Below are 115,343 nucleotides of genomic sequence, written 5' to 3' on the forward strand. Positions count from 1 at the left end.
TATCACGCTGGAGAAGCTGGGCGATCGGATGAGCGCCGAAGACCGCGATACCTTCAGCGCGGCAATGGGTGTGATCACGCCGTGGCTGTTGTCCGAGTACGACCGGTTCGCCCTGCTGCACGGCGATTACCGGCTGGACAACCTGCTGTTCGACCCGGACCGGACGAGGGTCAGCGTGGTCGACTGGCAGACGCTCGGGGTGGGCCTGCCGACCCGGGATCTCGCGTACTTCACAGCAACCAGCCTCAATTCGCAGCTGCGCGCCGGCATCGAGGAGGCGCTGGTCGCCGACTACCATCGGGCGCTGCAGGCCGGCGGTGTCAGCGACTACGATCGCGAAACATGTTGGCGCGATTACCGGCTCGGGGTGCTGCAGGCGCCGCTGATCTCGGCGCTGGGGTTCGCGTTCGCCGCCGCGACCGAACGCGGCGACGACATGGTGCTGGCCATGCTCAGCCGCGGCTGCCAGGCGATCCGCGAGCTGGGCACGCTGGAGCTAGTCGGCTGAGACCTTATAGATCGCCGGTGAAGTCGGCGCTCAGCCAGCGGTCGGGCCGGATGGTGAACAGCACCTCCTCGACGCCCTCCATGCTGCGGACGAACGCGCGCCCGCCTTCCTCGCCGAGATAACGGATGGCGACCGCCTCCGCCACGTCCAGCGGGGCCGGCTTGGTCGTCTCGATGATCGTGCCCTCGACCACCACGTACTGATACGGCGGCTCCTCGCGCTGCACCACCAGCGTCACCGTCCCCGCCCGCTCGATGAGCCGCGCCTTGCGGCTGGACGCGCCGGTCATGATTCGAACGTTTCCGCCGGGGGTGTAGTCGTACCAGATCGGGACACTGGCCGGCGGGCGGCCGTCACCGGCGTCGACCGACAGCACCGCCACGTGCTTGTCGGCGAGGAATTCCTGGCGTTCGGATTCGCTGAAGGCTTTCATGACGTGTGCAAACGCCCGCGGTGCTTGCCTATTCCCGCCGCGCTGAGTTCAATACTGCGTCGAGCCCTGATCGACCGGGATCTGCGCGGCGGTGACCTTGCGGGACTCGTCGCTGGCCAGCCAGCACACGGTGTCGGCGATCTCCTCGGGTTCGGCAATCCAGTCGGGCAGGAACGGCGTGAGGACGTGCGACAGCTGCGGGTTGGTTTCCATCGTCTTGCCCACCGCCGTGACCATGTCGCCCGAACCCATCGGGGTGTTCACCGGACCCGGGTGGACGCTGTTGACCCGGATCGAATGCTTACCCAACTCGGCGGCGAAGGCCCGCGCCAGACCGGTGACGGCGTGCTTGCTGGCGGTGTAGTGAATCATGAACGGCTGCATCTTCATACCGGCCGCGGAACTGATCAGGATGATGGAGCCGCCGCGGCCGCCCTCGATGATCTTGTCCGCCCCGGCCATCACGGTGTTCCACGTGCCCGTGACGTTGATGTCCATGACGTCGCGGAAGTCTTCCGGCGTGATGGTGTCCCAGGCCTGCGGCGCCGCGACCCCGGCGTTGGCGACGATGATGTCCAGGCGCCCCAGCGCGGCGACACCGTCCGCGACGACCCTTCGCAATCCGTCGAAGTCACGCGTGTCCACCACCGAGGCGATGATGCGGCTATTCGCCTCTTCGACCAGGCGCACGGTTTCGCTCAGGTCGTCCGGGCTCGCCGGGTCGTAGGGAACGCACGACGGAAGCTTGCCGGCGATGTCGACGGCGATGATGTCCGCGCCTTCGGAGGCCATACGTACCGCGTGCGCCCGGCCCTGGCCGCGCGCCGCCCCGGTAATCAATGCCACTTTTCCGGCAAGCTTGCCTGCCATTAACGCTCCTTCGTTGTGGTGGCCCGCCCGGCCGCCTTGACCAGATTCGAACCGATGATCAGACGCTGAATCTCGCTGGTGCCCTCGTAGAGCCGCAGCAGGCGCACGTCACGGTAAATGCGTTCGACCGCAACGCCTCGCATGTAGCCGCTGCCGCCGTGGATCTGCACCGCGAGATCCGCGACATTGCCCGCCATTTCGGTGCAGAACAGCTTGGCCGCCGACGGCGCGATCCTGCGGTCCTGATCGGTGACCCACAGCCGCGCGGCGTCCCGCACCAGCGCGCGGCCGGCCATCACGCCGGCCTGCTGGTCTGCGAGCATCGCCTGCACCAACTGGAAGCTTCCGATCTCCGCCCCGCCCTGCGTCGCCGTGGCGGCATACGCGACGGATTCGTCGAGCGCGCGTTGGGCGGCACCCACGGCGAGCGCGGCAATGTGCACCCGGCCGCGGGCCAGCGAGGTCATGGCCGCGCGGTACCCGATGTCTTCGCTGCCGCCGATCAGTGCGGCGTCGTCCACCCGGACGTCGTCGAAGGCGACGTCGGCGGTCCACGCGCCTTCCTGGCCCATCTTGGCGTCCTTGGCGCCCACCTGCACGCCGGCGGCATCGGCCGGAACCAAAAAGACCGCGATCCCGGGTCCCTTGTCGTCGGCCGGCCGGGTGCGGGCGAACACCACGAAAAGGTTGGCGACGGGCGCGTTGGTGATGAACCGCTTCTGCCCGGAGATCACCCAATTGTCGCCATCGCGAACGGCTTTGGTGCGCAGGCCGGCGGGGTTGGATCCGGCGCCGGGTTCGGTCAGCGCGAAGGAGGCGACGACGTCGCCGGACGCGATGGACTCCAACCAGCGCGATTTCTGTTCGTCGGTGCCGAACCCGACCAGAACCTGTCCGGCGATGCCGTTGTTGGTGCCGAACATCGACCGCAGTGCCAGCGACGTGTAGCCCAGCTCCATCGCCAGCTCGACGTCCTGCATCAGGTTGAGGCCGAGGCCGCCCCACTCCTGGGGGATCGCGTAGCCGAACAGGCCCATCCGCTTGGCCTCGTCGCGCAGGTCGTCGGGGACGCGATCGTCGTCGAGGATCTCCTGCTCGCGGGGGACCACCGCGCTGCGCACGAATTGCCTTGTCTGAGCCAGGATCTCGCGGAAGTCCTCGTCGGAGACTTCGGCGATTTCGGCGGTGGCCATCGGCTCCACGCTCCTCTCCCTATCCGGGGCACCCCCGGTTCAGGGGAGGATCTTATATCAAATATGATATTTGCCTGATGGGCGCCCGATGGCGGCGATAACAGAGAAGGATGTGTGATCCAGGTGGCGTTGTTGGCAGGTCAGACCGCAGTAATCACCGGCGGAGCGCAAGGACTCGGTCTGGCCATCGCGGAGCGCTTTGTCGCCGAGGGGGCGCGGGTCGTGCTCGGTGACGTCAATCTCGAGGAAACCCAGGTGGTGGCCAAGCAGCTGGGCGGTGACGACGTCGCGATCGCGGTCCGTTGCGATGTCACGCAGTCCTCCGACGTCGAGACGCTGATCCAGACCGCGGTCGAGCGGTTCGGCGGCCTGGACATCATGGTCAACAACGCCGGGATCACCCGGGACGCGACGATGCGCAAGATGACCGAGGAGCAGTTCGATCAGGTCATCAACGTCCACCTGAAGGGAACCTGGAACGGCACCCGGCTGGCCGCCGCCATCATGCGGGAAAACAAGCGCGGCGCCATCATCAACATGTCCTCGGTGTCGGGGAAGGTCGGCATGGTCGGCCAGACCAACTACTCGGCGGCCAAGGCCGGCATCGTCGGCATGACCAAGGCGGCCGCCAAAGAGCTGGCGTATCTGGGCGTCCGGGTCAACGCGATCGCGCCCGGTTTGATCCGGTCGGCGATGACGGAGGCCATGCCGCAGCGCATTTGGGATTCGAAGGTGGCCGAGGTGCCGATGGGCCGGGCCGGCGAGCCCAGCGAAGTCGCCAGCGTGGCCCTGTTCTTGGCTTCCGACCTGTCGTCGTATATGACCGGCACCGTCATGGAAATCACCGGCGGCCGACACCTGTGAGAACTCGCGCGAGCAGACGCAGAATCTCACAATCCGCACGGCATCAATGCGATTCTGCGTCTGCTCGGCATCAAGACAGGAGTCACAATGCGTGAAACCGTCATCTGTGAGCCGGTGCGGACGCCGATCGGCCGCTACGGCGGAATGTTCAAGGCGCTCAGCGCCGTCGACCTCGGAGTCACCGCCCTGAAGGGCCTGCTCGAGCGAACCGGGCTGGCGGCCGACGCCGTACAAGACGTCATCCTCGGCCACTGCTATCCCAACAGCGATGCGCCGGCGATCGGGCGCGTGGTGGCGCTGGATTCCGGGCTGCCGGTGACGGTTCCGGGCATGCAGGTCGACCGGCGTTGCGGGTCGGGCCTGCAGGCGGTGATCCAGGCGTGCCTGCAGGTCGGCCATGGCGACCACGATCTCGTCGTCGCCGGGGGTTGCGAAAGCATGAGCAACGTCGCCTTCTATTCCACCGACATGCGCTGGGGCGGGGCTCGCGGCGGCGTGCGGGTGCACGACGGGCTGGCGCGGGGACGCACGACCGCCGGCGGACGGCACTACCCGGTGCCGGGTGGAATGCTGGAGACGGCCGAGAATCTGCGCCGCCAGTACGGGATTTCACGCGAGGAACAAGACGAGCTGGCGGTGCGGTCGCATCAGCGCGCGGTGGCCGCGCAGAAAGACGGCGTCCTCGCTGAGGAGATCGTTCCGGTTGTCGTCCCCACACGCAGCGGCGAGGAAGTCATCGACACCGACGAACACCCGCGCGCGGACACGTCGGTGGAGTCGCTGGGCAAGCTCAAACCCGTTCTGCTGAAAGACGACCCGGAGGCCACGGTCACGGCCGGCAACTCCAGCGGGCAGAACGACGCTGCGTCCATGTGCGTGGTGACCACGCCGGAAAGGGCCGACGCGTACGGCCTGAAGCCGTTGGTGCGCCTGGTGTCCTGGGGGGTGGCGGGGGTGGCGCCCAACGTCATGGGCATCGGGCCGGTCCCCGCGACGCAGGTGGCGCTGTCCAAGGCGGGCCTGCAGCTCTCCGACATCGACCTCATCGAGCTCAACGAAGCCTTTGCCGCGCAAGCGCTTGCGGTGATGCGGGAATGGAATTTCGGTGCGGCCGACTATGAGCGGACCAATGTGCACGGTTCGGGAATCTCGCTGGGCCACCCGGTGGGGGCGACGGGCGGACGGATGCTGGCCACGCTGGCGCGCGAGCTCAATCGGCGGCAGGCGCGCTACGGGCTGGAGACCATGTGCATCGGCGGCGGGCAGGGGCTTGCCGCCGTCTTCGAACGGGTCGCATCGAGATGACCGACCCCGGGCTGCCTCTGGACGGCCTCACCGTTGTCGAGGTGTCCAGCTTCGTCGCCGCGCCGCTGTGCGGCATGACCCTGAATCAGCTTGGCGCAGAGGTGATCCGGGTCGACCCGATCGGTGGTGCGTCCGACGTGCAACGCTGGCCGCTGTCGGCGGACGGTACGTCGATCTATTGGACGGGCCTGAACAAGGGAAAGCGTTCGGCCACCATCGATCTGCGCTCCGAAGACGGCCAGGCACTGGTCCAGCGCCTGATCGTCGAGGGTGACGGCATCGTCGTGACCAACGCGGCCGGGCTGTCCTGGCTGAGCCACGACGTCCTGGCGGCCAAGCGCCCCGACGTCATCCACGTCCAGCTACTCGGGCGCGGTGACGGTTCCACCGGCGTGGATTACACGGTCAATGCCGGCCTGGGCTATCCACTTGTCACGGGCCCGGCCGATCATGCCGGTCCGATCAATCACGTCCTGCCGGCCTGGGACGTGTGCTGCGGACTGTACGCCGCGCTGTCCGTCGTCACCGCCGTCCATCGCCGCGACAAGTCCGGGGCGGGGACGCGGATCAGCTTGGCGTTGGAGGACGTCGCGCTGGCCACCGCCGCCAACCTGGGGTTGCTCACCGAACCTCAGGTCAACGGGACGCAACGCGAACGGCTGGGCAACGCCATCTACGGCCAGTACGGGCAGGACTTCACCAGTCGCGACGGCGGCCGGTTCATGGTCGTCGCCCTGACCAAGCGGCACTTCCGCGATCTGGTCGAGGTCACCGGCACCCAGGACGCTGTGTCGGCACTCGCGGAGGCGCTCGGGGTGGACTTCGGGTCCGAAGGCGACCGGTACCGGTACCAGGACGTGCTGTCCGGGTTGTTCGCCACCTGGTTCAACGATCACAGCGCTGACGAGGTCACCGCCGCGCTGTCGAATACCACGGTGCTGTTCGAACGCTACCGCACCTTCGCCGAGGTCGCGGCGGGACCGAAAGTCACTGACAATCCGCTGTTTTCGCGGTTGCGGCAACCGGGCCTCGGCGACTACTTCGCGCCGGGCCTACCGGCCGCGTTCGACGGGGTCCATCCCGCCAGCGCGCCGGCGCCCGCCTTGGGACAAGACACCGCCGAGATCCTTCAGCGGTTGCTGGGGCTGACCACCGCTGACGTCGAGCGCCTGACGGACGCCAAGACCATCGCGGGCTGAGCAGCCGGAAGGAAACACAGCACATGACCAAACTCGCCCAGACGCTCGGGCTGACCGAAGTCCAGACCGAAATCATCGCCACCGTCCGGCAATTCGTCGAAAAGGAAGTCATCCCCAACGCGGTTGAACTCGAACGCGCCGACACCTACCCGCAGGCCATCGTCGACCAGCTGCGCGACATGGGTCTGTTCGGGCTGATGATCCCCGAGGAATATGGCGGCCTGGGCGAATCGCTGCTGACCTACGCCCTGTGCGTCGAAGAGCTTGCGCGCGGGTGGATGAGCGTGTCCGGGGTGCTCAACACCCATTTCATCGTGGCGTACATGCTGCGCCAGCACGGCACCGACGAGCAGAAGCAACGCTTCCTGCCGCGCATGGCGACCGGCGAGACGCGCGGCGCCTTCTCGATGTCGGAACCCGAGCTGGGCTCGGACGTCGCGGCGATCCGGACCCGGGCCCGACGCAACGACGACGGCACCTACACGATCGACGGCCAGAAAATGTGGCTGACCAACGGCGCCACCGCGACACTGGTGGCGACGCTGGTGCGCACCGACGAGGGCTCGGACAAGGCGCACCGCAACCTGACCGCCTTCCTGGTCGAGAAGCCGGTCGGCTTCGGCGAAGTCGTTCCGGGCCTGCGCATTCCGGGCAAGATCGACAAGCTGGGCTACAAGGGCATCGAAACCACCGAGATGATCTTCGACGGCTACCAGGCCGGCGCCGACGACGTCCTCGGCGGGGTCACGGGGCAGGGCTTTTTCCAGATGATGGACGGCATCGAGGTCGGCCGGGTCAACGTGTCGGCCCGCGCCTGCGGCGTCGGGCTTCGCGCTTTCGAACTCGCGGTGCGCTACGCACAACAACGCGAGACCTTCGGCAAGCCGATCGCCGAGCACCAGGCCATCGCGTTCCAGCTGGCCGAGATGGCGACCAAAGTCGAAGCCGCACACCTGATGATGGTAAATGCGGCGCGGCTGAAGGACTCGGGGGAGCGCAACGACGTCGCCGCCGGGATGGCCAAGTACCTGTGCAGTGAGTACTGCGCCGAGGTCACCCAGCAGAGCTTCCGGATCCACGGCGGCTACGGCTATTCCAAGGAATACGAGATCGAGCGGCTGATGCGTGACGCGCCGTTCCTGCTCATCGGCGAGGGAACCAGCGAAATCCAGAAGAACATCATCAGCAAGCGACTGCTCGCCGAATACCAGGTGTGAAACGATGAGCGTTCCGGATTTCGCTGCGCGGCCTCAACTTTCCGAGGACGTTGCACGCTTGATCCGCAGCAGGATCTTCGATGGCAGCTATGCCGCTGGGTCGTATATTCGGCTCGACCAGCTGGCCGCGGAGCTGGGCATCAGTGTCACACCGGTGCGCGAGGCGCTGTTCGCGTTGCGCGCCGAGGGCTTGATCGCCCAGCAGCCCCGCCGGGGCTTCGTGGTGTTGCCGGTCACCGGCCGCGACGTCACCGACGTGGCGAATGTGCAGGCGCATGTGGGAGGCGAGCTGGCCGCGCGGGCCGCGCTCAACATCACCGACGACCAGCTACGCGAACTCAAACAGATCCAGGCGCAGTTGGAGGATGCCTATGCCGGTGATGAGCACGAGCACACCGTGGGCCTGAACCACGAATTCCACCGGGCCATCAACATTGCCGCCGATTCGCCGAAGCTCGCGCAGCTGATGTCCCAGATCACCCGCTACGCGCCGGAATCGGTGTTTCCGGCCATCGAGGGCTGGCCCGAGCAGTCGATGAGGGACCATCGGCGGATCTTGTCCGCCCTGAAAAAACGCGACGGCGAGCTCGCGCGCGCGGCGATGTCGGAACATCTCGCCGCCGGCGCGGTTCCCCTGATCGATCACCTCATCGCGCACGGCGTGGTGGTGGAGGAATAGCCGCAGCCAGCTCTTGTCGCCCAGCCGGGCCGGGCCTACGCTGCGATCAGGGTGGGCGACGGACGGAGAGAACAAGATGCCCGCAACGCTTCGCGCATCGGCCCTATTCGTTGCAACGCTGACAGGCCTCACCCTCGCCGCGCCGGCCCGCGCCGACCAAATCGACCCGATCCCCGGCAACGGCGTGTTTGTCGTCGGGCCCGATATCGCGCCGGGCCTCTACCACACGGGCGGCTCGGGTTCGGCCTTCGGCGTGTGGATAAACAATGTGCCGACCCAGGACTCGATGTGTTCGTGGTTCACCTACAGCACGCCGGATGCGAACAAGGACCATGTGCTGCAGACGAATACCTCCATCGGTCCGATGTACGCGAACATCAATTCCGCGGTCAAGGCCTTCGAGTCGCAGAATTGTCAACCCTGGACGCGGGTCCCCTAAGGCTGATTCGCGTCGATCAACATCTGCCGCAGCCGGCGGACGTCGACCTTCCCGGTGCCGCCGCGCGGAACGTCGTCGCCGGAGTCCAGCAACAGCCACACCGTGGGTACCTTGAAGGCGCTCAGCAACTTACGCGCCGACGCATGAAGTTGGTCGCGGGTGAGCGCGTCGTCGCATACCACCGCCGCGCCGACCCGTTCGCCCGCTGCGCCGGGCACGCTGGTGACAAAGGCGTGGTCGACCCCGTCAATGGTGCGCAGCGCGCGCTCGACCTCGCTGGGATATACGGTCGCTCCGCTGACCTTGAACATGTCGTCGGATCGCCCGTGGTAGAACAGGAATCCCTGCTCGTCGAGGTGGCCGAGGTCACCGGTCGAATAGAAGCCGTCGGGGGTGAAGAGCTCTTCGCGCCGGCGCCCGCAGATGCCCCGCAGCGTGTGCGGTCCACGGATCTGGATCATGCCGGCGGTTCCCGTCGCGACGGGCATACCGCTTTCGGGGTCCACGATGCGGACTTCCATGCCGGGAAACGGCTTTCCGCAGCTGCCCCACGCCGTGGCGGGCATGTCCGTGTCGGCGGGGTAGCCGCAATACGGCCCGAATGCCTCGGTCATGCCGAACAGCGTCGCGCGCGCCCCGGGCCGAGCGCGCTGCTCGGGCGGCAACAGGGCTTCCAGGCTGCCGGGTCGCAGCGCCGAGAGATTCACGCCGACCGAGCCGGCGTGCCGCGCAAGCGCCTCGGCCTGATCGGGCCAGCCACGAAACAGGGTGACCCGTTCGCGCTCCAGCAGTCTCAGCGTGGTTTCGGGCCGGGGCATCTCTTCGGTCACCAGGGTGGCGCCGGCAAGCAGGACGGACAGGATTCCGCTACCGAACCCGCCCACCCAAAAGAACGGCATCGGCAGATACAGGCGCGTTTCGCCGGTGATGCAGCGCGCGGCCAGCCCCGATTGCACGGCGCCCAGCGCGTTGCCGTGGGAGTGCAGGACGCCCTTGGGAGATCCGCTGCTGCCCGAGGTGAACATGATGACCAGCGCGTCGGCGGGGGTGACCGTTTCGGTCATGGCATCGATGATCCGGCGGGCCCGGTCACTCGCGGGGGCGCTGTCGAGCTGATCGGTCGACCAAACCTGTTGCAACGCCGGAATTTCGGACTCGGGCACCGCCTTGAGGTCGTCGAGGTAGCGGTGGCCACGGAACTCCTCGACGCTCACCAGGAACTGGACGGCGGCGACCCGCAATTGCGCGACGAGTTCGCCGGCCTGCAGCAGCGTGCTCAGCGGCACCAGGACGGCGCCGATGCGTGTCAGGGCGACGGCGATCTGTACCCAGCGGGTGCCGTTGGGCATGATCAACCCGACCCGGGAGCCCTTGCCCACGTCCGCTTCCACAAACACGGCCGCCAGTTCCCTTGTGGTGGAGTCGAGTTCGCGGTAGCTGAGCCGCGACGTGGGATCGATCACCATCGGTGTATCCGCGTCGTGCCGGGCCCGAAACCGCACCAGTTGGTCGATGGTGCTAGGCATCGAAAAGCTTTCTCAGCCGCCGCGTGTCGACCTTGCCGCTGGACAACAGCGGGACATCGGCGCGGGACAGGGAGAGAAACCGTTTGGGAATCTTGTACGATGACAGCTCCGCCTTGAGCCGTTCCCGCACGGCCGACTCGTCGAAATCCCGCTGCACGACCACCGCCGCGACCAGCTCTCCCCGTTGGGTATCGGGGACGCCCACCACGTAAGCCTCGGCGCCGGTGACCCGGGTGATCGCCTGCTCGACCTCGGCCGCCGAGACGTTGGCGCCCGCCGTCTTGACCATCGCGCTGAGCCTGCCGACGAAATAGACGAATCCGTCGTCGTCGGTGCGCACTAGATCGCCGGTGTGAAACCAGCCGTCGGCGTCGAAGCACTCCTCGCGAGAGCGCTTGTAGTAGCCCTGCATCACGTACGGTCCGCGGATGCAGAGTTCCCCGACTCCGGAGGCGTCCTGATCGACGATCTTCGTCTCGAAGCCGGGCACGGGCTTGCCGAATGATCCCCGCCGCGTCTCGGGTTGGTCGGATTCGTCCTCGCTGATCAGGACGACGCTACCGGCCTCGGTCATCCCGAGCATGTTGTGCCGCAGCTCCGGGTCGGCGGGTCGGGTGTCGGGGGCCATGATCGGGTAGAGGTTGCCGCGCCGCATCGACGACAGATCACGCGCGTTGTAGCTGGGGTGCTCGGCGAGGTGAGCGATGCCGGCCGCGAACCCGTTGGTCATGGTGGGTCTTTCGGCCTCCAACAGGTCGAGCGTGGCCCCGGCGTCGATGGCGTTGGAGCAGACCAGGGTTGATCCGGCCACCAGGGTGGCCAACAGGCCGAACGCGAACCCGCCGATCCAGAAGAACGGCGAATTGCAGAACAGCTTGTCCGAAGCGGTCAGGCCGCGGATCGCGTTGAGGTTCCGCTGATGTCCGAGCAGTGCGGCATGCGTATGCACCACCCCTTTGGGGGCACTGGTTGACCCGGACGTGTAGACGATCGCCAGCGGATCGCAGTCGTAGACAACGTCTTCGCTCGCCCGCAGCAGCGCCCCGTCGACGCTGCCGGCCAGTGCGCGCACCGCGTCGTGCGCAAACGCCACGTGGCGCAGCTGCGGCACCGCGGCGCAAAACAAGCGGTCGCCGAAATCGAGGTCGGTCCGCGGAATCACCTCGGACAGTCGCTGCACATAGTCGTGAGACCGAAAAGACGCGGCGCTCAGCAGGATTTGGACGTCGCTGTCGACCAGCTGCTCGCGCAGTTCCCGGGCGGTGACGAACGTGGAGAACGGGACCACCACGGCACCGATTCGCGCCGCCGCCAGCATGCCGACGACGAAGTCGGTTCCGTTCGGGTGCAGGAGGCCCACATGGGTTCCCTTACCGGCGCCGAGGGCCATCAGGCCGCGGGCGAGCTCCGCCGACCGGTGATCGGCTTCGGCGTATCCGATGCGGTCGCCGTCGCAGACCAGCAGCGGGTGATCCCCGAGCGCCCGGGCCTGCTGTCGCAACGTCGCGGCGACCGTCACAGGATCAGCGCGCATGGTTGCGCGCCGCCGCGAGCTCGCGGAAGTGTTCCTGGATCGCGCCGAGATCGGGTTTGCCCGACGGCGTTCGCGGAATGGCGTCGACGATCGCGATCTCAGTCGGAATCTCATAGCGCGCCAAGCGCTCTCGCAGATGCACCACCAGCGCGTCGGCGTCGGCCGCACCCGGCTCGCGCAGTTCGACCATGGCGACCGGCGTCTCTCCGAGCCGCTCGTCGGGCCGGGCGATGACCGCCGCGCCGGCCACCGCGGGGTGGCTCTCCAGCGCGGCGCGAACGTCGTCGGGCATCACCTTGAAGCCGCCGCGGATGATCGCCTGGTCGGCGCGGCCGACAATCCAGAGGAACCCGTCGGCGTCGATGCGTGCCATGTCCGTGGTTCGCATCCATTGCGCGGCCGGTCCCAGCTGGCCCGGCTTGACCTCCAGCAGGCCGACTTCGTCTGGGCCGAGCGGTGTTCCGTCGTCGGCTACCACCCTGAGCTGGGCGTCCGGATTGGCCCGTCCGACGCTGCCTCGTTTGGCTCGCCAGTACCGCTGATGGTCGGGAAGGGTCCAGCCCGCCACGCCGCCCCCGAACTCGGTTGCGGCATAGGAGGTCAGCACCGGGATGCCGTACTTATCGGTGAAGGCGTCGGCATCATCGGCCGACAGCGGCGCCGTGCCGCAGGTGACGGCCCGGACGCTGTCCAGGTCGGCCGGCGACACGTCCGAGTGCAAGACCGTGCGCAGGGCCGCCGGTACCAGCGATACGGCGCGGGGCCGGTGGGTGCGCACCGCGTCGACCCATGCGTTCAGCTCGAATCGCTCCAACAGCACGAACGGTCGGGCCTCGGCGATGCATTGCAGCACGCGGAATACCCCGCCGATGTGCACCAGCGGCGAGTTCACGATGGCGACGCCGCGCCGCAGCTCGGTGGGTGCCGGCGCGCGGTCGGGTTCGGAGCCCATCACGCTGCGCGCCAACATGTCGTAGGTCAGGTCGATTCGCTTGGGTGGACCCGTCGTGCCGCTGGTCAACATGCGCACCGCGACACCGGTCGACGGGCCTGGCTCGGCGCCGGGTTGCCCGGACACGTCGACGTCGTCGGCCGGTCCCGAGATCGCGACCGTCGGGATGCCCGGCGTCACCAGCGCCGTCAGATCGTCGCGCTCGCCGACGATCAATCCAAGCTGCAGCCTCGCGACATCGGCCTTGGTGCGCTCGTCGCCGCGCGACGGGTTGATGACCACAACGGTTCCGCCGCCCAGCAGCACACCCAGAAAGGCCGCCACGTGCCCCGGCCGGTTGCGCAGCAGCATCCCGACCTCGGCGCCGGCGCTCAGGCCGGCGATGCGCTGCGCCAGGGTGCCGACCTGCTCCCACGAGATCCATTGGCCGCCATACTCGATGGCGCGTGAGTCTGGTTCGAGGTCGAGCACATCGGCGATGCGTTGGATGAGCGGGTGACGCGGCATCAGCGGATCTTCGGTGTGCGTTTGGTGGCCCCGTCGCCGGGAGTCTTCTGCGCGGCCAGTTCCGCGGTGCCCAGCGGGTTTCCCAGCCGGGTGTAGATGAGGCCCTGTTCCAGCGCGGCGCGATACGGCTTGTCCAGCGACTCCCAAATCGCTTTGACCGTGCCCTGAGTCGCCGTTGGCGGCTTTGCGGCGATGGTCGCCGCGATCTCATGGGCGCGGTCCCAGAGCTGGCCGGAAGCGACGACCTCGGAGACCAATCCGATGCGCAGCGCGGTGTCGGCGCTGACCCGCTCGTCGTTGCCCATCAGGGCGATGCGCAGCGTCTCGCCGAGGCCGACGCGGCGCATCAGGCCGATCGGCTCCAGCGCGCAAACCAGGCCGGCCGACACGTGGGAGTCGAAGAACGTGGCGTCTTCCGAGCAGATGACCACGTCGGATTCGTTGATGAAGTAGAACGCGCCGGCGGTGCACATCCCCTGGACCGCGCAGACCACCGGCTTCCACATTTTCTGCCATTTGGGACTCAGGGCTTCGCCGGGATCTTCGTGGTTCCAGATGTTTTCGGGCTGCCCATAGGGCGTCTTGATGTCCAGTCCCGCGCTGAACGCCCGGTCGCCGGCGGCGCGCAGCACCACCGCGTGCACGGACTCGTCGAGTTTGACCGTGTGCCAGGCGCGGGCCATCTCCTCACACATGGTGCGGTTGAACGCGTTCAGCTGCCCGGGCCGGTTCAGGGTGATGGTGGCGACGTGATCGGTGGCGTCGACCGCGAGCAGGATGGTTTCGAAACTCATCGGCTTGTTCACCGGCATTGCCAATTCGGCTTGCGCTTCTCGACGAAAGCCTTGGGCCCCTCGGCCGCGTCCTCGGTCCGCAGCACCCGCTCACGGAAGGTTTCGGCGAGTATCTCCGCCTCGTGCAGCGGCACATTCAGGCCCTTGAGGATCGCCAGGCGGGTGCCCCGGACGGCCAGGGGCGCATTGGAATTGACGATGTCGGCGATCTCGTGGGCCCGGTCCAGCAGGCGGTCGTGCTCGACGACCTCGCTGATCAGTCCCAGCTCATAGGCGCGCTCCGCGCTCATCCGCTCGTGCTTGCCCATCAGGGCCATCCGCAGGGCGATCGAGCGGGGCAGCACGCGGGATACCCGAACCAGTTCGCGGCCGGCCACCAGTCCGATGCTGACGTGCGGATCGAAAAAGGTTGCCTGCTCGGAGGCGATGACGATGTCTGTCGTGGTGACCCAATCCATACCGGCGCCACAACAGATTCCGTTCACCGCGGTCAGCACCGGCTTGGCCGTGGTGCGAAAGGGCGGCGTGCCCTCCTGCGGAGCCTCCCATTGGTCATACGTCGACAGGTACGGCCGCTCGTAGATCACCTTGCCGTCTTCGGGGATCTCCTTGACGTCGGCGCCGGTGCAGAAGGCGCGGCCGGTGCCCGTGACGATGGTCAGCCAGACGTTGTCGTCGTTTTCGGCCTCGTCGTAGGCGGCCCGCAGTTCGGTGATCATGTGCGGGCTGAGCGCATTGAGGGCGTCCGGGCGATTGAGGGTGATCGTCGCGGTGTGCCCGTCGACCTCGTACTTGATGGTGTCGAACGAATCAGTGGGCATCGGTCATCCCTTCGCTTTGCAGAGAACGTCGAGTGTGGGGCGTATGGACGAATTCGAGGCAGTTCCCGTGCGTAGGTCCCGCGCTCGACGCCCGAGAGCTAGCGTCCACGAAAATCCGGATCCCGCCGCCGCCGGAAGGCCTCCAAGCCCTCTTTGAAATCGCCTGTCCGGCAAGATAACTCCAGATTGAACAACTCCTGGTTCAGCGACTGGCCCAGCGTCGCATGCTGTCCGAAGTTCATGGCCTGCTTGGCCAGCCCGATCGCCGCCGTCGGACCGGAGGCCAGCCGGGCAACCAGCTCCTCGGCGGCGCGGTCGAGGTCGGGGCCGCTCACCGACTGGTGAATGAGCCCCCAGTCGGCCGCGTCGTTCCCGCTCACCTTCTCTCCGAGCAGCAGCATCCGCCGGGCCCGCGCCAGGCCGACGAGCCGCGGCACCAGCCAGGTGGACCCCGAGTCCGGGCTGAAGCCGCGGTCGAGGAACGGCTCCCAGAACACCGCGTCGTCGGCGGCCACGGTGAAGTCAGCGGCCAAGGCGAGATTGCAACCGAATCCCACGGCCCATCCGCGCACGCTGCACACCACCGGCAGCTGAATGCCGGCGACGAGTTCGATCACGCGGTGAGCGGCATGGGGAACCCGGCGCACCAGATCACCGGTGCGGGGACGTTGGCCGCCGGGATCGTTGGCGGCCACCCAGTCGGAGCCGGCGCAGAAATCGTCTCCGGCCCCGCGGAGGTGTACGGCGCGCAGCGAGTCGTCGGACGCGGCAACCGTCAGCGACTCGACCAGAGTTCCGATCATCAACTGCGTCAACGAGTTACGCCGGGATGGGCGATCAAGCGTCACCCGTAACACCGCACCGTCTCGGTGCACTGTTACCGACCCCTCGGCTCCGGCCGAGCCGGCCCCTTGACTCACCGTCGATCCGGCCTTTCTCCGCCGATACGGTTACCCATACAGTAGGCAATACGATTGATACGCTGTATAAGTTAGCAAGGATACGCTGCCTGCGAAACTACCCAGGTGAAAGAGAGAATCATGGCCCGCGCCGACGACGATGCAGAGCGTAAGCGATGAGGAGGAGTGGCGCCGATGGTCGCGCCGACGACGATGCAGAGCGTAAGCGATGAGGAGGAGTGGCGCCGATGGTCGCGCCGACGACAACGCCAGATTCGGCGAGGCGCCGCTTGACCAGACCGTGGCCGCCGCCGCCGCCATGCGCCGCCTGAGCTCGCTGCTGGTGTCGCTGGAACATCCGCACCCGGCGGTGGATGCCATGTTGGAGAAGTTCACCGAGTGGGAGCGCGAGTTGTCGGCCGCCGCGCCGGCGGACAACGCACCGCGCATCGGCGAACTGCCCGACGATCCCCGGCGCGTCTACCTCAATCACGCCACCGACATCGGCGCCTACAACCCGTGTTTCCCCGAGTACCGGTTCACCGAATTCGATGCCGAGAAGGCAACGGGAGGAGTCGAATTCCCGGTGATCTACGAAGGGCCACCGGGACTGGTGCACGGCGGATTCCTGGGCGTCTTCTTCGACTGCGTGATCCAGCACCACAATTGCGTCACCGGCCTTTCCGGCAAAACCCGGTCCTTGGCCGTGACGTTCCGCAGACCGACACCGGTGTTGACGGAGCTGCGATTCGACATCGCGCGCTCGGAAGGCGAACGGGGTATCACGTCGACCGCGCGACTGTGGCTCGACGACGAAGTGCTGTGTACGGGCGAGGTCAACACGTTGGCGTCACGGCCCGAGAAGCTTGCCGGATCGCGGTTCGGCAGGCGCCGAAAGGAGTCCGATAAATGACCGCTTCGAGCACCTCTGACGATCGCGTGCTCTTCGACATCGATCAAGACCGGCGCATCGCGACGGTCACGCTGAACAATCCCCAACAGCGGAACTCCTATGACGCCAGCATGCGCGAGGCCGTCGCCCGTTGCCTGGACCGGGTGGCCGATGACGACGACCTCACGGTGGTGTTGTTGCGCGGAGCCGAGGGGGTCTTCTCCACCGGGGCCGACATGAACAATGCGTACGGCTGGTACGGCGACAAGGCCAAGGCGTCCGACGATGCGGCAGCCAAGCGTCGCCCGAGTCAGCGTCGCCGACTTGCCGTGGACCGCAAGTCTTTTGGCTTCTATCACAATTTCATGGGTTTCCCCAAGGTCACGGTGGGGGAGATCGCCGGCTACGCGCTGGGTGGCGGTTTCGAGATGGCCCTGATGACCGATATCTCCGTCATCGCGCGGGACACCAAGGTCGGCATGCCGGCAACCCGCTTCCTGGGCCCAGCGCTGGGCAGCTTGCACATGTTCTTCCACCGGCTCGGGCCGGTGCTGGCGCGGCGCCTGCTGTTGACCGGTGACATCATCGAGGCGGGCGCGATCGAACATCTCGGAATCTTCACGGACACCTGCGATCCCGGCGCGGTGACCGCCCGGGCGCGCTACTGGGCCGAGAAGGCGGCGAAGATGCCGGCCGACGGGGTCGTCATCGCCAAGGAGGCGTTCCGGCTTGTCGAGCAGAGCCAGGCGTATCAGGGCGAGGAGGTCGCCAGCTACCTGTTCCACGCCTTCGGCACCAACCTGCAATTCGGGCCGGGCGAATTCAACTTCGTCAAGACCCGCGCCCAGCACGGCGCCAGGGAGGCCTTCCGGCTACGCGACGAGCACTTCTACGTGCCCGAACCCGAGGCGTGACAAGCGGTTTCGGTTAGGTCAGCGATTCGCTGGCGCCTTGGACCGACCTCGCGCGGTCGGCGACTTGCGCTGGCGGCTCGCCCCCGCCTTGCCTTTGGCTGCGTTGCTCTCGTCGATCAGCCTGCTGGCGTGATCGAGGATGCAGGTGAGGCCGTACTCGAAATTGGTCTCGTCCGGGGCGCCGATGCGGTGCCCGATTCGGGTGACTTGGGAAAGGAGCGGGGTCTTTTCGGGGTCGATGGCAACGGCGTCCTCGATGGCGCGGGGTCCGATATCCGACGACTGGTTTTTTTCGTACAGCCGTTGCAGCACCACTGATCCGCGGACGTGAACCGAAACCGCCGAATAGGTGTCGAACGCGTCCTCCGGCGACAAGCCGGCCTCCACCAGATTGGAAACTGCCTTTTCCATCTCCTGTGCGCCCATCCGTGCCGCTTTCGGAGACAGTGCCGCGCGAATCAGAATCAGGTCGCACAGAATTGGGTTGCCCATGAACGTCTTACGCATCAAGCGCGCGTGGTTGCGCAGGGTTTCCCGCCAGTCGCTGGCTTCGACATAGGGAGTGGCGAACACATACTTGCTCAGGGCGCGGTCAGTCATCGCGTTGAGCAGGTCGTCCTTCTTGCGGAAGTACCAGTAGATGCTCGTCACACCCACGCCGAGATGTTTGCCGAGCAGCGGCATGCTCAGGTTGTCGATCGACACCTCCTCGGCGAGTTCGAATGCGCCGCTGATGATGTCGTCGGGATTGATGGACCCGCGTTCGCGTCGCTGACGCTTATCGGCGGTTGCCTGTTTTGCCACTACGGGCACCTCCATCAAAATCTGTTTCGTGCATGAGGTCTGCCGGCCGCGTTGCCGGTAAAATCGAATTTACCGGCTCTTCGGTACTGACCTGCGTATACGCTTTCGTGTCGTAATTTCCCTCTGCTACTGTAATACCTATCGTAGGCTTTTTGGTAAATCGGCTGGACAGGCGAAAATGGCCAGGTTAGAGCTGCGGGTCAAGCAATGGATCTAGGGCTGGCAAATGCCGCCGCGGTGGTGGTCGGCGGTAGCCGCGGCATGGGTTTGGCCACCGCGCGCTGCCTTGCCGACGAGGGGGCCCGGGTAGCGGTCGTCGGGCGCAGCCGTGACGCGCTGGATTCCGCGGTGACCGATCTCACGCAACGGGGTAGCCCGGACGCCCTCGGGCTCGTCGCCGACATCGGCGACGACGCCGCCGTCGGCACGGCTTTCGGTGAGCTTTCCCAGCGCTGGGGCGGCGAACTCAACGCTCTGGTCATCACGGTGGGGCCGGGCGCCGCGGGTACCTTCGAGGATTTGACCGACGACCAATGGCGTCAGTCGGTTGAAGACGGGGTGCTGGGCATGGTGCGCTGTGTGCGGGCGGCGCTACCGCTGCTGCGTAAGGCGCAGTGGGCGCGGATCGTGAACTTCTCGGCGCACTCGACTCAGCGACAAAGTGTCATGCTGCCCGCGTACACGGCGGCGAAATCGATGCTGACGAGCGTATCGAAGAACCTGTCCCTGCTGCTGGCCAAGGACGAGATCTTGGTCAACGTGGTATCGCCGGGCAGCATCGCATCGGAATCACTGGTCGGCTGGGCGAATTCGGTCGGCGTCGACGGCCATGATCCCTATGCCCTGATGGAGGCCATCGGCAAGCATTTCGGTCATCCCGCGCACATGCCACGGGCGGGCCTCCCCGAAGAAATCGGCCCGGTCGCAGCGTTTCTCGCCTCGCGCCGCAACTCCTACATGACCGGAGCCAACATCAACGTCGACGGCGGTTCGGACTTCACCTGACTTCCCTGACCGTGGGTCGAAGAAATCGATTGGCAGACAGAAGGAGTCGACTGTGGCTACGGCAGCAGAGGCACGCGCGTGGGCGCCCGGCGCATTGCGGGGGATCGGTGACTCCCTCTACACCCCGTTCTGCGGGACCGACGGCGACGACATCGACTGGGACGCCTACCGGACACTGGTGCGCTACTGCGTCGGCGATCTCGGGCACCCGATGTTGTGGTGCACCAGCGGCATTGCCGAATTCTGGTCGCTGACCCTCGACGAGCGGAAACGCCTGCTGGAGGTTGCGGTAGAGGAGGCGCGCAGCATCAATCCCGGTGTGGTGGTGCAGGCCTGCACGGCGGCGATGTCGGCGAAGGACTGTTTGGAACTGACTCTGCACGCCCAGGAAGCGGGCGCCGACATCGTCTACATCCAGACGCCGATGATGGAGGCCCACGGCGGCGAAGGCGTGCTCCGCTTTTTCCAATACGTGGCTGCGCGCACGAATATCGCTCTGGGCATGTTCAATTCGCCGTCCTCGGGCTACGTGTTGACGCCGGCCGAGAGCGCACGCATCTACCACGAGGTGCCCGCGGTGTGCGCCACCAAGGAGGGCGCCTTCCGGCCGGCGGCCAGCCGCATGCTTCATCAGCTGGCGCCCGGTCTGGCCGTGTGGGAATGCGACAAAACGGTGTACCGGGCGGGGTGGCTGCGCGACGGGATCGTGTGCCCGGCGCAGCTGGGTACCTCGGGCTACCTGTTCGAGACGCCCGAGCGGCGATTGTTCTCCGAGTATTGGGATTTGGTGCAGAGCGACCAGCTCGTCGAGGCCATGGACTACGCCCGCGAATCCGGGTTGGATCAGTTCGACCTCGACGTCGGATCGTGGTGGACGTGCTATCCGGGGCGGGCGGACTACTTCACCCACTGGGGCGGCGCGTTCAAGTACGCCGCGTCGCTGCTGGGGTTGCCCATCGGCGCGTATCCACATTCCCGCCCGCCGCAGGCCAAATTACCCGCGGAGGCGAAGGCCCAGATCGAGCACGCCTACCAGCGCCTGGGTTTGATCCAAACGGTGTTGCAGTAGAAGGGATTACCACGCGAAGCGGGCCCGGTGAGGAACCGGGCCCGCTCGCTCAGACCGACCGTTTACTGCTGTTCGGCCCGCTCACGCTGCTCGTACGCCTTGGCCTTGCCGCGGGCCCTCTCGGCGGCGGCTTCCTTTTTCCCGGCGCTGCGCTGCGCATCCGCCTTGTCTTGTTGGGCCTTGCCCTCTTCGATCAGGTCGTTGCGGCCGATGATGATGCCGATGACCTGCTTGGTCCTCCCGAGGACGTCTTCCACGATGCCCCGGACGAGTTCGACCGGTCCGCTCTTGGTGTCAACCATTGCCTCTCCTTCCCCCATGTGATGATCGGCTCCTCTACGCGTTCCCGATCCCGGGGTCGACGCAAACATGGGTCAGCGTGTCGATCGCCACATCCCGTCGCCGCCCCTCGGCCTAGGGGTGGTCACGGCGCCAAGCGGACGCCCAAAATCGCTGTTTAGTCGCCGTTCACGGGGGTGTGGACGCAGTTGTGGAATGCGGTACCGATAGGTATACAGTATGGGTACAAACTCGCCAGTTGGTCAGCTATGAGGGGACGGTCATATGGGCGCCGCCGACCGTGTGGTCACCGATGAGGCGGTGCTGTATGAAACCACCGAAACCGGTGTTGCGGTCGTGACCTTCAACCGTCCCGAGCGCCTCAACGCCTGGGGCCCCGACATCTCGAGGGGCTTCTACGCAAGCATCGACCGCGCCGAAGCCGACCCCGCGGTGCGGGTGATCGTGTTGACGGGTGCCGGCAAGGGATTCTGCGCGGGCGCGGACCTGGGTGGCGCGGGATCCATCGACGAAAAACTCGGCGACGGCGACACCGACGTCACCAAGCTGGTCGGCGACCGCCACCCGCATTTCCTCACCGAGCTGCGCAAGCCGATCATCGCCGCGGTCAACGGCGCCTGCGTCGGGATCGGCCTGACGCACGCCCTGATGTGTGACGTCCGGTTCGCGGCCGCCGGAGCCAAATTCGCCACCGCGTTCACCCGGCGGGGCTTGATCGCCGAGTACGGCATCTCCTGGATCCTGCCGCGGCTCGCCGGCTGGGGCGCGGCGATGGACTTGCTGTTGAGCGGGCGCACGTTCTTCGCCGAGGAGGCCGCGCAACTCGGACTGGTCAAGGACGTCGTCGCGCCCGAACAACTGATGTCGCGCGCCCTGGCATACGCCGACGACATCGCGCGCAATTGTTCACCGGCGTCGCTGGCGGTCATCAAGCGGCAGGCCTACGGCGACGCGCTGCGCGATGTCGCCGATGTCAGCGCCCGCGCCGAAACACTCATGCACGAGTCGCTGCTGCGGCCCGACGTTGTCGAAGGCATCACCAGCTTCCTGGAGAAGCGGCCACCGCGGTTCCCGCCATTGGCCACCTAACCAGCCGGAAAGGAACATCATGACCACCCTGAACTATCGAGCGATCGACGTCGACAATCACTACTACGAACCGTTGGATTCGTTTACCCGCCATTTGGACAAGCGGTTCAAACGGCGCGGTGTCCAGATCGTCAGCGACGGCAAACGCAGCTGGGCCTTGATGGGCGACCGCATCAACCACTTCATCCCGAACGTCACCTTCGACCCGATCATCGTGCCGGGCTGCCTCGACCTGTTGTTCCGCGGCGAGATCCCGGAAGGCGTCGACCCGGCCTCGTTGATGAAGGTCGAGCGGCTCGCCGAGCACCCGGAGTACCAGAACCGCGACGCCCGGATCGCGGTGATGGACACCCAGGACATCGAGACGGTGTTCATGCTGCCGACGTTCGCGTGCGGAGTTGAAGAGGCGCTCAAACACGACATCGAGGCGACGATGGCCTCGGTGCACGCATTCAACCTGTGGCTCGACGAGGACTGGGGCTTCGACCGTCCGGACCATCGCATCATCTCCGCCCCGATCATCTCGCTGGCCGATCCGGTCAAAGCCGTCGAAGAGGTCGAGTTCGTGTTGGCGCGCGGCGCCAAGCTGGTCCTGGTGCGGCCCGCGCCGGTGCCCGGGCTGGTCAAGCCGCGGTCGCTGGGCGATCCCAGCCACGATCCGGTGTGGGCCAGGCTGGCCGAAGCGGGAGTGCCGGTGGGATTCCACCTCTCCGACAGCGGTTACCTGGCGATCGCAGCGCTGTGGGGCGGGAAATCGACTTTCGAGGGCTTCGGCGCGAAGGATCCGCTGGATCAGGTGCTCCTGGACGACCGGGCCATTCACGACACCATGGCCTCGATGATCGTGCACGGCGTGTTCACCCGCCACCCGAAACTCAAGGCGGTCAGCATCGAAAACGGGTCCTACTTCGTGCATCGGCTGATCAAGCGCCTCAAGAAGGCGGCCAACACCCAGCCCCAGTATTTCCCCGAGGACCCGGTGGAGCAGCTGCGCAACAACGTGTGGATCGCCCCCTACTACGAGGACGATCTGCCGGAGCTGGCCGAGGTCATCGGCGTCGACAAGATCCTGTTCGGTTCCGACTGGCCGCACGGGGAAGGACTCGCATCGCCGGTGTCGTTCGCCGAGGAGCTGAAGGGCTTCAGCGAGTCCGATGTTCGAAAGATCATGCGAGACAACGCCATAGACCTCCTAGGCGTCCAAGTCGGTTCGGCTGCTTGATTACCGGGGCGCGGTTACTTCCGTGAGCGAATGGACCATCGGCGCGGTGCTCGACGAGATCGCCGCCGTCATTGGCGACCGGACGATGACGGTGTGCGGCGACCGTCGCAGCACCTTCGCCGAGTCGGCGGACCGCACCCGCCGGCTGGCGAACTTCCTGGCGAGCAAGGGATTCGGCGCACACCGGGAGCGGGCGGAACTGCAGAACTGGGAATGCGGGCAGGACCGGGTCGCGCTGGTGATGCACAACGATCTGTACCCCGACATGGTCATCGGGTGCCTCAAGGCCCGGACCGTCCCGGTGAACATCAACTACTACTACACCCCGCGCGAGGTCGGTGAACTTCTCGATTACGTACAGCCCCGGGCGGTCATCTACCACCGGGCGCTGGGCGCCCAGTTCGCCGACGTCCTCGCCCGCGATGGCGCGGACTTGCTGATCGCGGTCGACGACGGCAGCGAGGCCCCGCACCTACCGGGTGCGGTGTCGCTGGAAGACGCCCTGGCGCAAGGGGATACCGACCAGCGCGTCGTCGGGTCGCCGGACGACTTGCTGATGATCTGCACCGGCGGCACGACCGGCCGGCCCAAGGGTGTGCTGTGGCGGCAGTCCGACATCTATGTGTCGTCGATGGTGGGGGCAGACCACGCCTGCGCTGAGGAGATTCACGACAAGGTGCGCGGGGCGGCCGGGGCGCCGTGGTTCGCCGTGTCGCCGCTGATGCACGCCGCCGGCATGTGGACGGCGTTCTCGGCGATCATGGCCGGCACGCCCGTGGTGATGTACGACACCGGCAAAAAGCTCGACCCCCGAACGGTTCTCGAAACGGCGCAGCGCGAGAAGGTCGGCTTGATGACCATGGTCGGCGACGCCTACGCGGCGCCGCTGGTGACCGAACTGCGCCGCGGCTCCTATGACCTGTCGTCGCTGTACGCGATCGGCACCGGCGGCGCCGCGACGAACCCGAAATACCAACGCGCCCTGGTGGAGTTGATCCCCCAGGTCACGGTGATCAACGGGTACGGCTCGTCGGAGACCGGGAACATGGGATTCGGCCACAGCCGGCGCGACACGCAAACCGACACGTTCACCCTGCGGGAGGGTGGACTGGTCCTCTCCGAGGACTACACCCGCTTTCTCCGTCCAGGCGAGGCCGAGGTGGGCTGGGTCGCCAGGGAGGGACGAATCCCGTTGGGGTACTTCAACGATCCCGACGCAACCCGCAAGACCTTTCCCGAGATCGACGGCAAGCGGGTGGTGATATCGGGCGACCGCGCCGCGCTGGAGGCCGACGGCACCCTGCGGCTGTTCGGCCGGGACTCGCTGGTGGTCAACACCGGCGGCGAGAAGGTCTTCGTCGAGGAAGTCGAAGAGGTGCTGCGCGCCCACCCGGCGATCGCCGACGCGCTGGTGGTCGGGCGCCCCAGCGAGCGCTGGGGAGAAGAACTCGTCGCCCTCGTCGAACTCCGGGCAGACGCCGCCGCGACGGCAGACGAGCTGCACACGCTGTGCACCACGCAACTGGCACGGTTCAAGGCGCCCAAGGAATTCCTGTTCGTCGAGCACGTCCAACGCTTGGGCAACGGCAAGGCCGATTACCGTTGGGCGAAACGTCACGCAACAGCAAAGGCGCCGATGTCCACATGAAAGCAATCGATTGCCTGGTCAACGTGCACTTCGGCGAGACCGAGAAGCAACCGACCTGGATGCTCAAGGTGCGTGACGACTACTTCAAGGGGCCGGAGTCCATGTTCGCGCCCGTCGAGCTGACCGAGTTGCTCGACGAAATGGACGCGCACGGCGTGCGCAAGGCCATCCTGATGGACAACCTCGCCAAGCCGTCGGTGACGGCGCGCAAATTCGTCGAGGACAAGCCCGAGCGGTTCGCCCTGGCCATGGGCGGGGTGAACCTGCTGCGGCCGATGCCCTCCCTGCGGGAGCTTACTGCCGTCGTCAACGACCTGCCCGTGGCGTATGCGGCTGTGGGGCCGAGTTTTTGGGGGGACGGCCAGTACCCGCCCAGCGACGCCGTCTACTACCCGCTCTACACCAAATGCGCCGAGCTCGAGCTTCCGCTGTGCATCAACACCGGCATCCCCGGGCCGCCCATCCCCGGGGAGGTGCAAAATCCGATCCACCTCGACCGGGTGTGCGTGCGGTTCCCGGAACTGAAACTGTGCATGATCCACGGCGCGGATCCCTGGTGGGACATCGCGATCAGGCTGCTGATCAAGTACGCCAACCTGCGCCTGATGACGTCGGCGTGGTCGCCGAAACGGTTACCGGAGAGCCTGCTGCACTACATGCGGACGCGCGGTAAGGGCAAGGTGATCTTCGGTTCCGACTGGCCTGTCCTGAAAATGCACCGCGTCGTGCCCGAGGCCGCCGCGTTGGACTTGCCCGCCGACGTCCTCGAAAACTATCTCTACAACAACGCCCAGGAATTCTTCTTCAGTGGCCAGGAGGAACGCTGAGTATGGACCGTTACGAACTACGTAGGCTCGACTACAGCCTGACGTCGGATCATGAGGCGTTGCAGGCCGCGTACCGCGATTTCTTCAAGACGCATTGCCCGATCGAGACCGTGCGCGCCGCGGAGGAGACCGGCTTCGACAAGAACCTCTGGGAGCGGTTGTGCGCCATGGGCGCAACCACGATGGCCGTGCCGGAATCCGCGGGCGGAGACGGCGCGACGCTCGTCGACCTGACGCTCGTGGCCGAGGAGATCGGCCGGTCGCTGGCGCCGGTGCCGTGGATCGACCAGGTCTGCGCCGCGCGCCTGCTGGCCCGACTCGGCGCGGCGGAACCCGATGTGGTCCAGGGCACGCGACTGGCCGCGTTCGATCCCCAGCACGACAGCGCCTCCGGGGCGCGGCTGCTGCCCACCGGGTCGATCGCCGACCAGATCGTCGTGCGCGACGGCGAGGACGTCGTCGCGCTGAGCTTCGGCACCCGCCCGGCGAAGGTGGACAACATCGGTCGGCTGCCGATGGCCTGGGTGGATCCGGCCACCGCCGACACCCGAACCGTCCTGGCCAGCGGCCCTGGGGCGGCGGCGGAATATCAACGCGCGCTGGATGAGTGGCGGGTGCTGTCGGCGGCCGCGTTGGTGGGCTTGGTGGAAGAGACCATGACCATCGCCGCCGAGTTCGCCAAGACCCGCTACACGCTGGGCGTGCCGATCTCGACGCTGCAGGGCATCTCCCATCCACTGGCCAACATCGCCATCACCGTGCAGGGCGGCCGCAATCTGGCGCGGCGCGCGGCCTGGTTCCTCGACAACGAGCCCGACGAACGCCCCGAGTTGGCGCCCTCGGCGTTCGTGTTCATGGCGGAAGAGGCGCCCAAGGCCGCGACCATGGCGGTGCATGTGCAAGGCGGTCTTGGTGTTTCGGCGGAGGCGGCCGCGACGGCCTATCTTGTGCGTGCCCGCGGCTGGGCACTGGCCGGCGGGGATCCCGGGGCCAGCGCGAAGTACATCGGCGAACTCGTCGCGGCGCGCGAAGGCAACTCGAGGAAGGGCGCATAGTGGATTTCTCACGTGTCACGCTGTCCGACGACGATCGGCGTTTCCTCGACGAAGCACGCGAATTCCTGCGCACCCATGTGACCGAGGACGTCAAGCGCCGGGACCGCGAGACTGGCGACAACTTCGACGAAGGGGTGCACCTGGCGCTGGGCGCCGCCGGATACCTGGAACGCGAATGGAAGCCGGAAGCCGAAGGCGGCTTCAGCCGCGTGCATCGCCGCATCTGGGAACTCGAGAAGCGGCGCGCCCACGTGCCCTGGGTGACCTGGGGCACCACCGCCATGGTGGCGCGTTCGGTCGCGCGGTTCGGGTCGAGCGAATTGCGGGACGAGGTGCTGCCGGGCGTCTTCAGCGGGCACGTTCGGCTGTGCCTGGGCTACACCGAACCCGAGGGCGGATCCGACATCGCCACCTGTAAGACCCGCGCGGTGCGGGACGGGAACGGCTGGATTATCAATGGCTCCAAGATGTTTACCACCGGTGCCCACAACTGCCGGTACGTTTTCCTCATCACCAACACGGACCCGACTGCCCCCAAGCACAAGAGCCTGACCATGTTCCTGGTCCCGCTGGACTCCCCGGGCATCGAGATCCAGGGCATCCGCACCGTCGATGGCGATCGCACCAACATCGTCTACTACAGCGACGTGCGCGTCGACGACAAGTACCGGCTGGGCGACGTGAACGCGGGCTGGACGGTGCTGCGCGAGCCGCTCAACGTCGAGCACGGCGCGGTGGCGGCCGCCCCCGACGGGCTACAGGACGTGTCGATCATGATGCATCAGGCCGGGTTCATGGCCGACGCGCTGGACAAGGCCGCGGGTAAGGTGTCAGAGCGGGATCCGAACGGGCGCAGGCTCATTGACGATGCGGCGGTGGCGTACCGGTTGGGGCGCAGCGCCGCGCGCATGGAAGCGGCGCTCAGTGCGCCCAGCATTTTCGGCCGTGTCGCCCTCGCGCAGACGATGCGTGACATCTCCCCGGACCTGATGGACATCCTCGGCACGGCGTCCGCGCTGCCGATCGGCACCGACGGCGCGGCCGACGACGGCGCCGCGGAGTACGTGTTCAGGTTCGCGCCGCTGGTCGGGATCTACGGCGGCACCCTCGAGGTGTTCCGCAACATGATCGCGCAGTACGTGCTGGGCCTGGGCAAGCCGGCCTACGCGCCGGTCGCGCAGAAGGCTTCCTAGCGCTCGGCGGGCTTAACCTGTGCCGGCGAGGGCGGGCGGGTTGACGGCGTCCGGGTCGGGGTTGGCGATCGGCAGGCCCATGAACCGGCGCGCGTTGTCGCCCATGAAGTCATAGGTGCGCCGCTCGTCCATGTTGTCGGCGTATTTCCAGAAGCCCTTGGGTTCGGCGAGGCCTTCGGGGTGCGGGTAGTCGGAGCCGAACAGCACTCGGTCCCATCCCACCGTGTCGACGACGTCGGCCACGCAACCCTCCCAGAACGGGCTCACCCAGATGTTGCGGCGGAACACGTCGTGGGGATGCTCCGGGAAGTTCTGTGGCATCTTCTTGTATAGGTCTTCAAAGTCGTTGAACAACGGGAAGATCCACGAACTGCCGTTCTCGACGCTGGCGATGCGCAGCTTCGGGAACCGGGTCAGGGTCCCGTGGCAGATCAGGCTGGTGATCATGTCGGCAATTTCGCGGTGCCCCAGCACCATCCAGCGAAATGCGCTCATGGCCATGAAATTCTGGGTGTGGGGCGGTTCCCACGTGCCGACGTAATCGTCCAGCGGAGGGTAGCTGGCATGCAGCACGATCGGCAGGCCCGCGGCCTCGACATCGCGCCAGAACGGGTCGAATTCGGGCAGCGCCGGCGACCGCCAGCCGTGGACGCCGTTCACGGGACCCGGTTTGATCAGCGCGGCGCGGACGCCGTTGGCCAGAAGGTAGTCCAGTTCGCGCTGCGCGGCGTCGACCTCAGACAAGTTGATGATGGGTGTGGAGAAGACGCGGTCGCCGTAGTTGTAGGTCCAGTGTTCGGCCATCCACTGGTTCAACGCGTGGATGATCGCCAGTGTGAGCTCGGGGTCGTCGGCCGAGGAGTGCTCGACCAGGCTGGCCAGCGTGGGGTAGTTCAGCGCCTCGACGACACCCTGGCGGTCGAGTTCGGCCACCCGATCGACCGGGTTACGGGTCGCGGCCGGCGCCGCGATGGCCGGTCCCTGCATCTCGCGCAACGTGAGGCCCTCGGTGTTTTCCCCGGCGAAGAACTTCTCGTGCGCGCCGGGGGCCGCGACGCGTTCGAACGTCGGGTTGGGGATGAAGTCACTGACCTTGTTGTTGATCACGATGCGGGTTTGCCGCCCGATCTGGGCGAATTGGACGGCCCGCGAATACCTTTCCGGAAGGTATTTCGTCAGCGCTTCGGGCGTTTCGTACATGTGCTGGTCGGCGTCGAAGATCGGCGCTCCGGTGAATTGAGCCATCGGAAAAGGTGCCCTTTCGTTGCGCGAGCAGACGCAGAATCGCACGTTCGAGACGCGAATCGTGCGATTCTGCGTCTGCTCGCGCTAGGTGGTCAGGATGGTGGCCGCGGCGGTGCCGGGCGCACCGTAGAGCTGAGCGAATCCGACGCGTGGTTCACCGGCCACCTGACGATCGCCGGCTTCGCCGCGGAGTTGGCGCACCAGCTCGTGAATTTGCCGCAGGCCCGACGCCCCGATCGGTTCGCCGTTGGCGATCAGCCCGCCGTCGGTGTTGACCGGCATCGAGCCGGTGATCTCGGTGGCGCCGTCGGCCAGCAGCTTCTCCTGCTCGCCGTCGGCGCAGAAACCGCATTCGGCCATGTGGATGATCTCGGCCCCGGCGTCGGTGTCCTGCAGCTGAATAACGTCGACGTCTTCCGGTGCCACACCGGCCTTTTCGAACGCGGCCTTCGCGGCATACACGGTCGGCGCCACGTCCTCGTCGACCGGGGCGAAGGTAGTGTTCACCTCGTAGGCGCCGTAGCGACGGGTGCGTACCTCGACCGCCCGCAGGAAGATCGGCTTGGCGGTGTAGCGGTGTGCGATGTCGGCGCGGCACATGACCACGGCGGCGGCGCCCTCGTCGGGCGCACAGAACATGTACTGGGTGAGCGGGTAATTCAGCATCGTCGAGTTGAGGATCTCGTCTTCGGGAATCGGTTTGCGCCGAAACGCGTTGGGGTTCCGCGCGCCGTTGCGGAAGTTCTTGGCCGCCACCTTGGCCAGCGTCTGCTGGGAGATGCCATGCTCGTGCAGGTAGCGGTTGGCTTTCATGCCGAAGAACTGGGTGGTGAGGTACTGACCGTTCTCGGCGTACCAGCGTGGCATCCCGACCAGGGCCGGGTCCTCGGTGAACGCCCCGCGTGGATGCTTGTCCAGGCCGACGGCAATTCCGATGTCGTAGTCGCCCAACCGGATTCCGTCGGCGCAGGCCTTGGCGGCGCTGGCAGCAGTTGCGCAGGCGTTGAACACGTTGGTGAAGGGGATGCCCGAGAGCCCGACCATGCCGACGATGGCATCGGGGTTGGCGACGGTCCAGCTGCCCCCGGTGGCGGCCTGGATGTCCTTCCACTGCACGCCCGCGTCGTCGACCGCGAGCCGAATCGCGTCGACGCCCATCTCCATCGCGGACTTGCCCTCGAAGCGACCGAAGGGGTGCAGGGCCACGCCGATGATCGCGACGTCATTCATGGCGCCACTCCTCCTCATCACTTCGTTCTGCATCGTCGTCGGCGCGATTCATGCGCGCCACTGCTCCTCATTCATGCGATGGCTCCTGAGTCTTTGAGTTCGGCGATGCGGTCCCAGTCCATCCCGAGTTCCATCAGGACGATTTCGGTGTGCTCGGATGCTTGCGGGGCCCGGGTGGTAACGAGCGGTTCGTGGTTGAACTGCACCGGCCCGCGGACGACCTTGAATGGTGCACCGCCGTCGTTGGACTCGACTTCGACGATCATGTCGTTGGCGACGGCTTGCTCGTCGTCGGCCAGATCGAGGAGGCTCTGGAACGGCGCCCACTGGCCTTTCATCGTTTTCAGGTGCTGTCGCCAGTAGTCGAAGGGCTTGCCGGCGAAGGCCTTTGCGATCAGCTCGGCGGCAGCGTCGGCGTTTTGGATCAACGGCAGCACGTCGCAGAAACGGGGATCGTCGGCCGCCTCGGGGATGCCGAGGTGCTCGAAGGTGTCGCGAATGTAGCCCGTCGGGCTGACGATGCACAGGTTGATCGTGCCACCATCGGAGGTTAAGTAGTTGCCCAGGAAGGGATTCACCGATGCGGCCGCGGATCCGGGCATCGGGGTGCGCATGACCTCGCCGGTTTCCATGCCCTGCGTCACGCTCGCGCCCGCCGCCCACCACGCCGTGCTCAGCAACGACACGTCCAGCTCGAGCGCTTCGCCGGTCCGCTCGCGGTGTAGCAGCGCGGCCGAGATGCCGCCGGCGATGAACATGCCGCCAATGGAGTCCCCGAACGCGGGAATGCCCTGTCCCAGTGCACCGCCCAACTCCTCGGGGGTCAGCGCGTACCCCACCCCGCTGCGCGTCCAGAACGCCGTCCCGTCATAGCCCCCGACGTCACGCTCGGCGCCCTTGTCGCCGTAGGCCGAGCCGCGCGCATACACGATGTTCGGGTTCACCGCGCGGATGTGCTCCACGTCGAACTTGTGCTTCTGCCGCTGCGCGGGCATGTAGTTGGTCAGGAACACATCGGCGGACTTGGCCAGTTCGTAGATCACATCCTGACCGCCCGGCGTGGAGACGTCGATCCCGACGCTGCGCTTGCCCCGATTGGGATGCTCTATCAGCGGATGCCGGTCGGGATTGAGCTGGAAGCCACCCATGTTGACGAAGCCACGCTGAGTATCGCCGCGCGCCGGATGCTCGACCTTAATGACGTCGGCACCCCAGTCGGCGAGGATCGCGCCGGCGGCGGGGACGAACGTGAACTGCGCAACCTCGAGGACCCGAAAGCCCTGCATTACCTTGACCATTCCCGGGACCCTACTTCGCGTCGAACGTAACCGGAAGCGCGGTCGGCGAACGGAACGGCTGACCGTGGACATGCGGATCGTCATCGGTGAGCAGCTTGATGTTGGTCACCCGATCCAGCAGGCATTCGAGCGCGACCCGGGTCTCCATGCGCGCGAGGTGCAGACCCAAGCAGGTGTGCTCCCCGGCGGCGAACGAGATGTGCGGCACGTGCGCACGGAAGATGTCGAACTCTTCCGGGCGCTCCCAGCGGTGTCCGTCGCGATTCGCCGAGCCGATGCAGAGGTCGACCACCGAGCGGGCCGGGATCGTGACCCCTTCCAGTTCGGTGTCTTCGGAGGTGAACCGCTGCACCGTGGTCAACGGCGTCTCGAAGCGCAGGCCCTCCTCGATCGCCGGTGCGATCAGGGTGCGATCGGCCTGCACCGCGGCGAGCTGCTCGGGGTGGGTGAGCAACAGGAACAGCAGGTTGCCCGAGGACCGATAGGTGGTTTCCAGCCCGGCGGGCAGCAGCAGGCGCAGGAACGAGTAGATGGCTTCGTCGCTGAGTTTTTCGCCGTCGATCTCGGCGGTGACCAGGTCGCCGATGATGTCCTCGGTCGGCTCGGCCCTGCGCGCTTCGATCTGCTCGAGGAAGTAGTCCTTCAACGCCGCCGACGCTTCGAAGGCGCGTTCGTATTTGACGGCGTAGCTGATCAGTTCGACCGCGCGTCGGTGAAACATGGGCAGGTCGTCTGCCGGCAGACCCAACAGGGTGGCGATGACCCGGGTGGGAAACTCGAAGGTGAATTGGCGGACCAGATCGGCCCGGCCGGAGTCGATGAACTCGTCGATGAGGGCGTTGCAGATCGGCCGGACGACGGTGGGTTCCCAGCGGGCCAGGGCCTTGGACTTGAACGCCGCGGACACCAGGTTGCGGTGGTCGCGGTGTTTTTTGCCCTCCATCGCCAGGATGGTCGGCCCCATGAACAGGCCGATGGTGGTGTCGTACATCGCCGAACTGAACACCCGGCCGTCACGAAACGCCTTGTTCACCGCGTCGAAGGACACCGCCGCGAAGGACCGCTTGGGTCGCAGCGACTCGGGGGTCTTGGAGTAGTCCATGACGGTGCCGTGGAAAACCCCGCCCTCGCTGCGCTTCCGCGCGAAGTAGGGGTACGGGTCGCGCAGGTAGTCGCCCGGCTTGTCGCCGGTGACGGCATCCTGAAGCTGACTTTCCACGGCTGCTCTCCGGCTCGGGTACACGGTCGTACTGTAAAGATTACAGTAGACTATATCGACGCGGCTACGGCTGCCGTAAGCTGTGCAGCCATGGGTTCAGTTGGCCAACAGGTTGACGGTCCGGCGGGGCGGCGGCAAGCCGATTTACGGGCGATGCTGGACCGGCAACGGCGCTCCTTTGTGGCCGAGGGGCCGCCCACCGCCGCGGTCCGGCGCAACCGTATCGATCGGCTGATGGCGCTGCTGCTGGACAACAGCGACGCGTTCATCGATGCCATGGCCGCCGACTACGGCACCCGGTCCAAGGCGGCCTCGTTGTTCACCGAGATCATCGGGATCACTTCTGTGGTCGAGCACACCAGATCCCATGTGGCGCAATGGATGCGTCCGGCCAAACTGATGCCCGCCGCGCGGCTGTGTGGCCTGCGGGCCGAAGTCGAGCCCACCCCGCTCGGCGTCGTCGGCGTGATCGGTCCGTGGAATTTCCCGGTCAACCTCGTGGTGCTGCCCGCGTCGGCGGCGTTCGCCGCCGGCAACCGGGTGATGATCAAGATGTCGGAGATCACCGCGCATACCGCGGATCTGATGGCGGCGACCGCGCCCAAGTACTTCGACCCGGCCGAGCTCGACGTGGTCACCGGTGGCGCCGACGTCGCGGCCGCCTTCGCGGCGTTGCCGTTCGATCATCTGTTCTTCACCGGCTCGCCGTCGGTGGGTGCGTTGGTCCAACGCGCGGCCGCCCAGAACCTCGTTCCGGTGACCCTGGAACTGGGCGGCAAGAACCCCGTGGTGGTTGCGCCGGGCGCCGACATTGCGCGATCGGCGGCGCGCATCGCGCGGGCCCGGATGGTCAACGGCGGACAGGTATGCGTCTGCCCCGATTACGTCATGGTGCCCGACGACCACCTCGACAGCTTCGTCGACACCGCCCGCGAAACGTTGCGCGGGATGTTCCCGACGGTGATCGCCAACGCCGACTACTGCTCCAGCGTCAACCAGGCCAATTTCGACCGAGTGGTACGACTGATCGACGACGCGCGGGCACACGGCGCCCGCGTGGAAACGATTGGCCCGGAGGGCGAGTCGCTGCCCGACCGCGCCAGCCGCAAAATTGCGCCCACCATTGTCCGCGACATCGACGACCGGATGCGGATCGCCGACGAAGAGGTCTTCGGCCCGGTGTTGACCGTCATGGGCTACTCCCGTCTGAACGAGGCGATCGACTACATCAACGGGCGGCCGGCGCCGCTGGTGGCGTACTGGTACGGTCCCGACGACGAGAATTTCCGCAGCTTTGTCCGCAACACCCGCAGCGGCGGCGTCGCCCGCAACGACTTTGCGGCGCAGATGATCCCATCCGCGGCGCCGTTCGGGGGAGTGGGGCGCAGCGGGATGGGCGCCTATCACGGCAAGGCCGGGTTCGACACCTTCAGCCATTACCGCACCGTGGTCGGCAATGACCTGCCGTTCAGCATCACCGGAACCGCGGCGCCGCCGTTCGGCAGTTCGTTGCGGTTCTACGCCAACACCGCCCTGCGAATCGCGCGGGCCCGCACGCACCGCCGCCTCAAGAAAGTTGCGAAATGACCGTCGCCTTGGAATTCGACCCGTTCTCGGAGGACTTCTTCAACGGGGCGTACGAAACCTACCGACGGATGCGTGAGGAAGCCCCGGTCTACTACAGCGAACGGTACGACTTCTACGCGCTGAGCCGCCACGTGGACGTCGCCGCGGCGTACAAGAACTTCGAGACGTACTCGTCGGCGCGCGGCGTGGACCTCGCGGCGGTGCGCTCCGAGGAACCGATGGGGCACAAGTCGATCATCATGGTGGACCCGCCCGAGCACCGGCACATGCGCGGCCTGGTCAACAAGGTGTTCACGCCGCGCGCGATCGAAGCGATGCGCCCGCTGGTGACCGGACTGGTCGACCGCTATCTCGACGCCACCGACCCCGCGGGATTCGATGTCGTCCAGGATTTCTCGGCGTTGTTCCCCGTCGAGGTCATCACGACGATGCTCGGGGTGCCGGAAGAGGACCGTCAGCAGATCCGGCTGTGGCTCGACACGTTCCTGCACCGCGAGCCGGGCGAGGTCGAGATGTCGGAGGCCGGCGTGCAGGCCGCGACGCAGATGGCGATCGCCTACTACCAGTTGGTGAAGGAGCGCAGGGCCGCCCCGCGCGACGACATGATCAGCGCCCTGGTGGCGGCCCGCGTCGAGCGCGAGAACGGTGAGCTCACGGCCTTGGACAATATCGAAATCGCCCAGTTCGCCGTGCTATTGGGTGGGGCCGGCGCCGAGACGGTGACCAAGCTGGTGGCCAACGCGGTGGTGCTGTTTGCGCGCCATCCCGAGCAATGGCAGAAACTGCTCGACGACCGCAGCAAGGTCCCCGCGGCCGTCGAAGAGGTGCTGCGCTACGAATCCCCGAACCAGTACAACGTGCGCTGCTCGCGCGAAGACGTCACCCTGCACGGCGTCACCATCCCCGCCGGCAAGCCGGTGTTTTTGCTGCTGGGTTCGGCCAACCGTGATCCCGACGCGTGGACGAAGCCAGAGGTCTTCGACATCGAGCGTGACCGCACCGAGGCGCAGAACCTCGGATTCGGGTACGGGATCCACAGCTGCCTCGGGGCGGCGCTGGCACGCATGGAAAGCTCTGTCGCACTGCAGAAGCTGCTCGATCACATGCCCCACTATGAGGTGGACTGGGCGGGCTGCCGTCGTGTCAACATGCAAAACGTCGCGGGCTGGAACAACGTCCCGGTGCGGGTATTGCCGTAGTCAGGCGCCGGCGCGCCCCGAACGCGAATTCGTCACCCTCGCGGCATAGGCCTGCACCGCGGCGTAGTGCGCGCCTAGCAGCCGGGGCATCGCCGCCATCACGCGCCCGTCGGGGCCGATGAGGATCCTCGCCCGGTTCTTCTCGGCCCCACGCAGAATGAGGCGGGCGGCCTTCTCGGGGGAGGTGATTGCCGCGCGCGCAAAGAGTTTGGCCGCCTGGTCCGGGTCCTCCGTCTCGGCGGCGCGCATGTTGGCCCCGAAGTTGGTTTTGACCACCCCGGGGTGCACGCAGTGGACGGTCACCGGGTGACGTTCGATGATCATCTCTTGGCGCAGCGCCTCGGTGAAACCGCGCACCGCGAACTTCGCGGTGCTGTAGGCGCCTTGGTAGGGCACCGCGATCAATCCGAAGGCACTGGACAGGTTCACCAACCGCGACGGGTGCTGGGCGGAACCGGCCTCGACGAGTTGCGGCAGGAAGGCCTTGGTGCCGTTGACGACCCCACCGATGTTGATGCCGATGAGCCAGTCGAAATCTTTCCACGACATGTCCGCCACGCTCGCGAACAGGTCGACTCCGGCGTTGTTGAACAACATCGAGGCGGGCCCGAGTTGCCGGTGCACGTCTTCGGCGAAGCCCAGCACCGCGTCCCGGTCCGCCACGTCGACCCGGTACGGCGTGACCTGGCCCGGCGGGCTCGTTGCTTGCGTCTCGCTGAGGCCCTTTTCGTCGATGTCGGCGGCCGCGACATGCGCCCCGCCGCGAGTGAGAGCCTGCGTCAGTGCGCGGCCGATGCCGGAGCCGGCGCCCGTGACGACAGCGATACGCCCGTGATAGTTCATGGATTCCCTGCCTCGACAATCGTGCGGATCCGGTCCACCGAAAGTTCGAGGTTCGCTTGAAGATCTTTACGTCGATCCCGGATGAACAAGAAGAGGCGCTCGAACGCCACTGCAGCCCATGGCAATGGGACACACATCCGGACGACTTCGGTGAGGCGCGATGTGCCGGCGGTGGAGCCGGGTTCGATGAGATATGTCCACTGCGTCCAGTCCCCGCCCATGGCCTGAACGACGAACGAGAACCGTTGTCCCGGTGCGGCTTCGGCGACGACCGCTTCGGTCCGCCACCGCCCCAGCCGCCTTCGGTTCCAGGCCCGAAAACGGTCCGGAGCCAGCCACTGGGCACGCACGGTCTCCGGGCTCCACTCCGGGATCCGCGTGACGTCGGAGACGACGGCGTACACCTGTTCCGCGGAGGCTCGCACCTCGGTCGATGCCGTCAGCGTCTCGTCCTTCTGCAGCAGTGACATCGCTCAGCCATTCACCGCCTGCTCACGCGCCCACCGATAGTCGGCCTTGCCCGACGGGCTGCGCTCGATGACCGGACGGAACACGATCGCCTTGGGCAGTTTGTAGCGCGCCAAAGTGTTTGAGGCGTGGGCCACCAGCTCGTCGGCCTCGGCGCGGGCGCCCTGGGCCAGCGCCACGACGGCGACGACCTCCTGGCCCCACCGTTCGCTCGGCCGCCCGGCGACCACCACGTCGGCCACGGCGGGATGCGACGCGATGGCCGTTTCGACCTCCTCGACGAAGATCTTCTCGCCGCCGGAGTTGATGGTCACCGAGTCGCGGCCGAGCAGTTCGACGGAGCCGTCGGCGCCGTGGCGCGCGCGATCACCGGGGACGGCGTAGCGAACGCCGTCGATCACCGGAAAAGTCTTGGCGGTCTTGGCCGCATCGCCCTTGTAGCCGAGCGGAACATACCCGCGTTGGGCCAGCCAGCCCATCCCCTCGTGCCCGGGTTCCAGGATCGCCGTCAGATCCTCGGCGGCCACGAACGTGTCCGGCCCGGCGTTGAACGTGCCGGTCGCGACCGCCCCCGAGGTCGACATGTGGTGCATCTGCGCCCCGGTCTCCGACGACCCGACGCCGTCGACGACGACGGCGTTCGGCAGCACTTCGATCAAGCGCTGCTTGACGTACGGGGTCAGCAGGGCGCCGCCGTTGGCGACGACCGCCAACGACGACACGTCGGCGATCCCCTTCTCGATGGCGGCGACCAAAGGGCGGGCCATCGCGTCACCGACCACCGTCACCACCGCGACCTTTTCCCGCTCGATGGTGCGAACCACGTCGTCGGCGTCCAAATGATCGACGACCGTGGGAAAGACGACGGATTGGCCCGTGGTGATCGCGGTCATCACGCTCCACTGGGCCGCACCATGGATCAGTGGCGGCAGGATCATCAGCTTGGCGCCCGGCCCCGCGGCCGCGCGCTCCACGATCTCGTCGATGGACTGCGACGGCTCGCCGGTCATGAGGTTGCGCCCGCCGAAGGACGTCATGAAGATGTCGTGCTGGCGCCACAGCACGCCCTTCGGCATGCCGGTCGTGCCCCCGGTGTACAGGACGTACAGGTCGTCGGCGGAGTGCTGCACCGGCGGCGGTTCCGGGGACACGGATGCCAGGGCGGCCTCGTAATCGATTGCGCCGTCGAGCAAGTCGTTGCCCGAGGCGTCGGCGATCTGGATCAGCACGCGTAGCTGTGGCAGGTCGGGGAGGATCTCGGCGACGCGCGGTGCGAACGCGGCGTGGTAGAGCAGCGCGGTGGCCCCCGAGTCCGCCAGCAGATACTGCAGCTCGCTTTTCACATAGCGGAAGTTGACGTTGAACGGGGCGACCCGCGCCTGGAAGCTGCCCAGCAGCGCCTCGACGAATTCGTTCCCGTTGTAGGCGTAGAGGCCGAGCAGGTCTTGGCCCACCTCGTGGCCCGCCAGCGCGTCGCGCTCGGTGTGACACCCCAGCCCCTGCGAGTGCAGGTAGGCGGCCAGCCGGTTGGAGCGGTCGATCACCTGCGCGTAGGTGTACCGGCGATCCCCATGGATGATGAGTTCGCGGTCGGGGATGGCCGCCGCGACGGCCTTCGCGACGGCAGGCACCGTGAATGTTGTTGTGGTGTCGGACATCATGCCTCTCACGGCTGGTGGGGTAGCAGGCGAACCATCAGGCCGTTGGCTTCGCTGAGCAACGTGCCGTCGGCGTCTGTCATAGTAGCGTCAATGAAAACTTTCCTGCCCTCGGCTTTGGTGATGCGCCCCTGAGCGCTCAGCGGCTGGTCGATCGGGGTGATATTCCGGTAGTCGACGTGCAGGTAGGCCGTGCGTGTCGGCCGGATATCCGCGCTGGACACCACCATGCCGAACAACCAGTCGTAGAACAGCGGGATCATGCCGCCGTGCACGGCCCGGTTCCCGCCGATGTGCGAGGCGGTGAAATGCCCGGCCATCCTCACACCGTCGGGGCCGGACTCGGTCACCATCCAGGGCGGCAGGAGGGGATGGGCCAACCCGGGCAGGGTCAGCACCCGGCCGGCCACCGCTTCGATCTCCGGGACCTGGTGGCCGTCCAGCAGCGCGCAGGCGTTCTCCAGGTGCGCGGTCGCGGCGGCCCACAGCGCGGGGTCCGGCTTGGTGGACACGGTCAGGTCCTGCAGGCGACGCAGCGCGGCGACGAACGGGCCCAGCTCGGCGGGAGCGTCCTCGACGGGCTTGACGTCGGGGAACCCGCCGCGAACTTCCGGAGCGGTATCGGTCATCGGGCTCCCTTGTCCCAGGCCTGCAGCAGATCGTCGGTGCTGGTTACGGTGGCCAGCAGCGACAGCGTGTTGGCGATGATCGCTGCACCATAGTCGGCGGGGACGCCGGCCACGGCGTCGCGGGGCAGGACCACCCGGTAGGCGGCGTTGACCGCGTCCATGACGAGGTTGGGAATCGCGATGTTGAGCGAAACGCCCACCACGACGATGGTCGACACGCCGAGATTGCGTAACACCGCGTCCAGATCGGTGCCGCCCATCGGGCCCACGCCGTGCCAGCGGCGCAACACCAAATCGGAAGGCTCCGGCCCTAATTCGGGCAGCAACTCCGCACCCGGCGTGCCCGGCGTGATGTCCACCCGGTTGCCGCCGCCCATCGCGAAGATCTTCGCGTTGTGATTGGAGCCGAGCCCGTCGGGCCGCCGTTGCACCAGGCAATGCACAACGCGCACCCCGGCCGCCCGGGCCGCGGGCAGCAGGCGCGCGATGTTGGGCAGCGCCTCGCGGCGAGCCTCCGCGGCGAGCATGGCCAGTCCGGCATCAGGACCCATCACCGCGCCCTGGCACTCCTGGGTGACGATTGCCGTGTGCTCGGGTGCGGCCAGTCCGGCCAGCGGGTCCGTCATGCGGGGGCGTCCACCGGCGCGACGTCATAGAACTGCGTCGCCCACTTCCGCAGTGCCATATAGCCTTTCGCGTCGACTTTGGACAGCGGCGGACGCTCTACGTACTTTTGGTAGCGCCAGATCTGCAGGTCGTCGAACACGGTGGACAAGAACTGCTTCTCGATGACCTCCCGGAGTTTGCCCTCCGGCACGGGGGAGTCATCGCCGGGGATCCGCGGCCACCAGATCGAGTAGAACAGGTCCGAACACTCATCGTCGACCGGTGTGCACGTGAAGATCAGCCGGTGATTCTGCGCGCCCTCGAAAACGCTGATGGCCCCGCCGAGGCCGAACAGGTGGCTGTGGAACCGCAACGCGAGGTCCTCGGGGTCGTCGCTGTTCGCATCAGGCCAGCCGGCGATGAACTGCCACTCGTGGTCGACGATCTTCCAGTCGAGGACTCGGGGTGTCACCGTGGCGTGGTGCACGTACTCGAAATGGGCGCTGTCGGGGGCGTTCTCGGCCACGATCTGCGGATGCACCGGCTCGCGCTCCGCGCGACGGGAAAACTCCGGATATGCCCGGTAGTAGGCCGCCGGATCGGTCTCGAATTGGGGGAACTTTCTGAAGATGTCCGGCATTTCCCACTGCGGTTCCTTGCCGTCCGGGTGGTGCCAGATGAACACGCAGTCGTATTGCTCGCGGACGGGATACACCTTCAGGTGTAGCGCGCGGTTGGGTCGGTCCGGCTGGTAGGGGATGTATTTGTTGGCGCCGTCGGGGCCCCAGCGCCAGCCGTGGAAGGGGCACTCGACGCAGTCGCCGACCACCTTGCCGCCGTGGCCGATGTGGGCGCCGAGGTGCTTGCAGTGCGCTTCCAGGACGTGCAGCTCGCCCGACTCGTCGCGGTAGGCGACCAGGTCCTCGCCGAAATAATGCAGCGGCCGGACCTCGCCGGCAGGAAACTCCGGGGACCAGCCGACCATGAACCAGCCCGTGACCTTCCAGGTGAAGGGAACTTTCACGTCGGCGCCTCCCGCGATCGTTGATACTAAATCCATTACAGTATAGATTTCAGCAGTCCGGCCCACGCGCGGCAAGGGGAGTGACATGACCGAGGCGGCTGACGAGCTGGAAGCCATCCGGCAACTGAAGGCGCGCTACTGCCGATTCCTGGACACCAAAGACCTCGAGTCCTGGCGTGGAGTGTTCGCCGCCGACGTCGTGGTGACGCTCGACATGGCGGTGTCCACCGCTGGTGCGGACCCCCAGACCGCGCCGTCCGACAGAGGGGCCGAGGGGGGCCAGTGAACTTCGCACCGATGGTGATGGGCGGCCTCGAGGGCGTGGCCACCAAACATCACTGCCACACCCCCGAGATCACGCTCACCTCGGCCACCACCGCGACCGGCATCTGGGCGATGGAGGACCTGCTGATCTTCGGTGACGGCCGCGAGTTGTACGGGGCCGGGCACTACCACGAGACCTATGAGAAGCGGGACGGTCGTTGGCAGATCAAGACCCTGCATCTCACCCGAACCATCTTGAAGATCACCGGCGGTGACGATGGCTGACGCCGATTCCCCGTTCGACGTTCTCGTCATCGGCGCCGGATTCTCCGGGCTGTACATGCTGCACCGGCTGCGGGAACTCGGGCTGCGCACCCGTGTGGTGGAGATGGCCGAAAACGTGGGCGGCACCTGGCTTTTCAACCGATACCCCGGAGCGCGGTGCGACATCGAGAGCATCGAATACTCCTACAGCTTCTCCGAAGAGATTCAGCAGGAGTGGGTGTGGACCGAGTCGATGCCGGCGCAACCCGAGATCGAGGCCTACCTGAACTTCGTGGCCGACCGGCTCGACCTGCGTCGTGACATCCAATTCGGCACCAAGGTCGTCGCGATGACGTTCGACGACGAAGCCGCGACGTGGTCGGTGCGCACCGAAGCCGGCGAAATCTTCCGCGTTCCCTTCGTCGTCGCCGCCTCCGGCATCCTGTCGGTGCCGCTGGAACCCGACATCCCCGGCATGGGCACGTTCGCCGGGACGTCGCTGTTCACCAGCCGCTGGCCCGAAGGCTTTGACCTGACCGGCAAGCGCGTCGGCGTCATCGGTACCGGCTCGACCGGCGTCCAGCTCATCCCCGTCGTCGCCCGAGAAGCACTGCACCTGTCGGTGTTTCAGCGCTCACCCGCGTACACCCTGCCCTGGCGGGTGCATCGGTTCGAGCCGGGCGAGCTTGACGACATGAAGGCCCGGTATGGCGAGATCCGTGCCGCCCAGCGCGCTCACCCGATCGGCGCGGCCCGGCTGAGCGCCTTCTCCGTCCTGCTCGACATGCTGGGCAGGCCGCCGCTGAAGTCGGCGACGCGCGAAGAACAACTGCGCGCCATCGAGGAGCACGGCGTCATGGGCGCATTGAACTGGGGCGACATCTTCTTCGACATCGAAGCCAACCGGATGGCCGCCAAGCTGTACGGCGAGGCGGTGGCGCGGATCGTCAAGGACCCGGAGACCGCGGCCTCCCTGGTGCCGGTGCATCCGTTCGCGTGTAAGCGACCGATCATCGACCAGGGCTACTACGAGACCTTCAACCGCGACAACGTCACACTGGTCGACCTGCGCAAGTCGCCGATCCGCGAGGTCACGCCCGCCGGTGTCCGCACCGAGGACCGGCTGCACGAGCTCGACGTCATCGTCTACGCCACCGGGTTCGACGCCATGACCGGCGCGCTCAGCCGGATCGACGTCCGCGGCCGCGGCGGCGTCTCGCTCGGCGAATTCTGGGCCACCGACGGCCCGCTGTCGTATCTGGGTCTGGCGGTCGCCGGGTTCCCGAACCTCTTTACGGTTCAGGGCCCCGGCAGCCCGAGCGCCGCGACGAACTTCGTCGCCGCCCTCGAGCAGCACGTGGAGTGGATCGGCGACTGCCTCGCGTATCTGCGCGCCCACGACATCCGCACCATCGAGGCATTGAGCACCGCTCAGCAGGAGTGGATCGACCACGCCACGGCGCTTGTTGCGCCGACGGTGCTGGTGCATCCGTCGTGCAACTCCTGGTACAACGGTGGCAACGTGCCCGGCAAGAAACGGATGTACATGGGCTACACCGGCGGAATCCCCGAATACCGGCGGCGCTGCGACGAGATCGCGGCAAGCGGATACACCGGGTTCAAACTGGCGTAGCTGTTGAAGGTGAGCGACATGGCGAAGGCATGGAACGGGCTGAGCCTGGCCAAAGACGCGGCCCGGGAACTCGGAATGCTGGTGCCGCGCACCGTGGCCGGTCTGCAGGAGTCCACTAATTGGTCCCCGTTGTCGCCGCGCGGTGCGCGCCAGTTCGGTGAGGTCATGCTCGATGAGCTTGTGCTGAGCGGCTTTTCGCTGCTCGGCGGGAGCCCCGCGGCGATGCGGCCGCTCGATGCCTGCATTGCGGCGGCCGAGGAGCTCTCGGCGCTCGGCATCGACCGCGCGCATGGCGACCCGAAACCGTTGCGGGAAGCCTCGATACGCCGGCACCGCATCGCCGGCCTGGCCTACGAACGGGTGACTTTCGAACACGATCCCGCGCTGCCGCCGAGCTTGGAGGCCGACGGCTTGGGCGGCCCGGCACGGGCGGTGGTGCACGTGTGCCGGCACGGCGACGGCCCCCGCCCCTGGCTGGTATGGGTGCACGGCGCCGGCCAGGGCGGCACCGAAGACCTGCTGATGTCCGGCATCGGCCGGATACATCGCAAGCTGGGTTTCAACATCGCGCTGCCGGTGCAGCCCGGTCACGGGTGTCGGCGCCGGCACTGGCCGGCGTACCCCGACATGGATCCGCTCGGCAACGTCGCGGGAATGATGCGGGTCGTCTCGGAGGTGCGCGCCGTGGTGCGCTGGGCACAGGGGCAAGGCACCGCCGTTGTGGTGGCAGGGATTTCGATGGGCAGCCCCGTGGCCGCGCTGGTCTCGCATCTGGAAAAACAGATCGATGCGGTGGCCCTGTACACGCCCATCCTGGGACTCAACGCGATGATCGCGCGGCACCTGCAGCGCTGGGGGCCCTCGCGCGACGGATTCCGCGAGCTGCTGGAATCTCCCGTCGTCACCCAGCTGACCTCGGTGATCGACCCCCTGGCCGTCACGCCGTCGCCGCCGCCGGAACGCCGGCTGATCGTCGGGGCGTGGCACGACCGGATGGCGATGCGCGAGCCCGCCAACGCGTTGCAGGAACGGTGGGGCGGCCAGTTGTACTGGTACGACGGCAGCCACGTCGGGCACATCTTCTCCCGGCGCGTGCAGCGCATCACCGACCGGTTCCTGCGCGACGCGGTGCCCGGCTGATGGCGCCCACCTGGACGGCGCGCACCGTCGTCGAACTCTACAACCTGGTCGTGTGGAACGAACGCAACATCGAGCTGGCCGAGGAGTTGTTGGGCGACACCGTCATTCGGCACGAGGTCGGTTCCTCCCGCACGCTGACCCACGCCGAAGCGGTCCAGCGGGTGGTGGACATGTGGCAGGCGGCCGAATCGTTGCACTTCGACCTCAACGTCGTCATCGAGGGCGACGACGGCGAACACGTGGCGATCGTCTACGACTCGACAATCAAAACCAAGGACGGCACCGAAACCAACATCGCCAGCATCGAGGTGTTCCGCGTGGTCGATGGCAAAATTACCGAGGTTTGGAACTGCGGCTACCAGCAAGGGGTTTGGAATTGAGTGACCGTACGCTTGATGAACTGGGCTTCTATCTGCTGGCCGGCGCGGGTGGGGAGGGCCCGGCGACCTTGATGGACGAGGCCCGCCGTGGCGAGGAACTGGGCTTCGGCACCGGATTCATCTCCGAGCGCTGGAACGTCAAGGAGGCCTCGTCTCTAGTCGGGGCGGCGTGCGCGGTGACCACTCGCATGCAGATCGCCACCGCCGCAACCAATCACAACACCCGCCACCCGCTCATCACGGGATCGTGGGCGACCACCATGCATCGTCTCTCCGGCGGCCGGTTCACCCTGGGCGTCGGCCGGGGCATCGCAGCGATCTACGGGGCCTTCGGTATCCCGGCGGTGACGACGGCGCAAATGGAGGATTGGGCCCAAGTCATGCGCCGGCTCTGGCACGGCGAGCTGATCTTCAACCACGACGGCCCGATGGGCAAGTACCCCATCCTTTTTCTCGATCCGGACTTCAACGAAGACATCCGGTTGGCCCTGGTGGCCTTCGGACCCAACACGCTCGCGCTCGGCGGCCGCGTATTCGACGACGTCATTTTGCACACCTACTTCACCCCGGAGACCTTGCAGCGCAGCGTCAAAACCGTGAAGTCCGCCGCGGAGAAGGCGGGCCGCGACCCCGACAGCGTGCGGGTGTGGTCGTGCTTCGCGACCGTCGGGGACCACCTGCCCGAAGAGCTGCGGCTGAAGAAGACCGTCGCGCGGCTGGCCACCTACCTGCAGGGCTACGGCGATCTGCTTGTCCGAACCAATGACTGGGATCCCGCTGTGCTGCAGCGGTTCCGGGAAGACCCGGTGGTCACGTCGATCGCGGGCGGGATCGACCACAAGGGGACGCCCGAGCAGATCGAGCACATTGCGACGCTGATTCCCGACGAATGGCTGGAGCCCTCGGCCACCGGGTCCGCCCAACAGTGCGTGGACCGCATCCGCAAGGAGTTCGACTACGGCGCCGACGCGGTCATCATGCACGGCGCCACGCCCGACGAGCTCGAGCCGATCGTCGCGGCGTATCGCGCGGCGAAGTAGCGCGAGCAGACGCGGAATCGCACTGTTGACACCTGATTCATGCGATTCTGCGTCTGCTCGGCAGAAAATTCAGGGCAGGATCACGGTCCGGGATACCGGCTCCGCGGCGGCCTGCCTGCTCGACAGGCCACGCTTCAAGGACGCGAGCAACGCATCGCGCGTCTCGCGGGGATCGATGAGTTCGTCGAACCCCATGTGTTCGGCCGATCGATAGGACGCCTCCAGCTCGGCGTTGCGCAGCTTGGCCGAGAGGTCTTCGCCGGCGTGTGAGGCGCGGCTCAGCGCCGCGGCGCTCATGGCGCCCATCGTCGCGCCGGGGTAGGCGAAGGTCGCGACCTGATGATCGAAACCCAACAGCGACATGACCATCGAGCCGAACCCGTACGCCTTACGCAGCGTGAGGTGCAGCTTCAACGTGGTGGCGGCCGTCTGCGCCGCGAACATCCGCGCACCGGCACGCAGCACGCCGGCGCGCTCGGATCGGCTGCCGGGCAGCATGCCCGGATTGTCGGCGAGGAACACGATCGGCAGGTGGAAGGAATCCGCCACCATGATGAAGTGGGCCGCCTTGTCCGCGGCGTCGGCGTCGATGGAGCCCGCGAGCACCTGGGGCTGATTGGCCACCACCGCGACCGGGTGGCCGCCGAGGTGGGCGAGTGCGCAGACCATCGCCCTGCCGAACTGGGGCTGCACCTCGAACCAGTCGGCGCTGTCGAAGACCACGTCGAGCACGGCGCGCATGTCGTACACCCGGCGGTTGTCCCGGGAGACGATGTCGAGCAGCTCCGGCGTCGCCCGCGGGTCAGCGGCCGCACCGGACGGTTGCGGCGACGGGTACGACCAGGCGCTGGGCGGGAAGTACGACAGGTAGCGGCGGACGTCGTCGAGCACCGCTTCGTCGTCCTCGGCGACATTGTGGATCACGCCGCTGGGCAGAGCGACGTCCGGCCCGCCCAGGTCCTCCTTCGAAATGTCTTCTCCGGTCGACTCTTTGACGACGGGGGGACCGGCGGTGAAGATCGCGCCCTGCCGGCTCATGATTCGGAAATCGCAAACCGGGGCCACCAGGGCGCCGTGCCCGGCCGAGGGGCCGAGGACGGCGGCGACGGTCGGGACGCGCCCCGAGCACTGCGCCTGCGCGAGCAGGTCGGTCGGCGTGCGCCCATAGTGCCCGCCGGTGGGGCGAAAGCCGGCGCCTTCGAGCAGCATGACCAGCGGGATCTTGTCGCGCAGGGCCAGTTCGGCGATGCGGTACCGCTTGGAATTGCCGCCGGGACCGATGCTGCCGGCCAGGGTCGTGAAGTCCTCGGCGCCCAGCATCACCGGTGAGCCGTTGATCTCACCGGAGCCCACGACCAGCCCGTCGGCCGCGGTCTCACCACCGACCAGGGTGCCGAGCTCGCGGAACGTGCCCGGGTCGAGGAGGTACTCGATCCGCGCGCGGGCGTCGAGCTTGCCCTTGTTGCGGTGCTTGTCGAGCCGCTCCGGCCCGCCCATTTCGAACGCGTGCTGACGGCGGCGCTCGAGATCGTCGAGCGTTTCTCCCCAGTCCTGGGCTTTCGGCATGCCTATGTCCTACCTCATCGAGGATCCGTCGCGCGACGAATCTCAGGTGGCGACGCCCCACGGATTGCGGGGTCACATACTGGATTGCTTACTGTAAAGTTACCCGCATGCCTGACGCGCCCCGCCTCAAGGTCCGTCTTCGGCCGGCGGGGGCGCCCCGAATCGAGGAGTTTCACCAGTGAGCGCAACCACGATGGACGAGGCCGCCAACCTGCTGGCGGACCCGTTGGCGTACACCGACGAGCAGGGGCTGCACGCGGCGTTGACGCACCTGCGCGCCAACGCCCCGGTGTCGTGGGTGGAGGTCCCGAATTACCGGCCGTTCTGGGCGATCACCAAACACGCCGACATCATGGACATCGAGCGTGAGAACATGCTCTTCACCAACTGGCCGCGTCCGGTGCTCACGACCGCCGAAGGCGACGAGATGCAGGCCGCCGCGGGTGTGCGCACGCTGATCCACATGGACGACCCGCAGCACCGGGTGGTGCGCGCGATCGGCTCGGACTGGTTTCGCCCGAAGGCGATGCGGGCCTTGAAGGTTCGCGTCGACGAACTGGCCAAGATCTACGTCGACAAGATGATGGCGGCCGGTCCGGAATGCGACTTCGTTCAGGAGGTCGCGGTCAACTACCCGCTCTATGTGATCATGTCGCTGCTGGGCCTGCCCGAGGCAGACTTTCCCCGCATGCTCAAGCTGACCCAGGAACTGTTCGGCAGCGACGATTCCGAATTCAAGCGCGGCAGCTCCAACGAGGATCAGCTGCCGGCGTTGTTCGACATGTTCCAGTACTTCAACGGCGTGACGGCGTCGCGCCGCGAGCACCCGACCGAGGATCTCGCCTCGGCGATCGCCAACGCCCGCGTGGACGGCGAACCGCTGTCGGACATCGATACTGTCTCCTACTACCTGATCGTCGCCACCGCGGGCCACGACACCACCAGCGCCACCATCTCCGGCGGCCTGCAGGCGCTCATCGAGAACCCCGACCAGCTGCAACGCCTGCGCGACAACCTCGACCTGATGCCGCTGGCCACCGACGAGATGATCCGCTGGGTCACCCCGGTCAAGGAGTTCATGCGCACCGCCGCCAGCGACACCGTGGTGCGCGGGGTGCCCATCGCCGCAGGCGAATCCGTGCTGTTGTCCTACGTATCGGCCAACCGCGACGAGGAAGTCTTCGACGACCCGTTCCGCTTCGACGTCGGTCGCGACCCCAACAAGCACCTGGCCTTCGGCTACGGCGTGCACTTCTGCATGGGTGCGGCGCTGGCCCGCATGGAGGTCAGCAGCTTCTTCTCCGAGCTGCTGCCACGCCTGGAAACCATTGAACTGACCGGTGATCCGGAGCTGGTCGCCACCACCTTCGTCGGCGGGCTCAAGCATCTGCCGGTTCGTTACTCACTGCGGCGGTGATCGATACACTTCCGCGGTGACGTCAAGGACGATTGTCATCACGGGTGCCAGCGACGGCATCGGCGCGGCTGCGGCGCGTCGCCTCTGCCGCGCCGGCGAGCGGATCGTCGTGGTGGGCCGCTCCCCAACCAAGACCGCCACGGTGGCCGCCGAATTGGACGCGGACCACTTCGTCGTCGATTACGCCGACCTGTCGCAGGTGCGGGCCCTGGCGGGCAAGATTCGTTCGCAACACCCGCGTATCGACGTGTTGCTCAACAATGCGGGCAGGATGGCCAGCAAGATCGAGCTGACCCCCGACGGCTACGAACGCACCTATCAGGTCAACTACCTGGCGCCGTTCCTGTTGACCACCCAATTGCTGGACGTGCTGCTGGAGTCACGCGCCACGATCGTCAACACGTCCAGCTCGTCACAGCGGCTGCTGCGCAACGTCAAGCTCGCCGATTTCGACACGACGGCACGGCGCCGGCCCAGCACCGCCTACGCGGTGGCGAAGTTGGCAAACATCTTGTTCACCAAGGAATTAGATCGCCGGTATCGGGCCGATGGCCTTTCGGTGGCAGTGGTTCACCCCGGTTTCGTCAACACCAATATCGGTCATTCGTCCGGCTCGCGGTTTTGACTACCATGCAACGCACGCCCGTCAGCCGAATGATCAAGTCCGCGGATGATGGCGCCGATCAGCTGGTCTGGTTGGCGACCAGCGTGCCCGGCGTCGACTGGGCGGTCGGCGAATACTACGCGAAAGGCAAAGTCGCCAAAGCCAATCGGGCGGCCTACGATCCGATCCTCGCACGCGAACTCTGGGATCACACCCTGGCCAAGCTTTCTTAGCGCCATCCTTTCGATACTCATTAGTATCCATTCGATACCGTGGAGTATGCTGCTGACCATGTCTCCTGTCAAGCCGCACCGAACCCGCCCCACCCGCGGCGAGGTTCGCGACCGCATCCTGGACGCGGCGGCGAAGGTTTTCGCCGCCGAAGGCTTCGCCGGGGCCACCATCGATGCCATCGGCCAGGCCGCCGGTTTCACCAAGGGCGCGGTCTACTCGAATTTCGAATCCAAAGATGAGCTGTTTTTAGCCCTGCTCGACCGCGAGTTCGAGCTCCGCGGCGAGCAGATCGCCACAGCGCTGGACAGCAGCGGCGGCGACACCGGGGCGGCCGCACGGGAATTGAGCCGGTCATGGCTGGACGCAGTTCGCGACCATTCCGATTTCTACGTGCTGTTCGTCGAATACTGGCTGCGCGCCCAGCGCGACAACCAGCTGCGCGAGCGCCTCATCGAACGCCGCCGCGCCGCCGCCGCCCACCAAGCGGTGCACATCGCCAAATCGAGCCCGTCCGTGGCATCCGATCGAGAGCTCGCCGACCTCGCCCAGCTCGTCGTCACCATCAACCTCGGCGTGGCGATGGAAGAGGTCCTGCGTCCCGGGACCATCAACCCCGACCTGCTAGCGCAGCTGGTCACCGCGGTGCTGGGATCGATTCGGGCTTCCGCCGGTCAGGGAGGGCCTCACCATGGGTACGAATGACGGGCCGGACGCCGCGGCGCCGGTGATCATCGCCCGCGGATTGGGGGTCGACGGTGAGCACGGGCCGCTCTTTTCGGGGGTCGACCTAACCCTGACGTCGGGATTTCACGCGATTCAGATGCCCGGGGGCCCAGGGCAGACCACACTGCTGCTGACGCTCGCGGGACGTTTCAGGCCGAGCCACGGCACGCTCACCGTCCTCGGCGAAACAACTCCGCGCGCGATCCGCCGGCAGTGCTCGATCGCGGCCTTCGAAGGCATCGACGAGCTGGAGGATTCGGTGACCGTGGAGACCGTGCTCGCCGAGCAACGGCGGTGGCTGGCGCCGTGGTATTCGTCGGTGCCGCTTCAATCGGGTCCGGCCGAGCTGGCCGAGGTCTTCGGCGAGATGGCCCCGCCGTCCGGCGACACCTACATCGTCGAACTGTCAGACCTCGAACTGTTTCTGCTGCGCATCACGCTGGCGTTGTTGTCGAATCGGCCGATCCTGGTGGTCGGCGACCTCGAACAGGTTCGCGACAATTCCCGGCGAACGATCGCGGCCGACAGGCTCGGCGTGATCGCCGAGCAGCGCACCGTCGTCGTCGGGGTGACCAACCCGCTCGGCACGGAGGCGCCCGACCACGAACTACACGATCACCGCATCCTGACCGGAGAGGGCTGAACGATGTTGGCTGGACTCGCCTTTGGCTCGGAGATCAAACGTTTCGGCCGTAGCCGATTGACACGCGTGGCCATCGTCGTACTGATGCTGCTGCCCCTGGTGTACGGGGCGCTGTACCTGTGGGCGTTCTGGGATCCGTTCGGCCACACCAACAAGATGCCCGTGGCGCTGGTCAACTCCGATCGTGGTGCCGTCGTATCCGGGCAACAGTTCAACGCCGGCGCGGAGATCGCCAAGAGCCTGACCGCGGACGGCGGCCTTGACTGGCACGTCGTGGACCTACCGGAGGCACGCAACGGAGTCGACCACGGCAAGTACTACTTCATGGTCGAATTACCGCCCGATTTCAGCGCGGCCATCGCGTCGCCGGTGACCGGGCAACCCAAGAAGGCCAACCTGATCGCCGTCTACAACGACGCCAACAACTACATCTCGACGAGTATCGGTCGTACCGCCATCGGCCAGGTGCTCAACGCCGTGTCCAGCCGGATCTCGGGACAGGCCGTCAATCAGATGCTGTCGGTGGTGGTTTCGTCGGGATCGGGTATCAAGCAGGCCGCCGACGGGGCCGCGCAACTCGATGACGGCGCCGGTCAGCTGGTGTCCGGCCTGGACACCGCGCGATCCGGCTCGGCAACGCTTGCCACCGGTGCCAAGCAACTGTCAGACGGAATCAACCAGGCCACCGACCCGCTGCTCGCGGTGACCAAGGCGGTATCGCAAATCGGCGGCAGCACGCAGCAATTGCAACAGGGCGCGGCAGCTCTTGCGCAGGCCAACGACCAACTCGGTGCCATCGCCGGGGCGCAGGATGCCGCCGCAAACTCGCTGTCATCGGTGATCGACCAGCTCTCCGCACGACAGGATCCGCTGGCGAACAACCTGCGCGGCATCCAAGATCAGCTCCGGGGTCACCAATTCACGCCTCAGATCCGCCAGCAGCTCACCGACGCGCAGAACGCGGCGATCGCCATGACATCGGGGTTGCGGAACCCGGGCAGCCCCCTGGGGTCGGCGCTCGACCAGGTCGGCAGCAAGGGACAGGAGCTGACGAACAAGCTCACCCAGCTGCGCGACGGAGCCCAGCAAGTCGCCACCGGCAACGCCGAATTGGCCGGTGGCATCGCCAAGCTCGACGACGGCGCACGACAACTCAAGGCGGGATCGGCCGAGCTGGCGACCAAACTCGCCGACGGGGCCAAGCAGGTACCCAACTGGACAAGCCAGCAAAAGGATGCGGTCGCCGAAACCATTGGTGGTCCGGTGCAACTCGAGGCTTCACATGAGAACGCCGCGCCCAACTTCGGCACCGGGATGGCTCCGTTCTTCCTCACGCTCGCCTTGTTCTTCGGTGCGTTGGTGCTGTGGATGGTGCTGCGGCCCTTGCAGTCTCGCCCGATCGCGGCGGAGGTGCTCGCATTCCGCGTGGTGCTCGCCAGCTACCTGCCCGCCGCCGCGATCGCGCTATTCCAAGCCGTCATTCTCTACTGCGTGGTCCGGTTCGCCCTCGGTATGCACGCCGTCCATCCCGCGGCCATGCTGGGGTTCATGGTGCTGATCTCCGGTGCGTTCGTAGCCGCGACGCAGGCGATCAACGCGCTTGTCGGTCCAGCGGTGGGCCGGGTGCTGATCATGGCTCTGCTCATGTTGCAGCTCGTCAGCGCGGGCGGCATGTACCCCGTGGAAACCACATCACGGCCGTTCCAGATCCTGCACCGCTTCGACCCGATGACCTATGGCGTCAACGGGCTCCGGCAGCTCATCCTCGGCGGCATCGACGCCCGACTATGGCAGGCGATCATCGTGCTGGCCGCGATAACCGCTGTCGCACTGGCGATCTCCTGCCTGTCGGCGCGACGAGACCGGCTCTGGAATCTCAGTAGGCTGATCCCCGCGATCAAGATGTAAGCAGGGTTTCAGGCTATCCCGAAATCGATGATGCCCCGGACGATTTTGCCGTTGAGCAGATCGTCGTAGGCGTCGTTGACCTCGTCGAGGCGATAGCGCTTGGTAATCATCTCGTCGAGCTGTAACTGACCCGTCTCATACAGCCTCGCCAACCTGGCGACGTCCGCCTTCGGGTTACACGAGCCGAAGATGGTGCCCGCCAACGTCTTATTGGTCAAGATGAAGTCCTGCAGGTCGATCTTGACCGACCGGGTCAACTGCGACGTCATGCCGGTGAGCACACAGGTCCCGCCCTTACGGGTGAGACGCACCGCATCGCGGACGTCCTCGGCGGTGATCAACGACGGTGAGACCACCACGGCGTCGGCCATCACCCCGTACGTCAGACCCCGCACCAGGTCCAGCGCCTCGGTCGTCGTCGCCACGCTGTGCGTGGCACCGAATTGCAAAGCCGATTTCTGTTTGAAGTCAACGGGATCGACGGCCACGATCTGCGCGGCGCCGTTGATGCGGGCTCCCTGGATGGCGCCCGTGCCGATCCCGCCGACGCCGATCACCACGAGGGTATCGCCGGCACGCATGTTGGACCGGTTGGCGACGGAACCGTATCCGGTCGGGATGGCGCACGACAGCAGCGCGCTCGGGGCCAGCGGCAGGTGTTGCTCGATCTTCACCAATGAATTCGTCGATACCACCGTGTGTTCGGCGAAGGCGCCGATCTTGGAGATGTGGCCCAGCTTCCGGCCGTCGGCGGTGTGGTGACGGAACGTGCCGTCGGTGGGCATTCCCGGGACCATGGTGCCGATGCCCTGGTCGCAAAGGTACTCGATTCCGCTGGCGCACCAACGGCATTGGCCGCACACGGCGACGAACGACATCACTACGTGGTCGCCCGGCGCAAAGTCGGTGACGCCCGGGCCGACCTCACGCACGATCCCGGCGCCCTCGTGGCCGCCGATCGTCGGGAACATGGTGGGCAGGCCGAGGGATCGCATCACCTCATTGGGCGCCGACATGTCTCCTTTGAGGATGTGGTCGTCGGAGTGGCACAAGCCGGCGGCGGCCATCTGCACCAGGACCTCTCCGGCCTTGGGCGGATCCAGTTCGAATTCCTCGACCGACCACGGCCCTCCCACGTCGTGCAGGATCGCTGCGCGGCTTTTCATGCGGCGGGCGCGAAAGTGACCGGAAGCTTGTTGGGCGACCGGAAGGTCAGCCCGACGATCTTGGATTCCACGCCGGTGCCGTCGTCGGGGACGAACGCCAAATCCTCGACGCGATCGAACAGGCTGTTCAACATGACCCGCGTTTCCAGTCGCGCCAGATGCATGCCCAGGCACATGTGAATGCCGCCCGCGAAGGCGATGTGGGCCTGGCGCGGGCGGCAGATGTCGAACGTATCGGCATCGGTCCAGCGGGTCTCGTCGCGATTGGCCGAACCCATACACATGTCGATCTGAGCGTTGGCCGGGATTGTCTTACCGCCGATTTCGACCTCCTCGGTCGTGGTACGCATGACCGTGGTCAGTGGCGTTTCGAAGCGTAGGCCCTCCTCGATCGCCATCGGCAACAAGGATCGGTCCCGACGGACCATCGCCAGCTGCTCAGGGTGGGTCAACAGCAGATACAGCAAATTGCCCGACGAACGGTACGTGGTTTCCAGCCCGGCCGGAAGAAGCAGCCGCAGGAAGGCGATGATGGCCTCGTCGGTGAGCTTCTCGCCGTCGATCTCCGCGGCGACCAGGTCTCCGATGATGTCGTCGGTGAGCTTGCGCCTGCGCTGCTCGACCTGTTTGAGGAAGTAGTCGTAGAGCTCGGTGGCGGCGTTCAACCCCGCCTCGATGTCGGTCGGGATCGAGATGAGGTCGAGCGACAGGCGTCGGAACAGGTCGAGATCTTCGGCGGGCAGACCGAGCAGCGTGGAGATGATCCGCGTCGGGAACTCGAAGGTCACCGCCTTCACCAGGTCCGCCTGGCCGTCGTTCTTGATTTCGTCGACGAGCTGATCGCACACCGGCCCGATGACCGAGGGCTCCCACCGCGCCAGCGCGGTCGCACGAAAGGCTTTGGCCACCAGGTTGCGGTGGTCGTGGTGTTCCCTGCCGCCCATCGCCAAAATGGTGTGTCCCATCACCAGCCCGATGGTCTTGTCGTAGGCGGCCGACGTGAACACCCGGTCGTCGCGGAAAGCCTGGGACACAGCGTCGTAATCGAACAGGACCCATTCGTCGTCGGGCCGCAATTCCTCGGGCAGCTGTCCGGAATCGGCCAGGGAACCATGCCAGACCGGGTCCGTGCGCCGCATGTACTCGAAGAACGGATAGGGGCTGGTTTCACCGGTGAAGTCGAGCGGGGGCACCACGGGCTGACCGTTCGGGTCAGTGCTGAGCGTCATCAGCGCTTCCTCCTGGAAACAACCGAGTCAGGCCGTTCGCGCGGACCGATCGTCGACCGCGAGTCCACGGCGGGTTTGTACCGAGCGGAATTTAGCTATCATAGTATAAATAGCAACGAATCCCAACGGCTCGCGCGATCGCCACACCCCGGTTAGGCATTGCCGCAACGCGTTCGGCACGGCCGGTCCCGTTCGCCGCGCCGCCCCGGGGCTTTTCGCGCCAATACCCACCTCGTCTGCCTCCGGCCAAATGCGCAGGTCTACCTTGAAGGTGGTTTAGCGTGCATGACGAGCCGGAGAAAACGAATAGGTATGACACAGACGAACCTGGCCCGCCCACACGGCCTGACCCGCATCGACCCGGTACTGCGCGACGCCGCCGTCGAGTTGGGCGCCTTCGAGTTCCGCGCCGAGACACTGGCCGCCGAACGGGAGCACGCCAACCTGCTGGCCGCCCAGCGCGCCGCGGCGGCCGACACCAGCGGCGTCTCGATCGACTCCCGATCCATCGCCGGGCCCGGCGGTCAGCTGGGGCTCCGTTTGTACCGCGGCGACACCGAATCCCCGGCGCCCCTGGTGGTGTACGCCCATGGCGGCGGGTTCGTCACCGGCAACCTGGAGACGGACCATGCGCACTGCGTGGAGTTGGCCCGCGACGGCGGCTGTCTGGTGGTTTCCGTCGACTACCGGCTGGCGCCGGAGAATCCGTGCCCGGCGGCGCTGGACGACGTCGAAGCGGCCTTCCGCTACGTGGTCGACAACAGCGAAGAACTGGACGCCGACGCCGGCCGCATCGCGGTCATGGGGCGCGACGCCGGCGCGGCGCTCGTCGCCGGCCTGACCCAGCGCATGTTCGACCAGGAAGGTCCGGCCATCCTGATGCAGATCCTGCACCAGCCGATGCTCGACTCCGACGCCACGCCGTCGCGTCGCGAGTTCCAGCGCACCCCGGGCCTCAACGGCCCGGCCGTGAGCCGGGCATGGAATCACTACCTCGGCCACGCCAGCGCCAGTGGGCAACACGTCCCGGCGCACCGGGCAAACCTCGAGGGGCTGCCACCCACGTTCGTCAGCTGCTCCGAGATCGATCCCTGCCGAGACGAGGCCATCGACTACGCCAATCGGCTGCTGCACGCTTACGTCCACACCGAATTGCATGTGATTGCAGCGACCTTCAATGGCTTCGACTCGATGGTGCCGGACTGGATTGTTTCCCGGGAGAACCGGGCGCTGCACGCCCAGGCGGTGCGCCGCGTGTTCGCCATGTAGGAACGGCTCGTCCGGGTAAACACGACAGCCCGCGCTGTTCGCCGAGGCGGAAATCTCGTCACCGCTTTTACCGACTGAACTCCGGTATCTCTTACCGTATTGCCCGTTGCTAACATCAGAAATGCCAGCCAACCGAGGACCGATCGGGCGGATGATCAAACACCCAAACCGTTTCCGTTGCACCCGCAGCGATCGAATGTCAAGAAGGATTCCCTCGGCACCATGACCACCATCGACTCCCCCGAAAAGGTCCTCTTCACCTCGACGACCCAGGCCTTTCTCGAAAAGGAAGCGCCGCTGCGCCGGGTGCGGGAGCTACACGCCGAGGGGGCGTCGTTTGACCCAGCGTGGTGGCGGCGCGCCGCGGAGCTCGGGTGGACGGGGCTGCTCGTTCCGGAGGAGCTGGGCGGCGGGAGCGTGTCGGAGAGCGGCTTCGCCGACCTGGCGATGGTCGCCGAGCAGCTCGGAAAGACGGTCGCGCCCGGGCCGCTGTATCCGGTCAGCACCGTCCTGTCGACGCTCGGCGAGTGCTCCAACTCCGAAGCGCACGCCGATGCCATCGAGGCGCTGATCGCGGGTGAATCGGTGGCGTCGTGGGCGGTTTGTGAGCCCGGCCAGGGCTGGGCGCCCCTGGCTCCCTCGGTGACGGCGACCGAAACCGACGGCGGCTACCGCATCGACGGCGTCAAGGACCGCGTCGAGGCGGCCGCCCAGAGCTCGGCGCTGCTGGTGGTGGCGCGCGGCGGCCCGAATGGCGCTGAGATTCGCCAGTTTCTGGTCCCGACGGACGCTCCGGGCGTCAGCATCGAGCCCCAGCAGTCGGTCGACTTGGTCAAGCAATACGCCCGCGTGCGCTTCGACGGTGTCGTCGTGCCCCGGTCTGCGACCGTCGGCACCGCCGCTGAGACACCCGCACTGGTCGATCGACAAAGCCAGATCGCCCAGGTGTTGCAGTGCGCCGAGGTCGTCGGCGTCCTGCAAACGGTGTTTGACTTCACCGCCCGGTGGGCGCTGGACCGGCACACATTCGGTCGCCCGCTGGCGTCGTATCAGGCCCTCAAACACAAGTTCGCCGACATGAAGCTGTGGCTGGAGGCCTGCCGGGCGACCACGTGGGCGGCGGTGGACGACGTGGCGGGCCGCGCGCCGCAGGCGGGATTGTCGGCCAGCATCGCGAAGTCCTACGTGGGGGAGATGGCCGGCCAGATCGTCCAGGCCTGCGTACAGATGCACGGCGGCATCGGTGTCACGTGGGAGCATGACCTGCACCTGTACCTTCGCCGGGTTACGTTGTACCGCAGCATGTTTGGGACGCCCGAGGAACACAACCTGCGGGTGTACGAGTTCGAAAAGGCGGGTCGTTCGGGCAGATGACGCACACCGAATCTGTCGCAGAGTTCGCCGCCCGGGCCAGGGCATGGTTGGCCGACAACATGCCCGCCATCGACCGCGACGCCCCACCACCGGCCCCGCGCGACGACGAGCGGGCCTGGCTGCGGGCCCGAGAACTCCAAAAGCGCTTGTACGACGGCGGATTCGCCGGCATCTGCTTTCCCCGCGAGTATGGCGGTCTGGGGCTGGACTACGAATACCAAAAGGCATTCGACGCCGAAACCCTCGACTACGAAATGCCCCTGATCCTCAACACCCCGACGTTCACCATCTGCTGCGCCACGCTGCTCGACACCGGCAGCGAAGACCAGAAGAAGCAGCACATCGCCGCGGCGCTGCGCGGCGATGAGGTGCTGGTGCAATTGTTGAGCGAACCCAGCGGCGGATCGGACCTGGCCGGCGTGCTCACCCGGGCCGAGCGCGATGGCGATCGTTGGATCATCAACGGCGCCAAGACGTGGAGCACGAGCGCGTTCGCCGCCGATTACGGCCTGTGCCTGGCCCGCACGAACTGGGATGTGCCCAAACACGAGGGCCTGACCATGTTCCTGGTGCCCATCTCTCATCCGGGAATCACGTTGCGGCACATCACCATGCTGAGCGGTTCCACCGAGTTCTGCGAGGAGTTCCTCGACGGAGTCGACGTTCCAGACGACGCCGTTGTCGGGGAGGTCAATGGCGGCTGGGCGGTGGCCTCGCGACAGCTGTACCACGAACGCCGCGCGGTGGGGCAGGGTTCGGAGTTCGCCAGCGGCGGCGGCAGCGAGGGGGGCAACGCGATCCCGGTCGACTACGTCGGCCTCGTGGAGAAGACCGGACAGGCCGACGACCCACGCGTGCAGGAAAAGGCCGGCAGGGTCCTGGTGCACCGGGCGGTGGCCGAGCAGTTGATCGGCCATGTGTACCGCAGTGTCAGGGACGGCGTCCTGCCGCCGGCGGCCGGAACGCTCATCAGACTGTTCCACTCCGAGACCGTGACCACCGACGTCGACACGGCGTTGGAGATCGCGGGAAGCGCCGGCGTGGTGGGGGAGCAGGGCGCCGGCCTGGAGGCGGGGCTGCGCTACCTGTCGCGGCAGACGGTCGCGATCGGCGGCGGCACAACGGAAATGGCCCGCAACGTGATCGGCGAGCGGGTGCTGGGCTTTCCCCGCGAATACGCCGCCGACCGCGGGGTGCCGTTCAGCCAGGTGCGGCACGGCGAGCGGTCCGACCGGTCCTAGCCCTCGGCGACGACGTTCTCGGCCAGACCGCTGACCACCGGGATCTGCACCAATGACAAGACGTGGTGCGCCGGGCTTCCCGGCGGGGCAACCAGCACGTACTCACTGCCCTGTCGTTGTGCCCGCTCCCGCGCGGCGGCAAGGGCGCTGACGCCCGACGATCCGAGGTGGGTGACCGCGCTGAGATCGATGGTCAACGGTGCGACGCCGGAACGGCTTTCGACCGCGATCTGACGGTCCAGCGTGGATGCGGTGTTGGAATCGACGTCGCCGCTGACCACGATGCGGCCCGGTTCGGTGACCGCGGAGACGAATTCGGAGTTGACCGTCCGCCGACCGGTCGCGCGGCTGACCAGCGAGTCGGTGACGAAGTCCGCCGGCCGCGACAGGTGGTGCGTCACCCTGGCGGTCGTCCCATCGGGGCCGTGACTGACGTGCGCCTCCGATACCAAGGCTTCGGCCATGGCAAGGCCCCGGCCGCGGCCCGTCTCGCCTTCGCGGTGATCCTTCCACCGTCCGCGGTCGATCACCGAAATGTGCAGATCGCCGTCGCCGGACAGCATCGCTTCGACGACAACGCCGTCGGAGACGTCGGTCGCGTACCCGTGCTCGACCGAGTTTTCAACGAACTCCGAGATCGCGTGCACGACATCGGAGATGTCGTCGGCGGTGGCGCCGATCTCCGCCAGCCACTGCCGGAGCCGGGTGCGTACGGCGCGGGCGGCGTGCAGGGTTGCGTCCAGCGTCATGTTCAGCGGCGCGGGTGGCGTGCGGCGTTGCGCCGCGAGCAGTGTCACGTCGTCGCTGTAGCCAGTCGAGCGCAGCAGCAGTTCCAGTGTCTCCGAACAGATTCGGTCGATCGTTCGCATCGATGATTCGATGACGAAGCCGCGTTGGCCTCCGGCGATATTCGCGGCCAGTTCGGCGAATTCCGCGGTGCTGGCGCCCAGTGGCCGACCGGGCCGCTCGATCAGGCCATCGGTGTACAGCAGGATCGAGTCGCCCACATCGAGGAACTCGGTGCGGACCGGAAACCCGGTGCCGCTGCCGAGCGGACCCGCGCCGGAAGGCTCGAGATAGCGCGAGGTCGCGTCGGACGTCACCAGCAGCGGCGGCGGGTGTCCGGCGGTGCAGTAACGGAATTCGCCGGTGCCGAAATCGAGCGCGCCGACGCAAATTGTGGCCGTGTTCGACCCGGGCACGTGCTTGCGGAACCGGTCGACGGCCTCGAGCGCCTCGGCGATCGGATATCCCGCCACGACCTGCATCCGCAGCGCGGTCCGCAGCTGCGACATCACCGCCGCCGCTTCGACACCATGGCCGACGACGTCACCGACGACGAGAACCAGCCTGTCCCCCAGGGGAATCGCATCGAACCAGTCGCCACCGGCCGCGGTGTCCTCCGCGGCGACGAGATACTGCGCCGTCACATCCGCGCCGGGAATGACGGGCACCGACGGCGCGAGCAACGCCTGCTGCATGACCGTGGCGGAATCGCGGACGTTGCGGTACCGCTCGGACAGCTCCTCGAGGCGCGCCTCGGCGGCCATCCGCGTTTGCACCCGGTCTGTGACGTCGGTGAACGCCAGCTGCACGCCCTCGATCGTGCCGTCCTCGGCGCGGCGTGCCGTGACGATGAAGTCGAAGAAGTGTTCCTGCGCCTGCCCCGCGCCGTCGAAGTCGGCTTGGACCCGCCACTCTGTTCCCGATTGCGGCTCGCCCGTTTGGTACACCCGGTCGAACATCTGGATGATTTCCTGGCTCACCAGTTCGGGATAGACCTCGCGCGTCAGCAGCCCGATCGAGTCGATGGGCGGACTGAGGACGCGGTACGCCGCGTTGACCGCGACGAATCGGTGCTCGGGCCCTTCGAGGCCGACCAACAGCATGGGGACATTCTCGAAGACGCGCCGCACGTCCTCGGCCGCGCCGACCGTTCGGTCCCAGTCCTTTTCGGCCACCATCTGGCCGTTCCTCCTCGCAGTTTTCGACGGGCCTGCGGGCTAATCAGAGTCGTAACCGGGTCAAATCAAGCGACCAATTTTGCACACGTAGATGTTCAGATTAGCAATGGTATTAGTTGCATATCGCAACGGTTTGATACCGGAGTGTTACATCCGGCGAATTCGGCGACGCGCAAAATTGACGTTGCCGAAAATCGAGATAGCCATCGGCGGTGGCGCGTGGGTGCGGAAACGCGTTGCACGAGTGCGCCATCGGCGGCGCCACGCGGACCCGTCACGTCATGCCCACACCCGCAATCAGGTGGATCGACTACGCGCTGCCGACGTGCGAGTGCGCGATGGCCGCCCAAAGCAACGGGCGCACATCATGTTTCGGCCGTCCAGCGGACTGCGCCCGGCGCGCGATCAGGCCGAGACGGGCTTCTTCGACGCCGGCGCGGAAACCTTCATCAGCTTCATCAGGTTGCCGCCCATGATCTTTGCCTTGTCCTCGTCGCTGAAATCGGCCAGCTCGTCGACGAACGTGATCGGGTCTTTCAGGCCCTCGGGGTGCGGCCAGTCGGATCCGAAGACCACCCGGTCGGTGCCCACCATGTTGACGATCTCGGTGAACCGGTCTTCCCAGAACGGGCTGACGTAGACGCACCGCTTGAACGTCTCGATCGGGTCCTCGGTGAACGCCTGCGGCATCTTCTTGTAGACGCCCTTGAGGCCCCGGAACAGGGTCGGCACCCAGTCCGCGCCGTTCTCGATGGACAGTATCCGCAGGTCAGGGTTGCGGGACAGCGCGCCATGGCAGATCAGGGCACCGAACGCATCCTCGATGGGGCGATGGCCCATGGCCAGGCTGCGGAAGGCGGTCGGCTTGAACGGCAGGAACTCGTCGCCCGGCTCCCAGATGTTGAGCAATTCGGAGTAGCCGCTGTCCGAGGCGTGCATCGAAACGGGGATCTCGGCCCGCACGCAGGCCTGCCAGAACGGGTCGAATTCTTCGAGCCCGAACGACCGGCTGCCGCGGTAGCCGGGCACCGGCGCGGGACGCACCAGCACCGTGCGGGCGCCGCGCTCCAGGCACCACTGCAGTTCCTCGAGCGCACGGTCCACGATCGGCAGGGTGATCACCGGGGTGGCAAAGATGCGGTCCTTATAGTTGAACGACCATTGCTCGTACATCCATTCGTTGAGGGCGTGGATGACGTCATGGGTCATCTCCGGGTCGTCCTTCATGCGCTCCTCGACCAGGCTGGCCAGTGTCGGGAACATCAGCGCGAAGTCGATGCCGAGCTCGTCCATGACCTCCAGGCGCGCGCCCGGTTCGCGGAAGGCCGGGATGGCTTTCATTGGCTCGCCGAGGATTTCGCGATAGCTCTTGCCCTGTGAGCCGTTGCGGAAGTAGTCCTCCTGGGCGCCCGGGCGTGCCACCACCTCGAACGTCGGGTTGGGGATGTATTCACTGATGTGGCCGCGCACCACGATCTTGGTGCGGCCGCGCACCTGGACGTAGTCGATGACGTTCTTGCGTTTGTCCGGCAGGAACTTGGTGAGCGCCTCCTGCGGCTCGTACATGTGGTTGTCCGCGTCGAAAACCGGGAAGGGAAGCTCGCGAGACGGCATGGCGATCTCCTTGCAAATGGTCTAAATTCTCATTGCGTGGTAACGACGTTACCACCGCTGGGCAGCGAGGGACACCCGCGTTATTCGTCGGCCCGCGGCCCGATCGTCGGCGTCGCGCCGTTGATGATGGCGAAGTTCACGGTGGCCGTGGCGAGCAATTCGTCGTCGTCGCCGTCTCCGTCGCCGAAGATGTCCACCTGCATCACCATCGCCCGTCGTCCGGATCGCAACACCTTGGGCACCGCGAACGCCGAGCCCTGGCGGACGGGCCGCAGGTAGCGCACAAACAGATCCGAGGTCGTCATCGTGGTGCCCGGCTCCAGGTAATCCAGCCCGAATTGGCCGCCCGCCACGTCCACCAGCGTCGCGATCAAGCCGCCCTGCAGGGCGCCGGACGTGTTGACGACTTGCGGGCTGACCGGCATGGTCATCGCGAACTCGCCGTTGCGGCTGCCCGGGCGCATGCCGATCTGAGCGAACAGCTCGGCCAGCGACGGGACCGTCGACTCTTCGTCCGTCTCGCGGATGCCGAGCGCGCGGCTGCAGAAGTCGTAGAGGTGGCCCGTATCCACGGGTGCGCCGTTCAATTCCGAACCCAGCCAACGCAATCGCTGCGCGCCCATCACCGTCTGCATGACGATGGCGGCGGCCGCACCAACGTCCAATCCGGGGTTGAAGACGCCCTCGGTGATGCCCTGCCCGACGATGTCGCGAGTCAGCCGGTGCAACGGTGTGAGCACCCGGGCGTAGTCACGGGGACGAGTCTCGGCCAAGTGCTGGTTGTAGAGGGTCAGCGCGCGATTCAGACTGTCCTGGGTGCTCGATTCCGGTTGCTCGCTGAGCCGATCGATCAGCAATTTCAGGGCCGACGTGCTGTCCAGTCCCGCGGTTTCGGCGCGCCAGGCCTGAACCGATTGAGCGATGGTTCTGTCGAACAGCGCCAGAAGTAGTTCGTCCTTGCTGGCGAAGTGTTGGTAGAAGGCCCGCAGCGACGTCTTGGAGCGGGCGACGACCTCCTGCACGGTGAAGTCGGTGCGTCCCGTCTCGCCCAGGATCGCGACGGCGGTCTTGATGAAGCGGTCGCCGCGCGTCACTTCGGCTTCGTCATTGGGGGCGGTCATCGGCGCTGTTCCCTTCCCTGGCGCAGTCCTTACGCTCTGAGAATGAGGTTACCGCGTCCTGGGGCCCATCCGCGAAGCCATACCTTCTGGGTCGTCGCGCCGACCGACGGTCGGACGCTCAGCCGCCCCGCGCCGCGATCATCGCCGAGCGGTTGACCTTGGTGGCCGCGGTGCGCGGTATCGCGTCGACGAATTCCACCGTCTTGGGCGCCTTGTAGGGGGCCAGGCGGCTCTTCGCGTAGTCGATCACGCCCTGCTCGGTGAGGGGCTCGGCGCCGTCGGCCTCGGCGCGCTGGATCACCGCGTGCACGCGGCGCCCCCACTGCGGATCGGCAAGCCCGATCACGACCACGTCGGCGATACCTGGGTGGCCGGCCAGCGCCGACTCGACCTCGGCGGGAAAGACATTGGCGCCGCCACTGACGATCATGTCGACGCGGCGGTCCACGATGTAGAGAAAGCCGTCCTCGTCGAGGTGGCCCATGTCCCCGGCGGAGCGGAAGCCGTCCTCGGTCGACGGCAGTGGGGGCGCCCCACCCAGGTAGCGATACCCCGCGCTCATCGGTGCCCGCAGATACACGTCCCCGTCCTCGCCGGGACCCAGCGGCCGCTTCTCTGCGTCCAGAATCCGGATCTCGGTGTCCCGGAATCCGCGGCCCACGCTGCCCGGGTGGGCGAGCCACTCGTCGCCGCGCAGCGCGGTGAGCCCCAGATTTTCCGTCATCCCGTACGCCGTCACGATCTGCTCCGGGCTGAGCAGTTCGAACCACGTATGCAGCAACGAGGGCGGCATCACCGCGGCGCCCTGCAGAATGAAGACGATGCTGGACAGGTCGCGCTCCCGGACGTCGGGCCGGGCCGCGATGCGCGCCAGCATGGTGGGCGTCGCGGTGAAGTTGGTGATCCGAAAGCGCTCGATCACATCGAGAGCCAATGCGGCGTCGAACTTTTCGAGTATCACCAGATGGTCGCCCGCCAGCAGCATGAGGAAGGTGGCGAAGCCGTTGGTGTGATACATCGGCGCGGGCACCATGATCGTCTGCGGCTGGGAAACCGGTGTCCAGTTCGACAGGAACGGCTCGCCCTGCTGGGGGATCCACAGTGAGGGCGCCAGGTTGAGGATCACCTTGGGCACGCCGGTCGAACCGCTGCTGCAGATCCCGTTGGCGGTGGGGGAGACGGCCACCGGCAGGGGGCCGTCGGACTCGGCGGCCGCGCGGGCGTCGAGGTCCCAGCGGCTCTTTTCATCGACGACGACGGCGGGATCGATCACCTCGCGCACCCGGTCGCGCTCCCACTCGGGAAGATCCCAGTGCATGGGCACCGGAACCGCGCCAATCTTCCAGCACCCCAGCGTCGCCAGCACCAGATGCTGGGAATTCGGAATAGCAAGCGCCACAAGGGAACCGATTGCGGCGCCGGCGGCGGCGAGGGCGCGGCCCCACTGGTTGGCGCGGGCGTCGAGCTCACCGAACGTCAGCGTCTGCGCGGTGCCGTCGAGCGCGACGATCGTGACGCCGGCATCGTTCCCACGTTGTTCGGCGAGCTCTCGCAGCTTGGTTCCGAAGGGAACCCCGTCGGCGAACGGGTTCGCCGCCGCTTCGGCCGCGACAGGTTCGCTACTCACCTGCGCCGCTCCTCCTCATCGCTTCGCTCTGCATCGTCGCCGGCGGTCACCTTCGCCGCTCCTCCTCATCGCTTCGCTCTGCATCGTCGCCGGCGGTCACCTTCGCCGTTCCTCCTCAATCGTCGTGCGGCGGCTCACGCAGATACCGGCTCGCTGAACAGCGTCTCCAGCGACCCGTCCGACACGCTGGGGATCAGGCGCAGGGCGAGTTCGTCGGTGCCCAGCGGCAACCGGATCAGCGGCTGGGTGTGCCGGTCGAGCACGCTGACGTCGGACTCGTCGCAGAAACCCAGGGCCCCGAGTAACTGGTGCGACGTGCGCATCACCTGGCGCGCGGTGTCGGCGGCTTTGAGCCGAAGCACCAGTGCGTCGGCCGAATGGATCGGCGCCGGCAGCGATTCGGGTCGGCAGATCGTGTACTTCGCGAGTTCGTGCAGCCCGCGCACCGCGACGGCGGCGTCCGCGACGGCAAACCTGACGGCCTGAAAGTCCGCGAGCGGCTTACCGAACTGGATCCGGGCGCGCACGTGCTCGGTGACGATCTGCAGCGACTGCTGCACCGCTCCCAGAATCCGCCATGATCCGAGCACGAGATGAAGGTTAACGTCGGGGGCTCCGACGCTTCCCTCGGGTGCGCCCAAGGTCGCCGGAACCAGGAACGGCCCCAGCTTGGCGCCGGTGCGCGCGGCCGGCCGCGGCCGGTACCGGTTGCCGTCCAGGTCCGCGGCGATCCAGTCGCCGGCCAAATCGCCGTGGTCGATGCGCGGGGCTTTCGGATTCACCAGGGCCAGCCGCGCGCCATCGATCGACAACAGCTCCTCCACAAGTGGATAGGGCAGCACCGTGGCGCCGGCGGCCTGGCACAGCACCGCGGCGGCCAGCAGATCGTCCGGGGACGAGCGCACGTCCAGGTCGAACGCGCCCACCTCGTTCAACGCGGCACGGGCCGCGTCCCGGACGGAGTCGTCGGCCTCGGCGCGCAGCGCGGCCGGCGGTCCGCCTAATCGGGTGAGCCGCTTGCCCGCGACGGCGGCGAAGTCGCTGATGTCTTGTGGCAGATCGGTTTTCACCGGCTTCCTCCCAACACGTCTCGTGCCACCAGCATCTTCTGCACTTCGATGGTGCCCGATGCGACGGTGGCCGCCTGTGCGTAACGCCAATGGTCTTCGATCGCCCCGTGCAGCGGCGCGGAACTGCCGCTGTCCAGCGCCGTGGGGCCCAGCACGTCGAACAGCAGCTCGGCCACCTGCTGATCGAGGGTCGTCGTGACGATGCGCGCGGCGCTGGCGGCCGCGCCCGCCGCCGGATCGTCCTGCAGTGACACGGCGCGATAGGCCAGCAGCCGGGCGACCCGCAGGTCGACCAGCGCCCGCACCCACCGCGTCCGAATCGTCTCGGGCAGCTCGTCCCACTCGTCGCCGAGCTGGCTGCGCATGCGTTCGAGCAGCGACTCGCACCGCGCGTAGCGGGCGATGCCCACCCGCTCGAAGGCCAGCGCCTCGCGCATCACCCGCCATCCGTCGCCGACCTCGCCGAGCACGTCGCCGGGAAACGCCTGCACGTCGTCCAGGAACATCTCGTTGAGATGGTGCGGCCCCAGCATCGACGGGATCGGCCGGACGGTGAAACCGGGACGGTCCATCGGGATCAGAAACAGGGTGAGCCGCTTGTGTTTTGGGGCGTCGGGGTCGGTGCACGCCGCCAGCACGCACCACGACGCCATCAGCGCGTACGAGGTCCACACCTTCTGCCCGGTGATGCGCCATCCGTCACCGTCGGCGACGGCGCGGGTACGCAACGACACCAGGTCGGTTCCGGCCTCGGGCTCCGAAAAGCCTTGGCACCAGATGACATCCCCGGCGGCGATGGCCGCCAGGTGCTTGGCTTTCTGTTCCTCGGTCCCGTACCGCATCAGCGCCGGCCCGACCCAGTTGATCCCCATGTACTGCGGACCGCGCGGCTCGTGTTGCGCCCACATCTCCTCGCGCAGCACCGTCTGCTGCCAAACCGAACCCCCGCCGCCGCCATGCTCCTTCGGCCACGCCAGCGCGAGCAGCCCCTCGGTGGCCAGCAGTTTGCAGAACGTCTCGGTGGTGGCGAGGTCCTGCGGGTTTTCGGTGCAGGCGCCGAGGAAGTCGGCGGGGATGTGGTTGGCGACCAGCTCGCGCAGGTGGCTTCGCAGTTGTCCGGCGTCGTCGCCGAGGTCGTAGTCCATCGTGGTCATCCCTTCGGCAGTCCGAGCAGCCGCTCGGCGATGATGTTGCGCTGCACCTCCGACGTTCCGCCGTAGATGGTCGCGGCCAGCGCGTCCTGACGTTCGAACAGCAGGTCCGGATCGGCGGCCGACTCCGGGCCCGCAGCGGCGGCGCCGAGTTCCCAAACACGCTGCAACGTAAGCGATCCGAGCAGCTTCATGGTGTCGGCTTCTGGGCTGGGCCGCCCCGCCAGCTCGTTGCCCAGCGCGCGATATCCGGTGGCCCGCAGGGCTTCGGCGTCGGCGATCAGCGAGCCGAGCTCGGTGTAGACGTCGTCGCCCGAGACCCCGCCGCCGGCGGTGCGCACCGCCTCGAGCCCGCGTTTGATCTCGACCCAGTTCATGATCCAGATCATCTGGCGTTCATGCTGCAGCGACGACAGGGCGACATTCCAGCCGCCGTTGAGCGGCCCCAGCAGGTTGTCGCCCGGCACCTCGACATCGTCGAGGAAGACCTCGCAGAACGTCTCGTCGGAGATCGAGGCCATGCGGATCGGCTCGATCCTGACCCCGGGCGCGTGCAGATCCAGGATCAGGCAGGAAATGCCGCGGTGTTTCGGCGCATCGGGATCCGTGCGGGCATACAGGGTGCACCACCGCGACTTGTGGGCCTGGGTGGTCCAGATCTTGTGGCCGTTGACCCGGAACACGTCGCCGTCGCGTTCGGCGCGCGTGCGCAGTCCGGCGAAATCGGACCCGGCTTCGGGTTCGGACATGCCCAGCGCCCACCATTCGTCACCGCGTAACAGCGGGACGAGCAGGCGCTCGACCTGGGCGGCGGTGCCGAACTGACGAATGCCGGGCGCGGCGACGTTGGGACCGGCGATGTTGGGCAGTTTGGGCGCCGAGCGCAGCGCGGCCTCGAGCCGGACCTCCATGGCGTCGCGCAGACCGAGGGACCGTCCGCCGTGTTCGCGGGGCCAGGTCGGCTGGATCCATCCGGCCTCGAACGCGGCCCGCTGGTAATCGCGCCGCAGGCCCAGGTCCCACCGGTACTGCCGATACTTCTCGTAGTAGTCGTCGGGCAGGAACTCCGCCAACCACGCGCCGAATTCGTCCACCACCGGGCTCACGCGGCGCCCCCGCAGAATCGGCGGCCCACCTCGTGGTAGAGCGCGCGACTGTCGCCCAGCAGCGCGGCGCCCTGCCAGGCGCGCCTGACGTAGAGGTGGACGTCGTGCTCCCAGGTCTGACCGAGCGCGCCGTGCACCTGGACCGCCGTGCGCGCACAGGCGGCGGCCGCGTCACCGGCCGCCGCTTTGGCGAGCGCGGCGGAGGTCCACGCGTCGCCGGGTGCCGCAGCCGGATCGGCGAGCCGGGCCGCGGCCGCATACGTCAGACTGCGGGCGCGTTCCAGGCCGACGTAGTTGTCGGCCAACGCGTGTTTGATCCCCTGGTATGCGCCGATCGGTTGGCCGAACTGGCGCCGCGACTTCGCGTGCTCGACCGAGCGGCGCAACGCGGCGCTCGCGACGCCGATCAGGTCCGCGGCGCAGGCCACCCACGGCGCCGTCAATGCGGACTCGACGTCGGCGCTCGCGACGGCCACGGGCTCGGCGTCGATGTCGGCCGTCGCCAACGGCTGGGCGGGGTCGGTGGAGTCAGCCGCGGGCACCACGGTGACACCGTCGCCGCAACGCGCGACCGCCGCGACGGTGTCACCGGCGTCGTCGCGGGCAAGGGTGACGACCACCTCGGCGCGCGACAGGTGGGGGACCGCGACCGCACGGCCGCGCAGCCGGCCGTCGCTCAGGGTCATCGGCGCCCCGGGCAGGCGCGACCCGGGCGCGTGGACGGCCAGCGTCGCCACGGTTCCACCGGCGATGTCGGCCAGGACCGAGTCGAGTCCGGCGTCACGCAGCACGCCCGCGGCCAGACCGACGCTGCTCAGCAAGGGGATCGGGGCGAGGGCGGCACCGCATTCCTCGAGAACCACGGCGAGCTCGACCGGCCCGTAGTCGCCCGCCTCTTCCTCGGAGGGGGCGGCGAGCTCGGTCCACCCGAGATCCACGACCGTCTTCCACAGGGCGCGCCAGCGCTCCGGATCCGTGAGCGCTTGGCGGGCGGCCTCAGGCGGGCACTCCGTACGTAATATGTCGCGTACGGCGTCGCGGAGCGACAACTGCTCCGAGTTCAGCCCTACATCCATAAGACCTCTAACATAGTAAAGATAATAAACTAGCCCTGCCGTCAATGACACGGGGTCGGACGCATAGGTGGCGCATGGCCGAGTGGTACCTGTTCCTGCCGCAGGTCCGGTTGTCGGCGGGCGACATCACCGAGCGTGCGGGCCGGGCCGAGGCCAGCGGTTTCGACGGCATCGCTTTCATCGATCACCTCGAGGCGCCCGGCCTGCCCGACGAAAGCATCTGGGAGGCAATGGGGATCGCCACCTGGGTGGCCGCCAAGACCGAGCGGCTGCGGATCGGTCATCTGGTGCTCTGCGACGCCTTCCGGCATCCCGCGGTGCTGGCCAAACAGGCCGTCACCCTCTCAGAGGCGTGCGGCGGCCGATTCGAGCTCGGTCTGGGGGCGGGGTCGTGGCCCGCGGAGTTCGCCAGATTCGATGTCGGCCAGCAGGATCCGAGAGCACGGGTCGATCAGCTCGACCGCCACCTGAGGCTGCTCAGGCAGTACTGGGGCGACGGGACGGGGGAGGCCGCGGTGGCGCCGCAGGCCCCGCGTCGGTCCTACCCGATACCGCTGGTCCTGGGTGGCAGCGGACCCCGGATGATGGAACTCGTTCGCAGATACGCGGATTGGTGGAATCTGCCTGCCCATCAGCTCGACAAGCTGCCGACGCTGGCCACGGCCGCCGGGACGGCCCGGTTGTCCATCCAGCAGATGGTGGGCTTCGTCCGGTCCGGCGCCGATCCCGACACCGTGCGCGAGGTGAGCACCCGGCGATTCGGCAACCTGGGATCCGGACTGGTCTGCGGGGATGCCCGCGAGCTGGTCGGGCACTTCAGCGGACTGGCCGGGCAGGGGGTCGAGCGGTTCTACGTCTGGTTCGCCGACTTCGCCGCACCGGACTCGTTGCACGAGTTCGGCGAATCGGTGATCAAGCCGTTCCCGGCGCCGTAGGCGTCAACCCCGTTGCGCGCGGCGGCGGGCCTCGGTGGGCACGACCGGCGGCCGCGCGTAGGGGCCGCGCTCCACCGCGGACAGGCGGATCTCCGGCAAATCGACCGATGGGTCGACGGTATCCAGCCAGACGACCGCCTCGGCGACGTCGGAGACCGCGATCGCGTACATCTCGAACGGAACGTCCTGCAGCATCTCGGTGGCCACCGGGCCGGGCGTGACGATATGCACGCTGATGCCGTCGCGATCGACTTCGAGCGCCAGGGCCCGCGCGAACGCGTTCATGCCGGCCTTTGAGGCGGAATACGCGGTGCGGGCCGGCATCGGCTCGTGTGCCGCCGACGACGAGATGAACACCAGCCGCGAGCCCGCCTTCATCCTGGGCAGCACCGCGGACGTCACCACGAAGCACGAATCCAGGTTGGCCGACATGATGGCCTGCCACTGCTCGAAGGTCTGCTTGCGCGCGTAGGTTCCGCCGAGCGCCCCCGCCGCGTGGACGACGAGGTCGATTTCCCCCAATGCGCTTATCGCGGCGGGGAATCCGATCGGATCGGAGGCGTCGGCCACCACGTGGCGCGCACCGATCTCCTCGGCGGCGGCGCGCAACGGATCTTCCCGCCGCGCCGAGAGCACCACGTCGTAGCCGCGCTCAACGAGCTTGCGGGCGCACCCTTTTCCGATCCCGCCGCTACCGCCGGTGACCAATGCGGTTCGCATGACCGTTGCAGGCCGCCCTTCAGGAGTGCCGGATGTCCCGCGACCGCGACAAGGCCTGCGGGGAGAGCGCATAGATGCGTTGATCGTGCTGACCGGACAGCACGTAGGTTTGGGTGTCGGCGAGGTGGCGTCCGGCGATACGACGAGCCCGGTCGACGTTGCCCTCCGCGATCGTCTCGGTCAGTTTGACGTGGGTGGTGAGCACGGCGCGGCGCTGAGCCAGCGACGGGTAGGTGCCCCGCGACGCACTCTCGTCGGCCCATTGCCGTTCGTGACTGGTCCACAGCGTCTCCAGGCTGCCCACGACCGCGATGATCGTGTGGTTGCCGCAGCCGCGGACGACGAGATCATGGAATTCACGGCCGATTTCGGTGAACCGGCGGCCGTCTTCGAGGTGTTCGGCCATCGACTCGTTGATCCGCGTGAGTTCGGGCACCAGCGTCTCGGCCCGGTCCGGACGGCGGGCGGCCAGCGCCGCGCAGGCGGGCTCGAGTTCCTGCAACGCCATGCCGAGATCGGCCACCTCAACGGACTCGCTCTGCAGCAACAGGCCGAGCATGTAGGCGGCGCTGGTCTTCGCCGGGGCGTGCACGACGGCACCGCCGCGGTTGCCCCGCCGCACCGACACCAGCCCCTCGGTCTCCAGGATCCGCAACGCCTCGCGCAGCGACACCAGGCTCACGTTGAACTGCTCGACGAGCACCTCTTGGCGCGGCAGCAGATCGCCATCGGCGAGGTCGCCGTCGATGATCTGACGACGCAACTCATCGGCTACGATTTCGGCGATCCGCGGCGCCGACAACCGGCGCCGGGCGTCGGGGCCAATTCCCAAGGCGGTCATCCGATCCTCGAAACAAAAGCAACTCGCTGGCTTAGCTATTTTAGCAGTAATGATATAAATAGCTTCTCTGATCGCGCGTCGATCGGAAGGGCGGGTGCAATTGAGCGAGCGGTCCGACAGCCGGCCGACACCGCTACACGATTTGCGTGTCGTCGAGATCAGCGACCGGATAGCGGGCAGCTACTGCGGGAAGCTGCTGCTTGACGCCGGCGCGCAGGTCTGCAAAATCGAACCGCCGCAAGGGGATTGGCTGCGCCGGTACACCGCCAGCTGTTCGCCGGTCGCCGAAGACGGCACCGCTCCTTTTTTCAGCTACCTCAACGCGGGCAAGCGCAGCATGACGTTCGCGCCTGGCGCCGAGGATTCGGCGCGCTTTCGCGCCACGCTGGCCGCCGCCGACGTCGTCGTCGTCACCGCCGGCCCGGCGCGGGCCGCGGCGATGGGCATCGACCCGCGGCAACTGCTGGAACACTCGCCGCGGGCCGTCATCGTGACGATCTCCGATTTCGGCTGGAGCGGACCCTACGCGGACCGCGCCGCCAGCGAGTTCACCTTGCAAGCGTGGGCGGGCTCGCCCGGCTTCCGCGGCGATCCCGCCGGGCCCCCGATTTCCATCGGCGGCGATCTGGGCGAGTACATGGGCGGAGTGTTTGCGGCGTTCGGCGCGCTGGCCGTGCGCCGCCGCGTCGAGCGCGGCGGGCCCGGCGAGCATCTCGACCTGTCCATGCTGGAAGCGCTCACCGCGATGCAGAGCAGCGAATGGCTGCATTCGCAGCTGCTGCGCGTCCCGCCGATCCGCCGCACCACCGAAGTGCCGTCGATCGAGCCCGCCAAGGACGGCTACGTCGGGATCACCATGGTCACCGGGCAGCAGTGGCTCGACTTCGCCGCGATGGTCGAATGCCCGCAATTGGAGGAGATCGAACAGCTGCGGTTTCAGATCGGCCGGTGGCAATACCGCGACCTGATCCGCGAGCAGATCCATCCCTGGCTGGCCGAACGGACCGTCGCCGAAATCGTCGAGCTCGGACAGCTGTTCCGGCTGCCGATCGCCGCGCTGGGCAACGGCTCCACCATCCGGGATCTGGAATACGTGCGCCAGCGCGACGCCTTCATCCACAACCCCGCCGGTTTTCACCAGCCCCGCCCGCCGTGGTTGATGTCGGCCTGCGCGCCCGCACGCGTGGGTGCCACGCCCTCACTTGGCGAGGACGATGACGAGACACCCTGGCGCCGTGACGAATCCGAATCCGAACCGGCGCTGGACGGGTTACCGCTGGCCGGTGTTCGCATCATCGACCTGACCGCGTTCTGGGCCGGGCCCGCCGCGACCCACCTGCTGGCCGCTTTCGGCGCCGACGTCGTCAAGATCGAATCCATCCAGCGGCCCGACGGCATCCGCTACTCGGGCGGAATGCGCACCGACGTGGACGACTGGTGGGAGTACGGCTGGGTGTTCCACGCGATGAACACCAACAAGCGTTCGGTGACACTGGATTTGGGATCCGAGGAGGGTCGTCGCCTGTTCACCGAACTGGTCGCCGGCGCCGACGTCGTGATCGAGAATTTCTCGCCGCGGGTGATGGAGCACTTCGGCCTCACCGCCGAGGTGCTGCTTGGGGTCAACCCCAGACTGGTGTTCGCCCGGATGCCCGCGTTCGGCGTCGAGGGCCCGTGGCGGGATCGGGTCGGCTTCGCGCCCACCATGGAGCAGATCGCGGGCTTGGCCTGGGTGACTGGGCTGCCCGAGGCCCCGCCGGTGACCCCGCGCGGGGCCTGCGACCCGCTGGCCGGTGTGCACGCCGCGTTCGCCGTGCTCGCCGCGCTGAGCTTCGCCGAGCGCACCGGGACGGGCCAGCTGGTCGAGTTGCCGATGCTGGAAACGGTGCTCAACGCCACTGCGATCCAGGCGATCGAGTCCGAGGTCTTCGGTGTGACGCTGAGCCGTCGGGGCAATCGCGGTCACGGCACGGCGATCCAGAACATCTACCGCTGCGCCGGCGACAAGGACGATTGGATCGCCGTGACCATTCGCGACGACGCGCAGTGGCACGCGCTAGTCGACGTGATGGACCGTCCCGCGTGGTGCCGGGACGAGGCCCTGTCCACCGTCGCCGGTCGCCGGCAACGAGCCGACGAGATCGACGCCCGGCTGGCGGAGTGGTTCGCCCGCCAGACCCTTGAACCGACGGTGGAACGCCTGGCCGGCGCGGGAATTCCCGCCGCGCCGGTGGTATCGCCGTCGCTGGTCACCGACAATCCGCAGCTGCGCGACCGCGGGTTTTTCGAGGCGCTGCACCATGGCAGCACCGGCCTCGGTCTCTACCCGTCCCCGCCGTTCGCCCTGCTCGACGGCCAGGACCACTGGCTGCTGCGGCCGCCGCCGAAGCTGGGCGAGCACAATGAAGAGATCCTGCGCGATCGGTGCGGGCTGACCGACGAAGAACTGACACGCCTCGCGGCCAGCGGGGTGATCGGGACCCGCCCCAAGGGTCTGTAAGAGAAGTGGAGGGCATCTGATGCGCGTGACGGTCGACGAAAACTTGTGCGAGGCCAACGGCTTTTGCGAATCGCTTGCGCCGGACGTGTTCGAGCTGGGGGACGCCGACGTGGTGCAGATCGCGGAGGGCCTCGTGCCGGCGCGGCTGGAAATCGACGTGCGCGCCGCGGTGGATCAGTGCCCGAAGGCCGCGCTGCGGCTTGTCGAGGACTGACTCGCCCGACGACGGCGAGTGCCGGAACGGCGCGAGTGAGGAGTCGGGCAATCAGACTCGCCCGACGACGGCGAGTGCCGGAACGGCGCGAGTGAGGAGTCGGGCAATCAGACTCGCCGGACGACGGCGAGCGCCGGAACGGCGCGAGTGAGGAGTCGGGCAATCAGACTCAGCGGCGCTCGCGTAGCGATATCGCCATCTCGTCGTAGATCGACATGTTGGTGGTCAGGTTGGGATGGGCGGCCTTGGCCGGGCCGATTTCGATGTCATCGCAGCGCAGCAGCAGTTCGTCGAAGACCGCGCGCAGTTCCGCACGGGCCAGCATGGCGCCCAGGCAGTGGTGCGGTCCGCCGCCCCCGAACGCCACGTGCGGGTTGGGCTGGCGGCCGATGTCGAAGACGAACGGTGAATCGAAGACTTCCTCGTCGCGGTTGGCCGAGCGCAGCATCGACACCACCCGCTCGCCCTTGGCGATGCGCTGGCCGTCCATCTCGACGTCGACCTTCGCGGTGCGCGTCCAGTACGCCACCGGCGACGCCCAGCGCAGCACCTCCTCGACCGCGCCGGGCCGCAACGCTTCCTGCGCGCGATACCGCTCGATTTGCTGTGGATTGCGCACGAACGCCTGCAGCCCGATGGCCAACGCGTTCTTGGTGGTGTCGCTGCCGGCGAACGCCAGCACGAAGAAGAAGAACTCGAGCTCGTTCTCGGGCAAGCTGAATCGCTCGCCGTCCTCGCCGGTGATCACCGCAGTCGCGAGCGTGCTCCAGATGTCGTCGGTGGGATTGCGCCGCTTTTCGGCCGTGAGCTCCATCGCGTACCTGAACACCGAAGCGAAGAGATCGAGTTCTACCCGCCCGCTCGGGTGTGCTTCGGGCGCAAGCGCTTTGAGGATCTGGTCGAAGATGCCGAAGATTCGCGGCCGATCCTCGTCCGGGATGCCGATGATGTCGCCGATCACCGACATCGGCAACGCGTCGGCGACGTCCTCGATCCAGTCCCCGCCGCCCGCGGCCAGCAAGTCGTCGATCATCCGTGCGGCACGCGCGCGGATCCCCTCCTCGAGTTTGGCTATGGCGCGCGGATTGAACGCGTTGGAGATGAGTTTGCGGCGTCTGTTCAGCTCCGGCGGGTCCAACGTGATGATCGTCGGGAACGACGAGAACATGGCGACCGGCTGGATGAGCGGGCCGTCGGCCGCGGTGAACGACTCGGTGTCGCGGTGCAGGCGGACCGCGTGCCGGTGTTTGGTCGCCATCCAGAAATCGCGGTGCACGGTCTGGGCCACTCCCGGCGTCAGCTCGTGCCGGAACAGTGGGCTGCTGCGTCGCAGCTCGGCGAACAGGTCGTCGGGAAAGCCGTTGCACCACAAAGACAGATCGGACAGGTCGACCGCTGCAGCCGTCATCGCCGGGCCCCATTCTGCGGCGACGCACCGGGAACCGGTGAGCGCCGCGTTGACGTTCTATGCCTAAGATAGTAAAAATAGAGCTAGTCGTCGAACTGGAGTGCTCGTGACGCGTACAGTTTCGGACCCGGCCCCGGAGTCGGCCGAGGACCCCTCAGAACGAGAGTTCGGGCAGGCCGGCATCGCCCTGTCGACCTACCGTTTCCCGACGGGCTGGTTCATCGTCGCCTTCGGCTCCGACCTGGCTCCCGGTCAGGTCAAGCGCGCGCACTACTTCGGTGAGGAGCTGGTGCTCTTTCGCACCGAGTCGGGCCAGGTTCATGTGATGGACGCCTACTGCCAGCACCTCGGCGCCAACCTCGCCGTCGGCGGCACCGTGGAGGGCGAGAACATCGTCTGTCCTTGGCACGGTTGGCAATGGCGCGGTGACGGCAGCAACGCGCTGATTCCCTACAGCAAGATCGGCTGCAAGAACAACGTCCGCATCCGGACCTATCCGAGCATGGAGTGGTACGGCTTCGTGCTGGCCTGGCACGAGCGGCACGGTCGGGCGCCGTACTGGCAGCCGCCGGTGTTGCCCGAGCTGGAGACCAACGAGTACTACCCCCTGCACCCGCACACCCAGATGCTCAACCGGGTCAAGGTGCACCCGCAGATGATCATCGAGAACGCCGCCGACCCGTACCACGTTCAGTACGTGCACAAGGCCGCCAATCCCGCCACCACCGCGTCGTTCGAGGTGTCCGGCTACCACCTACACGCCACGGTCAACGCCCATTTCGGCGGGGGCCGGGCGCAGACCTGGCTGACCCCGAACGGGCCGGTCGACGCCAAGATCATCTACGACAACTACTCGCTGGGGCTGGGCGTGGTGCGATTCCCCAGCGAGCTGGTGGCCACCGTTCAGGTCACCGGACAGACGCCGGTCGACGAGGACTACACAGACTACTTCTACACGCAGGCCTCCGTTCGTGAGCCGGGCGACACCGGTGACGTGCCGACCGGACGCGCCGCCCGGTTCCTCGCGCTGCAGCAAGAAGTCATCAAGCAGGACTTCTTCACCTGGGAGAACATGAAGTATCTCGAGAAGCCGAATCTGGCTCCCGAGGAGGCGCACGATTACGCGGCCCTTCGCCGCTGGGCGCACCGCTTCTACCCGGGAACGCAACCGTCGCCGTCCGATTTCGGCTACACCGCCGACGGCGCGCCGGACCCGGCGGCCGCGAAAGCCTGATGAAACCCTGATGCCCGGTCCCGCCGATTTCGGTGTCGACGGTTTCACCGTGCCGGCTGTGCTGGATCGGCGGGCCGAGCAGCATCCCGACCGGGTGATGATGTCGATCGCCGGTGTCGACGTGACCTTCGAGCAGATGCGGCGGCGGTCCCGCGCGGCGGCAAACATACTGTCCGGCTTGGGCGTCGGCCGCGGCGACTGCGTGGCGTTGTTCACCGCCACCTGCCCGGAATGGGTCTACTTCTGGTTGGGCGCGGCGCGCATCGGCGCGGTCAGCGCTGCCATCAATGCCGCGAACAAGGGTGAGTTTTTGCTGCACACCCTTCGGCTGTCATGCGCCAAGGTGATCCTCACCGATGCTGAGCGGCGGCCCCGCGTCGACGAGGTCGCGGGCGGACTGAATGCGGCGACCGACATTGTGGTGCTGGATGTTTCGCTCACCGAGGCGTTGAGTAGCACGCCGGTTCACCCGGTGGGCGACAGCCCCGCCGGCGCGGCGGACGTGGGCGTGCTGTTCTACACCTCGGGCACGACCGGGCCCTCCAAAGCGGTTGCCACGACGTGGCATTACCTGTTCTCGGTGGCGGCGACCGTCGCTTCGGCGTGGGAGTTCGGCGCGGGGGAGGTGCTGTGGACGGCGATGCCGCTCTTCCATCTGAGTGCGGCGCCCAGCGTGCTGGCACCGATGCTGGTCGGTGGAACCACCGTGTTGGCGAAAGCCTTTCACCCGGCGCAGGTGTGGGATGAGATCCGCGCCCACGGCGCCGTCGGTTTCGCCGGCGCCGGCGCGATGGTCTCGATGCTGCAAAACCTGCCCGCCGATACGCGGGACGCGCAGCTGCCGCTCCGGTTCATCTCCGCCGCGCCCATCGACGCGGCCTCCTACCGTGACATCGAAAAGCGTTACGGCTGCCGCATCGTCACGATGTACGGATTGACCGAGGCGTTCCCGATCGCCCTCAAGGCCGTGGCCGACGAGGGTGTACCCGGAACCTCGGGCCGGCCCAACCCCGATTTCGACGTGCGCATCATCGACGAGCGCGGCGATCCGCTACCGGCCGGCGCCGTCGGAGAGATCGCGTGCCGGCCGAAGCGGGCCCACGTAATGAGCGAAGGCTATGTGGGCCAGGGGATGCGGGTGGACCCGCACCCGGAGTGGTTTCGCACCGGTGACCTGGGCCGGCTCGATGCCGATCAGAACCTGACCTATGTGGACCGCGTCAAAGACTCGTTGCGCAGGCGGGGCGAAAACGTCTCATCGGTCGAAGTGGAGACCGTCGTCATGCGTCACCCCGCCGTCGCCGAAGCAGCGGCCGTCGGAGTCCCCAGCGAGCTGGGCGAAGACGACATCCTGGTAGCCGTGACCCTGCGTCCCGGGGCCACACTGGACTGCGCCGAGTTGCTCGACTTCTGCGCGGCCCGGATGCCGTACTTCTGCGTGCCGCGATACGTCGAGACGGTGGACGAACTGCCAAAGAACATCATCGGCCGCATCCGCAAAGACCTGTTGCGCAACCGGGGCGTGAGTCCGGGCGCATGGGATCGGGAAAAAGAGGGGTATATCGTTGCCCGGTAACGTTGCCCGTCACTGTGAGAGAGGCTGCGAAGCACAATGACCATGACCTATCAGGAACAGCAGCTGCTCCATGCCGCCACCGGCCGCGCCGCCATCCTCAACCTGAACGCCCGGCACAATCGCGCCTATTCGGAGGGCGACCGCGAGCGCTGGATCGCCACCTTCCGCCATTCCGGCGCCAGCTATACCCGTGACGGCGAGGCGTTCACCGATCTGCGCGCGGCCTTCGACGGCGGCGACGGGCAACGGTTGATCACGGTCGACCACGAGATCGCCGTCGACGGGGTCAACGCCGACCAACATTGCGTCGCCGTGCTTTTCGCCGCGATGTTCGAGGACACCGCGCTGCGGGCCACCGGGGTCTTCCACGACACACTGGTCTACGAGCGCGGCGGATGGTACTTCACATCCCGTACGTTGCAGTGGGATTCGGTCCCGAGCCGGCATCCGCTCGTCATGTGAGCGGCATCGATACGTGGACCAGGATTTCAGTCAGCGGCTGGCCTTCGGCACCTACGAGGATGCGTTGCGGATGGTCGGCACGAAAAGCGAACCCCGCACCGCGGCCACCGCGGTCAGCGCCGCACGCATCCAATTGTTCGCCGCGATGGTCCGCGACGGGAACCGTTCCTATTGGGATTCCGAGTTCGCTCGTCGGCAATGGGGAGGCCTGCTCGCGCCACCCGCTTTGCTGATGGGCTGGTTGATCACGCCGCCCTGGCAGCCCGGAGGGAGGAGGTCCGGTTCATTGATCGCCCTGCGGGTGCCGCTACCGGGCACCACATTCATCAACGCGGCCAACGAGGTTGAGTTTCCCCAACCCATCGTGGAAGGCGACGTCCTGACCGTCGTCGACGAGCTGGTGTCGGTGTCGCCGGAAAAGCGGACCAGGCTGGGCGTCGGCCATTTCGTCGAGACGCTGGAGACCTATCGCCGCCAGGACGGCGCCGTGGTCGCCACCTCCCGCAACACCCTGTTCCGCTTCACCCCCGGGCCGCCCTCGTGACCGGCGACGGCCTGGACTTCGACCGGATCACCGTCCCGGTCGAGCTGCCCGAGGTGGTTGACCACATCAGCTACCAGCGCGTGGTGGAGAACGCCGGAGCGACGTGGGACTACTTCCCCGGCCACTTCGACCCGGATTACGCTCAAGCTCAAGGGAATCCGACGATCTACGTCAACACGATGCACCTCGCCGGCTTCGCCGACCGCGTCGCGACCGAGTGGGCGGGGCCGCGCAGCCGCGTGATGCGGCGCTCCATGCGGCTGACCGGGTCGGTGTACGCCGGCGACACCATGACCGGGCGCGGGCGGGCGGTGGCCAAACGGCGGGACACCTCGGTGGACCCGCCGCGCTGCCTGGTCGACCTCGAAATCCAGGTGACCAATCAGCATGGCGCGCTGTGCTGCCCGGTCGAGCTGACGCTGCAGGTGCCCGAGGACCCGCATCACGGCGATGGATGACAACGCCGAACTGCACCTGGCGGTGTGCCGCCGGTTCGGTGAGGCGGTTGCCGCGGCGACCGGCAGATGGGACCGTCCATCCCCGGGCGATGCCTGGGATGCCCGAGGAGTGCTCGAGCACGTCATCGGCTTTCACGACGTACTCCTGTTGCGTCCCTTGGGACTCAAGCCCGACCGCCCGCGTGAGGATCCCCTCGAGCGCTGGCGACTGACGTACCGCTCGCTGACCGAGGCCTTTACCTCGGGCGTAGCGACACGGCTCGATGCCTACCCGCTCATCCCGAATCTGACCCGCGATGTCCTGGTGCATACCTGGGACCTCGCGCGTGCGGCGGGGGCCGACGACAGCTTGGACCCCGAGTGGTGTGAACGGTTTTGCGTCGGGTTACCGACGGATTCCCAGACGCTGAGCTCGGGGGCGATGTTCAAGGCCCCGCTTGCCGTACCCGCCGAAAGTGACGCGCAGACAAGGCTTCTCGCCGGCCTGGGCCGCGACCCCCGGTGGAGGCCGCGCACCTCATAGGGGTGGCAACTGCCCTTTGCATATCAGCGTCTGCAGTTCGACATACTCGTGCAGACCCTCGGGGCCGAACTCGCGCCCGATGCCGGATTGCTTGAAACCGCCGAACGGTGCCCCGATGTCGAGGGTGTACATGTTGATGCCGTAGGTCCCCGTGCGGACGGCGGCCGCGACGTCGAGGCCGTGCCCGATGTCGGACGTCCACACCGAACCGGCCAGACCGTAGTCGGTTTCGTTGGCGATGCGGATCGCGTCGTCCTCGTCCCGGTAGCGCAGCACCGTGAGCACCGGCCCGAAAATCTCCTCCCGGGCGATGCGCATGTCATTGGTGGCGTCGGCGAACAGCGTCGGCTGCACGTACCAGCCGCGCTCGGACGGGCTCTGTTCGCCACCCAGGACGACGCGGGCCCCTTCGCGGCGGCCGGACTGGATGTAGTCCTGGACGCGGCGCTGTTGGCGTTGGGCGACAAGCGGTCCGATGTCCGTTGCCTCATCGGCCGGGTCACCGACGTGCAGCGCTGACATCATGCCGGCCAGGGCGTCGACGACCTCGTCGTGCTTGCGGTCGCTGACCAGGATGCGGGTCTGGGCGACGCAGGCCTGGCCATTGTTCATCAGGCCCGCGCTCTTCAACCCGGCCACGGTCTTGTCGATGTCGGCGTCGTCGAGGATGATCGCCGCCGATTTGCCGCCCAGCTCCAGGCTCACGCGTTTCAGTTGTTCCCCGCACAGCGCGGCGATCCGGCGCCCGACGGCGCTGGACCCGGTGAACGCGATCTTGTCCACGCCGGGGTGGCGCACCAGCGCCTCGCCGACGTCGGTGCCGCCGGGCAGCACCGAGACCACGCCCTCGGGCAGGTCAAGCTGCTCGATCATCTCGGCCAACCACAAAGCGTCCAAAGGCGTTTCGGGTGCGGGCTTGACGATCACCGTGCACCCCGCGATGAGCGCGGGGATCAGCTTGGGCATGATCAAAAACTGGGGCACGTTCCAGGGCACGATCGCGCCCACCACCCCAACCGGGGCCCGGCGCAGGTGCACTTCGCCGAGCACGCCCTGGCGGCGTTCGGTCCACGGAAAGTCGCGGGCGGCGGCCAGCGCGAGGTGGATCAGCGACGCGGCGGCCACCCCCTGGCCCATCCGGCTGAAACTGCGCGGTGATCCCATCTCGTCGGTGATCAGGTCGGCCATGTCGTCGCTGTGGCGGGCGTAGATCGCGGCGAGCTGTTCGACTTTGGCCATCCGATCGGCGTGGCTCATCCGCGGCCACGGTCCGTGGTCGAAGGCGTGCCGAGCGGCGACAACGGCGGCGTCGACGTCCTCGGGGCCGGCCGCCTGGACGTGACCGACCGGCTCCTCGGAGTGCGGCGAGATCACTTCGAGCTGTTGGGGATTGGCGGGCTTGCGCCACTGCCCTCCGATGAACACTTCGTCGTAACAACGATGGTCGGAATTCTTCGTCATCGGGGCGCCTCCTCGAGGCAGCGGTGGGTGCAGTACGACCGTGACCGTAATTCGCTATTGACGCTAACATAGCGAAGAAAGAGCGAGGCGGGAAGCCGCGAGCGGATCATCAGCGACGATGTCGAGGCGGGCGCGATATGAAGAGCGACTGGCGCAGTTACCCATTCCAGTTGGTGCCCGGCGACGGCCAGCTCGAGTTTCCCGCCGCCGAAGGCGAACACCCCGACCAGGAGTCAGACACCTGGTTCATCGCTGGCCAGCTGGACGCCGCCGAGACAGACCGGTCCTTTGCCTTCCTGACGATTTTCAACAAGAACCGGCCCGGCGGGACGATCGTCGCCGATTTCTACACGATGGCGCTCTTCGACCTCGACACCGGCGATTACGGCACGTACACGGATTACGACATGCCGCCGGCCAACCTCGAACCGGGGGCGTCCCGCAAGCTGGAGCTGGCCACGGGTTATCTCGACATCAGCTACGCCGGCGGTGCGGGCACCGCGTCCTGGACCACGTGCCGCAACGGCGACGGGGGTCTACTGCCCTACACCTACCGCGTCAGCCTGGTGGGGGAGGACCATTCCGGCCGGCGGATGCGGCTGGACCTGGCCGTAACCCCCACGCGCGCACCGACTCCGGTGGGCGCCTCGACCTACAATGGCAAGATCGTCTGCTTCGGCCAAGACGACACCTACTCCTACTTCCAGACCGGTATGGCGATGACCGGCACCCTATGCTGGGGCGAGGAGATCCACCAGGTCTCCGGCAACAGTGGCCATGTCGATCGGCAATGGTTTCCAAAATACGCCGGCGGCGGGGGAACGGCGGGGGATCCGCGGGCCCGGTCGCACGAATGGCGCACCATCAACTTCGACAACGGCGTCGACTTGAGCATGTGGCGGCAGTTCGACCGGACGAACGGCAATGTCCTGCAGCCCTTCACCGGTGTCACCACGAGCTACCCCGATCCCGCCACGTCGCCGCAATGCGCCGAAGACATCGAGGTCACGATCAGCAGCTACGTTCGGTGGCCGGAGACGGTGCGGCCCCTGGTGCGCCCGCTTGCCCCGGCCCGGTACATGCCCGACCGTCACCGGATCACCTGTCCCACACTGGGACTCGACATCGTCGGTGAGCCGGTGGTGCCGGCGCCCGCGCATGGCCTGCCGATCGAATACATGGAGGGGCCCTACCGTTACCGCGGGATGCTGGGCGGGCAGCCGGTGACCGCGTTCGCCTTCAACGAACGATCGCTCGCCTTGTATCGGGATTGGGAGCTGGTCGAGGTGCTCACCACCACCGTCGCGAACATCGAACCTTCCGACCCCGACCTGCAGACAACAGCGGATCGTCTGGTGCCGTTGGTGGCCGCCGGGCGGCGGGGCGAGGCGGTCGAACTGCTGACCGCGGTGCGCCCCTCTCAAACCGGTGCGCTGGCAACGCTTCTGGACGATCTGGTCGCGGTGCTGTCGGCCGATGAGTCAGCGAGCTGAACTCGCCAGCGCCTGCGCCCACGTGATGTGTCGGTGCTGCAGCCCCGGCTCGTTGCGGCCGAACACCAGGTGGTCGCGGGCGCCCGACTCGAGGTTGGCCTGGAGCCCCTGCACCAACCGGTAGTCCTCGTCGCGCACGGTGGCGTGCGCGTATTCGAAGACGGCCTGAGCGCCGGCGGCCACCGATTCGTCAGACAGGTCCTGCGGTGTGGCGTTCTGGTGCACGGTGATCGAGCGGCCCGGCTGATCACCGGGGTAGACGCGGAACAGTTCGCCGTTGGCGATCGTCACCGACAGCACGATGTTGGGGAACAGCGCGTAGATCACGACCATGTTGTGGAACGGATTCCACTGTTCCTCGGGCAGCTCGTCGAGCTCCAGAATGGTGTTGAGCGGAAAGATCAGCCGGTGGTGCGGGCCGAAGGAATCGAACACCGTGCAGTTGCTGCGGGCGATGGTGGCGAACGTCTGCTGGTGGACGGTGGCGAAATGGTAGTTCTCGGCGAAGGTGTCGATCGCCAGCTTCCAGTTGATCGGCGTGTCGAGCACCTTCTCGCCCAACGGCGACCAGCGCCCGATGCCCCAGGAATCGAGTTCGTCGGCCAGCGGCCCCAGGTGCGCGGCCACGTCCAGCGTCGTACCGGGATCCAGTGAAACCCAGAGGAATCCGGCGAACTCGGTGGCCGGGAGTTCGGCCAGGCCATCGGACTTGACGGCAGCGCTGGGAAAACCCTCACGCCCCGGCACACCCACCAACCGCCCGGTGTTGTCGTATGTCCACGCGTGGTAGGGACAGGTGAACCGCTTCGCGGTGCCGCATCCCGTGACCACCTGCGACTGCCGATGCAGGCACACGTTGTCGAACGCCTTCACCGATCCATCGGCAGTCCGGGTCAACAGGATGGAGCGACCCATCACCGTCTTGGTGCAATACGCCCCCGGGGCGGGAAGTTCGGACACGTAGCCGACCAACTGCGGGCTGGCCAGCAGCATGGCCCGGTCGAGGTCGTGGCGTTCGGGACTGGTGTAGTCCCGCGCCTCGACCCGGTGCTCGCTCGGGGCGAGGTCTGTTGTCTTGTCGCGCGCCAACTTCAAGGCGCGGCGGGTCAGGTCGATGAGCTGGTCGCGTTCCATCTGAACTCCGGTGGCAGTCAAGCGCTCGCGGTAACTCTACTAACTTTATAGTGATAATAAATTAAGGTCCACGCGCTGACCCTAGCCGATGTAGGGAAGCAACTGCGGGTGCTGCTGAGCGATCGCGCGCAGCCTCCGATCACCGTCGAGACCGCGCAGGTAGTCGCCGGTCGCCGGGTCCGCGGGAAAGAACGACTCGATGATCAGGCTTTCCACGGAGATGTCGAGCGGACTGCCGAAGGTGGCGATGATGCTGACGAATCGGAGCTCGGCGCCGTCCAGCGTGAGCATCTGAAACGGCACGTAGAGCTCGCCGGTCCGCTCGCCGCGGTCGCCGCCCTTGGGCACCGGATAACTCGAGAGCTCCTCGTAAAGACGGCGGATGTCCGGGGCCGCGGTGGCCTGCGCGTGCCGGCGAACCCGGCCCAGGATGGCGGCGTGCACCTCGGCGCGGTTGAGCAACCGCTGCGCCAATCCCCGCGGGTGCAGGCACAACCTCATGACGTTGATCGGTGGGCGCAGCAGTTCGGCGTCGACCCCTTCGGCGAGCACGACGCACCCCACATTGCCCGCTATCAGGTTCCAGCAGGCATCGGTGACGATGGCCGGGTACGGGGCGTGGCCGGCCAGTACCGCGTCGACGGCCGCCTTCACCGGCCTCATGCGTTCGGCGTCCAGGGTGTGCTCGCCGAACATCGGTGCGTAGCCGCCGTCGAGCAGCAGTCGGTTGCGCGCGGCCAGCGGCAGGTCCAGGGACTCGCCGACGCGCAGCAACAACGCGCGGCTGGGATTGGCCCGGCCGGTCTCGACAAAACTGAGGTGGCGGGGCGAAACACCTAGCTGATGCGCGAGTTCCATCTGGCTCAATCGCCGACGGGTGCGCCACTCGCGCACCGCCAGACCCGCTGTACTCCCAGGCATCGTGAAGAACCTAACGCCGTTGCGTGGAGCTAAACCACTACCTCGAAGGTAATCGACCTACTTACCTGCGCGGCGAAGACTGCATGCATGACCACCACAACGAAACCAGCCTCACCGCCGCAGCCCGCGGGCCTGCGCCGCGCGTTCGCCGCCGCCGCCGTCGGTCGGATCCTGTTGGGCGCCACGGCGTTTGCCTACCCGGCGTCCCAGACTCGGATGAACGGGGTGCCCGATCACATGCTGTCCACGGAGCTCAAGTATCTGATCCGCATTTTCGGGGCGCGGGCCCTGGCCCTGGGCATCGGTTATCTCGGCAGCGACGAACCCAATCGGCGGCGCTGGCAATACATCGGCCTGATGGTCGACACGCTGGACAACATCAACGCCCTGCTGGAGCTGAGACATCTCCAGCGCGGCGACCCCAGGGTCCGCTCGCTGCTGAGCCTCATGGCGGTGACCGGCCCGTACGCCGTGCTGGGCGCGGTGGGCGCGCTGCAGCGCCGAGGCGGCACCGTGACGCACATGTGACCAGTGTGGTCAATGTGTCATATGGGGTTTGTGTCGTACCCTGTGGCTTGTGTCATCGGTTTCGCGGCGCGACCTGTTCAAATACGCGGCCGCGGCGCCTGCCCTGTTGGGTCTGGGCGCCGCCGGCGCGTCGCTCGGCGCCGCGCCGGCCTCGGCGTCGCTGGGCACCCTGCTGGACTACGCGGCCGGAGTCATCCCGGCCAGCCAGATCCGGGCCGCGGGCGCCGTGGGATCGATCCGGTACGTCTCTGATCGACGGCCCGGTGGCAAGTGGATGCTCGGCAAGCCGATCCAGGTTGCCGAGGCGCGCGACCTGCACAGCAATGGACTCAAGATCGTCTCCTGCTACCAGTACGGCAAGGGCAACACCGCGGACTGGCTGGGCGGCGCCAACGCCGGCCTGCAGCACGCGCAACGCGGAATGCAGCTCCACGCCGCGGCCGGCGGCCCCGCCACGGCGCCCATCTATGCCTCGATCGACGACGACCCCTCCTATGAGCAGTACAAGAGCCAGATCGCGCCGTACCTGCGGTCGTGGGAGTCGGTCATCGGCCATCAGCGCACAGGCGTGTACGCCAATTCGAAGACCATCGACTGGGCACTGCACGACGGTTTGGGCTCTTACTTCTGGCAGCACAACTGGGGCTCGCCCAAGGGGTATGCCCATCCCGCCGCCCACTTGCACCAGGTTGAGATCGACAAACGCAGCGTCGGCGGGGTGGGCGTGGACATCAACGAGATCCTCAAGCCCCAATTCGGGCAGTGGGCCTAGCGGCCCCACATCGTCGTCCGGTCCGACCGGGATGCGGACTCTTAGAAAGCCCAGCAAACACTCGTTCGCTCATTTTCGCGTCGGGTCGGTGTGCCCGCCCGGCGGTCGGCATCGGTGATGCCGCTCAGACGGCGCTCCGCGGCCCCAAAAATTTATATAACGATTCGATAACAAAACTGCTTTGATCTGCGCAGTTATAGCTACTCGACCGTAACCACCTGCATGCAGCAGGTTTGGGAATCGCGTCCGCGCCGCCGGTCAAACCCCGTGTTACCCAGGACACGGTTACCCATGCGTAGAACTCGCCAGTAACCGATCACCACGCAAAACGGGGGTGGAATCTTATGACACTCTTAGTACAGCCGATGAAGTCCGTCGCACCGCTCAGCGCCATCCGGGCGGTCGCCGACAACGCACCGGCCGCCGTTTCCCGGCTGTGATTCGACGCTGAACCACGCCGCATCGAGGAGCACTGGCGAGTGCCCACCCTCTGGTGGTGACCGCCCATACGAACCGAGACGTAAAGACGCATACCAGGGGAGACAGAGAAGGTGACAATCCACGAGCATGACCGGGTGTCCGCCGAGCGCGACGGGCAGGGCCCGCAGGGAGGCAAGCACCCAGCCGGGGACACCCACGCTCTTGTCGACCGCCTGACGGCCGGTGAGCCCTACGCCGTGGCGTTCGGTGGCCAGGGCAGTGCCTGGCTGGAGACCCTCGAAGAACTGGTGTCGTCGGCCGGCATCGAATCGGATCTGGCGGGGCTGGTCGGTGAGGTCGAACTGCTCCTCGAGCCGGTGGCAAAAGAGCTGGTCGTGGTGCGTCCCATCGGCTTCGAGCCGCTGACGTGGGTCCGCGCGCTGGCCGCCGAGGACCCGATCCCGTCGAACAAGCACCTGACCTCGGCCGCGGTATCGATCCCGGGCGTGCTGCTCACCCAGATCGCGGCCGTGCGCGCGCTGGCGCGGCAAGGCATGGATCTGAGCGCGACGCCGCCGGTGGCCGTCGCCGGGCATTCCCAGGGCGTGCTCGCCGTCGAGGCGCTCAAGGGCGGGGGCGCTCGCGACGTCGAGCTGCTGGCGTTGGCCCAGCTGATCGGCGCGGCCGGGACGCTGGTGGCCCGTCGCCGCGGGATCTCCGTGCTGGGCGACCGGCCGCCGATGGTGTCGGTCACCAATGCGGACCCCGAGCGCATCAGCCGGCTGCTCGACGAGTTCGCGCAGGACGTGCGGACCGTCCTGCCGCCCGTGCTGTCCATCCGCAACGGCCGCCGTTCGGTCGTCATCACCGGCACCCCCGAACAGCTGTCCCGCTTCGAGCTCTATTGCCAGCAGATCTCGGAGAAGGAAGAGGCCGACCGGAAGAACAAGCTGCGCGGCGGCGACGTCTTCTCGCCGGTGTTCGATCCGGTGCAGGTCGAGGTGGGCTTCCACACCCCCCGCCTGGCCGACGGCATCGACATCGTCGGCGCCTGGGCCGAGAAGGTGGGCCTGGACGTCGCCCTGGCCCGGGAACTGACGGAATCCATCCTGGTGCGCCCGGTCGACTGGGTGCAGGAGATCACCCGCGTCAACGACGCCGGCGCCCGGTGGATCCTGGACCTGGGTCCCGGTGACATCCTGACCCGGCTGACCGCACCGGTGATCCGCGGCCTGGGTGTGGGCATCGTGCCCGCCGCCACCCGCGGGGGTCAGCGCAACCTCTTCACCGTCGGCGCCGTCCCCGAGGTGGCGCGGGCCTGGTCGAGCTACGCGCCGACGCTGGTTCGCCTGCCCGACGGCCGGGTCAAACTCTCGACCAAGTTCACCCGCCTGACCGGCCGTTCGCCGATTCTGCTCGCGGGCATGACCCCGACCACGGTCGACGCCAAGATCGTGGCCGCCGCGGCCAACGCCGGCCACTGGGCCGAGCTCGCCGGAGGCGGGCAGGTCACCGAGGAGATCTTCGCCAACCGGATCGACGAGCTCTCCGGGCTGCTGGAGGACGGTCGCACCTACCAGTTCAACGCGCTGTTCCTCGACCCCTACCTGTGGAAGCTGCAGGTCGGCGGAAAGCGGTTGGTGCAGAAGGCGCGTCAGTCCGGCGCGGCCATCGACGGGCTGGTCATCAGCGCCGGCATCCCCGAGCTCGAGGAAGCCGTCGAGCTGATCGAGGAGCTGGGCGACGTCGGCATCAGTCACGTCGTCTTCAAGCCCGGCACCGTCGAGCAGATCCGCTCGGTCATCCGCATCGCCACCGAGGTGTCCACCAAACCGGTGATCGCGCACATCGAGGGCGGCCGCGCCGGCGGCCACCACTCCTGGGAAGACCTCGACGACCTGCTGCTGGCGACCTACTCGGAACTGCGGTCGCGCTCCAACATCACCGTCTGCGTCGGCGGCGGCATCGGCACGCCCGAGCGGGCGGCCGACTACCTGTCCGGGCGCTGGGCGCAGGCCTACGGCTTCCCGCTGATGCCGATCGACGGCATCCTGGTCGGCACCGCGGCAATGGCGGCCAAGGAGGCCACGACCTCGCCGTCGGTCAAGCGGATGCTGGTGGAAACCCAGGGCACCGACCAGTGGATCGGCGCCGGGAAAGCCTCCGGTGGCATGGCATCCAGCCGCAGCCAGCTCGGCGCGGACATTCACGAGATCGACAACAGCGCCTCGCGGTGCGGACGGCTGCTCGACGAGGTCGCCGGTGACGCCGACGCCGTGGCTCAGCGCCGCGACGAGATCATCGCGGCGATGGCCACCACCGCCAAGCCGTACTTCGGCGACGCCGGCGAGATGACCTACCTGCAGTGGCTGCAGCGCTACGTCGAGCTGGCCATCGGGGACGGCGATTCCACCGCCGACACCGCCTCACCGGGCAGCCCGTGGCTGGCCGACACCTGGCGCGACCGTTTCCAGCAGATGTTGCAGCGCGCCGAAGCGCGTTTGCACCCAAAGGATTTCGGCCCCATCGAGACGCTCTTCAACGACGAGGCCCTGCTGGAGAACCCCGGGGCGGCGATCGATCTGCTGCTCGAGCGCTACCCCGACGCCGAGACCGTCCAACTGCACCCGGCCGACGTTCCGTTCTTCGTCACCCTGTGTAAGACGGTGGGCAAGCCGGTCAACTTCGTGCCGGTCATCGACAAGGATGTGCGGCGCTGGTGGCGCAGCGACTCGCTGTGGCAGGCCCACGATGCCCGCTACGACGCCGACCAGGTGTGCATCATTCCGGGCACCGCGGCCGTCGCGGGGATCACCCGAATGGACGAACCCGTCGGTGAACTGCTGGACCGCTTCGAGCAGGCGGCCGTCGACGAGGCGCTGGCCGCCGGGATCGAGCCGACGGCCGTCACGTCGCGCCGCACCGGCCGCGCGGATGTGACCGGGCCGTTGGCCGTCGTGCTGGATGCCCCGGACGTGCAGTGGGCCGGCCGCACCGCGATCAATCCGGTCCACCGGATCGCCGACCCCTCCGAGTGGCTGGTGCACGGAGACTCCGAAGGACCCGAAAGCCGCCGCGCCACGCACTCGTCGACCGGGGCGCGGCTGCAGGTCGAAGGCGACCGCGTCGTCCTCAGCGTCCCGGTGTCAGGGGTCTGGGTCGAGATTCCGTTCACCTTGCCCCCCAACACCGTTGACGGCGCGACGCCGGTGGTCTCCACCGACGACGCCGCCACGGCCATGCGGTCGGTGCTGGCGATCGCCGCCGGCGTCGACGGGCCGGAGTTCATGCCCCCGGTCACCGACGGAACGGCCACCGTCACGGTGGACTGGGACCCCGAGCGCGTCGCCGACCACACCGGTGTCACGGCCACCTTCGGGGAGCCGTTGGCGCCCAGCCTCACCACCGTGCCCGACGCCCTGGTCGGCCCGTGCTGGCCCGCGGTCTTCTCCGCAATCGGTTCGGCGGTCACCGACACCGGCATCCCGGTGGTGGAGGGGCTGCTGAGCCTGGTGCATCTCGACCACGCCGCGCACATGGTCGGCGCGCTGCCGAAGAACCCGGCCCAATTGACGATCACCGCAACGGCTTTGGCGGCCGCCGACACCGACATGGGGCGCGTCGTTCCCGTCTCGGTCACCATCGCCGGCGCCGACGGTGAGGTGATCGCGACCCTCGACGAGCGCTTTGCGATCCTCGGACGCACCGGTGCCGCAGAACTTGCCGACCCGGTGCGCGCCGGCGGCGCGGTCTCCGAAAACGCCACCGACACTCCGCGTCGGCGCCGCCGCGACGTCACCACCACCGCGCCCGTCGACATGCGACCGTTCGCGGTGGTGTCCGGCGACCACAACCCCATCCACACCGACCGGGCCGCCGCGCTGCTGGCCGGGCTGGAATCGCCCATCGTGCACGGCATGTGGCTGTCGGCCGCCGCCCAGCACGCGGTGACCGCCACCGACGGCCAGGCCCGCCCGCCGGCGCGACTGATCGGCTGGACCGCGCGCTTCCTGGGCATGGTGCGGCCCGGTGACGAGGTCGCCTTCCGCGTCGACCGCGTCGGAATCGACCAGGGCGCAGAGGTTTTGGAGGTCACCGCCAAGGTTAAATCCGACCTGGTGATGTCAGCGACGGCACGCCTGGCGGCCCCGCACACCGTCTACGCGTTCCCCGGTCAGGGAATTCAGCACAAGGGCATGGGCATGGACGTCCGCGCCCGGTCCAAGGCCGCCCGCAAGGTGTGGGACAAGGCGGACAAGTTCACCCGCGACACACTCGGCTTCTCGGTGTTGCACGTGGTGCGCGACAACCCGACCAGCATCATCGCCAGCGGGGTGCCCTACAACCACCCCGAGGGGGTGCTGTACCTGACGCAGTTCACCCAGGTCGCGATGGCCACGGTGGCGGCGGCGCAGGTCGCCGAGATGCGCGAGCAGGGCGCCTTCGTCGAAGACGCGATCGCCTGCGGGCACTCCGTCGGCGAGTACACCGCGCTGGCCTGCGTGACCGGCATCTATGAGCTGGAAGCGTTGCTGGAGACGGTGTTTCACCGTGGATCGAAGATGCACGACATCGTGCCCCGCGACGAGCTGGGCCGGTCCAACTACCGGCTGGCGGCGATCCGGCCGTCGCAGATCGACCTCCCCGATGACGAGGTCCCGGGGTTCGTCGCGGGAATCGCCGAGAGCACGGGCGAATTCCTCGAGATCGTCAACTTCAACCTGCGCGGCTCGCAGTATGCGATCGCCGGCACGGTCCGCGGGCTCGAGGCGCTGGAGGCCGAGGTGGAGCGGCGTCGCGAGATCACCGGCGGCAAGCGCTCATTCATCCTGGTTCCGGGCATCGACGTGCCGTTCCACTCGCGGGTGTTGCGGGTGGGAGTCGCGGAGTTCCGGCGCTCCCTCGACCGGGTCATGCCGCGCGACAAGGATCCCGACGTCATCATCGGGCGCTACATCCCCAACCTGGTGCCCCGCCCGTTCACCCTGGACCGCGACTTCATCCAGGAGATCCGCGACCTGGTGCCGGCCGAGCCGCTCGACCCCATCCTCGCCGACTACGACACCTGGCTCGCCGAGCGTCGCATCGAGATGGCGCGCACCGTCCTGATCGAGCTGCTGGCCTGGCAGTTCGCCAGCCCGGTGCGCTGGATCGAGACCCAGGACCTGCTGTTCACCGAGGAGGCCGCCGGCGGCCTGGGTGTGGAGCGGTTCGTCGAGATCGGCGTGAAGTCCGCGCCGACCGTCGCCGGGCTGGCCACCAACACGCTCAAGCTCCCCGAATATGCCCACAGCACAGTCGAAGTGCTCAACGCCGAGCGCGACGCCGCGGTGCTGTTCGCGACCGACACCGATCCCGAGCCGGAGCCCGAGGTCGACGAGGTCGCGGTCGAGGCGCCGGAGGCATCCGGTTCGCCGGTGGAGGCCGCCCCGGCCGCCCCCGCACCGGCGGCCGCCGCATCGGGCCCGCGCCCCGACGACATCGGATTCGACGCCGCCGACGCGACGTTGGCGTTGATCGCGTTGTCGGCCAAGATGCGCATCGACCAGATCGAGGAGCTGGACTCCATCGAATCCATCACCGACGGTGCCTCATCGCGGCGCAACCAGCTGCTGGTGGACCTGGGTTCGGAGCTGAACCTCGGCGCCATCGACGGCGCCGCCGAAGCCGACCTGGCCGGGCTGCGCGCCCAGGTGACCAAGCTGGCGCGCACCTACAAGCCTTACGGCCCAGTGCTTTCCGACGCGATCAACGACCAGCTGCGCACGGTGCTGGGCCCGTCGGGCAAGCGGCCCGCCGCCATCGCCGAGCGGGTCAAGAAGACCTGGGAGCTGGGCGAGGGTTGGGCCAAGCACGTCACGGTCGAAGTCGCGCTGGGAACCCGCGAGGGCACCAGCGTCCGCGGCGGCGCCATGGGTCATCTGCACGAGGGGGCCCTGGCCGACGCCGCCGCCGTCGACAAGGCCATCGACGCCGCGGTCGCGTCCGTCGCCGCGCGCCACGGCATCTCGGTCGCGCTGCCGTCGTCGGGCGGTAGCGGTGGCGGTGCGACCATCGACGCGGCCGCGCTGGGCGAATTCACCGCCCAGATCACCGGACGCGACGGCGTGCTGGCGTCGGCGGCCCGCCTGGTGCTGAACCAGCTGGGCCTCGACGACCCGGTCAGCGCGTCGCCGGCGGCCACCGATGCCGAGCTGATCGACCTGGTGACCGCCGAACTCGGCGCGGACTGGCCACGCCTGGTCGCGCCCGTGTTCGAGCCGAAGAAGGCGGTGCTGTTCGACGACCGGTGGGCCAGCGCCCGCGAGGACCTGGTCAAGCTGTGGCTGACCGACGAGGGCGACATCGACGCCCGGTGGGTGGAGCTGTCCGAAAGGTTCGAGGGCGCAGGTCATGTCGTGGCCACCCAGGCCACCTGGTGGCAGGGCAAGGCCCTGTCCGCGGGCCGGCAGATCCACGCGTCGCTGTTCGGCCGGATCGCGGCCGGCGCCGAGAATCCGGATCCCGGCCCCTACGCACACGAAGTCGCCGTGGTGACGGGGGCCTCCAAGGGCTCGATCGCGGCGTCGGTCGTCGCGCGACTGCTCGACGGCGGCGCCACGGTCATCGCCACAACGTCGAAGCTCGACGACGAGCGGCTGGCGTTCTACCGGGGCCTGTATCGCGACCACGCTCGTTACGGCGCGGCGCTGTGGGTGGTCGCGGCCAACATGGCCTCCTACTCCGATATCGACGCCCTGGTCGAGTGGGTCGGCACCGAGCAGTCCGAAAGCCTTGGGCCGCAGTCGATTCACATCAAGGACGCGCAGACCCCGACGCTGCTGTTCCCGTTCGCGGCGCCGCGCGTCGTCGGCGACCTGTCGGAGGCCGGCTCCCGCTCCGAGATGGAGATGAAGGTGCTGCTGTGGGCGGTGCAGCGGTTGATCGGCGGGCTGTCGAAGATCGGCGCCGAGCGCGACATCGCGTCGCGGCTGCACGTCGTGCTGCCCGGTTCACCCAACCGCGGAATGTTCGGCGGTGACGGCGCCTACGGTGAGGCCAAGTCGGCGCTCGACGCGTTGGTGAGTCGTTGGCACGCCGAATCCTCGTGGGCGGCAAGGGTCAGCCTGGCGCACGCGCTGATCGGCTGGACCCGCGGCACCGGGCTGATGGGCCACAACGACGCCATCGTCGACGCGGTCGAGGAGGCCGGCGTCACCACGTACTCGACGGACGAGATGGCGGCAATGCTGTTGGCCCTCTGCGACATCGAGTCGAAGGTGGCGGCCGCCGCAGAGCCGATCAAGGCCGACCTGACCGGTGGGCTCGGGGAGGCCAACCTCGACATGGCCGAGCTGGCCGCCAAGGCCCGCGAGCGATCCGCCTCGGGCGAGGACGACGACCCCGAGGCGCCCGAGGCCGAGGGCGGCATCGCCGCCTTGCCGTCCCCACCGCGCGGCTACAGCCCCGCGCCGCCCCCCGAATGGGCGGACCTCGACGTCGACCTCAACGACCTGGTGGTCATCGTCGGCGGCGCGGAACTCGGGCCGTACGGTTCGTCGCGGACCCGCTTCGAGATGGAGGTGGCCGGCGAGCTGTCGGCGGCCGGTGTGCTCGAGCTGGCCTGGACCACCGGACTGGTCAAGTGGGAGGACGATCCCCAACCCGGTTGGTACGACACCGAATCCGGCGACTTGGTCGACGAGTCGGAGCTGGTCGATCGCTACCACGACGCCGTGGTCGAGCGGTGCGGCATCCGCGAATTCGTCGACGACGGTGCGATCGATCCCGATCACGCCTCACCGCTTCTGGTCAGTGTGTTCCTCGACAAGGACTTCTCGTTCGTGGTGTCCAGCGAGGCCGACGCGCGTGCGTTCGTCGAGTTCGATCCCGAGCACACCGTGGCCCGGCCGGTGCCGGACTCCAGCGACTGGGAGGTGATCCGCAAGGCGGGCACCGAGATCCGCGTTCCGAGGAAGACCAAGCTGTCGCGGACGGTCGGCGCGCAAATCCCCACCGGGTTCGACCCGACGGTGTGGGGCATCACCCCGGACATGGCCAATTCCATTGACCGGGTGGCGCTGTGGAACATCGTGGCGACCGTGGACGCGTTCCTGTCCTCGGGCTTCACCCCGACCGAGCTGCTGCGCTGGGTGCACCCCAGCCTGGTGGCCTCCACGCAGGGCACCGGCATGGGCGGCATGACCTCGATGCAGACCATGTACCACGGCAACCTGCTGGGCCGGGCCAAGCCGAACGACATCCTGCAGGAGGTGCTGCCGAACGTCGTTGCGGCCCACGTCATGCAGTCCTACGTCGGTGGTTACGGCGCGATGGTGCACCCGGTCGCGGCCTGCGCGACGGTCGCCGTGTCGGTCGAGGAGGGCGTGGACAAGATCCGGCTCGGCAAGGCCGAATTCGTGGTCGCCGGTGGGTTCGACGACCTGACCCTGGAGGCCATCATCGGCTTCGGTGACATGGCGGCCACCGCCGACACCGAGATGATGCGGGCCAAGGGCATCAGCGATTCGAAGTTCTCGCGCGCCAACGACCGGCGCCGCCTCGGGTTCCTGGAAGCCCAGGGCGGTGGCACCATCCTGCTGGCCAACGGCGCGCTGGCGGCCAAGATGGGATTGCCGGTGCTGGCCGTGGTCGGCTACGCACAGAGCTTCGCCGACGGTGTGCACACCTCGATCCCGGCGCCCGGGCTCGGAGGCCTCGGCGCCGGCCGCGGTGGCAAGGACTCGCAGCTGGCCCGCTCGCTGGCCAAGCTGGGTGTGGGGGCGGACGACATCGCGGTCGTGTCCAAGCACGACACCTCGACGCTGGCCAACGACCCCAACGAGACCGAGCTGCACGAGCGGTTGGCCGACTCGATGGGCCGGTCGCCGGGCAACCCGCTGTTCGTGGTGAGCCAGAAGACCCTCACCGGTCACAGCAAGGGTGGCGCGGCGGCGTTCCAGCTGATGGGCCTGTGCCAGATGCTGCGTGACGGCGTCATCCCGCCCAACCGCAGCCTGGATTGCGTCGACGACGAGCTGGCCACCGCCGGTCACTTCGTCTGGGTGCGTGAGGCTTTGGACCTGCGCGGCAAGTTCCCGCTCAAGGCCGGTCTGGTGACCAGCCTCGGCTTCGGCCACGTGTCGGGTCTGATCGCGTTGGTGCACCCGCAGGCGTTCATCGCCGCGCTGGACCCGGCCGATCGGGACGGCTACCGCAAGCGGGCCGAGCAGCGCCTGCTGGCCGGTCAGCGCCGGCTTGCCTCCGCGATCGCCGGCGGGCGTCCGATGTATGAGAAGCCGGCCGACCGGCGGTTCAACCACGACGAGCCGGAGAAGCGTCAGGAGGCGGCGATGTTGCTCAACGCCGACGCCCGCCTCGGCGAAGACGATCTTTACGTCGGCTAGGGTCGGTGCGTGGCGATCGTCGGAGTAGGCATCGATCTCGTCTCCATCCCTGATTTCGCCGAGCAGGTCGACCAGCCGGGAACTGTTTTCGCCGAGACGTTCACCCCGGGTGAGCGCCGCGACGCCTCGGACAAGAGTTCGTCGGCGGCGCGTCACCTGGCGGCCCGCTGGGCGGCCAAGGAGGCGGTGATCAAGGCATGGTCGGGGTCTCGCTTCGCGCAGCGGCCCGTGCTGCCCGAGGACATCCACCGCGACATCGAGGTGGTCACCGATATGTGGGGGCGGCCGCGGGTGCGGTTGAGCGGCGACATCGCCAAACACCTGGCCGATGTGATCATTCACGTGTCGTTGACGCACGAGGGGGACACCGCTGCCGCGGTGGCGATCCTGGAGACGACGTAGGCTCCTCCCTCTGTCTTCGAGTGTGGGTCCTCTGGACGAATTCACGCCGGTCTTCGTACCTGGCCCCCACACTCGACGGCGCGCGCGTAGGAGGAAGACATGAGCGATCTGGTTGACCGCGTCCGCGAGGTGCTGCCGTCGGTGCGGCGCGACCTGGAAGACCTGGTGCGCATCGAATCGGTGTGGGCCGATCCCGGCCGGCGCTCCGAGGTGCACCGCAGCGCCCAGGCGGTGGCAGATCTGTTGTCGCAGGCCGGTTTCGGCGACGTGCAGATCGTCAGCGAGGGGGGAGCGCCCGCGGTCATCGCGCGCCATCCCGCGCCGCCCGGCGCGCCGACCGTGCTGCTGTATGCCCATCACGACGTGCAGCCCGAGGGCGACCGCGGCCAGTGGACGTCGCCGCCGTTCGAGCCCACCGAACGTGACGGACGGCTCTACGGCCGCGGCAGCGCCGACGACAAGGCCGGTATCGCAACGCATTTGGCGGCCTTTCGGGCACACGGCGGCCGGCCGCCCGTCGGCGTGACCGTGTTCGTCGAAGGCGAAGAGGAATCCGGCTCGCCCTCGCTCGCCCGATTGCTTGCCGCCCACCGCGACACGCTGGCCGCCGACGTGATCGTCATCGCCGACTCGGACAACTGGAGTGTCGACACCCCGGCGCTGACCGTGTCGCTGCGCGGATTGGTCGACTGCGTGGTGGAGGTCGCCACGCTCGACCACGGGCTGCACTCCGGCCTGTGGGGCGGGGTGGTGCCCGACGCGCTCACCGTGCTGGTGCGGTTGCTGGCCAGCCTGCACGACGACGACGGCAACGTGGCCGTGGCGGGCCTGCACGAAACCGACACCGCCGCGCTGCACTACCCCGACTACCCGGCCGAGCGGGTCCGCACCGACTCCGGCCTGCTCGACGGCGTGTCGGAGATCGGGTCGGGCTCGGTGCCGCAACGGCTGTGGGCCAAACCCGCGATCACGGTGATCGGCATCGATACCACCCCCATCGAGAAGGCGTCGAACACGCTGATCCCGCGGGCACGGGCCAAGATCAGCATGCGCGTGGCCCCCGGCGGCGACGCCGCCGCGCACCTGAACGCCCTCACCGCCCATTTGCAAAGCCACGCACCGTGGGGCGCCCACGTCAGCGTCACCCGCGGCGACCTCGGCGAGCCCTACGCCATCGAGGCCAGCGGCGACGTCTACGACGCGGCCCGCGTGGCGTTCCGGCGGGCGTGGGGGGCCGAGCCCATCGATATGGGCATGGGCGGCTCCATCCCGTTCATCGCGGAATTCGCCGCCGCCTTCCCGCAGGCAAAGATCCTCGTCACCGGCGTGGAAGACCCGGGTACCCAGGCGCACAGCATCAACGAGAGCCTGCACCTGGGGGTCCTGGAACGCGCCGCGATCAGCGAGGCGCTGCTGCTGGCCAACCTGGCCTAGCGGTTGGGCGTCAGCACCACGACGGGAATCGGGCGCGACGTCTGCTCCTGGTACCTGGCGTACTGGCCCTTGTTGACCTTGTTGACGATCTTCCACAGCCGGTCGTATTCGGTGTCGCCGGGCAGGACGGAACGCGCTGTGGCGCCGAAACGCCGCGGGCCGACGTTGATTTCCACCTCGGGGCGCGCCTTCACGTTGTGGTACCAGCCCGGCGAGCGCGCGGCGCCCCCGTTGGACGCGGTCACCAGGTAGTCCTCGCCGTCGCGGCCATAGGCCAGCGCGGCCGTGCGTGGCGCGCCCGTCTTCGCACCAACCGTGTGCAGCAACAGGCTGGGCATCCACATCATCCGGTGCCCGATCCAGCCGTGAGTTCCGCGATACACGTGATCGTGGAACCGGATGAATCCGGTGAGCGCTTTCTCGGCGAGGGAACTCATGGAAGCCAGTATCGCCGCGTGGACAGGATCTCTGCCAGATGAGCCGACAAGCCGCGCGAATGCTTAACGAGACCGACAGTCTCGTCGCATACTGCTTCTACAGGCAGCAGCCACTCGTCCGCAGGAGACGCCACCGTGAGTACGGAAGACACCCTCACCGGCATCACCCCCACCAAGGCCGGCAAGACCCACCGTTACCACTTCGATCGCCACACCCCGGAGTACCGCGAGCGGTTCACCGCAATCACCGAGGAGATGCACGCCAAGTGCCCGGTGGCGTGGACCGACACCTACGACGGGCATTGGGTGGCGGCGGGCAGCCGGGAGGTCTTCGAGCTCGCGCGATGCCCGCACGTGTCCAACGACCACGACGTCACCGGCGAAGGCACCGGCTACAAGGGCATCACCATTCCCACGATTCCGCAGGGCACCGGCGTGCGTGGCGGCATGCTCGAGATGGATGAACCCGAGCACTCCGCCTACCGCAGCATCCTCAACCCCTACCTGTCGCCGGCGGCCATCAAACGCTGGAAGCCATTCGTCGACGAGATCGTGCGGGCCAGCATCGACGAGAAGATCGAAACCGGGCGGATCGACTTCGTCGACGATCTCGCGAACGTCGTGCCGGCCGTCCTGACGCTGGCCCTGATGGGCGTTCCGCTGAAGAAGTGGCAACTCTATTGCGAGCCGGCCCACGCCAACGTCTACACGCCCGCCGATTCCCCGGACGCCCCAAGGGTTTTGGAGCAGACGATGGCGATGGGCGCGGACCTGTTCAACCACCTCCTCGAGATCCGCGAGAATCCGCGCCCCGGCATAGTGGACGCGCTGGCACGACTGCGGATCGACGGCGAACCCGCCCCCGACGCCGAACTGCTCGGAATGCTCGGCCTGATCATCGGCGGAGGTTTCGACACGACGACGGCGCTGACCGCGCACGCGCTCGAATGGCTCGGCGAAAATCCCGAGCAGCGCGAACTGCTGAGGCGGGAATCGGAGACGTTGCTCGCCTCGGCGACCGAGGAATTCCTGCGTTTCTTCACGCCCGCGCCGGGGGACGGCCGCACGATCGCCGCCGATCTCGAGATCGCGGGCACGCAGTTCAAGGAGGGCGATCGCCTGTGGCTGTCCTGGGCGATGGCCAACCGCGATCCCGCGGTGTTCCCCGATCCGAATCGATTGGACCTCGCGCGAAAGAACAACCGGCACTTCAGCTTCGGGCTAGGCATCCACCGCTGCATCGGCTCGAATGTCGCGCGGGTGGTGTTCAAGTCGATGCTCACGGCGGTCCTCGACCGGATGCCCGACTACCGCTGCGACCCCGAAGGCACCGTGCACTATCCGACCATCGGCGTGATCCAGGGCATGCAGCACCTTCCGGCGACCTTCACCCCCGGCAGGCGGCTTGGACCCGGCATCGACGAGACGCTGGAGAAGCTGCAGCGGGTGTGCGACGAACAGGGGATCGCGCGGCCGATCACCGAGTACACCGAGGCCGCCGTAATCAGCTAGACGGACAGGTCGCGGCGCAGCTTGGCGACGTGGCCGGTCGCTTTGACGTTGTACTGCGCGACGGCGATCTTGCCCTTCTCGTCGACCACGAACGTCGAGCGGATGACGCCCGTGACGGTCTTGCCGTACATCTGCTTTTCGCCGTAGGCGCCATAGGCCGTCAGCACTTTGCGATCGGGATCGGACAGCAGCGGGAACGTCAGCCCCTCCGCGTCACGGAATTTGGCGAGCTTCTCTGGCTTGTCGGGGGAGATGCCGATGACGTCGAGGCCGGCGCCGTTGAGCTCGGCCAGGCTGTCCCGAAAGTCGCACGCCTGCTTGGTGCACCCGGGAGTCGACGCGGCCGGATAGAAGTAGACGATGACCCGGCGCCCCTTGTAGTCGGCCAGCGACACCTTGTTGCCGTCGGCGTCGGGCAGGTTGAAGGAGGGCGCTTTGTCGCCGGGTGCAAGCCGCGTGGTCTCGGTCAAGGTGGGGCCCTTTCTGTTCACCGGAGCGTCGGGGTTACCGCCAGCTGATCTAGGGTAGTTCGGGCAGGTGCATGAGCCGGATAGTGGGCGACTTGGAGGACACAGTGGCGGACCGCGACCCCGAAGCCATCAAGCGAGACATCGACGTCGCCCGGGACCAGCTGGCGGCCACCGTCGACTCCCTCGCCGAGCGGGCGAACCCGCGTCGCCTCGCCGACGACCTCAAGGCCCGGGTGATCGGGTTCGTGCAGAAGCCCGTGGTGCTGGCGTCGCTGGCCGGGGTCGGGGCGTTGGTCGTGGTCGTGGCGGTTCGCCGCGTCAGGAACCGCTGACGCGGTCGCTCTGGACGTACACCGGAATGTCGTCGGCCCAGGGCTGATTCACCACCATGTCGGCGACCTCGCAGTAGCCGCGTTCGAATTCCCCGGTCGCCGCGTCGACCAGCCGGTACTCCTGCCGCTGCCGGTGGATGGGCTGGGCGTCGAGGATCACGACCCGCACCTCGCCGGGCTCGAACCGGCACCGCTGCTGCAGCGCCTCGATGAGGCACTCGTTGTGCATGTGCCCGTCGCCGAAGTTCCAGCCGAGAACCATTGCGCACAGGACTTCCCCCTCGCACAGGTTGTAGTCGTCCTCGTCGTAGTCGGCCATCGCTCGGTGCGCCAGGGTGAGCAGCGCGCGCCCGTGGGTGTTCATGCCGCGGAAGGCGAGCGCGAGGTGAAGCGGTACCAGGGTTTCCTCTTTGCTGCCATACAACCGCTCGAGCTGCAGGTGCTGCATCGGGCCGAGCGCGCGCGAGCCGACGCGGAACTTCTCGTCGGCCGACGGGCGCACGCACCACAGGGTGGTGTCCCAGTTGCCGGCGTAGTAGCGCATGCCGGGCAGGAAGGAGACCTTGCGCGGGTAGAGGTTTCCCGCTGCGACGGTCCCGGCCATCACGGCGAACAGGAGGGCGATCGGCCACGGGTTGCCGATGTTCGACAGGCCCAGGGGCGCGTGCGTGACGAACAGCCACAGCACGCCGAAGATCATGAACACGTTCCATTCCAGCGGCACGCCCATCGGGAAGGCCAGCAGGATGTTCAGGTGGAACACGATCATCACGAACGCCGCGAGCGCCGTCGGCCAGCCGCCGTGGGAGAACAACAGCACCAGCGGCACCAGCCCTTCGACCGCGGTCGAGAAGTGGGCGATGAAACCCGCCAGTGCGCTGGGCCGCAAATCGTCGGGATAGCGCTTGAACATCGACCGCTTGAGCGGTCCCGACGGGATGAACGGGTTGTTGGCCAGCATCGTCGAGATCACGAACGGGAAGTGCTTGTTGAGCTTGGATGTCGCCGCGCCGAGCCAGATCACCATGAAGACGACCTTGGCCCCGACGACGATGTCCGTCCCGGCGAACAGGAACGTCAGCGTCAGCGGCGCGTACACCTCGCCGCGCGCGGCCAGGAAGATCACCTTGTCGCGCAAGCTGATTAGGGCCAGGACCGCCAGGACGGCGACGGTCTGCCACCGCGGCAGCACGCCGATCGCGGTGTCCAGGGCGGGAATCGGGCCGGTGCCGTCGGACAGCAGCGCGAACACCAGCAGCGCCAGCAGGACACCGTAGAGCAACGCGTCGACGGGAGTTCTGTTGCTGCCCTTGGTCAGTGGCACCCGGTCGGGCCAGGGCGGCAACCGGATGGTGCCGGGGCGCAGCCAGTACAGGATGGAACCCATCGGTGGGAAGTAGCGCCCGGCGAGCGGACCGAAACAGCATCCGAGGCCGACGACTTCGAACAGCATCGTGTACAGCACGGCCTTCTGGAACACGATCGGCTCCGCCCACCAGGCGCTGACCTGAGTGAAGCCACCGATGCCCCGCGTGGACCACGCGAACAGCCAGCCGCCGAGGATGTACAGCGCGATCTTCACGCCGTACATCACGTGCATCACCAGCGGGGTGCCAAAGCCGTGCTGGGCGATGTGGCGGGCCATCGGCACGATGCGTTCGGCGCGTGGTCGTGCGCTCCAGTTGGCCACGTCGACGACGGGCAGATTGGGCCGGATGAACCCCATTGCAGCTCCTTCGACGCGGCAAGACCAATCGGTGCCAGCAAGAAATTACCTGTACGAAGGGCTTTCGCGGGGGGATACGACGGCAACTGGTGGCTGGGCCCGCGCCGGCTACTCCCAACCCGGGGGATCGTTCTCGGCCATGTACGCCTCCCACGCCGCGCGCCGCATCGCCCGCGTGTGCAGGTCCTGGCAGATCGCCCGCGCTCCCGCGGCGTCGGTCGCCCGGCCGAGATCGTGGTGCACGAAGCCCTCGTCGACCCGTTCGGCGCGGAAGCCTCCCGTGGAGACCGCGTGGACGCGGTACTCGCTGCGGTCATCGATGTTGGCGTGGAAGTGGCCCTCGTGGGGTTCGACCCACTTCAGCTCTGTTTTCACAGGTCCCCTCTGGACAAACACCGTCGCAGCGATGGTAGGTCCCCCGCGAGGGCCATGAAAAGGGAGATCCGAGACACTGGCGCCAGTGTGGAAGCAAAAGCCACCGAACGATGAACTATCGGTGAGCTGTGCGCCGTCAGGGTTTCGAACCCCGGACCCGCTGATTAAGAGTCAGCTGCTCTACCAACTGAGCTAACGGCGCTTGTGGTCAGTCAGACCGCGTAGGCGACAATAACAGGCGTCTTGCCGCGGAGTGAAATCCCGACCGTTTCCCAGGATAGCGTGCCCGCGCAGCCGGTTGGGCCTTGCCGGGCTGGGCCGTCGTCAACCGTTCGCCGCGCGATCTGCATGGAAGACGAAAGGTACTGTCGCGCAGTTTCATTCACAACACCGTGCCGCAGAAGGGCGCGCGGTCGGTGGCGAAGGCGGCGTCCAGTTCGGCCAGCGCGCCCGCGCGTACTTCGGTGATGCGGCCGGCCCGGGCCAGCTGGGAAGCCCGGTGCGCCCCCATGTAGATGGTGGCCAGGTCGGCCAGGCCGATCTCGATGTCCGCGGTCCCGTCGTGGGGCGTGCACTTCCCGGCGCCACCGCGTGTTTGCAGCTGGAACCGTCCGCCCGCGAGCTGAAGCGGGTCGGTGACGTCGAGCACGATGTCGGTATCGGCGGTGTAGGTGCGGGCGCCCAGCACCTCGGGGACGTCGTTGATGCGCACCCACAGGAAGTCGCTCACGCCCTTGATCTCCGCGGCGCGTTGATCGGTGAGTTTGAGCGGAAGCGGATCGTCGCCCGGCACGTCGATCTCTACGCGATAGAACATCTCCAGGACCAACAGCGTCTGCAGCAGCTCGGTGTGAGCCTCCTCGGTGATAGGGCAGAAGTCCTCGACAACCACCGTGCCCAGGGGCGGGCGAAACGCATGCTGTTGCGATCCGACGATCCGATACGTCAGGAAGCCGTCGGGATGGATCGTGTAATGCAGCGCCGACCCGTTGCCCCGCTGGGTTTCCCGGTCGTCCAGGTAGTCGGCCCACCACGCGTCGTCCCGGGTGATCGCGCCATTGGTTGCGGCACACCACCGTTCGTAGAGTTCTGGCAAGTGTCGTCTCGCCTCGGCGGCATTGACCTCGCGTGCCCGGCTGCCGCTCGGTGCGGCCCGCAACTTCGCGAAGCGGCGGTCGATCGAATAGGTGTGGCTATAGCTGGCCACCCCGGCGCCGAAGCCGTCGTACATCGCGGTCTGCGTCGGGACCCCACATACGATCGGATAGCCGCGGTCCAACAGAATCCCGAGTCCCTTCGCGCTGAGCTGCGCCCACAGCCCCTTGCCCTGATGCGTTGACGCGACGGCGATCATCGTCAGCCACGCGGCTCGCAGGTTGGCGCCACCCGGCACGGTGAGCTGCGCGCGGTAGATGATCGACGTTCCCACCAGAAACGGATGCTCGGGATCGGAGACGTCCTCGGCGATGAGGATGTCGTCGAGGTTGACTCGGCGTTTCCACGCTTCGAGATCTTCGGGACCCACCGGATCGCCGAACGTGCGGGCCTGATTTTCAAACACCGCCTGCCAGTCGTCTTCGCTTGGATGCCGAATGTTGGTGCCGTCGTCCGTCGTGTTCATTGCACATCCAATCCGCTTGTAGCCCAGGCAATCCGGCACTGCGCACACCGAATCCACGTGCTGAGTGTGCTTTTACGTTCGATACCCGAGTACCAGATGGTCAAACCTCGTGGGCCGCCGCCGGGTGACTGCTCGATGCGAACAGTCGGCGCTGGGGCGGGTCAAAAGGCGCGGTTTCGGGTAGGCGATACGCCATGCTGCAGGTAATCACCCGGCTAGCCATTGCCGCCCCGCGCCGTATCGTCGGGATCGCCTTCCTGGTGCTGGTGGGGGCCGCAGTCTTCGGGCTTCCGGTGGTCAACAGCCTTTCCGGCGGAGGCTTCCAGGACCCGACCTCGGAGTCCGCGCGGGCAACCGAGGTTCTGCGCGACAGGTTCAACCAAACCGATCAGCAGATGCTGATCGTGGTGACGGCCCCGGACGGCGTCCGCAGCGAATCGGCGCGCCGGGTCGCCACCGGCATCGTCGACCAGCTGAAACGATCGCCATGGGTGCTCAACGTGTCGTCGGCGTGGACCATGCCGCCCGATCGCCCCCAGGCCGCGTCCCAGCTGATCAGCAAGGACAACAAATCCGGGATGATCGTCGCCGGGCTGAAAGGCGGCGAGAACGACGCGCAGAAGTACGCCAGCACGCTCACCAGCGACCTGGTGCACGACCGCGACGGCGTAACCGTGCGCGCCGGCGGCATGGCCGTGGCATACGCGCAGATCAACGGGCAGAACCAGCGGGATCTGCTGTTGATGGAGTCCATCGCGATCCCGCTGAGCTTCGCGGTCCTCGTCTGGGTGCTCGGCGGTGTGGTGGCGGCGACGCTGCCGATCGTCCTTGGCCTCTTGGCCATCGTCGGCACCATGTCGGTGCTGCGGTTGATCAGCTTCGCCACCGACGTGTCGACCTACGCCCTGGACCTGAGCATCGCCATGGGCCTGGCCCTGGCCATCGACTACAACCTGCTGATCATCACCCGCTACCGCGAGGAGCTGGCCCGGACCGAGGACCGCGACCGGGCGCTGTATCGCACCATGGCCACCGCCGGCCGGACCGTGCTGTTCTCGGCCACGACCGTCGGGCTGTCGATGGCGGTGATGGCGCTGTTCCCGATGTACTTCCTGAAATCGTCCGCCTACACCATCGTGGTCACCGCGATCATCGTGGCGATCGCCGCGGTGGTGGTCACCCCGGCGGCGATCGTGCTGCTGGGGCCCCGACTGCACGTGCTGGACGCCCGACGGGTGCTGCACCGCATCCTGCACGGACAGCGGTCGTTTCGCGACCACGCACACCAGCCACTCGAGGAGCAGTTCTGGTACCGATCGACCCGGTACGTGCTGCGCCACGCCATGCCGATCGGCCTGAGCGTCGTGGCCCTGCTGCTGTTGCTGGGCGCGCCGTTCTTGGGGGTGAAGTGGGGCTTCCCGGACGAGCGCGTGCTGCCCGAATCCGCGTCGGCGCGCCAGGTCGCCGACATGCTGGACAACGACTTCGCGAACGGGTTCGGCACCGAGGTGTCCGTCGTCGTGCCCGACGCCCGCGGCGTGACCCCCGCCGAGCTGCAGCGGTACGCCGCAGACCTGTCGCGCGTGCCCGACGTGTCGTCCGTCAGCGCACCGGCCGGGACGTTCGCCGAGGGCAATCGGGTGGGGCCGCCCGTCGCCCCCACCGGTGTCGCCAACGGCAGCGCGTTCTTGACCGTCTCCACCACCGCGCCGCTCTATTCGCAGGCCTCGAACACCCAGCTGGACCGGTTGCATCAGGTCGCCGGGCCGGGCGGGCGCGCGGTTCAGATGACCGGGCTCGCGCAGATCAACCGCGACAGCGTCGACGCGATCACCCAGCGTCTGCCGATCGTGTTCGCCCTGATCGCCCTCATCACGTTCGCGCTGCTGTTCCTGCTGACCGGCAGCGCGGTGCTGCCGGTGCAGGCGCTGGTGTGCAACGTGTTGTCGTTGACGGCGGCGTTCGGGGCGATGGTGTGGATCTTCCAGGACGGCCACCTGGGCGCCCTGGGCACCACCCCCAACGGGACGCTGAACGCCAACATCCCCGTGCTGCTGTTCTGCATCGCCTTCGGGCTGGCCATGGATTACGAGGTCTTTCTGGTCTCGCGCATCCACGAGTACTGGCTGGCCTCGCAGGCCATGCGCGAGACGCCGCCCACCGCGGCCGAGGCGCGCGCCGCCACCGACGAGAGTGCGGCCCTGGGCATTGCCGGCATCGGCCGCGTCGTCACGACCGCCGCGGTGGTGATGTCGATTTCGTTCGCCGCGCTGATCCCGGCGCACGTGTCGTTCATGCGCATGCTGGGTCTGGGCCTCACGCTCGGCGTGCTGGTCGACGCCACCCTGGTGCGCATGGTCCTGGTTCCGGCGTTCATCCACCTGCTGGGCCGCTGGACGTGGTGGGCGCCGCGGCCGTTGGTCTGGCTGCGCGAACGGTCCGCCATCGGGGAGGACGGCGAGATCGCGGTCGGACGCGGCCGCTGGGCCCGCGACGCGCCCGACGCGGGCCGCGCACTGATCAGACGGTGGCCCACCAAGGCCACGACGGGGCGCGGGTGACCCGACATGTGTTGTGAGGCAACGCCTTCGACCGGTACCGCGGCGCCGATCCGGGATGGGTCGGAGTAATCCCCATGGGCCGAACCGATATCGCCGCCCTGCTCGCGCTGAGTTCCGCGTTGTGCGTCGCGGTCGGCGACGTCCTGCAGCAACGTGCGGCGCACTGCATCACCGACAGGGCGGTCGGTTCGGTCGAGCTGTTCGCCAATCTGCTGCGCAGCCAACGATGGTGGTGGGGCACTGTGCTGTTGGCCGCCAGCATCGGGTTGCAGGCAGCGGCCCTGGCCGGCGGATCGGTTTTGCTGGTGCAGGCGCTGCTGATGTTTTCGGTGCTCTTCGCGCTGCCCATCAACGCCAGGTTGTCGCATCGCGCGGTGACCGCCGGCGAGTGGATGTGGGCCGCCTTGTTGACGGCCGGGGTCAGCGTGGTCGTCATCGTCGGCAATCCGCGGGCAGGGCATTCGGGCGCCGCGCTGGGAACCTGGGCCGCGGTGGCCGTCGTCCTGGGCCCGCTATTGGTCGGCTGTGTGCTGGCCGGACGGAGCCGCGGCGGGGCCGTGGCCGCGGTGCTGTTCGCGTTCGTGTCGGGGTCGCTGTGGGGCATCTTCGCGGTGCTTACCAAGGAGGTCGTCGCCCGGCTCGGGGACGGCCTCGGCGCGGTGATTCGGACTCCCGAGCTGTACGCCTGCATCCTGGTCGCGCTCGGCGGTGTGGCGTGGAGCCAGTCGGCGTTTCGGGCCGGGCCACTCACGGCGTCCATGCCCACTTTGCAGATGTCACAGCCGGTGGTGGCAGCGGTGCTGGGCGTGGTCGTCCTCGGCGAGACGCTGAACACGGGTCGCGCCGGGATGATCGCCCTGGTGGCGGCCGCGTCGGTGATGACGGCGGCCATCATCAAACTCGCCCGCGTCGAGGCCGTCGCGACCCGCGACCGGGCCGAAGCGCAGCTGCAGGAAGCCCGCGCAGATGTGGTGCCGCGAGGTCGCTGACCTCGCCCTGGTGACGAATTCATTGCGGCGCAGACACCGAACGGCCGCCCGCGCCGGTGTGGGCATGTCGAGTCGGCGAAACCCTTTAGAATGCCTGCAGCGAGGTCAGCGGTGACCAACTTCGAGAATTGAATGGAAGGTCACTGGATGACGCCTTTGCGTGGACGCAGATCGTGGCTGGCGGCCGCGATCGCCGCGGTTGCCGTGTTTGCCGTCGCCTGCGGTGGCAACCACGCGGCCGCGCCGGCGAAGGTGATCTTCGACAAGGGCACGCCCTTTGCCGACCTGCTGGTCCCCAAGCTCACGGCTTCGGTGACCGACGGCGCCGTCGGCGTGACGGTGGATGCGCCCGTGACGGTCAGCGTCGCCGACGGCGTGCTCGCGTCGGTCACCATGGTCAACGAAAACGGCAGGTCGATCAGCGGGAAGCTGAGCCCCGACGGGCTGCGCTGGTCCACCACCGAGCAGCTCGGCTACAACAGGCGCTACACGCTGAACGTCAAGGCGACCGGGCTGGGTGGCGCGGCCAGCAAGCAGATGACCTTCGCGACCAGCTCACCGGCCCACCTGACCATGCCGTACGTCAGTCCCGTCGACGGCGAGGTGGTGGGCATCGGCCAACCGGTGGCGATCCGCTTCGACGAGAACATCGCGGACCGGGCGGCGGCCCAGAAAGCTATCACCATCACCACGAACCCACCGGTGGAGGGTGCGTTCTACTGGCTCAACAATCGCGAAGTACGTTGGCGCCCAGAGCATTTCTGGAAGTCGGGAACGGCCATCGACGTGGCCGTCAACACCTACGGCGTGGATCTGGGCGACGGGATGTTCGGTGAGGACAACGTCAAGACGCACTTCACCATTGGCGACGAGGTGATTTCGACCGCCGACGACACCACGAAGACCGTGACCGTGCGGGTCAACGGTGAGGTCGTCAAGACCATGCCGACGTCGATGGGCAAGGACAGCACGCCAACGGCCAACGGCATCTACATCGTTGGCGCGCGGTTCAAACACATGATCATGGATTCGTCGACCTATGGGGTTCCGGTCAACTCGCCCAACGGATATCGCACCGAAGTCGACTGGGCCACCCAGATGTCCTACAGCGGAGTCTTTGTGCACTCCGCGCCGTGGTCGGTCGGCGCCCAGGGCCACACCAACACCAGCCACGGGTGCCTGAACGTCAGCCCCAGCAACGCCGAATGGTTCTACGACCACAGCAAGAGCGGTGACATCGTCGAGGTTGTGCACACGGTGGGCCCGACCTTGCCGGGCACCGAGGGGCTCGGCGACTGGAACGTCCCGTGGCCGGAGTGGAAAGCGGGCAACGCCAACACCTGACCGGCGCGGTCAGTCGATCTTGTGCCAGCTTCCGCAGCTTCTGGTCATGAACGCGGTATCTGTCGGCAGGATCCGAACTACCTGGGGGCCGTCGCCGACGTTGTTGTCGATGATGTCGTTGGTGTCGAAACTGCGCAGCCTCGCCCAATAACAGCCGTATTTGCCGCCATCGGTCCGATAGGTGCCCGCCGCGATGTCCTTGTTGACGATGTAGGTGCCGTTGGCCTCGATGGACGTCTTCGGGCCCGGTGGGGGCGGCGGGGCGACTGTCTTCGTCACCGTCTTGGTCTCAGCCGGCGGGGTCGATGTGACCGTCGTTGACGTGTGGCTCGAACCACCGCAGCCCGCGAGGAACAGCGCGACGGCCGCGATGGCCGCTCCCATCATGGGCGAGGCAAGACGTTGTCGATTCACTGCATTCCACTCACCGGTGCAACAGCGGTGCGCGGAGTCGCTAACACCGTAAAAGGTCAGGGAGCGGCGCTCCCTGACCAATGGGGTGAGTGACGGGACTCGAACCCGCGACATTCAGGATCACAACCTGACGCTCTACCAACTGAACTACACCCACCATGGCTGTGTGCCGACCCGCAGGCCTGCACGAGCAGCGACTGTAGATACTAGCGGCTCGTCGGCGCGCTGGCCGAATCGCTTGGTCCCGGTGCGTCTCGTCCACCGTCAAGGGAGGTGACCACCGCCTCGATTTCGCTGGTAGACGGGCCCGGTGGGGAGACGAACGCGGTGCGCCGATAGAACTGCAATTCGCGGATCGACTCATGGATGTCGGCCAGTGCGCGGTGGGCGAGCCCCTTGGTGGGCTGACCGAAGTAGATCCGCGGATACCAGCGGCGGCAGAGTTCTTTGATCGAGCTCACATCGATCATGCGGTAGTGCAGGTACGTGTCCAGCGCGGGCATGTCGCGCACGATGAACGCGCGGTCGGTGGCGATCGAGTTTCCGGCCAGCGGCGCCGTCTTGGGTTGCTTGACGTGTTGGCCGATGTAGTCCAGCACCATCGCCTCGGCGGTCGCCAGGTCGACGGCGGACGCCCGCACCTCGTCGATCAGCCCGGAGCGCGAATGCATTTCGGTCACCACGTCACCCATCGCCGAGAGGGCGGCGTCGTCGGCGTGGATCACCACGTCCACACCGTCGCCGAGGATGTTCAGATCGGCGTCGGTGACCAGGGCCGCGATCTCGATCAGCTTGTCCGAACCGAGATCGAGTCCGGTCATCTCGCAGTCGATCCACACCAATTCGTCACGCACAGCGCTCAGACTAGTGGCGATCGCAAGTGCGGCGGAGCCGGGCGCGGCGGGTCGCCACCATCAACACCCGTGGCGATCGCAAGCGCGGCGGAGCCGGGCGCGGCGGGTCGCCGTTGGGCCTCGCCCCCGGGTCCGCCCGAGAAGTAGGGTGAGCGTTGTCGAACTGCATGCCGAATCACTGGGGAAGAGGGGGCGCAGCACGATGAGCACCGATTCAGCCGCAACGCCGGCGAGCCGGATCGCGGACGGCTACGCCGTCGATGGCCAGGCACTGGAATTGGGCACCGTCGTGGTCGACGGCGCCGCCGATCCGACGGCGCAGATCCGCATTCCGCTGGCGACCGTGAACAGGCACGGGCTGGTGGCCGGCGCCACCGGAACCGGCAAGACCAAGACGCTGCAGCTGATCGCCGAACAGCTCAGCGCCGCGGGTGTACCCGTGCTGATGGCCGATGTGAAGGGCGACCTGTCCGGGTTGTCCGCACCGGGGAAGGGCGACGACAAAACCGCCGCACGTGCCCGCGACACGGGAGACGACTGGACTCCGACGGGCTTCCCGGTTGAGTTCCTGTCGCTGGGCACCGATGGGCTCGGCGTTCCGGTTCGGGCCACCGTCGACAGCTTCGGCCCGGTTCTGCTGTCAAAGGTGTTGGGGCTCAACGCCACTCAAGAGTCCACCCTGGGCCTGATCTTCCACTGGGCCAAGGAAAAGAATTACCAGCTGGTCACCCTGGCCAACCTGCGTGATGCCATCACTCACCTGACCAGCGACGAGGGCAAGGCCGACCTGAAATCCCTTGGCGGGGTGTCGTCCACGACGGCCGGCGTCATCCTGCGCGCGCTGGTGAACCTCGAGGGCGAGGGCGGCGACACGTTCTTCGGCGAGCCGAAGCTTGACCCGAACGATCTGCTGCGCGTCGAGGGCGGCCGCGGCATCATCTCGCTGCTGGAGTTCGGCGGACAGTCGTTGCGCCCGGTCATCTTCTCCACCTTCCTGATGTGGTTGCTGGCCGACCTGTTCACCGTCCTGGACGAGGTCGGCGACATCGACAAGCCCAAGCTGGTCTTCTTCTTCGACGAGGCGCACCTGTTGTTCGCCGACGCGTCCAAGGCCTTCCTCGAGCAGGTCGAGCAGACCGTCAAGTTGATCCGCTCGAAGGGCGTCGGGGTGTTTTTCTGCACCCAGTTGCCCACCGACCTGCCCAACGACGTGCTGTCCCAGTTGGGCGCGCGGATTCAGCACGCGCTGCGGGCGTTCACGCCCGACGACCAGAAGGCACTGTCCAAGACCGTGCGCACCTACCCGAAAACCGATGTCTACGACCTGGAGTCGGCGTTGACGTCGCTCGGGATCGGCGAGGCCGTCGTGACCGTGCTCTCCGAGAAGGGCTCGCCCACCCCGGTCGCGTGGACCCGCATGCGGGTGCCCCGCTCGCTGATGGCGTCGATCGGCAACGAGGCCATCGGGGCCGCGGCCAAAGACAGTCCGCTGCAGGCAAAGTACGGACACACGGCTGAGCCCCCGGCGCGACCCCAGCCGGCCCCCCAGGATCCGCAGGCGCCCCAAGCCCAGTCCGACTACCCGCCCGTCCCCGCGAACGAACCCGTCCCGCCGATGCCGGAGCCGGCGGAACCCAAGGGGGAAAAGGGGCCGTCGATGTGGGAGGAAGTGCTGCAGAACCCGACGGTGAAAAGCGGCATCAACACGGCGATACGCGAAGCGGTGAGAAGCATTTTCGGTGGCACCGGCGGTCGCCGCCGCCGAAAGTAGTGGGGTGCCTCCGTCGCCGTCGATCGCGGGCGTAACGCCACGGCGAAGAATCGCGCGGCAGATTCATACGGTCAATGCAATTTCCACGTTTGAGGAGGTTGCAGGTGTCAGTTGCTTATCCGCGTTCGATGCGGCGAGAGTTCTTTGATCGGGTGTGTGCAGGGGAATCATTGCGTGAAGCCGGCCGTCAGGTCGGTGTGTCGATCCAGACCGGATGGAGCTGGTGGCATGACGCTGGATCAATGCAATTACGAAGTGGTACGGGCTCTGATACCGGCCTTGCCGAACCAGGTGATCTGACCCGGCCGGGCGCGCGGGGACACCGGCTCAGTTTCGATGAACGCCTGGTGATTATGCGGGGTCTGGACAAGGGCCTCACCCAGGTCGAGATCGCCGACGAGCTCGACCGCGACGCCAGCGTCATCTCCCGTGAGCTCAAACGCAATCGCAATCCCGACGGGGATTACCACGCTGGTCTTGCCCATGCCCGCGCCGCCAAGAAAGCCAAGCGTCCCAAAGCATTCAAACTCCAAGACCGCGCGCTATGCGAGGCCATAGAGGACTGGATGGATCAGGGATGGAGTCCCAAACTGATCGCCGATGTCTTGGCGCGCGATCACCCCGATGACAGGCTGGCACGGGTGAGCCACGAAACCATCTACCAGTGCCTCTACGTCCAAACTCGTGGTCAACTGCGCGCCGACCTGAGTAAGCGTTTGTCGACGAAACGCGCGGCCCGCAAATCCCGGGACCACACCGAACGGCGGGGGAAATTCCACGATGTGTTCACCATCAGCGACCGGCCCGCCGAGGCCGCCGACCGCGCGGTGCCCGGCCACTGGGAAGGTGATCTGATCGTCGGCCCCAACAGCGCCATCGGCACCCTGGTCGAGCGGTCCACCCGCTTTACGATGCTGCTGCATTTGCCCGGCGATCACACCGCCGAGACGGTGGCCGGCGCGATGATCGAAGCGATGCGCCAGTTACCCGAACACCTTCGTCGATCAATCACCTGGGACCGTGGCAGCGAAATGGCCCGCTGGCGCGACATTCACCTGCAACTCAACACCCCGGTCTATTTCTGCAATCCGCACTCGCCCTGGCAACGCGGCACCAACGAAAACACCAACCGCCTCCTGCGCTTCTGGTTCGAAAAGGGCAGCGACCTCAGCGGTTACACCCCAGCAGACCTCAAACGCATCCAAGACACCCTCAACCGACGACCGCGCCCAACCCTTGACCTCGACACCCCCGCCCAACGCCTGGCCGCCCTCCTCGACCAAGCCGCCTAACAAAAATGCATTAGCCACTTGACTTTGAGCGCGCAAAACCGCCGCTGCGTTACGACCGTGAGCGGAGGGGCCGGCCCGAACCGTGAGCGGAGGGCCAGCACGACCGTGAGAGGAGGGCTGCCCAACCCGCCCCGCGCCTAGCCGCCGCCGAGCTTTTTGTAGAACGCGCCCACGATGGGCGCCACGATGGCGCGCGGGGCGTACCCGCTCGCCACCGACATGGCCTTGGACGTCAGTCCGGGAACGACGCGCATTTTGTTGCGGCCCAACGCATCCAGCGACACCCGGGCCGTGTGCTCCGTAGAGATCCACAGGAAGTCCGGCACCAGCCGCTCCACGATCGACGCTTCGGTGTCGGCGGGCAGGTCGGTGCGCACCGGGCCGGGCGCCAGCAGCGTCACGTTGACGCCGGACCCGCGCAACTCGCCGCGCAGCGATTCGGTGAAGGTATTCACGAACGCCTTGGTGGCCGCGTAGGTGGCGTTGTAGGGGATCGGCGAATTGCCCGCGGCCGAACCGGAAATCAGGATGCCGCCAGCCCTGCGCTCGACCATGCCGGGCAGCACCGCCAACGTAAGGTCATGCACCCCTAAGACATTCAGCTGCAATTGGGCCTTCTCGCCGGCCGGATCGAGCGTCGCCACCGGACCGAACGTCGCGGTGCCCGCATTGGCGCACAGGATCGAGATGG

Annotated in this window: 100 protein-coding genes, 2 tRNA genes and 1 pseudogene (2 of these 103 running past the window's edge); 55 read left to right on the forward strand and 48 right to left on the reverse strand. The window is 67.2% G+C overall.

Annotated features, from left to right (window positions below; all coding sequences use genetic code 11):
* Positions 1–508, forward strand: the end of a protein-coding gene (locus tag W7S_RS06865) for a phosphotransferase family protein (RefSeq protein ID WP_036428650.1). It extends 572 nt beyond the left edge of the window; 508 of the gene's 1,080 nt are visible here — the last part of the coding sequence; the start codon falls outside the window, past its left edge; it ends in the stop codon at positions 506–508.
* Between the two features lie 4 nt (positions 509–512).
* On the opposite strand, the gene W7S_RS06870 is transcribed toward W7S_RS06865, so the two are convergent.
* Genes W7S_RS06870 through W7S_RS06880 form a run of 3 tightly spaced genes read right to left on the reverse strand, consistent with a single transcriptional unit; the run spans position 513 to position 3,004 of the window.
* The gene (locus W7S_RS06870; RefSeq protein WP_014711103.1) at positions 513–941 is read right to left on the reverse strand and encodes a pyridoxamine 5'-phosphate oxidase family protein; all 429 of its coding nucleotides are present in this window, start codon (positions 939–941) and stop codon (positions 513–515) included.
* 48 nt (positions 942–989) lie between these two features.
* A complete protein-coding gene (locus W7S_RS06875; protein WP_008254912.1) occupies positions 990–1,811 on the reverse strand; it encodes a mycofactocin-coupled SDR family oxidoreductase in 822 nt (273 codons plus the stop codon).
* Complete coding sequence (locus tag W7S_RS06880) at positions 1,811–3,004, reverse strand: acyl-CoA dehydrogenase family protein (protein WP_008254915.1); 1,194 nt, start codon at positions 3,002–3,004, stop codon at positions 1,811–1,813. Before W7S_RS06880 ends, W7S_RS06875 begins: the two co-directional genes overlap by 1 nt.
* A gap of 114 nt (positions 3,005–3,118) precedes the next feature.
* Here W7S_RS06880 and fabG point away from each other — a divergent pair, with 114 nt between their 5' ends.
* From fabG to W7S_RS06910, 6 genes are all read left to right on the forward strand, one after another.
* On the forward strand, positions 3,119–3,868 hold the full coding sequence (gene fabG / locus W7S_RS06885) for a 3-oxoacyl-ACP reductase FabG (RefSeq protein ID WP_008254916.1): 750 nt from the start codon (positions 3,119–3,121) through the stop codon (positions 3,866–3,868).
* 87 nt (positions 3,869–3,955) lie between these two features.
* Positions 3,956–5,173 carry an acetyl-CoA C-acetyltransferase gene (locus W7S_RS06890; protein ID WP_014711105.1) on the forward strand — a complete coding sequence of 406 codons (1,218 nt, stop codon included), beginning with the start codon at positions 3,956–3,958 and terminating at the stop codon, positions 5,171–5,173.
* Positions 5,170–6,372, forward strand: coding sequence for a CoA transferase (locus W7S_RS06895; RefSeq protein ID WP_014711106.1), 1,203 nt, complete (start codon positions 5,170–5,172; stop codon positions 6,370–6,372). The genes W7S_RS06890 and W7S_RS06895 overlap by 4 nt, the downstream gene beginning before the upstream one ends.
* 23 nt (positions 6,373–6,395) lie before the next feature.
* The gene (locus W7S_RS06900) at positions 6,396–7,589 is read left to right on the forward strand and encodes an acyl-CoA dehydrogenase family protein (RefSeq protein ID WP_014711107.1); all 1,194 of its coding nucleotides are present in this window, start codon (positions 6,396–6,398) and stop codon (positions 7,587–7,589) included.
* 4 nt (positions 7,590–7,593) lie between these two features.
* Positions 7,594–8,268 (forward strand): GntR family transcriptional regulator, encoded by a 675-nt coding sequence (locus W7S_RS06905; protein WP_008254926.1) that lies wholly within the window; start codon positions 7,594–7,596, stop codon positions 8,266–8,268.
* Positions 8,269–8,344: 76 nt separating this feature from the next.
* Positions 8,345–8,707 (forward strand): hypothetical protein, encoded by a 363-nt coding sequence (locus W7S_RS06910; RefSeq protein ID WP_008254928.1) that lies wholly within the window; start codon positions 8,345–8,347, stop codon positions 8,705–8,707.
* Here W7S_RS06910 and W7S_RS06915 read toward each other — a convergent pair.
* The 6 genes from W7S_RS06915 to W7S_RS06940 form a co-directional block, all read right to left on the reverse strand.
* Complete coding sequence (locus tag W7S_RS06915) at positions 8,704–10,233, reverse strand: class I adenylate-forming enzyme family protein (RefSeq protein WP_014711108.1); 1,530 nt, start codon at positions 10,231–10,233, stop codon at positions 8,704–8,706. The two genes, W7S_RS06910 and W7S_RS06915, sit on opposite strands and share 4 nt — an antisense overlap.
* A complete protein-coding gene (locus tag W7S_RS06920) occupies positions 10,226–11,767 on the reverse strand; it encodes a class I adenylate-forming enzyme family protein (protein WP_041297791.1) in 1,542 nt (513 codons plus the stop codon). Before W7S_RS06920 ends, W7S_RS06915 begins: the two co-directional genes overlap by 8 nt.
* Positions 11,757–13,226: a class I adenylate-forming enzyme family protein gene (locus W7S_RS06925; protein WP_014711110.1), complete on the reverse strand. Its 1,470-nt coding sequence runs from the start codon at positions 13,224–13,226 to the stop codon at positions 11,757–11,759. The genes W7S_RS06920 and W7S_RS06925 overlap by 11 nt, the downstream gene beginning before the upstream one ends.
* Positions 13,226–14,038 carry an enoyl-CoA hydratase/isomerase family protein gene (locus tag W7S_RS06930; protein ID WP_014382112.1) on the reverse strand — a complete coding sequence of 271 codons (813 nt, stop codon included), beginning with the start codon at positions 14,036–14,038 and terminating at the stop codon, positions 13,226–13,228. The genes W7S_RS06925 and W7S_RS06930 overlap by 1 nt, the downstream gene beginning before the upstream one ends.
* On the reverse strand, positions 14,029–14,841 hold the full coding sequence (locus W7S_RS06935; RefSeq protein WP_014382113.1) for an enoyl-CoA hydratase/isomerase family protein: 813 nt from the start codon (positions 14,839–14,841) through the stop codon (positions 14,029–14,031). The genes W7S_RS06930 and W7S_RS06935 overlap by 10 nt, the downstream gene beginning before the upstream one ends.
* 98 nt (positions 14,842–14,939) lie before the next feature.
* On the reverse strand, positions 14,940–15,761 hold the full coding sequence (locus W7S_RS06940) for an enoyl-CoA hydratase/isomerase family protein (protein ID WP_014711112.1): 822 nt from the start codon (positions 15,759–15,761) through the stop codon (positions 14,940–14,942).
* Positions 15,762–15,969: 208 nt separating this feature from the next.
* Here W7S_RS06940 and W7S_RS06945 point away from each other — a divergent pair, with 208 nt between their 5' ends.
* Both W7S_RS06945 and W7S_RS06950 read left to right on the forward strand, forming a co-directional pair.
* Positions 15,970–16,653, forward strand: a complete 684-nt coding sequence (locus tag W7S_RS06945) for a hypothetical protein (RefSeq protein ID WP_014384110.1) — start codon at positions 15,970–15,972, stop codon at positions 16,651–16,653.
* On the forward strand, positions 16,650–17,546 hold the full coding sequence (locus W7S_RS06950) for an enoyl-CoA hydratase/isomerase family protein (RefSeq protein WP_014711113.1): 897 nt from the start codon (positions 16,650–16,652) through the stop codon (positions 17,544–17,546). Before W7S_RS06945 ends, W7S_RS06950 begins: the two co-directional genes overlap by 4 nt.
* Before the next feature lie 18 nt (positions 17,547–17,564).
* On the opposite strand, the gene W7S_RS06955 is transcribed toward W7S_RS06950, so the two are convergent.
* Positions 17,565–18,365 (reverse strand): TetR/AcrR family transcriptional regulator, encoded by an 801-nt coding sequence (locus tag W7S_RS06955; protein ID WP_014384112.1) that lies wholly within the window; start codon positions 18,363–18,365, stop codon positions 17,565–17,567.
* A gap of 192 nt (positions 18,366–18,557) precedes the next feature.
* Between W7S_RS06955 and W7S_RS06960 the strand changes: the two genes are divergently transcribed.
* Positions 18,558–19,355, forward strand: coding sequence for an SDR family NAD(P)-dependent oxidoreductase (locus W7S_RS06960; RefSeq protein ID WP_008254948.1), 798 nt, complete (start codon positions 18,558–18,560; stop codon positions 19,353–19,355).
* A gap of 52 nt (positions 19,356–19,407) precedes the next feature.
* Complete coding sequence (locus tag W7S_RS06965; protein WP_014711115.1) at positions 19,408–20,424, forward strand: dihydrodipicolinate synthase family protein; 1,017 nt, start codon at positions 19,408–19,410, stop codon at positions 20,422–20,424.
* A gap of 62 nt (positions 20,425–20,486) precedes the next feature.
* Here W7S_RS06965 and W7S_RS06970 read toward each other — a convergent pair whose 3' ends face one another.
* Positions 20,487–20,726, reverse strand: coding sequence for a CsbD family protein (locus W7S_RS06970; protein WP_014711116.1), 240 nt, complete (start codon positions 20,724–20,726; stop codon positions 20,487–20,489).
* Between the two features lie 262 nt (positions 20,727–20,988).
* On the opposite strand from W7S_RS06970, the gene W7S_RS06975 reads away from it, so the two are divergent.
* From W7S_RS06975 to W7S_RS07000, 6 genes are read left to right on the forward strand one after another with little or no spacing between them, the layout of a single operon-like run.
* Entirely contained in the window at positions 20,989–21,813 is an 825-nt protein-coding gene (locus W7S_RS06975; protein WP_009957714.1) for an enoyl-CoA hydratase, read from the forward strand.
* A 19-nt stretch (positions 21,814–21,832) separates the two neighbouring features.
* A complete protein-coding gene (locus W7S_RS06980) occupies positions 21,833–23,035 on the forward strand; it encodes an amidohydrolase family protein (RefSeq protein WP_014384114.1) in 1,203 nt (400 codons plus the stop codon).
* A 22-nt stretch (positions 23,036–23,057) separates the two neighbouring features.
* Complete coding sequence (locus tag W7S_RS06985; protein ID WP_014384115.1) at positions 23,058–24,683, forward strand: acyl-CoA synthetase; 1,626 nt, start codon at positions 23,058–23,060, stop codon at positions 24,681–24,683.
* A complete protein-coding gene (locus W7S_RS06990) occupies positions 24,680–25,510 on the forward strand; it encodes an amidohydrolase family protein (RefSeq protein ID WP_008254960.1) in 831 nt (276 codons plus the stop codon). The genes W7S_RS06985 and W7S_RS06990 overlap by 4 nt, the downstream gene beginning before the upstream one ends.
* A gap of 2 nt (positions 25,511–25,512) precedes the next feature.
* Positions 25,513–26,565: an acyl-CoA dehydrogenase family protein gene (locus W7S_RS06995; RefSeq protein WP_009957710.1), complete on the forward strand. Its 1,053-nt coding sequence runs from the start codon at positions 25,513–25,515 to the stop codon at positions 26,563–26,565.
* Positions 26,565–27,758 carry an acyl-CoA dehydrogenase family protein gene (locus tag W7S_RS07000; protein ID WP_014379618.1) on the forward strand — a complete coding sequence of 398 codons (1,194 nt, stop codon included), beginning with the start codon at positions 26,565–26,567 and terminating at the stop codon, positions 27,756–27,758. Before W7S_RS06995 ends, W7S_RS07000 begins: the two co-directional genes overlap by 1 nt.
* Positions 27,759–27,770: 12 nt before the next feature.
* Here the strand turns inward: W7S_RS07000 and W7S_RS07005 are convergent, their stop codons facing one another.
* The 4 genes from W7S_RS07005 to W7S_RS07020 form a co-directional block, all read right to left on the reverse strand.
* The gene (locus W7S_RS07005) at positions 27,771–29,003 is read right to left on the reverse strand and encodes an amidohydrolase family protein (RefSeq protein ID WP_014711117.1); all 1,233 of its coding nucleotides are present in this window, start codon (positions 29,001–29,003) and stop codon (positions 27,771–27,773) included.
* An 84-nt stretch (positions 29,004–29,087) separates the two neighbouring features.
* On the reverse strand, positions 29,088–30,233 hold the full coding sequence (locus W7S_RS07010; RefSeq protein ID WP_008254967.1) for a thiolase family protein: 1,146 nt from the start codon (positions 30,231–30,233) through the stop codon (positions 29,088–29,090).
* A gap of 71 nt (positions 30,234–30,304) precedes the next feature.
* On the reverse strand, positions 30,305–31,519 hold the full coding sequence (locus W7S_RS07015) for a CaiB/BaiF CoA-transferase family protein (protein WP_008254969.1): 1,215 nt from the start codon (positions 31,517–31,519) through the stop codon (positions 30,305–30,307).
* Positions 31,520–31,541: 22 nt separating this feature from the next.
* A complete protein-coding gene (locus W7S_RS07020; protein WP_008254970.1) occupies positions 31,542–32,750 on the reverse strand; it encodes a cytochrome P450 in 1,209 nt (402 codons plus the stop codon).
* A gap of 90 nt (positions 32,751–32,840) precedes the next feature.
* On the opposite strand from W7S_RS07020, the gene W7S_RS07025 reads away from it, so the two are divergent.
* Together W7S_RS07025 and W7S_RS07030 are read left to right on the forward strand one after the other, a co-directional pair.
* On the forward strand, positions 32,841–34,337 hold the full coding sequence (locus W7S_RS07025) for an aldehyde dehydrogenase family protein (protein ID WP_080749705.1): 1,497 nt from the start codon (positions 32,841–32,843) through the stop codon (positions 34,335–34,337).
* Positions 34,334–35,536: a cytochrome P450 gene (locus tag W7S_RS07030; RefSeq protein WP_008254974.1), complete on the forward strand. Its 1,203-nt coding sequence runs from the start codon at positions 34,334–34,336 to the stop codon at positions 35,534–35,536. The genes W7S_RS07025 and W7S_RS07030 overlap by 4 nt, the downstream gene beginning before the upstream one ends.
* Here the strand turns inward: W7S_RS07030 and W7S_RS07035 are convergent, their stop codons facing one another.
* The 6 genes from W7S_RS07035 to W7S_RS07060 are packed head-to-tail and all read right to left on the reverse strand — an operon-like array spanning position 35,537 to position 40,764.
* A complete protein-coding gene (locus W7S_RS07035; RefSeq protein WP_008254976.1) occupies positions 35,537–36,379 on the reverse strand; it encodes an SDR family oxidoreductase in 843 nt (280 codons plus the stop codon).
* A complete protein-coding gene (locus tag W7S_RS07040; protein WP_008254977.1) occupies positions 36,376–36,849 on the reverse strand; it encodes an SRPBCC family protein in 474 nt (157 codons plus the stop codon). Before W7S_RS07040 ends, W7S_RS07035 begins: the two co-directional genes overlap by 4 nt.
* A 3-nt stretch (positions 36,850–36,852) precedes the next feature.
* Positions 36,853–38,505 (reverse strand): acyl-CoA synthetase, encoded by a 1,653-nt coding sequence (locus W7S_RS07045; protein ID WP_041298175.1) that lies wholly within the window; start codon positions 38,503–38,505, stop codon positions 36,853–36,855.
* An 8-nt stretch (positions 38,506–38,513) separates the two neighbouring features.
* Positions 38,514–39,134: a PaaI family thioesterase gene (locus W7S_RS07050; RefSeq protein ID WP_008254979.1), complete on the reverse strand. Its 621-nt coding sequence runs from the start codon at positions 39,132–39,134 to the stop codon at positions 38,514–38,516.
* Complete coding sequence (locus W7S_RS07055) at positions 39,131–39,760, reverse strand: cysteine hydrolase (protein WP_008254980.1); 630 nt, start codon at positions 39,758–39,760, stop codon at positions 39,131–39,133. Before W7S_RS07055 ends, W7S_RS07050 begins: the two co-directional genes overlap by 4 nt.
* On the reverse strand, positions 39,757–40,764 hold the full coding sequence (locus tag W7S_RS07060; protein WP_008254982.1) for a Rieske 2Fe-2S domain-containing protein: 1,008 nt from the start codon (positions 40,762–40,764) through the stop codon (positions 39,757–39,759). Before W7S_RS07060 ends, W7S_RS07055 begins: the two co-directional genes overlap by 4 nt.
* An 85-nt stretch (positions 40,765–40,849) precedes the next feature.
* Here W7S_RS07060 and W7S_RS27765 point away from each other — a divergent pair, with 85 nt between their 5' ends.
* Genes W7S_RS27765 through W7S_RS07085 form a run of 6 tightly spaced genes read left to right on the forward strand, consistent with a single transcriptional unit; the run spans position 40,850 to position 45,485 of the window.
* Entirely contained in the window at positions 40,850–41,050 is a 201-nt protein-coding gene (locus W7S_RS27765) for a nuclear transport factor 2 family protein (RefSeq protein WP_369751726.1), read from the forward strand.
* Positions 41,047–41,313, forward strand: a complete 267-nt coding sequence (locus W7S_RS27770) for a nuclear transport factor 2 family protein (RefSeq protein WP_369751727.1) — start codon at positions 41,047–41,049, stop codon at positions 41,311–41,313. Before W7S_RS27765 ends, W7S_RS27770 begins: the two co-directional genes overlap by 4 nt.
* The gene (locus W7S_RS07070) at positions 41,306–42,925 is read left to right on the forward strand and encodes an NAD(P)/FAD-dependent oxidoreductase (RefSeq protein WP_008254984.1); all 1,620 of its coding nucleotides are present in this window, start codon (positions 41,306–41,308) and stop codon (positions 42,923–42,925) included. The genes W7S_RS27770 and W7S_RS07070 overlap by 8 nt, the downstream gene beginning before the upstream one ends.
* A gap of 18 nt (positions 42,926–42,943) precedes the next feature.
* Positions 42,944–44,065 carry a PHB depolymerase family esterase gene (locus W7S_RS07075; RefSeq protein WP_008254986.1) on the forward strand — a complete coding sequence of 374 codons (1,122 nt, stop codon included), beginning with the start codon at positions 42,944–42,946 and terminating at the stop codon, positions 44,063–44,065.
* Positions 44,065–44,445 (forward strand): nuclear transport factor 2 family protein, encoded by a 381-nt coding sequence (locus W7S_RS07080; protein ID WP_008254988.1) that lies wholly within the window; start codon positions 44,065–44,067, stop codon positions 44,443–44,445. The genes W7S_RS07075 and W7S_RS07080 overlap by 1 nt, the downstream gene beginning before the upstream one ends.
* A complete protein-coding gene (locus tag W7S_RS07085) occupies positions 44,442–45,485 on the forward strand; it encodes a TIGR03857 family LLM class F420-dependent oxidoreductase (protein ID WP_008254991.1) in 1,044 nt (347 codons plus the stop codon). Before W7S_RS07080 ends, W7S_RS07085 begins: the two co-directional genes overlap by 4 nt.
* A gap of 69 nt (positions 45,486–45,554) precedes the next feature.
* Here W7S_RS07085 and W7S_RS07090 read toward each other — a convergent pair whose 3' ends face one another.
* Complete coding sequence (locus tag W7S_RS07090; RefSeq protein ID WP_008254993.1) at positions 45,555–47,051, reverse strand: acyl-CoA carboxylase subunit beta; 1,497 nt, start codon at positions 47,049–47,051, stop codon at positions 45,555–45,557.
* A gap of 193 nt (positions 47,052–47,244) precedes the next feature.
* Between W7S_RS07090 and W7S_RS07095 the strand changes: the two genes are divergently transcribed.
* From W7S_RS07095 to W7S_RS07115, 5 genes and pseudogenes are all read left to right on the forward strand, one after another.
* Positions 47,245–48,468: a cytochrome P450 gene (locus tag W7S_RS07095; RefSeq protein ID WP_020822050.1), complete on the forward strand. Its 1,224-nt coding sequence runs from the start codon at positions 47,245–47,247 to the stop codon at positions 48,466–48,468.
* 16 nt (positions 48,469–48,484) lie between these two features.
* Positions 48,485–49,305, forward strand: a pseudogene (locus tag W7S_RS07100) (SDR family NAD(P)-dependent oxidoreductase).
* A 46-nt stretch (positions 49,306–49,351) separates the two neighbouring features.
* Positions 49,352–50,008: a TetR/AcrR family transcriptional regulator gene (locus W7S_RS07105; protein ID WP_008254998.1), complete on the forward strand. Its 657-nt coding sequence runs from the start codon at positions 49,352–49,354 to the stop codon at positions 50,006–50,008.
* Complete coding sequence (locus tag W7S_RS07110) at positions 49,995–50,672, forward strand: hypothetical protein (protein ID WP_008255000.1); 678 nt, start codon at positions 49,995–49,997, stop codon at positions 50,670–50,672. Before W7S_RS07105 ends, W7S_RS07110 begins: the two co-directional genes overlap by 14 nt.
* A gap of 3 nt (positions 50,673–50,675) precedes the next feature.
* Positions 50,676–52,580 (forward strand): YhgE/Pip domain-containing protein, encoded by a 1,905-nt coding sequence (locus tag W7S_RS07115; RefSeq protein ID WP_036428662.1) that lies wholly within the window; start codon positions 50,676–50,678, stop codon positions 52,578–52,580.
* 8 nt (positions 52,581–52,588) lie between these two features.
* Here the strand turns inward: W7S_RS07115 and W7S_RS07120 are convergent, their stop codons facing one another.
* Complete coding sequence (locus W7S_RS07120; RefSeq protein ID WP_008255004.1) at positions 52,589–53,746, reverse strand: Zn-dependent alcohol dehydrogenase; 1,158 nt, start codon at positions 53,744–53,746, stop codon at positions 52,589–52,591.
* Positions 53,743–54,975, reverse strand: coding sequence for a cytochrome P450 (locus tag W7S_RS07125; RefSeq protein WP_008255006.1), 1,233 nt, complete (start codon positions 54,973–54,975; stop codon positions 53,743–53,745). The genes W7S_RS07120 and W7S_RS07125 overlap by 4 nt, the downstream gene beginning before the upstream one ends.
* A gap of 312 nt (positions 54,976–55,287) precedes the next feature.
* Here W7S_RS07125 and W7S_RS07130 point away from each other — a divergent pair, with 312 nt between their 5' ends.
* From W7S_RS07130 to W7S_RS07140, 3 genes are all read left to right on the forward strand, one after another.
* Entirely contained in the window at positions 55,288–56,244 is a 957-nt protein-coding gene (locus W7S_RS07130; RefSeq protein WP_008255011.1) for an alpha/beta hydrolase, read from the forward strand.
* A gap of 222 nt (positions 56,245–56,466) precedes the next feature.
* Positions 56,467–57,618 carry an acyl-CoA dehydrogenase family protein gene (locus W7S_RS07135; protein ID WP_008255013.1) on the forward strand — a complete coding sequence of 384 codons (1,152 nt, stop codon included), beginning with the start codon at positions 56,467–56,469 and terminating at the stop codon, positions 57,616–57,618.
* Positions 57,615–58,859, forward strand: coding sequence for an acyl-CoA dehydrogenase family protein (locus W7S_RS07140; protein ID WP_008255015.1), 1,245 nt, complete (start codon positions 57,615–57,617; stop codon positions 58,857–58,859). The genes W7S_RS07135 and W7S_RS07140 overlap by 4 nt, the downstream gene beginning before the upstream one ends.
* On the opposite strand, the gene W7S_RS07145 is transcribed toward W7S_RS07140, so the two are convergent.
* From W7S_RS07145 to W7S_RS07180, 8 genes are all read right to left on the reverse strand, one after another.
* Complete coding sequence (locus W7S_RS07145) at positions 58,856–60,823, reverse strand: SpoIIE family protein phosphatase (RefSeq protein ID WP_008255017.1); 1,968 nt, start codon at positions 60,821–60,823, stop codon at positions 58,856–58,858. The two genes, W7S_RS07140 and W7S_RS07145, sit on opposite strands and share 4 nt — an antisense overlap.
* A 405-nt stretch (positions 60,824–61,228) precedes the next feature.
* Positions 61,229–62,437, reverse strand: a complete 1,209-nt coding sequence (locus tag W7S_RS07150) for an amidohydrolase family protein (RefSeq protein WP_008255021.1) — start codon at positions 62,435–62,437, stop codon at positions 61,229–61,231.
* Between the two features lie 80 nt (positions 62,438–62,517).
* Positions 62,518–63,558: a hotdog fold thioesterase gene (locus tag W7S_RS07155; RefSeq protein ID WP_008255023.1), complete on the reverse strand. Its 1,041-nt coding sequence runs from the start codon at positions 63,556–63,558 to the stop codon at positions 62,518–62,520.
* Positions 63,559–63,676: 118 nt separating this feature from the next.
* Complete coding sequence (locus W7S_RS07160) at positions 63,677–65,185, reverse strand: class I adenylate-forming enzyme family protein (protein ID WP_008255024.1); 1,509 nt, start codon at positions 65,183–65,185, stop codon at positions 63,677–63,679.
* Positions 65,186–65,319: 134 nt separating this feature from the next.
* Complete coding sequence (locus W7S_RS07165) at positions 65,320–66,255, reverse strand: acyl-CoA dehydrogenase family protein (RefSeq protein ID WP_008255026.1); 936 nt, start codon at positions 66,253–66,255, stop codon at positions 65,320–65,322.
* Positions 66,252–67,409, reverse strand: a complete 1,158-nt coding sequence (locus W7S_RS07170; RefSeq protein ID WP_009957675.1) for an acyl-CoA dehydrogenase family protein — start codon at positions 67,407–67,409, stop codon at positions 66,252–66,254. Before W7S_RS07170 ends, W7S_RS07165 begins: the two co-directional genes overlap by 4 nt.
* Complete coding sequence (locus tag W7S_RS07175) at positions 67,406–68,503, reverse strand: acyl-CoA dehydrogenase family protein (RefSeq protein ID WP_029385638.1); 1,098 nt, start codon at positions 68,501–68,503, stop codon at positions 67,406–67,408. The genes W7S_RS07170 and W7S_RS07175 overlap by 4 nt, the downstream gene beginning before the upstream one ends.
* Positions 68,504–68,508: 5 nt before the next feature.
* Positions 68,509–69,588, reverse strand: coding sequence for an acyl-CoA dehydrogenase family protein (locus W7S_RS07180; RefSeq protein ID WP_036428666.1), 1,080 nt, complete (start codon positions 69,586–69,588; stop codon positions 68,509–68,511).
* Positions 69,589–69,662: 74 nt separating this feature from the next.
* Here W7S_RS07180 and W7S_RS07185 point away from each other — a divergent pair, with 74 nt between their 5' ends.
* Entirely contained in the window at positions 69,663–70,523 is an 861-nt protein-coding gene (locus tag W7S_RS07185; protein ID WP_008255034.1) for an LLM class flavin-dependent oxidoreductase, read from the forward strand.
* Between the two features lie 3 nt (positions 70,524–70,526).
* Here W7S_RS07185 and W7S_RS07190 read toward each other — a convergent pair whose 3' ends face one another.
* A complete protein-coding gene (locus W7S_RS07190) occupies positions 70,527–71,243 on the reverse strand; it encodes an SDR family oxidoreductase (RefSeq protein ID WP_008255037.1) in 717 nt (238 codons plus the stop codon).
* A 19-nt stretch (positions 71,244–71,262) separates the two neighbouring features.
* Positions 71,263–72,084 (reverse strand): FadR/GntR family transcriptional regulator, encoded by an 822-nt coding sequence (locus W7S_RS07195; protein WP_008255038.1) that lies wholly within the window; start codon positions 72,082–72,084, stop codon positions 71,263–71,265.
* A gap of 94 nt (positions 72,085–72,178) precedes the next feature.
* Between W7S_RS07195 and W7S_RS07200 the strand changes: the two genes are divergently transcribed.
* Positions 72,179–74,584 carry a CoA transferase gene (locus W7S_RS07200; protein WP_008255041.1) on the forward strand — a complete coding sequence of 802 codons (2,406 nt, stop codon included), beginning with the start codon at positions 72,179–72,181 and terminating at the stop codon, positions 74,582–74,584.
* A gap of 19 nt (positions 74,585–74,603) precedes the next feature.
* On the forward strand, positions 74,604–74,798 hold the full coding sequence (locus W7S_RS07205; RefSeq protein ID WP_008255043.1) for a ferredoxin: 195 nt from the start codon (positions 74,604–74,606) through the stop codon (positions 74,796–74,798).
* 169 nt (positions 74,799–74,967) lie between these two features.
* Here the strand turns inward: W7S_RS07205 and W7S_RS07210 are convergent, their stop codons facing one another.
* The gene (locus tag W7S_RS07210) at positions 74,968–76,206 is read right to left on the reverse strand and encodes a cytochrome P450 (RefSeq protein ID WP_008255044.1); all 1,239 of its coding nucleotides are present in this window, start codon (positions 76,204–76,206) and stop codon (positions 74,968–74,970) included.
* A 106-nt stretch (positions 76,207–76,312) separates the two neighbouring features.
* Here W7S_RS07210 and W7S_RS07215 point away from each other — a divergent pair, with 106 nt between their 5' ends.
* Genes W7S_RS07215 through W7S_RS07240 form a run of 6 tightly spaced genes read left to right on the forward strand, consistent with a single transcriptional unit; the run spans position 76,313 to position 81,003 of the window.
* Complete coding sequence (locus W7S_RS07215; protein WP_014382134.1) at positions 76,313–77,440, forward strand: aromatic ring-hydroxylating dioxygenase subunit alpha; 1,128 nt, start codon at positions 76,313–76,315, stop codon at positions 77,438–77,440.
* 10 nt (positions 77,441–77,450) lie between these two features.
* Positions 77,451–79,016: an AMP-binding protein gene (locus W7S_RS07220; RefSeq protein WP_008255048.1), complete on the forward strand. Its 1,566-nt coding sequence runs from the start codon at positions 77,451–77,453 to the stop codon at positions 79,014–79,016.
* Positions 79,017–79,052: 36 nt separating this feature from the next.
* Positions 79,053–79,478: a nuclear transport factor 2 family protein gene (locus W7S_RS07225; RefSeq protein WP_009957528.1), complete on the forward strand. Its 426-nt coding sequence runs from the start codon at positions 79,053–79,055 to the stop codon at positions 79,476–79,478.
* Between the two features lie 13 nt (positions 79,479–79,491).
* The gene (locus tag W7S_RS07230; protein ID WP_008255052.1) at positions 79,492–80,022 is read left to right on the forward strand and encodes a MaoC family dehydratase N-terminal domain-containing protein; all 531 of its coding nucleotides are present in this window, start codon (positions 79,492–79,494) and stop codon (positions 80,020–80,022) included.
* A complete protein-coding gene (locus tag W7S_RS07235) occupies positions 80,019–80,480 on the forward strand; it encodes a MaoC/PaaZ C-terminal domain-containing protein (protein ID WP_008255054.1) in 462 nt (153 codons plus the stop codon). The genes W7S_RS07230 and W7S_RS07235 overlap by 4 nt, the downstream gene beginning before the upstream one ends.
* Positions 80,473–81,003 carry a hypothetical protein gene (locus W7S_RS07240; protein ID WP_008255056.1) on the forward strand — a complete coding sequence of 177 codons (531 nt, stop codon included), beginning with the start codon at positions 80,473–80,475 and terminating at the stop codon, positions 81,001–81,003. The genes W7S_RS07235 and W7S_RS07240 overlap by 8 nt, the downstream gene beginning before the upstream one ends.
* Here W7S_RS07240 and W7S_RS07245 read toward each other — a convergent pair.
* Positions 80,998–82,464, reverse strand: a complete 1,467-nt coding sequence (locus tag W7S_RS07245) for an aldehyde dehydrogenase (RefSeq protein WP_008255059.1) — start codon at positions 82,462–82,464, stop codon at positions 80,998–81,000. The genes W7S_RS07240 and W7S_RS07245 overlap by 6 nt on opposite strands.
* Positions 82,465–82,601: 137 nt before the next feature.
* On the opposite strand from W7S_RS07245, the gene W7S_RS07250 reads away from it, so the two are divergent.
* A complete protein-coding gene (locus W7S_RS07250; protein WP_009957525.1) occupies positions 82,602–83,957 on the forward strand; it encodes a hypothetical protein in 1,356 nt (451 codons plus the stop codon).
* Here W7S_RS07250 and W7S_RS07255 read toward each other — a convergent pair.
* Together W7S_RS07255 and W7S_RS07260 are read right to left on the reverse strand one after the other, a co-directional pair.
* Positions 83,946–85,091: an aromatic ring-hydroxylating dioxygenase subunit alpha gene (locus W7S_RS07255; protein ID WP_014711120.1), complete on the reverse strand. Its 1,146-nt coding sequence runs from the start codon at positions 85,089–85,091 to the stop codon at positions 83,946–83,948. The two genes, W7S_RS07250 and W7S_RS07255, sit on opposite strands and share 12 nt — an antisense overlap.
* Before the next feature lie 81 nt (positions 85,092–85,172).
* On the reverse strand, positions 85,173–86,012 hold the full coding sequence (locus W7S_RS07260; RefSeq protein ID WP_081490072.1) for a helix-turn-helix domain-containing protein: 840 nt from the start codon (positions 86,010–86,012) through the stop codon (positions 85,173–85,175).
* Positions 86,013–86,099: 87 nt separating this feature from the next.
* On the opposite strand from W7S_RS07260, the gene W7S_RS07265 reads away from it, so the two are divergent.
* From W7S_RS07265 to W7S_RS07285, 5 genes are all read left to right on the forward strand, one after another.
* Positions 86,100–86,540, forward strand: coding sequence for a hypothetical protein (locus tag W7S_RS07265; RefSeq protein WP_008255066.1), 441 nt, complete (start codon positions 86,100–86,102; stop codon positions 86,538–86,540).
* Positions 86,541–86,589: 49 nt separating this feature from the next.
* Positions 86,590–87,312: a DUF1906 domain-containing protein gene (locus W7S_RS07270; RefSeq protein ID WP_008255068.1), complete on the forward strand. Its 723-nt coding sequence runs from the start codon at positions 86,590–86,592 to the stop codon at positions 87,310–87,312.
* 551 nt (positions 87,313–87,863) lie between these two features.
* Complete coding sequence (locus tag W7S_RS07275; protein WP_008255069.1) at positions 87,864–97,118, forward strand: type I polyketide synthase; 9,255 nt, start codon at positions 87,864–87,866, stop codon at positions 97,116–97,118.
* A gap of 9 nt (positions 97,119–97,127) precedes the next feature.
* On the forward strand, positions 97,128–97,520 hold the full coding sequence (locus tag W7S_RS07280) for a holo-ACP synthase (RefSeq protein WP_008255070.1): 393 nt from the start codon (positions 97,128–97,130) through the stop codon (positions 97,518–97,520).
* A 99-nt stretch (positions 97,521–97,619) separates the two neighbouring features.
* A complete protein-coding gene (locus W7S_RS07285) occupies positions 97,620–98,954 on the forward strand; it encodes a dipeptidase (protein ID WP_008255072.1) in 1,335 nt (444 codons plus the stop codon).
* Here W7S_RS07285 and W7S_RS07290 read toward each other — a convergent pair.
* On the reverse strand, positions 98,951–99,391 hold the full coding sequence (locus tag W7S_RS07290) for a nitroreductase family deazaflavin-dependent oxidoreductase (protein WP_008255075.1): 441 nt from the start codon (positions 99,389–99,391) through the stop codon (positions 98,951–98,953). The two genes, W7S_RS07285 and W7S_RS07290, sit on opposite strands and share 4 nt — an antisense overlap.
* Before the next feature lie 135 nt (positions 99,392–99,526).
* On the opposite strand from W7S_RS07290, the gene W7S_RS07295 reads away from it, so the two are divergent.
* Positions 99,527–100,903 carry a cytochrome P450 gene (locus W7S_RS07295; RefSeq protein WP_008255076.1) on the forward strand — a complete coding sequence of 459 codons (1,377 nt, stop codon included), beginning with the start codon at positions 99,527–99,529 and terminating at the stop codon, positions 100,901–100,903.
* On the opposite strand, the gene bcp is transcribed toward W7S_RS07295, so the two are convergent.
* Positions 100,900–101,373 carry a thioredoxin-dependent thiol peroxidase gene (gene bcp / locus W7S_RS07300; RefSeq protein ID WP_008255078.1) on the reverse strand — a complete coding sequence of 158 codons (474 nt, stop codon included), beginning with the start codon at positions 101,371–101,373 and terminating at the stop codon, positions 100,900–100,902. The genes W7S_RS07295 and bcp overlap by 4 nt on opposite strands.
* A gap of 104 nt (positions 101,374–101,477) precedes the next feature.
* On the opposite strand from bcp, the gene W7S_RS07305 reads away from it, so the two are divergent.
* The gene (locus W7S_RS07305; protein ID WP_008255080.1) at positions 101,478–101,705 is read left to right on the forward strand and encodes a DUF3618 domain-containing protein; all 228 of its coding nucleotides are present in this window, start codon (positions 101,478–101,480) and stop codon (positions 101,703–101,705) included.
* Here W7S_RS07305 and W7S_RS07310 read toward each other — a convergent pair.
* The 4 genes from W7S_RS07310 to W7S_RS07325 form a co-directional block, all read right to left on the reverse strand.
* Entirely contained in the window at positions 101,692–103,431 is a 1,740-nt protein-coding gene (locus tag W7S_RS07310; RefSeq protein ID WP_008255082.1) for a DUF3556 domain-containing protein, read from the reverse strand. The two genes, W7S_RS07305 and W7S_RS07310, sit on opposite strands and share 14 nt — an antisense overlap.
* Positions 103,432–103,539: 108 nt before the next feature.
* A complete protein-coding gene (locus W7S_RS07315) occupies positions 103,540–103,806 on the reverse strand; it encodes a hypothetical protein (protein WP_008255084.1) in 267 nt (88 codons plus the stop codon).
* Between the two features lie 129 nt (positions 103,807–103,935).
* Positions 103,936–104,008 (reverse strand) — tRNA-Lys (locus tag W7S_RS07320).
* A 180-nt stretch (positions 104,009–104,188) separates the two neighbouring features.
* Positions 104,189–105,427, reverse strand: a complete 1,239-nt coding sequence (locus W7S_RS07325; protein WP_008255085.1) for a GNAT family N-acetyltransferase — start codon at positions 105,425–105,427, stop codon at positions 104,189–104,191.
* Between the two features lie 194 nt (positions 105,428–105,621).
* Here W7S_RS07325 and W7S_RS07330 point away from each other — a divergent pair, with 194 nt between their 5' ends.
* The 3 genes from W7S_RS07330 (at position 105,622) to W7S_RS07340 (ending at position 110,321) form a co-directional block, all read left to right on the forward strand.
* A complete protein-coding gene (locus tag W7S_RS07330; protein WP_008255087.1) occupies positions 105,622–107,988 on the forward strand; it encodes an MMPL family transporter in 2,367 nt (788 codons plus the stop codon).
* Positions 107,989–108,062: 74 nt separating this feature from the next.
* Positions 108,063–108,977 (forward strand): DMT family transporter, encoded by a 915-nt coding sequence (locus tag W7S_RS07335; RefSeq protein WP_008255089.1) that lies wholly within the window; start codon positions 108,063–108,065, stop codon positions 108,975–108,977.
* A gap of 132 nt (positions 108,978–109,109) precedes the next feature.
* Complete coding sequence (locus tag W7S_RS07340) at positions 109,110–110,321, forward strand: Ig-like domain-containing protein (RefSeq protein ID WP_014711121.1); 1,212 nt, start codon at positions 109,110–109,112, stop codon at positions 110,319–110,321.
* A 9-nt stretch (positions 110,322–110,330) separates the two neighbouring features.
* Here W7S_RS07340 and W7S_RS07345 read toward each other — a convergent pair whose 3' ends face one another.
* The 3 genes from W7S_RS07345 to orn all read right to left on the reverse strand — a co-directional run bounded on the left by W7S_RS07345 (position 110,331) and on the right by orn (position 111,589).
* Entirely contained in the window at positions 110,331–110,708 is a 378-nt protein-coding gene (locus W7S_RS07345; RefSeq protein ID WP_008255094.1) for a hypothetical protein, read from the reverse strand.
* A gap of 108 nt (positions 110,709–110,816) precedes the next feature.
* A tRNA-His gene (locus W7S_RS07350) sits at positions 110,817–110,892 on the reverse strand.
* A 49-nt stretch (positions 110,893–110,941) separates the two neighbouring features.
* A complete protein-coding gene (gene orn, locus W7S_RS07355; protein ID WP_008255097.1) occupies positions 110,942–111,589 on the reverse strand; it encodes an oligoribonuclease in 648 nt (215 codons plus the stop codon).
* Positions 111,590–111,791: 202 nt separating this feature from the next.
* Here orn and W7S_RS07360 point away from each other — a divergent pair, with 202 nt between their 5' ends.
* Both W7S_RS07360 and W7S_RS07365 read left to right on the forward strand, forming a co-directional pair.
* On the forward strand, positions 111,792–113,360 hold the full coding sequence (locus tag W7S_RS07360; RefSeq protein WP_008255099.1) for a helicase HerA-like domain-containing protein: 1,569 nt from the start codon (positions 111,792–111,794) through the stop codon (positions 113,358–113,360).
* A gap of 98 nt (positions 113,361–113,458) precedes the next feature.
* Positions 113,459–114,652 carry an IS30 family transposase gene (locus W7S_RS07365; RefSeq protein WP_369751691.1) on the forward strand — a complete coding sequence of 398 codons (1,194 nt, stop codon included), beginning with the start codon at positions 113,459–113,461 and terminating at the stop codon, positions 114,650–114,652.
* Positions 114,653–114,789: 137 nt separating this feature from the next.
* On the opposite strand, the gene cmrA is transcribed toward W7S_RS07365, so the two are convergent.
* Positions 114,790–115,343 carry the 3' portion of a mycolate reductase gene (gene cmrA / locus W7S_RS07370; protein WP_008255108.1) on the reverse strand. 253 nt of this gene lie beyond the right edge of the window, so the window shows 554 of its 807 coding nt (coding positions 254–807); its start codon lies beyond the right edge, outside the window — the gene reads right to left on this strand; the stop codon is at positions 114,790–114,792.

The sequence above is a fragment of the Mycobacterium sp. MOTT36Y genome (assembly GCF_000262165.1).
GTDB lineage: Bacteria > Actinomycetota > Actinomycetes > Mycobacteriales > Mycobacteriaceae > Mycobacterium > Mycobacterium intracellulare.

Coding starts and splice junctions, on each gene's coding strand:
- W7S_RS06870 (WP_014711103.1), bottom strand. CDS start 941: ATGAAAGCCTTCAGCGAATCCGAACGCCAGGAATTCCTCGCCGACAAG.
- W7S_RS06875 (WP_008254912.1), bottom strand. CDS start 1,811: ATGGCAGGCAAGCTTGCCGGAAAAGTGGCATTGATTACCGGGGCGGCG.
- W7S_RS06880 (WP_008254915.1), bottom strand. CDS start 3,004: ATGGCCACCGCCGAAATCGCCGAAGTCTCCGACGAGGACTTCCGCGAG.
- W7S_RS06890 (WP_014711105.1), top strand. CDS start 3,956: ATGCGTGAAACCGTCATCTGTGAGCCGGTGCGGACGCCGATCGGCCGC.
- W7S_RS06895 (WP_014711106.1), top strand. CDS start 5,170: ATGACCGACCCCGGGCTGCCTCTGGACGGCCTCACCGTTGTCGAGGTG.
- W7S_RS06900 (WP_014711107.1), top strand. CDS start 6,396: ATGACCAAACTCGCCCAGACGCTCGGGCTGACCGAAGTCCAGACCGAA.
- W7S_RS06905 (WP_008254926.1), top strand. CDS start 7,594: ATGAGCGTTCCGGATTTCGCTGCGCGGCCTCAACTTTCCGAGGACGTT.
- W7S_RS06910 (WP_008254928.1), top strand. CDS start 8,345: ATGCCCGCAACGCTTCGCGCATCGGCCCTATTCGTTGCAACGCTGACA.
- W7S_RS06915 (WP_014711108.1), bottom strand. CDS start 10,233: ATGCCTAGCACCATCGACCAACTGGTGCGGTTTCGGGCCCGGCACGAC.
- W7S_RS06920 (WP_041297791.1), bottom strand. CDS start 11,767: ATGCGCGCTGATCCTGTGACGGTCGCCGCGACGTTGCGACAGCAGGCC.
- W7S_RS06925 (WP_014711110.1), bottom strand. CDS start 13,226: ATGCCGCGTCACCCGCTCATCCAACGCATCGCCGATGTGCTCGACCTC.
- W7S_RS06930 (WP_014382112.1), bottom strand. CDS start 14,038: ATGCCGGTGAACAAGCCGATGAGTTTCGAAACCATCCTGCTCGCGGTC.
- W7S_RS06935 (WP_014382113.1), bottom strand. CDS start 14,841: ATGCCCACTGATTCGTTCGACACCATCAAGTACGAGGTCGACGGGCAC.
- W7S_RS06945 (WP_014384110.1), top strand. CDS start 15,970: ATGAGGAGGAGTGGCGCCGATGGTCGCGCCGACGACAACGCCAGATTC.
- W7S_RS06950 (WP_014711113.1), top strand. CDS start 16,650: ATGACCGCTTCGAGCACCTCTGACGATCGCGTGCTCTTCGACATCGAT.
- W7S_RS06955 (WP_014384112.1), bottom strand. CDS start 18,365: ATGGAGGTGCCCGTAGTGGCAAAACAGGCAACCGCCGATAAGCGTCAG.
- W7S_RS06960 (WP_008254948.1), top strand. CDS start 18,558: ATGGATCTAGGGCTGGCAAATGCCGCCGCGGTGGTGGTCGGCGGTAGC.
- W7S_RS06970 (WP_014711116.1), bottom strand. CDS start 20,726: ATGGTTGACACCAAGAGCGGACCGGTCGAACTCGTCCGGGGCATCGTG.
- W7S_RS06975 (WP_009957714.1), top strand. CDS start 20,989: ATGGGCGCCGCCGACCGTGTGGTCACCGATGAGGCGGTGCTGTATGAA.
- W7S_RS06980 (WP_014384114.1), top strand. CDS start 21,833: ATGACCACCCTGAACTATCGAGCGATCGACGTCGACAATCACTACTAC.
- W7S_RS06990 (WP_008254960.1), top strand. CDS start 24,680: ATGAAAGCAATCGATTGCCTGGTCAACGTGCACTTCGGCGAGACCGAG.
- W7S_RS06995 (WP_009957710.1), top strand. CDS start 25,513: ATGGACCGTTACGAACTACGTAGGCTCGACTACAGCCTGACGTCGGAT.
- W7S_RS07005 (WP_014711117.1), bottom strand. CDS start 29,003: ATGGCTCAATTCACCGGAGCGCCGATCTTCGACGCCGACCAGCACATG.
- W7S_RS07010 (WP_008254967.1), bottom strand. CDS start 30,233: ATGAATGACGTCGCGATCATCGGCGTGGCCCTGCACCCCTTCGGTCGC.
- W7S_RS07015 (WP_008254969.1), bottom strand. CDS start 31,519: ATGCAGGGCTTTCGGGTCCTCGAGGTTGCGCAGTTCACGTTCGTCCCC.
- W7S_RS07025 (WP_080749705.1), top strand. CDS start 32,841: ATGGGTTCAGTTGGCCAACAGGTTGACGGTCCGGCGGGGCGGCGGCAA.
- W7S_RS07030 (WP_008254974.1), top strand. CDS start 34,334: ATGACCGTCGCCTTGGAATTCGACCCGTTCTCGGAGGACTTCTTCAAC.
- W7S_RS07035 (WP_008254976.1), bottom strand. CDS start 36,379: ATGAACTATCACGGGCGTATCGCTGTCGTCACGGGCGCCGGCTCCGGC.
- W7S_RS07040 (WP_008254977.1), bottom strand. CDS start 36,849: ATGTCACTGCTGCAGAAGGACGAGACGCTGACGGCATCGACCGAGGTG.
- W7S_RS07045 (WP_041298175.1), bottom strand. CDS start 38,505: ATGTCCGACACCACAACAACATTCACGGTGCCTGCCGTCGCGAAGGCC.
- W7S_RS07050 (WP_008254979.1), bottom strand. CDS start 39,134: ATGACCGATACCGCTCCGGAAGTTCGCGGCGGGTTCCCCGACGTCAAG.
- W7S_RS07055 (WP_008254980.1), bottom strand. CDS start 39,760: ATGACGGACCCGCTGGCCGGACTGGCCGCACCCGAGCACACGGCAATC.
- W7S_RS27765 (WP_369751726.1), top strand. CDS start 40,850: ATGACCGAGGCGGCTGACGAGCTGGAAGCCATCCGGCAACTGAAGGCG.
- W7S_RS07070 (WP_008254984.1), top strand. CDS start 41,306: ATGGCTGACGCCGATTCCCCGTTCGACGTTCTCGTCATCGGCGCCGGA.
- W7S_RS07075 (WP_008254986.1), top strand. CDS start 42,944: ATGGCGAAGGCATGGAACGGGCTGAGCCTGGCCAAAGACGCGGCCCGG.
- W7S_RS07080 (WP_008254988.1), top strand. CDS start 44,065: ATGGCGCCCACCTGGACGGCGCGCACCGTCGTCGAACTCTACAACCTG.
- W7S_RS07090 (WP_008254993.1), bottom strand. CDS start 47,051: ATGCCGAAAGCCCAGGACTGGGGAGAAACGCTCGACGATCTCGAGCGC.
- W7S_RS07095 (WP_020822050.1), top strand. CDS start 47,245: ATGGACGAGGCCGCCAACCTGCTGGCGGACCCGTTGGCGTACACCGAC.
- W7S_RS07105 (WP_008254998.1), top strand. CDS start 49,352: ATGCTGCTGACCATGTCTCCTGTCAAGCCGCACCGAACCCGCCCCACC.
- W7S_RS07110 (WP_008255000.1), top strand. CDS start 49,995: ATGGGTACGAATGACGGGCCGGACGCCGCGGCGCCGGTGATCATCGCC.
- W7S_RS07115 (WP_036428662.1), top strand. CDS start 50,676: ATGTTGGCTGGACTCGCCTTTGGCTCGGAGATCAAACGTTTCGGCCGT.
- W7S_RS07120 (WP_008255004.1), bottom strand. CDS start 53,746: ATGAAAAGCCGCGCAGCGATCCTGCACGACGTGGGAGGGCCGTGGTCG.
- W7S_RS07125 (WP_008255006.1), bottom strand. CDS start 54,975: ATGACGCTCAGCACTGACCCGAACGGTCAGCCCGTGGTGCCCCCGCTC.
- W7S_RS07130 (WP_008255011.1), top strand. CDS start 55,288: ATGACACAGACGAACCTGGCCCGCCCACACGGCCTGACCCGCATCGAC.
- W7S_RS07135 (WP_008255013.1), top strand. CDS start 56,467: ATGACCACCATCGACTCCCCCGAAAAGGTCCTCTTCACCTCGACGACC.
- W7S_RS07140 (WP_008255015.1), top strand. CDS start 57,615: ATGACGCACACCGAATCTGTCGCAGAGTTCGCCGCCCGGGCCAGGGCA.
- W7S_RS07145 (WP_008255017.1), bottom strand. CDS start 60,823: ATGGTGGCCGAAAAGGACTGGGACCGAACGGTCGGCGCGGCCGAGGAC.
- W7S_RS07150 (WP_008255021.1), bottom strand. CDS start 62,437: ATGCCGTCTCGCGAGCTTCCCTTCCCGGTTTTCGACGCGGACAACCAC.
- W7S_RS07155 (WP_008255023.1), bottom strand. CDS start 63,558: ATGACCGCCCCCAATGACGAAGCCGAAGTGACGCGCGGCGACCGCTTC.
- W7S_RS07170 (WP_009957675.1), bottom strand. CDS start 67,409: ATGACCACGATGGACTACGACCTCGGCGACGACGCCGGACAACTGCGA.
- W7S_RS07180 (WP_036428666.1), bottom strand. CDS start 69,588: ATGGATGTAGGGCTGAACTCGGAGCAGTTGTCGCTCCGCGACGCCGTA.
- W7S_RS07185 (WP_008255034.1), top strand. CDS start 69,663: ATGGCCGAGTGGTACCTGTTCCTGCCGCAGGTCCGGTTGTCGGCGGGC.
- W7S_RS07190 (WP_008255037.1), bottom strand. CDS start 71,243: ATGCGAACCGCATTGGTCACCGGCGGTAGCGGCGGGATCGGAAAAGGG.
- W7S_RS07195 (WP_008255038.1), bottom strand. CDS start 72,084: ATGACCGCCTTGGGAATTGGCCCCGACGCCCGGCGCCGGTTGTCGGCG.
- W7S_RS07205 (WP_008255043.1), top strand. CDS start 74,604: ATGCGCGTGACGGTCGACGAAAACTTGTGCGAGGCCAACGGCTTTTGC.
- W7S_RS07210 (WP_008255044.1), bottom strand. CDS start 76,206: ATGACGGCTGCAGCGGTCGACCTGTCCGATCTGTCTTTGTGGTGCAAC.
- W7S_RS07220 (WP_008255048.1), top strand. CDS start 77,451: ATGCCCGGTCCCGCCGATTTCGGTGTCGACGGTTTCACCGTGCCGGCT.
- W7S_RS07225 (WP_009957528.1), top strand. CDS start 79,053: ATGACCATGACCTATCAGGAACAGCAGCTGCTCCATGCCGCCACCGGC.
- W7S_RS07240 (WP_008255056.1), top strand. CDS start 80,473: ATGGATGACAACGCCGAACTGCACCTGGCGGTGTGCCGCCGGTTCGGT.
- W7S_RS07245 (WP_008255059.1), bottom strand. CDS start 82,464: ATGACGAAGAATTCCGACCATCGTTGTTACGACGAAGTGTTCATCGGA.
- W7S_RS07250 (WP_009957525.1), top strand. CDS start 82,602: ATGAAGAGCGACTGGCGCAGTTACCCATTCCAGTTGGTGCCCGGCGAC.
- W7S_RS07255 (WP_014711120.1), bottom strand. CDS start 85,091: ATGGAACGCGACCAGCTCATCGACCTGACCCGCCGCGCCTTGAAGTTG.
- W7S_RS07260 (WP_081490072.1), bottom strand. CDS start 86,012: ATGCCTGGGAGTACAGCGGGTCTGGCGGTGCGCGAGTGGCGCACCCGT.
- W7S_RS07265 (WP_008255066.1), top strand. CDS start 86,100: ATGACCACCACAACGAAACCAGCCTCACCGCCGCAGCCCGCGGGCCTG.
- W7S_RS07285 (WP_008255072.1), top strand. CDS start 97,620: ATGAGCGATCTGGTTGACCGCGTCCGCGAGGTGCTGCCGTCGGTGCGG.
- W7S_RS07290 (WP_008255075.1), bottom strand. CDS start 99,391: ATGAGTTCCCTCGCCGAGAAAGCGCTCACCGGATTCATCCGGTTCCAC.
- W7S_RS07310 (WP_008255082.1), bottom strand. CDS start 103,431: ATGGGGTTCATCCGGCCCAATCTGCCCGTCGTCGACGTGGCCAACTGG.
- W7S_RS07325 (WP_008255085.1), bottom strand. CDS start 105,427: ATGAACACGACGGACGACGGCACCAACATTCGGCATCCAAGCGAAGAC.
- W7S_RS07330 (WP_008255087.1), top strand. CDS start 105,622: ATGCTGCAGGTAATCACCCGGCTAGCCATTGCCGCCCCGCGCCGTATC.
- W7S_RS07335 (WP_008255089.1), top strand. CDS start 108,063: ATGGGCCGAACCGATATCGCCGCCCTGCTCGCGCTGAGTTCCGCGTTG.
- W7S_RS07340 (WP_014711121.1), top strand. CDS start 109,110: ATGGAAGGTCACTGGATGACGCCTTTGCGTGGACGCAGATCGTGGCTG.
- W7S_RS07345 (WP_008255094.1), bottom strand. CDS start 110,708: ATGATGGGAGCGGCCATCGCGGCCGTCGCGCTGTTCCTCGCGGGCTGC.
- W7S_RS07360 (WP_008255099.1), top strand. CDS start 111,792: ATGAGCACCGATTCAGCCGCAACGCCGGCGAGCCGGATCGCGGACGGC.